The organism is Pseudomonas sp. GD03903 (assembly GCF_029840045.1).
In the GTDB taxonomy this organism is placed as follows: Bacteria; Pseudomonadota; Gammaproteobacteria; order Pseudomonadales; family Pseudomonadaceae; genus Pseudomonas; species Pseudomonas pseudonitroreducens.
In genome coordinates this window covers 1-115,343 of record NZ_JAOCBT010000012.1, presented here as the reverse complement: position 1 = coordinate 115,343, position 115,343 = coordinate 1, and the positions used below count along the sequence as shown (strand labels likewise).

The 115,343-nt window shown below is 65.8% G+C and carries 98 protein-coding genes (1 of these 98 running past the window's edge); 48 read left to right on the top strand and 50 right to left on the bottom strand.

All coding sequences use genetic code 11. The features are described from left to right. From N5C91_RS19665 to fdhA, 6 genes are all read left to right on the top strand, one after another. Positions 1-689, top strand: the 3' portion of a protein-coding gene (locus N5C91_RS19665) for a sarcosine oxidase subunit beta (protein WP_045214067.1). Its footprint begins 562 nt before the window's first position; only the last 689 of its 1,251 coding nucleotides appear in the window; its start codon lies beyond the left edge, outside the window; its stop codon occupies positions 687-689. Positions 690-820: 131 nt separating this feature from the next. Next, positions 821-1,150 (top strand): sarcosine oxidase subunit delta, encoded by a 330-nt coding sequence (locus tag N5C91_RS19660; RefSeq protein WP_279831400.1) that lies wholly within the window; start codon positions 821-823, stop codon positions 1,148-1,150. Next, positions 1,150-4,170: a sarcosine oxidase subunit alpha gene (locus tag N5C91_RS19655; RefSeq protein ID WP_279831399.1), complete on the top strand. Its 3,021-nt coding sequence runs from the start codon at positions 1,150-1,152 to the stop codon at positions 4,168-4,170. The genes N5C91_RS19660 and N5C91_RS19655 overlap by 1 nt, the downstream gene beginning before the upstream one ends. A gap of 171 nt (positions 4,171-4,341) precedes the next feature. After that, positions 4,342-4,977, top strand: a complete 636-nt coding sequence (gene soxG, locus N5C91_RS19650; protein ID WP_037012695.1) for a sarcosine oxidase subunit gamma family protein — start codon at positions 4,342-4,344, stop codon at positions 4,975-4,977. 94 nt (positions 4,978-5,071) lie between these two features. Beyond that, positions 5,072-5,929 (top strand): formyltetrahydrofolate deformylase, encoded by an 858-nt coding sequence (locus tag N5C91_RS19645; protein WP_236173728.1) that lies wholly within the window; start codon positions 5,072-5,074, stop codon positions 5,927-5,929. Positions 5,930-6,327: 398 nt separating this feature from the next. Then, complete coding sequence (gene fdhA / locus N5C91_RS19640) at positions 6,328-7,527, top strand: formaldehyde dehydrogenase, glutathione-independent (RefSeq protein WP_205338225.1); 1,200 nt, start codon at positions 6,328-6,330, stop codon at positions 7,525-7,527. 349 nt (positions 7,528-7,876) lie between these two features. On the opposite strand, the gene N5C91_RS19635 is transcribed toward fdhA, so the two are convergent. The 7 genes from N5C91_RS19635 to N5C91_RS19605 form a co-directional block, all read right to left on the bottom strand. Next, a complete protein-coding gene (locus N5C91_RS19635; RefSeq protein ID WP_279831396.1) occupies positions 7,877-8,272 on the bottom strand; it encodes a lysozyme inhibitor LprI family protein in 396 nt (131 codons plus the stop codon). Between the two features lie 210 nt (positions 8,273-8,482). Then, positions 8,483-9,595: a class II histone deacetylase gene (locus tag N5C91_RS19630; protein WP_279831394.1), complete on the bottom strand. Its 1,113-nt coding sequence runs from the start codon at positions 9,593-9,595 to the stop codon at positions 8,483-8,485. Continuing rightward, a complete protein-coding gene (locus N5C91_RS19625) occupies positions 9,592-10,983 on the bottom strand; it encodes a cytosine permease (RefSeq protein WP_236173723.1) in 1,392 nt (463 codons plus the stop codon). The genes N5C91_RS19630 and N5C91_RS19625 overlap by 4 nt, the downstream gene beginning before the upstream one ends. Positions 10,984-11,052: 69 nt before the next feature. Next, positions 11,053-12,099, bottom strand: a complete 1,047-nt coding sequence (locus N5C91_RS19620; protein ID WP_279831391.1) for an ABC transporter substrate-binding protein — start codon at positions 12,097-12,099, stop codon at positions 11,053-11,055. A gap of 222 nt (positions 12,100-12,321) precedes the next feature. Next, positions 12,322-13,704 carry an aspartate aminotransferase family protein gene (locus tag N5C91_RS19615; RefSeq protein ID WP_279831389.1) on the bottom strand — a complete coding sequence of 461 codons (1,383 nt, stop codon included), beginning with the start codon at positions 13,702-13,704 and terminating at the stop codon, positions 12,322-12,324. Between the two features lie 172 nt (positions 13,705-13,876). Then, a complete protein-coding gene (locus N5C91_RS19610) occupies positions 13,877-15,370 on the bottom strand; it encodes an aldehyde dehydrogenase (RefSeq protein WP_279831388.1) in 1,494 nt (497 codons plus the stop codon). Between the two features lie 182 nt (positions 15,371-15,552). Next, positions 15,553-16,350 (bottom strand): carbon-nitrogen hydrolase family protein, encoded by a 798-nt coding sequence (locus N5C91_RS19605; RefSeq protein WP_279831386.1) that lies wholly within the window; start codon positions 16,348-16,350, stop codon positions 15,553-15,555. 203 nt (positions 16,351-16,553) lie between these two features. Here N5C91_RS19605 and N5C91_RS19600 point away from each other — a divergent pair, with 203 nt between their 5' ends. From N5C91_RS19600 to N5C91_RS19590, 3 genes are all read left to right on the top strand, one after another. Then, entirely contained in the window at positions 16,554-17,462 is a 909-nt protein-coding gene (locus N5C91_RS19600; RefSeq protein WP_236173715.1) for a LysR substrate-binding domain-containing protein, read from the top strand. A gap of 305 nt (positions 17,463-17,767) precedes the next feature. Beyond that, positions 17,768-18,796: a DUF5924 family protein gene (locus N5C91_RS19595; RefSeq protein WP_279831384.1), complete on the top strand. Its 1,029-nt coding sequence runs from the start codon at positions 17,768-17,770 to the stop codon at positions 18,794-18,796. 79 nt (positions 18,797-18,875) lie between these two features. After that, positions 18,876-19,715 carry a thioesterase family protein gene (locus N5C91_RS19590; RefSeq protein WP_279831382.1) on the top strand — a complete coding sequence of 280 codons (840 nt, stop codon included), beginning with the start codon at positions 18,876-18,878 and terminating at the stop codon, positions 19,713-19,715. A 191-nt stretch (positions 19,716-19,906) separates the two neighbouring features. Here N5C91_RS19590 and N5C91_RS19585 read toward each other — a convergent pair whose 3' ends face one another. After that, complete coding sequence (locus N5C91_RS19585; protein WP_024766124.1) at positions 19,907-20,248, bottom strand: zinc ribbon domain-containing protein YjdM; 342 nt, start codon at positions 20,246-20,248, stop codon at positions 19,907-19,909. 163 nt (positions 20,249-20,411) lie between these two features. On the opposite strand from N5C91_RS19585, the gene N5C91_RS19580 reads away from it, so the two are divergent. Continuing rightward, complete coding sequence (locus tag N5C91_RS19580; RefSeq protein ID WP_279831380.1) at positions 20,412-23,384, top strand: autotransporter outer membrane beta-barrel domain-containing protein; 2,973 nt, start codon at positions 20,412-20,414, stop codon at positions 23,382-23,384. Between the two features lie 186 nt (positions 23,385-23,570). Next, complete coding sequence (locus N5C91_RS19575) at positions 23,571-23,804, top strand: hypothetical protein (RefSeq protein WP_279831379.1); 234 nt, start codon at positions 23,571-23,573, stop codon at positions 23,802-23,804. A gap of 71 nt (positions 23,805-23,875) precedes the next feature. Here N5C91_RS19575 and N5C91_RS19570 read toward each other — a convergent pair whose 3' ends face one another. The 3 genes from N5C91_RS19570 to N5C91_RS19560 form a co-directional block, all read right to left on the bottom strand. Then, a complete protein-coding gene (locus N5C91_RS19570; protein ID WP_236202022.1) occupies positions 23,876-24,499 on the bottom strand; it encodes a c-type cytochrome in 624 nt (207 codons plus the stop codon). A gap of 168 nt (positions 24,500-24,667) precedes the next feature. After that, positions 24,668-26,482, bottom strand: a complete 1,815-nt coding sequence (gene oadA / locus N5C91_RS19565; protein ID WP_236173706.1) for a sodium-extruding oxaloacetate decarboxylase subunit alpha — start codon at positions 26,480-26,482, stop codon at positions 24,668-24,670. 11 nt (positions 26,483-26,493) lie between these two features. Further along, on the bottom strand, positions 26,494-27,909 hold the full coding sequence (locus tag N5C91_RS19560; RefSeq protein WP_236173704.1) for an acetyl-CoA carboxylase biotin carboxylase subunit: 1,416 nt from the start codon (positions 27,907-27,909) through the stop codon (positions 26,494-26,496). A 241-nt stretch (positions 27,910-28,150) separates the two neighbouring features. On the opposite strand from N5C91_RS19560, the gene N5C91_RS19555 reads away from it, so the two are divergent. Beyond that, entirely contained in the window at positions 28,151-29,086 is a 936-nt protein-coding gene (locus N5C91_RS19555; protein ID WP_139092869.1) for a LysR family transcriptional regulator, read from the top strand. Here N5C91_RS19555 and N5C91_RS19550 read toward each other — a convergent pair. Both N5C91_RS19550 and hexR read right to left on the bottom strand, forming a co-directional pair. Further along, positions 29,040-29,255, bottom strand: coding sequence for a hypothetical protein (locus N5C91_RS19550; RefSeq protein ID WP_037013823.1), 216 nt, complete (start codon positions 29,253-29,255; stop codon positions 29,040-29,042). The genes N5C91_RS19555 and N5C91_RS19550 overlap by 47 nt on opposite strands. Before the next feature lie 205 nt (positions 29,256-29,460). Beyond that, positions 29,461-30,345, bottom strand: coding sequence for a transcriptional regulator HexR (hexR, locus tag N5C91_RS19545; RefSeq protein WP_024766116.1), 885 nt, complete (start codon positions 30,343-30,345; stop codon positions 29,461-29,463). A 90-nt stretch (positions 30,346-30,435) separates the two neighbouring features. Between hexR and zwf the strand changes: the two genes are divergently transcribed. Both zwf and yegQ read left to right on the top strand, forming a co-directional pair. Beyond that, positions 30,436-31,911, top strand: coding sequence for a glucose-6-phosphate dehydrogenase (gene zwf / locus N5C91_RS19540; RefSeq protein ID WP_279831373.1), 1,476 nt, complete (start codon positions 30,436-30,438; stop codon positions 31,909-31,911). 226 nt (positions 31,912-32,137) lie between these two features. Then, complete coding sequence (gene yegQ / locus N5C91_RS19535; RefSeq protein WP_279831439.1) at positions 32,138-33,541, top strand: tRNA 5-hydroxyuridine modification protein YegQ; 1,404 nt, start codon at positions 32,138-32,140, stop codon at positions 33,539-33,541. Between the two features lie 155 nt (positions 33,542-33,696). Here the strand turns inward: yegQ and N5C91_RS19530 are convergent, their stop codons facing one another. Continuing rightward, positions 33,697-34,404 (bottom strand): DUF3142 domain-containing protein, encoded by a 708-nt coding sequence (locus N5C91_RS19530; RefSeq protein ID WP_236173697.1) that lies wholly within the window; start codon positions 34,402-34,404, stop codon positions 33,697-33,699. 5 nt (positions 34,405-34,409) lie between these two features. Beyond that, positions 34,410-36,578: an outer membrane assembly lipoprotein YfiO gene (locus tag N5C91_RS19525; RefSeq protein ID WP_279831370.1), complete on the bottom strand. Its 2,169-nt coding sequence runs from the start codon at positions 36,576-36,578 to the stop codon at positions 34,410-34,412. A gap of 373 nt (positions 36,579-36,951) precedes the next feature. On the opposite strand from N5C91_RS19525, the gene nirK reads away from it, so the two are divergent. From nirK to N5C91_RS19495, 6 genes are all read left to right on the top strand, one after another. Further along, complete coding sequence (nirK, locus tag N5C91_RS19520) at positions 36,952-37,974, top strand: copper-containing nitrite reductase (protein ID WP_236202076.1); 1,023 nt, start codon at positions 36,952-36,954, stop codon at positions 37,972-37,974. A gap of 81 nt (positions 37,975-38,055) precedes the next feature. After that, the gene (locus tag N5C91_RS19515) at positions 38,056-38,865 is read left to right on the top strand and encodes an SUMF1/EgtB/PvdO family nonheme iron enzyme (RefSeq protein WP_236202027.1); all 810 of its coding nucleotides are present in this window, start codon (positions 38,056-38,058) and stop codon (positions 38,863-38,865) included. Between the two features lie 66 nt (positions 38,866-38,931). Next, positions 38,932-39,660: a Crp/Fnr family transcriptional regulator gene (locus tag N5C91_RS19510; RefSeq protein ID WP_236173693.1), complete on the top strand. Its 729-nt coding sequence runs from the start codon at positions 38,932-38,934 to the stop codon at positions 39,658-39,660. A 111-nt stretch (positions 39,661-39,771) separates the two neighbouring features. Continuing rightward, positions 39,772-40,455: an iron-sulfur cluster repair protein YtfE gene (gene ytfE / locus N5C91_RS19505; RefSeq protein WP_236202028.1), complete on the top strand. Its 684-nt coding sequence runs from the start codon at positions 39,772-39,774 to the stop codon at positions 40,453-40,455. Positions 40,456-40,563: 108 nt separating this feature from the next. Further along, positions 40,564-41,247 (top strand): Crp/Fnr family transcriptional regulator, encoded by a 684-nt coding sequence (locus N5C91_RS19500; RefSeq protein WP_236202029.1) that lies wholly within the window; start codon positions 40,564-40,566, stop codon positions 41,245-41,247. Between the two features lie 3 nt (positions 41,248-41,250). Continuing rightward, on the top strand, positions 41,251-41,433 hold the full coding sequence (locus tag N5C91_RS19495) for a protein DnrP (RefSeq protein ID WP_236202030.1): 183 nt from the start codon (positions 41,251-41,253) through the stop codon (positions 41,431-41,433). Positions 41,434-41,644: 211 nt separating this feature from the next. On the opposite strand, the gene N5C91_RS19490 is transcribed toward N5C91_RS19495, so the two are convergent. The 6 genes from N5C91_RS19490 to N5C91_RS19465 form a co-directional block, all read right to left on the bottom strand. Further along, positions 41,645-43,492 carry a VWA domain-containing protein gene (locus N5C91_RS19490; RefSeq protein WP_279831366.1) on the bottom strand — a complete coding sequence of 616 codons (1,848 nt, stop codon included), beginning with the start codon at positions 43,490-43,492 and terminating at the stop codon, positions 41,645-41,647. 66 nt (positions 43,493-43,558) lie between these two features. Beyond that, positions 43,559-44,986, bottom strand: coding sequence for a cbb3-type cytochrome c oxidase subunit I (locus N5C91_RS19485; RefSeq protein ID WP_236202077.1), 1,428 nt, complete (start codon positions 44,984-44,986; stop codon positions 43,559-43,561). Continuing rightward, positions 44,986-45,426 (bottom strand): cytochrome c, encoded by a 441-nt coding sequence (locus tag N5C91_RS19480; protein WP_045213987.1) that lies wholly within the window; start codon positions 45,424-45,426, stop codon positions 44,986-44,988. Before N5C91_RS19480 ends, N5C91_RS19485 begins: the two co-directional genes overlap by 1 nt. Positions 45,427-45,539: 113 nt before the next feature. Next, complete coding sequence (locus tag N5C91_RS19475; protein WP_236202032.1) at positions 45,540-45,788, bottom strand: cytochrome C oxidase subunit IV family protein; 249 nt, start codon at positions 45,786-45,788, stop codon at positions 45,540-45,542. Next, complete coding sequence (locus tag N5C91_RS19470; protein WP_236202033.1) at positions 45,785-46,375, bottom strand: cytochrome c oxidase subunit 3; 591 nt, start codon at positions 46,373-46,375, stop codon at positions 45,785-45,787. The genes N5C91_RS19475 and N5C91_RS19470 overlap by 4 nt, the downstream gene beginning before the upstream one ends. Beyond that, positions 46,359-47,156: a CbbQ/NirQ/NorQ/GpvN family protein gene (locus N5C91_RS19465; protein ID WP_236202034.1), complete on the bottom strand. Its 798-nt coding sequence runs from the start codon at positions 47,154-47,156 to the stop codon at positions 46,359-46,361. The genes N5C91_RS19470 and N5C91_RS19465 overlap by 17 nt, the downstream gene beginning before the upstream one ends. A gap of 200 nt (positions 47,157-47,356) precedes the next feature. Between N5C91_RS19465 and N5C91_RS19460 the strand changes: the two genes are divergently transcribed. From N5C91_RS19460 to N5C91_RS19430, 7 genes are all read left to right on the top strand, one after another. After that, complete coding sequence (locus N5C91_RS19460; protein ID WP_236173679.1) at positions 47,357-47,668, top strand: c-type cytochrome; 312 nt, start codon at positions 47,357-47,359, stop codon at positions 47,666-47,668. 75 nt (positions 47,669-47,743) lie between these two features. After that, complete coding sequence (locus N5C91_RS19455) at positions 47,744-49,891, top strand: NosR/NirI family protein (protein WP_279831358.1); 2,148 nt, start codon at positions 47,744-47,746, stop codon at positions 49,889-49,891. Between the two features lie 27 nt (positions 49,892-49,918). Further along, positions 49,919-51,826, top strand: coding sequence for a TAT-dependent nitrous-oxide reductase (nosZ, locus tag N5C91_RS19450; RefSeq protein ID WP_236173675.1), 1,908 nt, complete (start codon positions 49,919-49,921; stop codon positions 51,824-51,826). A 59-nt stretch (positions 51,827-51,885) separates the two neighbouring features. Continuing rightward, positions 51,886-53,163: a nitrous oxide reductase family maturation protein NosD gene (locus tag N5C91_RS19445; protein WP_279831357.1), complete on the top strand. Its 1,278-nt coding sequence runs from the start codon at positions 51,886-51,888 to the stop codon at positions 53,161-53,163. After that, positions 53,160-54,068 (top strand): ABC transporter ATP-binding protein, encoded by a 909-nt coding sequence (locus N5C91_RS19440; protein WP_279831356.1) that lies wholly within the window; start codon positions 53,160-53,162, stop codon positions 54,066-54,068. The genes N5C91_RS19445 and N5C91_RS19440 overlap by 4 nt, the downstream gene beginning before the upstream one ends. Beyond that, positions 54,065-54,889 (top strand): ABC transporter permease subunit, encoded by an 825-nt coding sequence (locus N5C91_RS19435; protein WP_236202038.1) that lies wholly within the window; start codon positions 54,065-54,067, stop codon positions 54,887-54,889. Before N5C91_RS19440 ends, N5C91_RS19435 begins: the two co-directional genes overlap by 4 nt. Positions 54,890-54,905: 16 nt before the next feature. Then, positions 54,906-55,427, top strand: a complete 522-nt coding sequence (locus N5C91_RS19430; protein WP_236173667.1) for a nitrous oxide reductase accessory protein NosL — start codon at positions 54,906-54,908, stop codon at positions 55,425-55,427. On the opposite strand, the gene N5C91_RS19425 is transcribed toward N5C91_RS19430, so the two are convergent. Next, positions 55,421-58,270, bottom strand: coding sequence for an EAL domain-containing protein (locus tag N5C91_RS19425; RefSeq protein WP_279831354.1), 2,850 nt, complete (start codon positions 58,268-58,270; stop codon positions 55,421-55,423). The two genes, N5C91_RS19430 and N5C91_RS19425, sit on opposite strands and share 7 nt — an antisense overlap. Positions 58,271-58,445: 175 nt before the next feature. Here N5C91_RS19425 and uvrD point away from each other — a divergent pair, with 175 nt between their 5' ends. Then, a complete protein-coding gene (uvrD, locus tag N5C91_RS19420) occupies positions 58,446-60,626 on the top strand; it encodes a DNA helicase II (RefSeq protein ID WP_279831352.1) in 2,181 nt (726 codons plus the stop codon). Positions 60,627-60,639: 13 nt separating this feature from the next. Here the strand turns inward: uvrD and N5C91_RS19415 are convergent, their stop codons facing one another. Beyond that, entirely contained in the window at positions 60,640-62,547 is a 1,908-nt protein-coding gene (locus tag N5C91_RS19415; protein WP_279831350.1) for a sulfatase-like hydrolase/transferase, read from the bottom strand. Positions 62,548-62,565: 18 nt separating this feature from the next. Between N5C91_RS19415 and N5C91_RS19410 the strand changes: the two genes are divergently transcribed. Further along, positions 62,566-63,357: a 2OG-Fe(II) oxygenase gene (locus N5C91_RS19410; RefSeq protein ID WP_279831349.1), complete on the top strand. Its 792-nt coding sequence runs from the start codon at positions 62,566-62,568 to the stop codon at positions 63,355-63,357. 6 nt (positions 63,358-63,363) lie between these two features. Here N5C91_RS19410 and N5C91_RS19405 read toward each other — a convergent pair whose 3' ends face one another. From N5C91_RS19405 to N5C91_RS19385, 5 genes are all read right to left on the bottom strand, one after another. Next, positions 63,364-64,521: an acyltransferase gene (locus N5C91_RS19405; RefSeq protein WP_279831347.1), complete on the bottom strand. Its 1,158-nt coding sequence runs from the start codon at positions 64,519-64,521 to the stop codon at positions 63,364-63,366. Positions 64,522-64,602: 81 nt separating this feature from the next. Next, positions 64,603-65,709 (bottom strand): acyltransferase, encoded by a 1,107-nt coding sequence (locus N5C91_RS19400; protein ID WP_279831345.1) that lies wholly within the window; start codon positions 65,707-65,709, stop codon positions 64,603-64,605. Between the two features lie 3 nt (positions 65,710-65,712). After that, complete coding sequence (locus N5C91_RS19395) at positions 65,713-67,536, bottom strand: class I SAM-dependent methyltransferase (protein WP_279831344.1); 1,824 nt, start codon at positions 67,534-67,536, stop codon at positions 65,713-65,715. Continuing rightward, positions 67,533-68,456: a glycosyltransferase gene (locus N5C91_RS19390; RefSeq protein WP_279831342.1), complete on the bottom strand. Its 924-nt coding sequence runs from the start codon at positions 68,454-68,456 to the stop codon at positions 67,533-67,535. Before N5C91_RS19390 ends, N5C91_RS19395 begins: the two co-directional genes overlap by 4 nt. A gap of 15 nt (positions 68,457-68,471) precedes the next feature. Next, positions 68,472-69,209, bottom strand: coding sequence for a sulfotransferase (locus tag N5C91_RS19385; RefSeq protein ID WP_279831340.1), 738 nt, complete (start codon positions 69,207-69,209; stop codon positions 68,472-68,474). Positions 69,210-69,330: 121 nt separating this feature from the next. Here N5C91_RS19385 and N5C91_RS19380 point away from each other — a divergent pair, with 121 nt between their 5' ends. Next, the gene (locus N5C91_RS19380) at positions 69,331-70,086 is read left to right on the top strand and encodes an ABC transporter permease (protein ID WP_236173655.1); all 756 of its coding nucleotides are present in this window, start codon (positions 69,331-69,333) and stop codon (positions 70,084-70,086) included. Between the two features lie 8 nt (positions 70,087-70,094). Next, the gene (locus N5C91_RS19375) at positions 70,095-70,868 is read left to right on the top strand and encodes an ABC transporter ATP-binding protein (protein WP_279831339.1); all 774 of its coding nucleotides are present in this window, start codon (positions 70,095-70,097) and stop codon (positions 70,866-70,868) included. A gap of 12 nt (positions 70,869-70,880) precedes the next feature. Here the strand turns inward: N5C91_RS19375 and N5C91_RS19370 are convergent, their stop codons facing one another. Further along, entirely contained in the window at positions 70,881-72,641 is a 1,761-nt protein-coding gene (locus tag N5C91_RS19370) for a cation:proton antiporter (protein WP_236173653.1), read from the bottom strand. A 257-nt stretch (positions 72,642-72,898) separates the two neighbouring features. Here N5C91_RS19370 and N5C91_RS19365 point away from each other — a divergent pair, with 257 nt between their 5' ends. The 3 genes from N5C91_RS19365 to N5C91_RS19355 all read left to right on the top strand — a co-directional run bounded on the left by N5C91_RS19365 (position 72,899) and on the right by N5C91_RS19355 (position 74,749). Further along, the gene (locus N5C91_RS19365; RefSeq protein WP_236202050.1) at positions 72,899-73,783 is read left to right on the top strand and encodes a TIM44-like domain-containing protein; all 885 of its coding nucleotides are present in this window, start codon (positions 72,899-72,901) and stop codon (positions 73,781-73,783) included. A gap of 248 nt (positions 73,784-74,031) precedes the next feature. Continuing rightward, the gene (locus N5C91_RS19360; protein WP_184595010.1) at positions 74,032-74,433 is read left to right on the top strand and encodes an SMI1/KNR4 family protein; all 402 of its coding nucleotides are present in this window, start codon (positions 74,032-74,034) and stop codon (positions 74,431-74,433) included. 103 nt (positions 74,434-74,536) lie between these two features. Beyond that, positions 74,537-74,749, top strand: a complete 213-nt coding sequence (locus N5C91_RS19355; protein WP_017521498.1) for a YgdI/YgdR family lipoprotein — start codon at positions 74,537-74,539, stop codon at positions 74,747-74,749. Between the two features lie 19 nt (positions 74,750-74,768). On the opposite strand, the gene lepB is transcribed toward N5C91_RS19355, so the two are convergent. From lepB to N5C91_RS19340, 3 genes are all read right to left on the bottom strand, one after another. After that, positions 74,769-75,338: a signal peptidase I gene (gene lepB, locus N5C91_RS19350; protein WP_236173785.1), complete on the bottom strand. Its 570-nt coding sequence runs from the start codon at positions 75,336-75,338 to the stop codon at positions 74,769-74,771. A 137-nt stretch (positions 75,339-75,475) separates the two neighbouring features. Continuing rightward, positions 75,476-76,141 (bottom strand): GntR family transcriptional regulator, encoded by a 666-nt coding sequence (locus tag N5C91_RS19345; RefSeq protein ID WP_279831337.1) that lies wholly within the window; start codon positions 76,139-76,141, stop codon positions 75,476-75,478. A gap of 74 nt (positions 76,142-76,215) precedes the next feature. After that, entirely contained in the window at positions 76,216-77,004 is a 789-nt protein-coding gene (locus N5C91_RS19340; protein WP_279831334.1) for an SDR family NAD(P)-dependent oxidoreductase, read from the bottom strand. Between the two features lie 127 nt (positions 77,005-77,131). Between N5C91_RS19340 and N5C91_RS19335 the strand changes: the two genes are divergently transcribed. The 6 genes from N5C91_RS19335 to N5C91_RS19310 all read left to right on the top strand — a co-directional run bounded on the left by N5C91_RS19335 (position 77,132) and on the right by N5C91_RS19310 (position 84,264). Continuing rightward, entirely contained in the window at positions 77,132-78,526 is a 1,395-nt protein-coding gene (locus N5C91_RS19335; protein WP_279831332.1) for an aspartate aminotransferase family protein, read from the top strand. A 134-nt stretch (positions 78,527-78,660) separates the two neighbouring features. Next, positions 78,661-80,028, top strand: a complete 1,368-nt coding sequence (locus N5C91_RS19330) for a glutamine synthetase family protein (protein ID WP_279831330.1) — start codon at positions 78,661-78,663, stop codon at positions 80,026-80,028. Positions 80,029-80,323: 295 nt separating this feature from the next. Then, positions 80,324-81,082 (top strand): SDR family oxidoreductase, encoded by a 759-nt coding sequence (locus tag N5C91_RS19325; protein ID WP_236173647.1) that lies wholly within the window; start codon positions 80,324-80,326, stop codon positions 81,080-81,082. A gap of 200 nt (positions 81,083-81,282) precedes the next feature. Continuing rightward, positions 81,283-81,762: an acyl-CoA thioesterase gene (locus N5C91_RS19320; RefSeq protein ID WP_279831327.1), complete on the top strand. Its 480-nt coding sequence runs from the start codon at positions 81,283-81,285 to the stop codon at positions 81,760-81,762. Between the two features lie 209 nt (positions 81,763-81,971). Continuing rightward, positions 81,972-83,675 carry a YbaL family putative K(+) efflux transporter gene (ybaL, locus tag N5C91_RS19315; protein ID WP_279831325.1) on the top strand — a complete coding sequence of 568 codons (1,704 nt, stop codon included), beginning with the start codon at positions 81,972-81,974 and terminating at the stop codon, positions 83,673-83,675. Positions 83,676-83,679: 4 nt separating this feature from the next. Next, complete coding sequence (locus tag N5C91_RS19310; protein WP_024766834.1) at positions 83,680-84,264, top strand: YqaA family protein; 585 nt, start codon at positions 83,680-83,682, stop codon at positions 84,262-84,264. A gap of 144 nt (positions 84,265-84,408) precedes the next feature. Here N5C91_RS19310 and pdxY read toward each other — a convergent pair whose 3' ends face one another. Beyond that, on the bottom strand, positions 84,409-85,278 hold the full coding sequence (gene pdxY, locus N5C91_RS19305) for a pyridoxal kinase PdxY (protein WP_236173644.1): 870 nt from the start codon (positions 85,276-85,278) through the stop codon (positions 84,409-84,411). 120 nt (positions 85,279-85,398) lie between these two features. Between pdxY and N5C91_RS19300 the strand changes: the two genes are divergently transcribed. Next, complete coding sequence (locus N5C91_RS19300) at positions 85,399-85,890, top strand: DUF3301 domain-containing protein (protein WP_236173643.1); 492 nt, start codon at positions 85,399-85,401, stop codon at positions 85,888-85,890. Here N5C91_RS19300 and N5C91_RS19295 read toward each other — a convergent pair. Both N5C91_RS19295 and N5C91_RS19290 read right to left on the bottom strand, forming a co-directional pair. Continuing rightward, entirely contained in the window at positions 85,887-86,240 is a 354-nt protein-coding gene (locus N5C91_RS19295; protein ID WP_236173642.1) for a hypothetical protein, read from the bottom strand. The two genes, N5C91_RS19300 and N5C91_RS19295, sit on opposite strands and share 4 nt — an antisense overlap. Continuing rightward, the gene (locus N5C91_RS19290) at positions 86,237-87,115 is read right to left on the bottom strand and encodes an alpha/beta hydrolase (protein ID WP_279831315.1); all 879 of its coding nucleotides are present in this window, start codon (positions 87,113-87,115) and stop codon (positions 86,237-86,239) included. The genes N5C91_RS19295 and N5C91_RS19290 overlap by 4 nt, the downstream gene beginning before the upstream one ends. A 105-nt stretch (positions 87,116-87,220) precedes the next feature. Between N5C91_RS19290 and N5C91_RS19285 the strand changes: the two genes are divergently transcribed. Together N5C91_RS19285 and N5C91_RS19280 are read left to right on the top strand one after the other, a co-directional pair. Beyond that, entirely contained in the window at positions 87,221-88,984 is a 1,764-nt protein-coding gene (locus N5C91_RS19285) for an ATP-binding protein (RefSeq protein ID WP_279831313.1), read from the top strand. Next, complete coding sequence (locus tag N5C91_RS19280) at positions 88,981-90,315, top strand: sigma-54 dependent transcriptional regulator (RefSeq protein WP_236173639.1); 1,335 nt, start codon at positions 88,981-88,983, stop codon at positions 90,313-90,315. Before N5C91_RS19285 ends, N5C91_RS19280 begins: the two co-directional genes overlap by 4 nt. On the opposite strand, the gene N5C91_RS19275 is transcribed toward N5C91_RS19280, so the two are convergent. Further along, entirely contained in the window at positions 90,297-91,295 is a 999-nt protein-coding gene (locus N5C91_RS19275) for a hypothetical protein (RefSeq protein ID WP_279831311.1), read from the bottom strand. The genes N5C91_RS19280 and N5C91_RS19275 overlap by 19 nt on opposite strands. Positions 91,296-91,450: 155 nt before the next feature. On the opposite strand from N5C91_RS19275, the gene N5C91_RS19270 reads away from it, so the two are divergent. Then, positions 91,451-92,350: a methyltransferase domain-containing protein gene (locus N5C91_RS19270; protein ID WP_236173637.1), complete on the top strand. Its 900-nt coding sequence runs from the start codon at positions 91,451-91,453 to the stop codon at positions 92,348-92,350. A 322-nt stretch (positions 92,351-92,672) separates the two neighbouring features. Here N5C91_RS19270 and N5C91_RS19265 read toward each other — a convergent pair whose 3' ends face one another. The 14 genes from N5C91_RS19265 to N5C91_RS19200 all read right to left on the bottom strand — a co-directional run bounded on the left by N5C91_RS19265 (position 92,673) and on the right by N5C91_RS19200 (position 110,338). Next, entirely contained in the window at positions 92,673-92,867 is a 195-nt protein-coding gene (locus tag N5C91_RS19265; RefSeq protein ID WP_236173636.1) for a hypothetical protein, read from the bottom strand. Positions 92,868-93,048: 181 nt separating this feature from the next. Then, positions 93,049-93,984 (bottom strand): LysR family transcriptional regulator, encoded by a 936-nt coding sequence (locus N5C91_RS19260; RefSeq protein ID WP_236173635.1) that lies wholly within the window; start codon positions 93,982-93,984, stop codon positions 93,049-93,051. A 404-nt stretch (positions 93,985-94,388) separates the two neighbouring features. Then, on the bottom strand, positions 94,389-95,093 hold the full coding sequence (locus tag N5C91_RS19255; protein ID WP_236173634.1) for an NAD(P)H-dependent oxidoreductase: 705 nt from the start codon (positions 95,091-95,093) through the stop codon (positions 94,389-94,391). 78 nt (positions 95,094-95,171) lie between these two features. After that, positions 95,172-96,590, bottom strand: coding sequence for an aldehyde dehydrogenase family protein (locus tag N5C91_RS19250; RefSeq protein WP_279831309.1), 1,419 nt, complete (start codon positions 96,588-96,590; stop codon positions 95,172-95,174). After that, positions 96,583-97,773, bottom strand: coding sequence for a pyridoxal phosphate-dependent aminotransferase (locus N5C91_RS19245; RefSeq protein ID WP_279831306.1), 1,191 nt, complete (start codon positions 97,771-97,773; stop codon positions 96,583-96,585). The genes N5C91_RS19250 and N5C91_RS19245 overlap by 8 nt, the downstream gene beginning before the upstream one ends. A gap of 55 nt (positions 97,774-97,828) precedes the next feature. Further along, the gene (locus N5C91_RS19240; RefSeq protein WP_279831305.1) at positions 97,829-99,439 is read right to left on the bottom strand and encodes a 5-guanidino-2-oxopentanoate decarboxylase; all 1,611 of its coding nucleotides are present in this window, start codon (positions 99,437-99,439) and stop codon (positions 97,829-97,831) included. Positions 99,440-99,551: 112 nt separating this feature from the next. Further along, positions 99,552-101,639, bottom strand: coding sequence for an acetate--CoA ligase family protein (locus N5C91_RS19235; RefSeq protein WP_279831304.1), 2,088 nt, complete (start codon positions 101,637-101,639; stop codon positions 99,552-99,554). A 65-nt stretch (positions 101,640-101,704) separates the two neighbouring features. After that, positions 101,705-102,865: an acyl-CoA dehydrogenase family protein gene (locus N5C91_RS19230; protein ID WP_205338280.1), complete on the bottom strand. Its 1,161-nt coding sequence runs from the start codon at positions 102,863-102,865 to the stop codon at positions 101,705-101,707. A gap of 17 nt (positions 102,866-102,882) precedes the next feature. Then, entirely contained in the window at positions 102,883-103,671 is a 789-nt protein-coding gene (locus tag N5C91_RS19225) for an enoyl-CoA hydratase-related protein (protein WP_279831303.1), read from the bottom strand. 393 nt (positions 103,672-104,064) lie between these two features. Continuing rightward, entirely contained in the window at positions 104,065-105,492 is a 1,428-nt protein-coding gene (locus N5C91_RS19220; RefSeq protein WP_279831301.1) for an amino acid permease, read from the bottom strand. Positions 105,493-105,819: 327 nt separating this feature from the next. After that, on the bottom strand, positions 105,820-108,063 hold the full coding sequence (locus tag N5C91_RS19215; RefSeq protein WP_279831299.1) for an ATP-binding protein: 2,244 nt from the start codon (positions 108,061-108,063) through the stop codon (positions 105,820-105,822). Further along, the gene (locus tag N5C91_RS19210; RefSeq protein ID WP_279831297.1) at positions 108,060-108,830 is read right to left on the bottom strand and encodes a transporter substrate-binding domain-containing protein; all 771 of its coding nucleotides are present in this window, start codon (positions 108,828-108,830) and stop codon (positions 108,060-108,062) included. Before N5C91_RS19210 ends, N5C91_RS19215 begins: the two co-directional genes overlap by 4 nt. Positions 108,831-108,833: 3 nt before the next feature. Beyond that, positions 108,834-109,580 (bottom strand): response regulator, encoded by a 747-nt coding sequence (locus N5C91_RS19205; protein WP_236173784.1) that lies wholly within the window; start codon positions 109,578-109,580, stop codon positions 108,834-108,836. Positions 109,581-109,690: 110 nt separating this feature from the next. Further along, entirely contained in the window at positions 109,691-110,338 is a 648-nt protein-coding gene (locus tag N5C91_RS19200; protein WP_236173625.1) for a TetR family transcriptional regulator C-terminal domain-containing protein, read from the bottom strand. Between the two features lie 200 nt (positions 110,339-110,538). On the opposite strand from N5C91_RS19200, the gene N5C91_RS19195 reads away from it, so the two are divergent. The 4 genes from N5C91_RS19195 to N5C91_RS19180 all read left to right on the top strand — a co-directional run bounded on the left by N5C91_RS19195 (position 110,539) and on the right by N5C91_RS19180 (position 115,335). Then, a complete protein-coding gene (locus tag N5C91_RS19195; RefSeq protein WP_236173624.1) occupies positions 110,539-111,642 on the top strand; it encodes a polyamine ABC transporter substrate-binding protein in 1,104 nt (367 codons plus the stop codon). Positions 111,643-111,735: 93 nt separating this feature from the next. Next, positions 111,736-113,154, top strand: a complete 1,419-nt coding sequence (locus N5C91_RS19190; protein WP_279831294.1) for an aminotransferase — start codon at positions 111,736-111,738, stop codon at positions 113,152-113,154. 53 nt (positions 113,155-113,207) lie between these two features. Beyond that, positions 113,208-114,077 carry a helix-turn-helix transcriptional regulator gene (locus tag N5C91_RS19185; protein WP_279831292.1) on the top strand — a complete coding sequence of 290 codons (870 nt, stop codon included), beginning with the start codon at positions 113,208-113,210 and terminating at the stop codon, positions 114,075-114,077. Positions 114,078-114,324: 247 nt separating this feature from the next. Further along, on the top strand, positions 114,325-115,335 hold the full coding sequence (locus N5C91_RS19180) for an alpha/beta hydrolase (RefSeq protein WP_236173621.1): 1,011 nt from the start codon (positions 114,325-114,327) through the stop codon (positions 115,333-115,335). Positions 115,336-115,343 lie beyond the last annotated feature (8 nt).

The window sequence follows — 115,343 nt, the reverse complement described above, 5'->3', positions numbered from 1 at the left end:
CCTGGGGCTTCGCCCGTGCCGCCGACGCCCTGGGCGTGGACCTGATCCAGCAGACCGAAGTGATCGGCTTCCGCAAGCAGGATGGCGCAGTGATCGGCGTCGAGACCAATCGCGGCTTCATCGGCGCCAAGCGCGTCGGCGTGGTCACCGCCGGCAACTCCGGACACATGGCGATGCTCGCCGGCTTCCGCCTGCCGATCGAATCCCACCCGCTGCAGGCGCTGGTTTCCGAGCCGCTGAAACCGATCATCGACAGCGTGATCATGTCCAACGCCGTGCACGGCTACATCAGCCAGTCGGACAAGGGCGACCTGGTCATCGGCGCCGGCATCGACGGCTACAACGGCTACGGCCAGCGCGGCTCCTACCCGGTGATCGAGCACACCCTGCAGGCCATCGTCGAGATGTTCCCGGTGCTCTCCCGCGTGCGCATGAACCGCCAGTGGGGCGGCATCGTCGACACTACCCCGGACGCCTGCCCGATCATCGGCAAGACCCCGGTGAAGAACCTGTTCTTCAACTGCGGCTGGGGCACCGGCGGCTTCAAGGCCACCCCCGGCTCGGGCAACGTCTTCGCCGCCACCCTCGCCAAGGGCGAGCCGCACCCGCTGGCCGCGCCCTTCTCCATCGAACGCTTCCACACCGGCGCGCTGATCGACGAACACGGCGCTGCGGCCGTAGCTCATTGAACATTCGTCCGTAGGGCGACAACTGATGACCTTCTCCCCCTGGGAGAGGGTGCCCGAAGGGCGGGTGAGGGTGGTTCGGCGAAACGCCAACACCCCGCGCCACTCGGAAAGAAACTCGGGAGGCTACAAAAATGCTGAACATCTTCTGCCCCCATTGCGGCGAGCTGCGTTCCGAAGAGGAATTCCACGCCAAGGGCCAGGCGCACATCCCGCGCCCGCTCGACCCCGCCGCCTGCACCGATGCCGAGTGGGGCGACTACCTGTTCTTCCGCGACAACCCGCGCGGCATCCACCACGAACTGTGGGTGCACGCCGCCGGCTGCCGCCAGTACTTCAACGTCACCCGCCACACGGTGACCTACGAGATTCTCGAAACCTACAAGATCGGCGAAAAGCCCAGCATCACCGCCGCCGACTCCGACAAGAAATCCGCCGTCCAGCCCGCCGTGGAGAAGGCCTAATGAGCCAGATCAATCGCCTGTCCCGTGGCGGTCGCATAGACCGCAACAAGCCGCTGACCTTCAGCTTCAACGGCCAGAGCTACCAGGGCTTCGCCGGTGACACCCTGGCCGCTGCCCTGCTGGCCAACGGCGTCGACATCCTCGGCCGCAGCTTCAAGTACTCGCGCCCGCGCGGCATCGTCGCCGCCGGTGCCGAAGAGCCCAACGCCATCCTGCAGATCGGCTCGCGTGAATCCACCCAGGTGCCCAACGTACGCGCCACCCAGCAGGCGCTGTACAGCGGGCTGGTAGCGACCGCCACCAACGGCTGGCCGAACGTGCAGAACGACCTCATGGGGATCTTCGGCAAGGTCGGCGGCAAGCTGATGCCGCCCGGCTTCTACTACAAGACCTTCATGTACCCGCAGTCCATGTGGCTGACCTACGAGAAGTACATCCGCAAGGCCGCGGGCCTTGGCCGCGCGCCCACCGAAGTGGACCCGGACAGCTACGACTGGATGAACCACCACGCCGACGTGCTGATCGTCGGCGCCGGCCCCGCCGGTATCGCCGCCGCCCTGGCTGCCTCGCGCAGCGGTGCGCGGGTGATCCTCGCCGACGAACAGGAAGAGTTTGGCGGCAGCCTGCTCGACACCCGCGAAACCCTCGACGGCAAGCCGGCCGAGGAATGGGTGGCCAAGGCCATCGCCGAGCTGGAAGGCAACCCGGACGTGATCCTGCTGCCGCGCGCCACGGTCAACGGCTACCACGACCACAACTTCCTCACCATCCATGAGCGCCGCACCGACCATATCGGCGAGACCGCTCCGCTGGGCCAGGTGCGCATGCGCGTGCACCGCGTCCGCGCCAACCGCGTGGTGCTCGCTGCCGGCGCCCACGAGCGCCCGCTGGTCTACGCGAACAACGACGTGCCGGGCAACATGCTCGCCGGCGCCGTCTCCACCTATGTGCGCCGCTATGGCGTGGCTCCGGGCAAGAAGCTGGTGCTGTCCACCAACAACGACTACGCCTACCGCGTCGCCCTGGACTGGCAGGAAGCCGGTCTGCAGGTAGTCGCCATCGCCGACGCCCGTCCCAATCCGCGCGGCGAATGGGTCGAGGAAGCGCGCAAGCGCGGCATGCGGGTCATCACCGGCAGCGCAGTGATCGAGGCACGCGGCAGCAAACGCGTGACCGGTGCGAAGGTCGCCTCCATCGACACCTTCCGCCACACCGTCAACGCACCCGGCGAATGGCTGGACTGCGACCTGGTGGCCAGTTCCGGCGGTTACAGCCCGGTGGTGCACCTGGCCTCGCACCTGGGCGGCAAGCCGGAATGGCGCGAGGACATCCTCGCCTTCGTTCCCGGCCTGGCCTTCCAGAAACGCATCTGTGCCGGCGCGGTGAACGGCGTGTTCCGCCTCGCCGATGCCCTGGCCGACGGCTACCAGGCCGGCAGTCAAGCGGCGGTCGACGGCGGCTTCAAGGCTGTCGACGGTGCGCTGCCGGTGGTCGCCGAGCGCGCCGAGGACGCCACCCTCGCGCTGTTCCAGGTGCCCCACGAGAAATCCACGGCGCGCGCGCCCAAGCAGTTCGTCGACACCCAGAACGACGTCACCGCCGCCGCCATCGAACTGGCCTGCCGCGAGGGCTTCGAGTCCATCGAGCACGTCAAGCGCTACACCGCGCTGGGCTTCGGCACCGACCAGGGCAAGCTGGGCAACATCAACGGCCTGGCGATTGCCGCCCGCGCCCAGGGCAAGAGCATCGCCGACACCGGCACCACCATGTTCCGCCCGAACTACACCCCGGTGACCTTCGGCGCCGTCGCCGGCCGGCACTGCGGCCACCTGTTCGAGCCGGTGCGTTTCACCGCCCTGCACGCCTGGCACGTGAAGAATGGCGCCGAGTTCGAGGACGTCGGCCAGTGGAAGCGCCCCTGGTACTTCCCCAAGCGTGGCGAAGACATGCACGCCGCCGTGGCCCGCGAATGCCGCGCCGTGCGTGAGTCGGTCGGTCTGCTCGACGCCTCGACCCTGGGCAAGATCGACATCCAGGGCCCGGACGCCCGCGAGTTCCTCAACCGCGTCTACACCAACGCCTGGACCAAGCTGGACGTGGGCAAGGCCCGCTACGGCCTGATGTGCAAGGAAGACGGCATGGTCTTCGACGATGGCGTGACCGCCTGCCTGGCCGACAACCACTTCGTCATGACCACCACCACCGGCGGCGCGGCGCGCGTGCTGGAGTGGCTGGAGCTGTACCACCAGACCGAATGGCCGGAGCTGAAGGTGTACTTCACCTCGGTCACCGACCACTGGGCCACCCTGACCCTGTCCGGCCCCAACAGCCGCAAGCTGCTGGCCGAGGTCACCGACATCGACCTGGACAAGGACGCCTTCCCGTTCATGACCTGGAAGGAAGGCAAGGTCGCCGGCGTGCCGGCGCGGGTGTTCCGCATCTCCTTCACCGGCGAGCTGTCCTACGAGGTGAACATCCAGGCCAACTACGCCATGGGTGTGCTGGAGGCCATCATCGCCGCCGGCGCCAAGTACAACCTGACGCCGTACGGTACCGAGACCATGCACGTCCTGCGCGCCGAGAAGGGCTTCATCATCGTCGGCCAGGACACCGATGCCTCGGTCACCCCGGACGACCTCAACATGGGTTGGGCGGTGGGTCGCACCAAGCCGTTCTCGTGGATCGGCTGGCGCGGCATGAACCGCGCCGACTGCCAGCGCGAAGACCGCAAGCAGCTGGTGGGCCTGAAGCCGACCAACCCGATGGACCTGCTGCCCGAGGGCGCGCAACTGCTGTTCACTCCGCAGCACAGCGTCCCGGCGACCATGGTCGGCCACGTCACCTCCAGCTACATGAGCAGCAGCCTGGGCTACAGCTTCGCCCTGGCGGTGGTGAAGGGCGGCATCAAGCGCCTGGGCGAGAAGGTCTATGCGCCGCTGGCGGATGGCCGGGTGATCGAGGCGGAAATCTGCAGTTCGGTGTTCTACGACCCGAAAGGCGAACGGCAGAACGTGGATTGACCCGGCGCGTCCGGCTGCCCTCACCCTGACCCTCTCCCACAGGGAGAGGAGACAGTTCGGAGCCGCCAGCGAGCACGACACTCACAGCACACTCAGCTCGGCCCCTCTCCCCTTGGGAGAGGGCTGGGGTGAGGGGAAACAGGCGACAAGCGCCCCCAAGGTGAACAGAACATGAGCAAAGCCAACCTCTACCAGCAACGCCCCGCCGACGGCATCCAGGCCGAATCGCCCCTGCACCACGCCGAGCTGGACAAGCTTGCCGCACGCAAGGTGGCCAACGCCGGCGTGACCCTGCGCGAGAAGAAATTCCTCGGCCACCTGACCCTGCGCGGCGACGCCCACGACCCGGCCTTCGCCGGCGGCGTGCACCAGGCCCTGGGCCTGGAGTTGCCGGTGGCCCTGGGCCTGGTGGCCAAGGGCGAAACCTCGCTGCAGTGGCTCGGCCCGGACGAATGGCTGCTGATCGTCCCCGGCGGCGAGGAGTTCGCCGTCGAACAGCGTCTGCGCGAAGCACTGGGCGAAGAACTGCACTACTCGGTGATCAACGTCAGCGGCGGCCAGACCCTGCTGGAGCTCGAAGGCGCCAAGGTCCGCGAAGTGCTGATGAAGTCCACCGGCTACGACGTGCATCCGAGCAACTTCCCGGTGGGCAAGGCAGTCGGTACGAACTTCGCCAAGTCCCAGCTGGTGATCCGTCATACCGGCGAGCACACCTGGGAGCTGGTGGTGCGCCGCAGCTTCTCCGACTACATCTGGCTGTGGCTGCAGGACGCCTGCGCCGAGTACGGCCTGCAGGTAGCGGCGTAAGAAACGCTCTTCCCCCTCTCCCACGGGAGAGGGCCGGGGTGAGGGAAACCCCACTCCAACCTCTGCAACCAGAGGAAAACTTCGGAGCCAGACCATGAGCCGCACCCCCGATACCTGGATCCTCACCGCCGACAGCCCGAGCCTGCTGGGCACGGTGGACGTGGTCACGCGCTACCTGTTCGAGCAGCGCTGCTACGTCACCGAGCACCACTCCTTCGACGACCGCCTGGCCCAGCGCTTCTTCATCCGCATTGAATTCCGCGCCGGCGACGGCTTCGACGAAGCAGCCTTCCGCGCCGGCCTCGCTGACCGCGTCTCGCCGTTCCAGATGAATGTCGAGCTGACCCCGCCAGGCTATCGCAGCAAGGTGGTGATCATGGTCTCCAAGGCCGACCACTGCCTGAACGACCTGCTCTACCGCCAGCGCATCGGCCAGTTGCCGATGGACGTGGCGGCGGTGGTCTCCAACCACCCGGACCTGGAGCCGCTGGCGCGTTGGCATGGCATCCCCTACCACCACTTCGCCCTCGACCCCAACGACAAGGGCGCGCAGGAGGCGAAGGTCTGGCAGGTGATCGAAGACACCGGCGCCGAACTGGTGATCCTCGCGCGCTATATGCAGGTGCTCTCCCCCGAGCTGTGCCGGCGCCTGGACGGCTGGGCGATCAACATCCACCACTCGCTGCTGCCCGGCTTCAAGGGTGCCAAGCCTTATCACCAGGCTTACCAGAAGGGCGTGAAGCTGGTCGGCGCCACCGCCCACTACATCAACAACGACCTCGACGAGGGGCCGATCATCGCCCAGGGCGTCGAGCCCGTGGACCACTCCCACTACCCCGAGGACCTGATCGCCAAGGGTCGCGACGTGGAGTGCCTGACCCTGGCGAAAGCCGTGGGCTACCACATCGAAAAACGCGTCTTCCTGAACGCCAACCGGACGGTGGTGCTGTAAGAGCCGCCCCAGGCTACAAGCCACAAGCTGCAAGCGGAGCCGCCGGCAAGCCGGGCGCTCAGCCGAGACACCGAACAGCAAGTAGGGCGCATAACGCCACCGGCGTTATCCGCCATGGCGCCTGCAACGGCGGATGGATGGAGCTCATCCGCCCTACGGTCCGGAGCCGCCGGAAAACCCGGCGGCCCAGCGATGCACCGAACAAGCCCCCTCTCTCTGCAGGGAGAGGGTTGGGAAGAGGGGCTCTCAGGCCCACTTCCACGCACCGAGCAACACCGACAGCCCAGCCGGCTGCCAGCAGTACCTACCGGCCCTGTCGCGCAACACACGACATCCCAGTGCAGAACCGCGCGCCGCAAGGCCCGCCTTTGTACCCACAAACACAATGAGGAATGCGTATGTCTGGCAATCGTGGTGTGGTTTATCTCGGCCCGGGAAAGGTCGAGGTCCAGAACATCCCCTATCCGAAGATGCAGGACCCGCAGGGCAAGCAGATCGACCACGGGGTGATCCTGCGCGTGGTCTCCACCAACATCTGCGGCTCCGACCAGCACATGGTCCGTGGCCGCACCACCGCGCCGCAGGGCCTGGTACTGGGCCACGAGATCACCGGTGAGGTCGTCGAGATCGGCCGTGGCGTGGAAACCATGAAGATCGGCGACCTGGTCTCGGTGCCGTTCAACGTCGCCTGCGGCCACTGCCGCACCTGCAAGGAGCAGCACACCGGCGTCTGCCTGACGGTCAACCCGGCCCGTGCCGGCGGCGCCTACGGCTACGTCGACATGGGTGGCTGGGTCGGCGGCCAGGCGGAATACGTACTGGTGCCCTACGCCGACTTCAACCTGCTGAAGCTGCCCAACCGCGACGCGGCGATGGAGAAGATCCGCGACCTGACCTGCCTCTCCGACATCCTGCCCACCGGCTACCACGGCGCGGTGACTGCCGGCGTCGGTCCGGGCAGCACCGTCTACATCGCCGGTGCCGGTCCGGTCGGCCTGGCCGCTGCTGCGTCGGCGCGCCTGCTGGGCGCCGCCGTGGTGATCGTCGGTGACGTCAACCCGACCCGCCTGGCCCACGCCAAGGCCCAGGGCTTCGAGATCGCCGACCTGTCCAAGGACACCCCGCTGCACGAGCAGATCGCTGACCTGCTGGGCGAGCCGGAAGTGGACTGCGCAGTGGACGCGGTGGGCTTCGAGGCCCGCGGCCATGGCCATTCGGGCTCGCAGCACGAGGCTCCGGCCACCGTGCTGAACTCGCTGATGGGCGTGGTGCGGGTGGCTGGCAAGATCGGCATTCCGGGCCTGTACGTCACCGAGGACCCGGGCGCGGTGGACGACGCGGCCAAGCACGGCGCGTTGAGCATCCGCTTCGGCCTGGGCTGGGCCAAGTCGCACAGCTTCCACACCGGCCAGACCCCGGTGATGAAGTACAACCGCCAGCTGATGCAGGCGATCATGTGGGATCGCATCAAGATCGCCGACATCGTCGGGGTGGAAGTCATCACCCTGGACGACGCACCCAAGGGCTATGGCGAGTTCGATGCCGGCGTGCCGAAGAAATTCGTCATCGACCCGCACAACCTGTTCCGCGCCGCCTGACGGCGGCACCTGCTCCCGGCCGTGCTCCCCAGCGCGGCCGTCTCTCCAGGGAGCCGCAAGGCTCCCTTTTTTTGTGCCCCGCTCCCTCGCAGCAGCGGACTCCGTCCGCGATGGCGAGCCTCGGCACCACGTCGAATGAATCGCGGTGGGCCTGATCTGTAGGAGCGAGCTTGCTCGCGAACCCGCCCAACGCCGACGCAACCGGGAAATCTGTTCGCGAGCAAGCGCGCTCCCACAACAGCCGGGCCCGCAAGGCCCTCGTAGGATGGGTGGAGCGCAGCGATACCCATGCTGGCGGTGCCGAGAATTGATGGGTATCGCTTCGCTCCACGCCATCCTACAAAGCAGCTCAGCGCTTCGGAGCGGGACAGTTGAAATCGCCTTCCTGGCAGTCGGACAGCGTCTGCAGTTCCTTGATGCGGTTATCGGTCATGGCCTTCAGGCAATTGCTGTAGGCCATCGGGTAACCGGAGCCGCCTTCGACGCTGGACGTCTCGAACTTGCAGCTCAGGTCGCGGTAGTTCAGCCAGGCTTTCTGCGCGGCGGTCAGGGCTTTCTTCTGCCCGGCATCCAGGCGCTGGCGGTACTGCCCGTAGAGGTCGTTGAGGCGTTTGTCGCTGGCTTTGTAAGCGGAGCCGATGCAGGCGTTGATATCCGCCTGGGTCTGGGCGTCGGCGCAGTCGGCAGCGGCCTGGGCGAAGGAGGAGAAGGCCAGCAGGCCGAGGGGAAGGAGCAGCCACTTCATGGGGACGCGATCCGTTGTTTTGGATGGAATCCCCACTCTAGCCGCTCGGGCAGGAAAACGTTGTAGGACGCGGGCCCAGGTTCGACCAGGACCGGCGGCGGATAACGCCTGGGGCGTTATTCGCCCTACGTGGGGCCGAACCCCTGGCGTAGGGCGAATAACCGCTAGCGGTTATCCGCCGTTACGTCGCCAGGCCCCATGCCAGCAACATCAGCCCAGCAACTTGACCGCCATCCGCTCCAGCGCCTGGCGCTGGAAGGCGCGGAAGTCCGCGTCCGGCTGCTGGCCTTCGAGCATCGGCAGGAAGGGATCGACCACTTCGGTGCGCACGCCAACCATTTCCTCGATCACTGCATGACCGCAGAACGGCACATAGGCTTCCGCGTAGCCGCCTTCGTGCACCACGACCAGCTTGCCATCGCACAGGCGCTCGGCAGCGTCACGCACCGCAGCGGTCATGAAGCGGAAGGTTTCGCTGTGGGCGAGCATCCGCGCCAGCGGGTCCACGCCGTTGGCGTCGAAGCCACTGGCGACCACGATCAGCTCGGGCTGGAAGCGTTCCAGCGCCGGCACGATGAGGGTTTCCATGGCCACGCGATAAGCGTCGTCGCCGCTGCCCGGATAGAGCGGCACGTTGAGGTTGTAGCCCTTGCCCGCGCCCTCGCCGATGTCGTCCACCGCGCCAGTCCCCGTGGGGTAGCAGTCGGCCTGGTGGATCGACAGGGTCAGCACGTCGTCGCGACCATAGAAGATCGCCTCGGTACCGTTGCCGTGGTGCACGTCCCAGTCGAGCACCGCCACGCGCTGGATGCCGTGGCGCGCCTTGGCCGTCTCCACCGCCACGGCGATGTTCGCCAGGTAGCAGAAGCCCATGCCGCGATCGGGCAGGCAGTGGTGACCCGGCGGGCGGGACAGCGCGTAGGCGTTGTCCAACTCACCGCGCAGCACCGCATCCACCGCAGCGATGGTCAGGCCGGCGGATTGCCGGGCGATGTCGTAGGTGCCATGGCTGACCATGGTCTCCTCGCCCATGTCGCCGTGGCCAACTTCGCTGTAGGCCTTGAAGCGCTCCAGGTAGCTCGCCGGGTGCACGCGCAGCAGGTCTTCCTCGCTGGCCAGCGGCGCGCTGGACAGGTGCAGCTGGCTGCTCAGGCCGGAGACGTCCATCAGGCTTTTCAGCCGGCGTTTGCTTTCCGGCGATTCGGCGTGGCCGCCGCCCACCGGCGGCTGCAACCAGCCACCGACGGGAAGGATCAGCGCGTGCAGCCCGGTTGCGTGCCAGAAGCAGCGCTCGTCGAAGAAGAACCCGGTACGACGGCTCATGCGCGGGCCGCCTCGAGGGCACGTTGGCGCTTGCGGCTGAACAGCCAGTAGACCGGCGAGACCACGCCCAGGCCGACGACCCAGGAGATGTCCGCACCGTTCATGGCTTGTGCGGCAGCGCCGGTGTAGAGCGCGGTGGACATGAACGGAACCTGCACCAGAATGCCGAGGATGTAGCAGTTCACCGCGGTCCAGTTGAAGGTGCCGTAGATGCCGCCGTCACGACGGAAGAACGACAGCACGTCGTACTCGCCGTGGGCGATCAGGTAGTAGTCGACCAGATTGATCGCACTCCAGGGCACCAGCACGTAGAGCAGCAGCAGGATGAAGTTGGTGTAGTTGGCCATGAAGTTGTCCTGGCCGAGCAGGGCGATGGTCAGCGAGCCGCCGAACAGCGCCAGGGCAATCACCGCGCGCCAGCCGGCCTTGGCCGACCAGGCCGGGATCAGCGTCTGGCCGACAGTGATGGCCGAGAGCGTGCCGCAGTAGAGGTTCATCGAGTTGGTGGCGGCGATGCCGATGGAGAACACCGCGACCATCACGGCGCTGAAGCCGCCGGTCATCTCGATCAGGCCGGCGATGACGTCACCCTCGCCTACCGACAGGCCGACCAGCACGCCCAGCAGCATCGGCAGGATCGAACCCAGGCAGCAGCCCCAGTAGCTGGACCAGAACGCGGTGCGCGAACCGGTGCCCTGCGGCATGTAGCGCGAGTAGTCGGAAACGTAGGGCGCGTAGGCCAGTTGCCAGAGCGCGGCGATGGACAGCGCGCCGAGGAAGCCGGGGATGTTGTTCTCGTTGCGCTGCAGCAGGTCCGCCGGCAGGCCGTGGACGAACACCAGCCAGACGAAGCTGACCAGCAACACCGCGCCGGACAGCCAGGACATCACGCGGGTGTAGCCGTGGATCAGGCGGTAGCCGAACACCGTGGCGATCACGCTGATCGCGCCCACCAGCAGGATGCCGGTGTTGGTGCCGATCACCTCGAAGCGTGCATGCAGAGCCTGGCCGCCGAGCACCAGGTTGGAGGCGAAGAAGCCCAGGTACATGATCACCACCAGGGCGACCACCAGCAGCGAGCCAAAGGAGCCGAACTGGCCGCGGGTCTGCACCATCTGCGGCACGCCCAGCTGTGGGCCCTGGGCCGAGTGCAGGGCCATGAACACGCCGCCCACCAGGTTGCCCAGCACCAGCGCCAGCACGGCGGCGAAGAATGGCAGCTTGAACACGGTGACCGCCAGGGCGCCGGTGACCACGGTCAGCAGCATGATGTTGCTGCCGAACCAGATGGTGAAGAGGTCGCGGGCGCGGCCGTGTCGTTCGTGCGCGGCGATGGGCTGGATGGTGCTCAGCTCCAGCGTCGTCGCCTGGTTTTGCGTCGTTGTCATTGTGTTTCTCACGCGTCGTTGGCAAGGCAGGCCCGGCGCAAGCGCCGGGCGCGGATCAGGAAAGGCAAATCAGCGAGCGGCCCAGGCGTTGAAGCGCTGTTCCAGCTCTTCGCCGTGGTCGACCCAGAAGGCCGCGTCCACCGAGCGGGCGCCTTCGAGGTTGGCCGGCGCGGTGGGCAGCGCGTCGCGCACGTCCGCCGGCAACAGGTCCAGCGTGCCCTTGTGCACGGGGCCGTAGGGGATGTTCTCGGAGAAGGTCTTCTGGGTTTGCGGCTGGCTGGCGAAGGCGATGAACTTCTCGGCCAGCGCCTTGTTCGGCGTGCCTTTCACCACGGCCCAGTATTCCGGGTCGTAGAGGCTGCCCGGCCAGACGATGCCGAGCTTCACGCCTTCCTTCTGCGCGGCGGCAATGCGGCCGTTGTAGGCGGCACTCATCACCACGTCACCGGCGGCCAGCCACTGCGGCGGTTGCGCACCGGCTTCCCACCACTGGATGTTGCCCTTGAGCTGGTCGAGCTTGGCGAAGGCGCGATCGACGCCCTCTTTCGTGCCGAGCACTTTGTAGAGGTCTTCGGGTTTCACGCCGTCTGCCAGCAGGGCGATCTCCAGGGTGTACTTGGCGCCCTTGCGCAGGCCGCGCTTGCCCGGGTATTCGGCGGTGTTCCAGAAGTCGGCCCAGGATTGCGGGGCCTTGGTTACCTTGGCGCCGTTGTAGGCCATGACCATGGACCAGACGTAGGTGGCCACGCCGCACTCGCTGAGAGTGCCGGGGACGAAGTTCTTCTCGTCGCCGATGGCCGCCGGGTCGATGCGTTCGAACAGGCCTTCCTCGCAGCCGCGCAGCAGCTCGGGGCTTTCCACCTCGACCACGTCCCAGGTGACCTTGCCGACGTCGACCATGGCCTTCACCTTGGCCATCTCGCCGTTGTATTCACCGGCGACGATCTTGCCGGCGCCGCTGGCCTCGAAGGGCTTGAAGTAGGCCTGCTCCTGGGCCGCCTTGGTGGCGCCGCCGAAGGAGATGACGGTGATGCTTTGGGACTGTGCGTTAACGCTGCCGACAGCAGCGGCGAGGGCACAGGTGATGGAGATGCGCGTGAGCAAGGACACTTTCATGGAACGACTCCCACAGCCGGATTGGCGTTGTTGTGTTGCTGGGCAGTACCCCCGGCCAGAAGCCGGGCAAAAGGGTTCCATCGCGCGGGCGTCTTTGCGCTCGCGGCGTTGTTGATATTGGGTTGAACCGTAGGGCGCATAACCTGGAACAGGTTATCCGCCGGCTCCTTTGGCGGCGGATAACGCTGGCGCGTTATGCGCCCTACAGGTGGCTCCAGCGCCTTACAGCACGCCGATTTCCTGGGCCGTGCGATCCACCGCGCGGCGGGTCTTGTCGACCAGCTCGTCGATCTCGGCACGGCCGGCGACCAGCGCCGGGGCCATGATCATGCGGCCGAGGGTGGAACGGATGATCACACCTTCCTCGAAGCCGATGGTGCGGCAGCGCCAGGCGATGTCGTTCTCGTTGTCGAAGCGCTTGCGGGTGGCCTTGTCCTCGACGAACTGCAGCGCGGCGACGAAGCCGGTGCCCTGGATGTCGCCCACCAGCGGGTGATTGCCGAAGACTTCGCGCAGGCACTGCTGCAGGTACGGGCCGGTGTCGTTCTTCACCGCATTCACCCAGCCTTCGTCACGCAGCGCGCGCAGGTTGGCAACGGCGACGGCTGCCGCCACCGGGTGGCCGGAGTAGGTCAGGCCGTGGGCGAACACGCCGCCCTCTTCCACCAGCGCCTGGGCGATGCGCTTGCTCAGCACCAGACCGCCCATGGGGATGTAGCCGGAGGTCAGGCCCTTGGCGATGGACAGGGTGTCGGGCTGGAAGCCGAAGTGCTGGTGGGCGAACCACTCGCCGGTACGGCCGAAGCCGCCGATCACTTCGTCGGCGCACAGCAGCACGTCGTACTGGCGGCAGATGCGCTGGATTTCCGGCCAGTAGCTTTCCGGCGGGAAGATCATGCCGCCGGCGCCCTGGAACGGCTCGGCGATGAAGCCGGCGACGTTGTCGGCGCCCAGTTCGAGAATCTTCTCTTCCAGTTGCAGGGCGCAGCGACGGCCGAACTCGGCCGGGGTCAGGTCACCGCCGGCAGCGAAGAAGTAGGGTTCGTCGATGTGCGCGATGTCCGGGATCAGGCCGCCCATCTCGTGCATGAACTTCATGCCACCCAGCGCGGTGGCCGCCAGGGTGGAGCCGTGGTAGCCGTTCCAGCGGCCGATCATGATCTTCTTCTGCGGCTTGCCTTCGATCTGCCAGAAGCGGCGCACGGTACGGATCAGCACCTCGTTGGCCTCGGAGCCGGAGTTGGTGTAGATCGCGTGGCTGTAGTGGTCGGGCAGCAGGCTGAAGAGCGTCTCGGAGAGTTCGATCACCGCCGGGTGGGTGGTGTGGAAGAACATGTTGTAGTACGGCAGTTCGTCCAGCTGGGCGGTGGCGGCGGCGGTCAGGTCCTTGCGGCCGTAGCCCAGGTTGGTGCACCACAGGCCGGACATGCCGTCGATGTACTTGTTGCCGTCGTTGTCCCAGAGGTGCAGGCCTTCGCCACGCACCATCACGCGCGGGCCCTCGGCGTTCAGCGCCTTCTGGTCGAGGAAGGCATGGATGTGGTGGGCCGCATCGGCTTTCTGGTATGCACGGGTGTCGCGCGGGGCGCGGGTGTTGTCGGTCATCGACTTTCTCCTCTATCCCTCGGCGGTGCTCCGGCAGCCGGCCTGAGGGGTCTTCAGGGGATCGAGGGCGACGGACTTACCTGGGCAGTCTCACCGGCCGTCTCGAGCGGTTCGGTTGGGAATTCGGGTGTTACTCAGGCGCCGGGCTCGAACCCGGCGGCCTGTCTTGCATTTAGTCGCGCAGCTGGAACCAGGTGGTCTTCAGCTGGGTGTACTTGTCGAACGAGTGCAGCGAGAGGTCGCGACCGAAGCCGGACTGCTTGCCGCCACCGAACGGAATCGCCGGGTCCAGCGCGTCCACGGTGTTCACCGACACGGTGCCGGCGTTCAGCTTGCGGGCTACGCGGTGGGCGCGGTGCAGGTCGTCGCTCCACAGGGAGGCGGCGAGGCCGTAGATGCTGTCGTTGGCCAGACGCACGGCTTCCTCTTCGCTATCGAAGGGGATGACTGCAAGCACCGGGCCGAACACTTCGTCGCGGGCCAGGGACTGCTCCGGGCGCACGCCAGTGAAGATGGTCGGTTCGATGAAGTTGTCCGAGCCGTTGAAGCTCAGCTGGCGACCACCGCAGGCGAGCTGCGCGCCGTCGCTCTGGGCGCGGTCGATGCAGGTCATGATGCCGGCGGTCTGCTTGTTGTCGACGATGGAGCCGGCGCGGCTGGCCGGGTCCAGCGGGTCGCCCGGCGTCCAGTCGCGGGCCTTGGCGATCAGGCGCTCGACGAATTCGTCGTGGATCGATCGCTCGACCAGCAGGCGCGAGTTGGCCGAGCAGACTTCGCCCTGGTTGAAGAAGATGCCGAAGGCGGCTTTTTCAGCGGCGAGGTCGAGGTCGCGGCAGTCGGCGAACACCAGGTTCGGGCTCTTGCCGCCGCACTCCAGCCAGACCTGCTTGAGGTTGGACTGCGCGGAATACTGCATGAAGTACTTGCCGACCTGGGTCGAGCCGGTGAACACCAGGGCGTCCACATCCGGGTGCAGGCCCAGCGCCTTGCCGGCGGTTTCGCCCAGGCCCGGCACGACGTTCAGCACGCCTTCCGGGATGCCGGCTTCGAGCGCCAGCTCGGCCAGGCGCAGGGCGGAGAACGGCGACTGCTCGGCGGGCTTGAGCACCACGGAGTTGCCGGCGGCCAGCGCGGGCGCCAGCTTCCAGGCGGCCATGTCGAGCGGGAAGTTCCACGGCACCACGGCGCCGATCACGCCCAGCGGCGTGCGGGTGATGGTGGCCAGGGCGTTCTGCGCAGTCGGGGCGACCTGGTCGTAGAGCTTGTCGAGGCTTTCGGCGTACCAGGAGAACACGCCAGCGGCGCCGGGCACGTCGATGTTCCAGGCATCCATCACCGGCTTGCCCATGTTCAGGGTGTCGAGCAGGGCCAGTTCGTCGCGGTTGGCCATCATCAGCTCGGCGAGCTTCTGCAGCACGGCCTTGCGCTCACGCGGCGCCATGCGCGCCCAGGGGCCGGTCTCGAAGGCCTGGCGGGCAACCCGCACGGCGGCGTCGATCTCGGCCGCGCCACAGGCGGCGACATTGGCCAGCAGGCGATTGGTCGCCGGGTCGATGGCCGCGAAGGTCGCGCCGTCCTGCGCAGCCACGCGGCGGCCGCCGATCAGCGCGCTGTCGATGAAGGTCTGCCGGGCAGCACGCTGCCGCCAATCGTTGAGCTCGTACACCAGGGCACTCCGTAGGGGATCGTTGTTGTTGGAATGTGGATTGGATGGTCGCCCAAGGCCTTGCCAAGGAAAATTATTAAATTTGTCTTCGGGGTATATGAAAAAGCTGGGCAGCCTTGCACCAGTCCAGAGCATGGCGCGCCATCTCGGTGCGCGCCTGCGCACCGCTACAGGGCCCGTATTCAGCGGGTCAGCGCACCGTACAGCTCAGGGCGACGGCACGGCAGGTAGGGGAAAGTACCGGCCTGGCGGGCACGCTGCTGCGCGTCCAGGTCGACGATCAGCAGACTCTCCGCGGGCCCGGCGGCAGCCAGGCGCTCGCCGTCCGGCGCGACGATGCAGGAGCCGCCGAGGAAGGCCAGCCCGTCCTCCACGCCGCAGTGGTTGCAGTAGGCGACGAACAACTGGTTCTCCACCGCCCGCGCCGGGACGATCACACCCGGCACCGCGCCGTACTCCGGGGTCAGCGCGGTGGGGATGAGGATCAGCCCGGCGCCGTTCAGCGCGTGGGTGCGCACCGCCTCGGGGTACTCGACGTCGAAGCAGATCAGCAGGCCGATACGCCAGCCGGCGTAGTCGAACGGCGCTTCCAGCACATCGCCGGCGCTGAACACTTCGCGCTCCATGGCACCGAACAGGTGCGCCTTGCGGTAGTGACCCAGCGCGCTGCCGGACGGGCCGATCACCTGCACCGAGTTGTAAGGCTTGCCGCCCTGCGGATGGCGTTCGGCGTAGCCATAGGCAATGGCCAGCCCGAAGCGCCGGGCCAGCTCGCCGATGCGCCGGGCGGATGGCCCGTCCGCCGCTTCGGCCAGCTCGTTCATCCGCTGCGGGACGTTGTAGCCGCCCAGCCACAGCTCCGGGCAGAGCAGCAGTTGCGCGCCCGTTGCAGCGGCCGCGCTGGCCTGGCGCTCCAGTTGGTCGAGGTTGCCGGCGACGTCGCCGGGAAGTCCGCAGGTCTGCCACAGGGCCATGCGCATGGGCTTAACTCCAGTCCGCGTGTACGGGATTTGCAGGGTGCATTTCGGGTCTGGGCGGAGTATGCCCGCGCCCGGAGGGACGCAGCAGGCGGCCAAGGCCATGAAAAATGTGGTCCCCGGCGAGGAAAATCTTCGCCACGGGCCGCCCCCGCCAGCCGGCTCAACGCGGTATCTTGTATAAAAAAGCATCAACGAGGCGTGCAGTGGCTTCCTATACCTTGCGGCAACTGAAGTATTTCGTGACCACCGTGGAGTGCGGCAGCGTGGCTGAAGCCTCGCGCAAGCTGTACATCGCGCAACCGTCCATTTCCACGGCGATCAAGGGCCTGGAAGAGAGCTTCGGCGTGCAGCTGTTCATCCGTCACCACGCCCAGGGCGTGTCGCTCACCCCCAGCGGCGCGCGCTTCTACCGCAAGGCGCAGGAACTGCTGCGCATGGCCCACGAGTTCGAGCAGAACGCCCTGGCGGACAACGACGTGGTCGCCGGGCAGATCGACATCGGCTGCTTCGAGACGGTCGCCCCGCTCTACCTGCCGCGCCTGATCTCGGGTTTCCGCGAGCGCTATCCGGGTGTGGAAATCCGCATCAGCGACGGCGAGCAGCAGGAACTGGTGCAGGGCCTCACCGCCGGCCGCTTCGACCTGGCGCTGCTCTACGAACACGACCTGGACGCAACCATCTGCACCGACCCGCTGATGCCCGCCCAGCGCCCCTACGCGCTGCTGCCGGAGAACCACCGCTTCGCCAAGCAGGACAAGGTGTCCCTGCGCGACCTGGTGCTGGAGCCGATGATCCTGCTGGACGTGCAGCCCAGCCGCACCTACTTCGTACGCATCTTCGAGGAGCTGGGGCTCAACCCGCACATCGCCTTCAGCTCGCCCTCCATCGAGATGGTGCGCGGCATGGTCGGCCGCGGTTTCGGCTTCTCGGTGCTGGTGACCCGCCCGCATTCGGAGTGCACCTACGACGGCAAGAAGGTGGTGATGGTGAACATCGCCGAGGACGTCAGCGCCTCCGGCCTGGTTGCCGCCTGGCTCAAGCGTGCCCAGCTGACCAAGCCGGCGCAGCTGTTCGTCGACTTCGCCCGGGAGGAGCTGAGCGGGAAGCACTGATGCCCGCTCTTCGCCTTCTTGTAGGAGCGAGCTTGCTCGCGAACCGACTTCGGCGCTGCGACCTGCCCTCACCCTAGCCCTCTCCCGGAGGGAGAGGGGACTGTTCGGCAGGCTCTGAATGCTCGGCACTCCCCGGCTGACTCCGTTACGACCCAACGCTGTGGACGGCTCCCTCTCCTCCTGGGAGAGGGCAGGGGTGAGGGAAACGCCCGAGCACCAGACGCCCCTCCCGTCACTCCCCGTGCCTCCCACCGACATCCGGCGTTACAATCTCGCCCCCTTTCGTTTTTGTCATACCCCGCCCCATGCTGATCTGGAAAGAGCGCGTGCAGCGCCTCATCACCCTTGTCCTCGGTTTGCTGCAGCGCTACCCGCGCGTCATCGCCCTGTTCGGTTTCTGCTCCGGGGTGTTCAGCTTCATCATGGTCGATCGCCACCGTGCCGGCTTCGCCCGCGCCATGGCCATCGTCATGCTGGTCAGCTGGGTCTGGCTGATGCTGGAAAACCTGCTCACCGACCGCTTCAAGCGCCGCTTCGGCTGGGAAGTGCCACCGGGCCTGCTGCGCTACGCGACCCAGCTGATCCACCAGGAAAGCCTGTTCTTCTGCCTGCCGTTCTTCTTCGTCACCACCACCTGGAACAGCGGCCAGGCGCTGTTCACCGGCGTGCTGACGCTGGCGGGGCTCGCCGCGATCACCGACCCGATCTACTACAAATGGCTGTCGGTGCGGCGCTGGACCTTCCTCGGCTACCACACCCTGACGCTGTTCGCGGTGCTGCTCACCGCGCTGCCGATCATCCTCCACCTGAGCACCCCGCAGAGCTACGAAGCCGCGCTGGGCATCGCCGTGCTGCTGTCGTTCCCCAGCCTGGCGGTGACGGTGAAGATCCACAAATGGTGGCGCTGGTTCGCGTTGATCGGCCTGACCCTGTCCATCGGCGCAGTGGGCTGGTTCGCCCGCGCCTGGGTGCCGCCCTCGACCCTGTGGATGACCGAGATGGCGGTGACCGAGAGCTTCGACAACGCCCAGCGCACCCCCGGCGACAGCCTGGATACCGTCAGCGTGGCGCAGATCAAGAGCCAGGGCCTCTACGCCTACACCGCGATCAACGCGCCGCGCGGCCTGAACGAGCGCATCTACCACGCCTGGCGCAAGGACGGCCAGGAAGTCGACCGCATCGCCCTGGACATCAAGGGCGGCCGCGAAGCCGGCTACCGCGCCTGGACGCACAAGCAGAACTTCCCCAGCGACCCCAGTGGCAAATGGCAGGTACAGGTGCTCACCGAGGCCGGCCAGGTGATCGGCACGCTGAGGTTCGAGGTCACGCCCTGACCGCTCGGTATCCTTGACCCGCCTCGGCGCTTTCCTCTACATAGAGCCTCTCCCGAGAACAAAAAGCGCCGAGAGAGTCATGACCGATACCGCCTTGCACCCGTTCGACCGCGCCGTGGCCCTGCAACCCGTGGCCGGCCAGCCCAACCTCTACGAGGGCCATACCAGCCAGGACTACTGGAACATGGTCGGCCCCTTTGGCGGCGTGACCGCCGCGGTCCTGCTGCAGGGCGCGCTGCGTCACCCCCAGCTGCTCGGCAGCCCGGTGTCGCTGACGGTGAACTACGCCGCGGCAGTCGTGGCCGGCGCCTTCCAGGTCGAAGCCATCCCGGTGCGCACCAACCGCTCGACCCAGCACTGGCTGCTGCAACTGACCCAGGCGGATGAAGCCGGCGAGCAGCAGGTCACCACCACCGCCACCCTGGTCACCGCGCTGCGCCGCGAGACCTGGAGCCTGACCGACCTGCCCTTCCCGAACCTTGCCCCGGCCAGCGACTTCGAGCCGATGAGCCCAGCCGCCAAGGGCGTGGCCTGGCCAAAGCAGTACGAGATGCGCCCGGTCTCCGGCGCCTTCCCGACCAAATGGGACGGCAGCGGCGAGACCAGCCGCAGCCAGCTCTGGCTGCGCGACGCCCAGCCGCGCCCGCTGGACTTCCTGTCCCTGGCGGCGCTGAGCGACATCTTCTACCCGCGCGTCTGGCTGCGCCGCGCCACGCCGGTACCGGCCGGCACCGTGTCGATCACCACCTACTTCCACACCGACGCAGCGCAACTGGCGGAGGTCGGCAGCGGCTACCTGCTGGGCGACGCCCGCGCCCAGGAATTCCGCAACGGCTTCTTCGACCAGAGCGCCCAGCTCTGGAGCGAGTCCGGCGCGCTGCTGGCGACCAGCAACCAGATCGTTTACTACAAGGAATAACCCGCTTCGCTCCCCGTAGGATGGCGTGGAGCGAAGCGATACCCATCAACTTCGCCGACACCACGCGATGGGTATCGCTTCGCTCCACCCATCCTACATAGATGCTCACTCTGGCCCGTTCCCTGTGGCGAAAAGAGGCGCATAAAAAAGCCCGGCACTTGGCCGGGCTTTTTCATCGCTGCGCAGAAGGCTCAGACCTTGCGCACGAACTCCGACTTCAGCTTCATCGCGCCGATGCCGTCGATCTTGCAGTCGATGTCGTGGTCGCCGTCGACCAGGCGGATGTTCTTCACCTTGGTGCCGACCTTCACCACCAGGGACGAGCCCTTGACCTTGAGGTCCTTGATCACGGTGACGGTGTCGCCGTCCTGCAGCAGGTTGCCGACCGAATCCTTGATCACGCGTGCGTCGCCATCGGCCTCGGCGGACGCATCGGCGGACCACTCATGGGCGCACTCGGGGCACACCAGCTGGGCGCCGTCTTCGTAGGTGTATTCGGAGTTGCATTTGGGGCAGGGCGGCAGCTGGCTCACGGCGGTTCTCACAGTGGAAACGGTAAAAAAGACCGCAGAGTATATAAGGTTTCTCCCGTCCCTGCCCGGCAACAGAGTTGGCAATGAGCCAGCACCGTTACAAAAGCGTAAGAATCCATCGCTATAACAGGCGGCCACTTCGATAAGAAAAGGACGCCACGCCATGCTGCACAAGCCCTCCCCGCTCGCGCTGAGCATCGCCGTCGTGCTGGCGAGCCTGGCCGCCGAAACCGCCAACGCTGTTCCGCTATCGCCGATCATCAGCGACGCCCAGACCAGCAGCCGGACCCTGGCCAACCAGGACACCCTGACGGTCACCGGCACCGGCAGCCTGGTCACCAGCGGCAAGAGCGTCGACCTCAAGGGCGCGGCCACCGGCACTGGCGTGGTCATCGACAACAGCGGTCTGATGCAATCCACCACCGGCCGCGTGGTCGATACCTCCGGCAGCGACAGCACCACGCGCTTCTCCCAGATCATCAACCGCGAAGGTGGGCGCATCCTCGGCTTCGATGACGCCATCCGCATGAATAACCCGTTCAGCGCCGGCAGCCTGCTGATCGACAACGCCGGCAGCATCTATTCGGCCACCGGCCAGGCGCTGGACTTCGACAAGCTGCAAAGCGCGGCGACGGTCACGATCATCAACCGCGCCAGCGGCGTGATCCACAGCGACGGCAACGACGCCATCCGTCCCGGCGGCAACGCAACGATCAGCAACTACGGCGAGATCAGCAGCTCGGACATGATCACCGCCGACACCAAGAACGACGGCATCGACTTCCAGGGTGCCGCGGGCGGCCAGGTGGAGAACCACGGCCTGATCAGCGGCGGGCGCCATGGCATCACCACCGACGTCGGCGCCACCCTGATCAACTACGCGGACGGCGTGATCATCGGCCGCAACGGCTCGGGCTTCGGCTCCGACGGCGACGGCACGGTGATCAACTACGGGCGCATCAGCGGCGCCTACAACGGCCTGGTGCCGGACGGCGACGGCGATGGCGTGGACATCGACTACACCGGCCATATCGAGAACCACGGCATCATCGAGGGCCTCGGCGCCGCCGGCTCGAAGGACGGCTCGCCCAACGGCAGCGAAGGCATCGCCATGGGCGGCGGCAGCATCATCAACTACGCCGGCGCGATCATCCGCAGCGTCGACCGCGGCATCCTGGTCGACGACGGCAACGGCAACAGCGGCTTCAGCTCCACCACCCTGGAAAACCACGGCACGATTTCCGGCGAAAAACTTTCCGGGGTGACTCTTTCCGGTGACCTCGACGATACCGTGATCAACGACGGTCTGATCCACGGCGGCAACGGCATCGCCCTGGAAATGGGTGGCGGCAACGACCGCCTGGTGCTGCTCTCCGGCAGCCGCTTCGAAGGCCTGGTGGACGGCGGCAGCGGCCGCGATAGCGTGACCCTGGACGACGCCGCCGGCGGCGGCTTCGGCAACAGCGTCAACTTCGAGTGGCTGGACGTGAAACAGGGCAGTTGGGCGCTCTCCAGCACCAACGATTTCAGCGAAGGCGGCGAAGTCTTCAGCGGTGCCAGCCTGAGCAACACCGGCAGCATTCTCGGCACCCTGCAGATTGACCAGGGCGCCAGCTACTCGGGCAGCGGCAGCGTCGGCGGGCTGAACGTCGCCGGCAGCCTAGTCGCCTCGCCGGCCCTGGGCGCTGCCCACGTCACCGGCAACCTCAACCTGCAGAGCGGCTCGACCCTGTCCTTCGGCGTGGAGCCCAGCGGCGCCCACGCCACTGTGCAGGTGGACGGAGCAACCCGTATCGACGGCGCGCACCTCGCCGTGCAGGCCGGCAGCGGTAACTGGCCGTGGCAGAGCAGCGTGCAGGTGATCAGCTCCAGCGGCGGCGTCAGCGGCCAGTTCGCCGACGTGAAGAGCAACTTCGCCTTCCTCACCCCGACGCTCAGCTACGGCGCCAACAGCGTCGACCTGCAACTGACCCGCAACGACGTACAGTTCGGCGAGCTGGCCAGCAGCAGCAACGGCCGCAACGCCGGCGCCGCGCTGCAAAGCCAGAACGGCGGCGCGCTGTACAACGCGCTGATCACCAGCGACGCGGGCAACGCCACCGCTGCCCTGGAGCAGTTGGCCGGCGCCAGCAACGCCAGCCTCGCCGCCGCGACCATCGCCGGCAGCCAGCAGGTCGGCAGCGCCATGCTCAACGCCGTGCGCCAACTGGGCAGCAGCAGCTTGCTGGCAGCCACCGAGCGCGGCGATACGCCGATGCTCGCCGCCACTGGCGTACCCAGCGCAGCGCGCAACCTCAACGACCCGAATGCCGCCGGCCGGCTGTGGGTGCAAGGCATCGGCAGCCACGGCAAGCTCGACGCGCACGACAACAGCGGCGACCTGCAACAGAACACCGGCGGCACCCTGCTCGGCGCCGACTGGGCGCTGACTCCGGACTGGCGCATGGGCGTGCTCGGCGGTTACTCGCACACTGACCTGGATGGCAGCGGCGGTGTTTCCGGCGATATCGACAGCTGGCACCTGGGCGCCTACGCACTGCACCAGAGCGGCCCGCTGGCCGTGCGACTGGGCGCGGCCTACAGCAGCCACGACGGCGAGAGCAAACGTCGGGTCGAGTTCGACGGCTTCAGCGATCGCCCCAAAGGCGACTACGACGCCGACAGCTGGCAGGCCTTCGCCGAGACCGGCTACGCCATGGGCAGCGGCCGCCTGAGCGCCGAGCCCTACGCACGCTTGGACTACCAGCGCTACGAGCGCGATTCGTACAACGAGAAAGGCGGCGCCGCCGCACTGCACGTCGACTCCCAGGACCAGGACAACCTGAGCAGCACCCTCGGCCTGCGCATCGCCCGCCTGGACACCCTGAGCAACGGCATGAGCTTCACCCCGCGCCTGGGCCTGGGCTGGCGTCACACCTTCGGCGACATCGACAGCCAGACCCGCCAGTCCTTCATTGCCGGCGGTGATGCCTTCAGCGTCCAGGGCACGGCGCTGGACCGCAACAGTCTGCTGCTGGACGTCGGCTTCGACGTCGGCGTATCGGCACGCAATACCCTCGGCATCGGCTACAGCGGCCAGATGGGCAGCAACGCGCAGAACCACGCGCTGATCGCCCAGTGGCAGATGGCGTTCTGATTCTGCTCGTAAGACGAAAAGCCCGGCATTCGCCGGGCTTTTTGCAGGTGTCGTTTAGACCAGAGATTCAGAATATTCGCAGCCCTTCTCGGAGCGAGGCCTGTGGTCCCATCGAGCGCTGACGGCAAAGCTTGCCGCCCCGGTCAACTGACCGGCATCCGCCCAACCTCGATGAGTGAGCACTCCATGAAAAAACTCTGCATCCTGATCGCCGCCTGCGCCGTTCTCGCCGCATGCGATAAGAAAGACGAGCAAGCCTCGCAGACCGCCGTTCCCGCCACCGTTACCCAACAGGAAGCCAAGCCTGTGGCGCAACCGGAGCCCAAGCCGGCAGAACAGCCAGCAGCATCCGAACAAGCCAGCGCGCCGGCCCAACCGGCAGCCGAAGAAGCCAAGCCGGCCGACGACAAGCAGCAGTAAAACCCGCAAGCCGCTGCCGCAATGCGCCGGCGCAGCACACCGGCCAGCCGCCTTCGGGCGGCTGGCTGTTTTCAGGGCTGTAACTGGCTGAGATAGGCCGTCAGCGTGGCGATATCGTCCTCACTGAGCAACCCCGCCACCGCCAGCATCGGCGAACCGGCTCGGCTCGGGTCCTTGTCCCGGTAGCGCTGCAGGGCGTGGGTCAGGTAGGCCCGCGGCTGTCCGGCGATGCGCGGGAAGCCATCGTGGCCCATGGCCTTGTCACCGTGGCAGGTAACGCAGACCGTGGCGAAACGCTGGGCGCCCTGCTCCACCAGCGCCTTGTCCGGTGCCGCTTCCGTACGTGGCACGACCTTCTGCTGGCTGAAGTAGTAGGCGATGTTGACCCGTTCGTTGATGGTCAACAGCTTGGCCGCCTGGTTCATCACGAAGTCGGTGCGCTGGCCGTCGACGTATTTCTCGAAGGCGTCGAAGAGGTACTGCGGGTTCTGCCCGGCCAGGTTGGGGATGTAATCGCGCTTGCTGTTGCCATCCTTGCCGTGGCACTTGCTGCACAGCAGGATGCGTTCCTCGGCGGCGGCATAGGCTTGCTCGCGCTTGGCCGGGTCCTTTTCCAGGGCGGCCAGCCGATCCATCATCTCCGAGGCCTGCGCGACTCCGCACAGCAGCACCCACAACAGAACGACTCTTCCCATCGCCATACCCTGGTCAGTTTTCCCAGCATCGACGCTAATGAGTTTCTGAAGGAAATTTCCGACCTGGATCAACCATTCGGTTCGAGCAGAAGTGAACGGGCGCGCAAAAAAAGGGGGAGCATCGTGCTCCCCCGTGGGACTGAACCTTAAAGACCCGTCTGTCCTTGGTCAGCCTTCAATTTCAACCAGGATCTCACCAGGGTTGACCCGGTCGCCCTTGGCTACGTGGATGGCCTTCACGGTGCCAGCAATACCCGCCTGCACCTCGGTCTCCATCTTCATCGCTTCGGTGATCAGCACGGCCTGGCCGGCCTTCACGCTGTCGCCTTCCTTCACCAGCACATCGACGATGTTGCCCGGCATGGTGGTGCTGACATGGCCCGGCTCGCTGGCCTGCTTGCGCTTGTTGTTGCCGCCGCCGATGAACTCGTTGAGCGGCTCGAACACCACTTCTTCCGGCATGCCGTCCACCGACAGGTAGAAGTGGCGCTTGCCGTCGGTCTTCACGCCGACGCCGGTGATGTCCACGCGGTAGCTTTCGCCATGCACGTCGACCACGAACTCGGTCGGTACGCCCTCACCGCCAGCGGCGGCGACGCCCTTGCCATTGGGGATCGGCAACAGCTCTTCGGGTTTCAGGGTGCCGGCGGCGCGTTCCTCGAGGAACTTGCGGCCGATGTCCGGGAACATGGCGTAGGTGAGCACGTCCTCTTCGGACTTGGCGACACTGCCGATCTCTTCGCGCAGCTTGTTCAGCTCCGGCTTGATCAGGTCGGCCGGGCGCACGTCGATGACTTCCTCGTTGCCGATGGCCTGGCGGCGCAGTTGCTCGTTGATCTTGCCCGGCGCCTTGCCGTAGCGGCCCTGCAGGTAGAGCTTCACCTCGTTGGTGATGGTCTTGTAGCGCTCGCCGGCCAGCACGTTGAAGAACGCCTGGGTGCCGACGATCTGCGAGGTCGGGGTGACCAGGGGCGGGAAGCCGAGGTCTTCACGCACGCGGGGGATTTCCGCGAGCACTTCGGGCATGCGGTTCAGCGCGCCCTGCTCCTTGAGCTGGTTGGCCAGGTTGGAAATCATCCCGCCCGGTACCTGGTTGACCTGCACGCGGGTATCCACGCCGGTGAACTCGCTCTCGAACTGGTGGTACTTCTTGCGCACGGCGTGGAAGTACATGCCGATTTCCTGGATCAGTTCCAGGTCCAGGCCGGTGTCGAACGGCGTGTCACGCAGCGCGGCAACCATGGATTCGGTGCCCGGGTGGCTGGTGCCCCAGGCCATGCTGGAGATCGCCGTGTCGATGCGGTCAGCGCCGTTTTCCACCGCCTTGAGCTGGCACATGCTGGCGACGCCGGCGGTGTCGTGGGAGTGCACCACCACGTCCAGCGGCAGCGCCTCTTTCAGCGCCTTGACCAGCTCGCCGGTGGCGTAGGGGGTCAGCAGGCCGGCCATGTCCTTGATGGCGATGGAGTCCACGCCCATGTCAGCCATGGCTTTGCCCTGGGCGACGAACGCATCGATGGTGTGCACCGGGCTGGTGGTATAGGCGATGGTGCCCTGGGCGTGCTTGCCGGCGGCCTTCACGGCTTCGATGGAGACGCGCAGGTTACGCACGTCGTTCATCGCGTCGAAGATGCGGAAGACGTCGATGCCATTCACCGCCGCCTTGGCGACGAAGGCACGCACCACGTCATCGCTGTAATGGCGGTAGCCGAGCAGGTTCTGCCCGCGCAGGAGCATCTGCAGGCGGGTGTTGGGCAGCGCGGCCTTGAGCTTGCGCAGGCGCTCCCACGGGTCTTCCTTGAGGAAACGCACGCAGGCGTCGAAGGTTGCGCCGCCCCAGACTTCCAGCGACCAGTAGCCGACCTTGTCGAGCTTGTCGCAGATGGGAAGCATGTCCTCGGTGCGCATCCGGGTCGCCAGCAGCGACTGGTGGGCGTCGCGCAGGATGGTATCGGTGACGGTGACTTTCTTGGCAACGGTCATGTACGTGATCCTCACAGGCCAGCGTGGGCGGCAATGGCGGTAGCGATGGCGATGGCCAGGTGCGACGGGGTGCGTTTGATGGAGTACTGGGTCAGTTCCGGGTGGCTTTCGACGAAGCTGGTGTTGAACTGGCCGTTACGGAATTCAGGATTCTTGAGGATTTCCTGGTAGTAGGCGGCGGTGGTCTTCACACCTTGCACGCGCATGTCGTCCAGCGCACGCAGGCCGCGGTCCAGCGCTTCTTCCCAGGTCAGCGCCCAGACCACCAGCTTCAGGCACATCGAGTCGTAGTACGGCGGGATGGTGTAGCCGGTGTAGATCGCCGTGTCGGTGCGCACGCCAGGGCCGCCGGGCGCGTAGTAGCGGGTGATCTTGCCGAAGGACGGCAGGAAGTTGTTCTTCGGGTCTTCGGCGTTGATGCGGAACTGCAGGGCGAAGCCGCGGTGGATGATGTCGTCCTGCTTCACCGAGAGCGGCAGGCCCGAGGCGATGCGGATCTGCTCGCGGACGATGTCGATGCCGGTGATTTCCTCGGTGATGGTGTGTTCCACCTGCACGCGGGTGTTCATCTCCATGAAGTACACCTCGCCATCGGCGAGCAGGAACTCCACGGTGCCGGCGTTCTCGTAGCCCACCGCCTTGGCCGCGCGCACCGACAGGTCGCCGATGTAGGCGCGCTGCTCGGGGGTCAGCTGCGGGCTGGGGGCGATCTCGATGAGCTTCTGGTTGCGGCGCTGGATCGAGCAGTCGCGCTCGAACAGGTGCACGGTGTTGCCGAAGGAGTCGGCGAGAATCTGCGCCTCGATGTGCTTGGGATTGACGATGCACTTCTCGAGGAAGACTTCCGCGCTGCCGAAGGCCTTGGTCGCCTCGGAGATCACCCGGGGGAAATTCTGTTCCAGTTCCTCGCGGCTGTTACAGCGGCGGATACCGCGGCCGCCACCACCGGAGGTGGCCTTGAGCATCACCGGGTAGCCGATGCGCTCGGCTTCGGCCAGGGCTTCGGCCAGGTCGGCGACGTTGCCTTCGGTACCGGGGGTGCAGGGCACGCCAGCGGCGATCATGCTGCGCCGCGCTTCGGTCTTGTCGCCCATGCGGCGGATGACTTCCGCCGACGGACCGATGAACTTGATCCCGCGCTCGGCGCAGATATCGGCCAGTTCGGCGTTCTCGGAGAGGAAGCCGTAGCCGGGGTGCAGGGCGTCGCAACCGGTTTCCACGGCCAGGTTCACCAGCGCACGCGGGTTGAGGTAACCCGCCAGCGGGTCGGCGCCCAGGCTGTGGGCTTCGTCGGCGCGCTTGACGTGCAGGGCGTGACGGTCGGCATCGGAATAGACGGCCACCGAACGGATGCCCATTTCGGCGCAGGCGCGCACGATCCGGACAGCGATCTCCCCACGGTTGGCGATCAGGATTTTCTTGATCACTGCGGCTTTCCCTCGGCCCGGGCCTTGTGGACCCCGGCGTAAAAACCCATCGGCAGCTCCGATCACGGCAGCTGGATTTTCTTGTGGATATTGCTCGACCGGAGCGGGTTCCGGCGTGTTTTTACCCTAGCGCGGGAGGGAGGATTAACCAAAATCAATAATTATTGGGGTAGCCATAAAGAATGCTTTATAGTCGCTGGAAAATGTCGCCATCGAGCAGGCTTCTATGCGTAAGTCATTGATGCGTATGACCCTTCGCCAGCTGCAGGTTTTCCGCGCGGTGTGCGAAAGCCGTTCCTACAGCCGCGCCGCCGAGGAAATGGCCCTGACCCAGCCGGCGGTCAGCCTGCAGATTCGCCAGCTCGAAGAACTGGTCGGCCAGCCGCTGTTCGAGTACATCGGCAAGAAGCTCTACCAGACCGATGCCGCCGACGCCCTGCTGCGCGCCACTACCGACATCTTCCAGCGCCTGGAAGTGCTGGACATGAACCTCTCCGACCTCAAGGGTTCGCTGCAGGGCCAGCTGCGCCTGGCGGTGGAATCCAGCGCCAAGTACATCACCCCGCACCTGTTCGCCGCCTTCCACGCGCAGCACCCGGATGTCAGCCTGAACCTCACGGTGGTCAACCGCGCCCAGGTGATCAAGCGCCTGTCGGACAACCGCGACGACCTGGTGATCATGTCCCTGGTGCCGCAGGACATGGCGCTGGAATTCCTGCCCTTCCTGAACAACCCGATCGTTGCCGTGGCACCGCCGGACCACCCGCTGTGCAACGCCGCGAAGCTTTCGCTGAAGGACCTGGAACCCTATCCGCTGCTGATCCGCGAGCCCGGCTCGGGGACGCGCAAGGCCTGTGAGGAGCACTTCCAGCAGAAGCGCGCGCACTTCGCGCAGACGCTGGAGTTCGCCTCGCTGGAGGGGTCACGGGAAGGGGTATTGGCGGGACTGGGACTGGCGCTGCTGCCGCGCCACGCGGTGAGCCGCGAGCTGCAGTCCGGGCTGCTGCACGAACTACCGGTGGAAGAGCTGCCGCTGTACCGCAGCTGGTGTCTGGTGCATGCCCGCGGCAAGCGCCTGAGCCCGGTGGCCCAGGCGTTCGTCGCCTTCATCCGTGAAGAGCGGGCGCTGATCAGCCAGCTTGCCGAACGCTTCGCCGGCCCGCCTTCGCCGAAGTGAGGTAGGCGGCGGCGATCAGGTCAGGGTAATCGGAGGTTTCGAGGGCGAGGCGCTGGGCCTCCACGCGGTCCTCGATGGCGCGACGGAACTGCATACGCCGCTGGTCTTCGAGCTTGCGGCGGGTCTTGCTGTCCACTTGGAGCTGGGTGTCGTCGATATGGCGGGGCATCTCGCATCTCCCAAGGCCGAAGGGCTGGAGACGCCAGCATGCTGGGGGCGGATGACCGTTTGACGACGTGGTGGTGAAGCGCCGGTGACGCCGACGAGTGGTCGGCGAGCCGCTTTTGTAGGAGCGAGCTTGCTCGCGAACCGCTCAGCCCTGGAACACCCGGCTAGCTCTGTTCGCGAGCAAGCTCGCTCCTACAGGTATGGTCTTAGGACGCCTCTTCCGGGCGCTCCTCGTGGTTCTTCACCACCTTGGGCGACAGGCGCAAGCTACGCAGGCTGCGCTTCACGCTCTTGAGGTGGTTCACCAGGTCCGGGCCGCGAGCCATGGCCACGCCCATCGCCAGCACGTCGATCACCACCAGGTGGGCGATACGCGAGGTCAGCGGGGTGTAGATGTCGGTGTCTTCGTGCACATCCACCGCCAGGTTCACCGTGGCCAGGTCAGCCAGTGGGGTCTGGCTGGGGCACAGGGTGATCAGCGTGGCGCCGGCTTCGCGCACCAGGTTGGCGGTCACCAGCAGGTCCTTGGAGCGGCCGGACTGGGAGATGCAGATCGCCACGTCCGAAGGCTTCAGGGTCACTGCCGACATGGCCTGCATGTGCGGATCGGAGTACGCCGCTGCCGACAGCAGCAGGCGGAAGAACTTGTGCTGGGCATCCGCCGCCACCGCGCCGGAAGCGCCGAAGCCGTAGAACTCGACACGCTGGGCATGGGCGATGGCCGCGATGGCGCGCTCCAGGGCATGGGTGTCGAGGTGCTCGCGCACTTCCATCAGCGAGTGCAGGGTGGTGTCGAAAATCTTCAGGCTGAAGTCCGCCACCGAGTCGCTCTCGTTGATCGAGAACTGACCGAAGCTGGCACCGGCGGCCAGGCTCTGCGCCAGCTTGAGCTTGAGATCCTGGAAGCCGCTGCAGCCGATGGCGCGGCAGAAGCGCACGATGGTCGGCTCGCTGACACCGACGCCATGGGCGAGGTCCGCCATGGAGCTGTGCATGACCGATGCAGGGTCCTGCATCACGTGATCGGCAACCTTGAGCTCCGACTTGCGGAGCAGATGACGCGACTGGGCAATGTGCTGCAAAAGGTTCACAGGGATAGGCTCGGTGATAGTTGTCTGAGAATTATGTAGTCTTGTTGTAGTTATACTACAAAACTACTCGCCAAGCCCAGGGAATAAGTCTTGAATACGCCCGCCAGCCTTAGTCTTCCCAGTTCCTGCGACATCCTGGTATTCGGCGGCAGCGGCGACCTGGCGCTGCACAAGCTGCTCCCGGCGCTCTATCACCTGCACCGGGAAAACCGCCTGCCGGCCGACACGCGGATCTTCGCCCTCGCCCGCAGCCAGCGCGACAACGCCGCCTACCTCGAACTCGCCGAACGCAATTGCCGGGTGCAGGTCGCGCGCAGCGATTTCTCCGCCGAAGCCTGGCGCAGCTTCGCTCAACGCCTGCAGTACGTAGCGATGGACGCCTCGCAGAGTGCCGACTTCGGCCGCGTCGCCAAGGCCCTCAAGCGCAGCGAAGGCCGCGTGCTGGTGCACTACCTCGCCACTGCGCCGAGCCTGTTCGCGCCGATCGCGCAGAACCTGAAGATCGCCGGCCTGGCCGGGCCGCTGGCGCGCATCGTGCTGGAGAAGCCGCTGGGTCATTCGCTGGAGTCGGCCCTGGCAATCAACCAGGCGATCGGCGAGGTGTTCGACGAATCCCGCGTCTTCCGCATCGACCACTACCTGGGCAAGGAGACGGTGCAGAACCTCATGGCCCTGCGCTTCGCCAACACCCTGTTCGAGCCGGTGTGGCGCAACGGCCCCATCGACCACGTGCAGATCACCGTCAGCGAAACCCTCGGTGTGGAAAACCGCGGCGGCTACTATGACCATGCCGGCGCCATGCGCGACATGGTACAGAACCACCTGCTGCAGCTGCTCTGCCTGGTGACCATGGAAGCGCCGGTGCGCTTCGATGCCGAGGCTGTACGCAACGAAAAGGTGAAGATTCTCCAGGCGCTCAAGCCGATTTCCGGACAGGACGTGCAGGACAAGACCGTCCGTGGCCAGTACACCGCCGGGCATATCGGCGGGCAGGAAGTGCCTGCCTACTGGTTCGAGAAAAATGTCGATAACGACAGCGATACGGAGACCTTCGTCGCCGTACAGGCTGAGATCGACAACTGGCGCTGGGCCGGCGTGCCGTTCTACCTGCGCACCGGCAAGCGCATGGCGAAGAAGTGCTCGGAGATCGTCATCCAGTTCAAGCCGGTGCCCAACAGCCTGATCGGCAACGCAGCCGGCGAGGCTAACCGCCTGTGGATAAGGCTGCAGCCCGAAGAGCGCATCAGCGTGCAGCTGATGGCCAAGGCCCCGGGCAAGGGCATGCAACTGGAGCCGGTGGAACTCGACCTCAACCTCGCCCAGGCCTTCAGCGCCAACAAGCGCCGCTGGGACGCCTACGAACGCCTGCTGCTGGACGTGATCGAGGGCGACTCGACGCTGTTCATGCGCCGTGACGAGGTAGAAGCAGCCTGGCGCTGGGTCGACCCGATCCTCGCCGGCTGGCACGAGCATTACCAGAGCCCGCGCCCCTATCCGGCCGGCAGCAACGGGCCGGAGCAGGCGCAGACCCTGCTGGAACTGCAAGGGCGCCGCTGGCTGGAATGATCCCCTCCGGATATTCACCCCCGTAGGATGGCGTGGAGCGCAGCGATACCCATCATTCTGGCGCACCGACAGCATGGGTATCGCTACGCTCCACCCATCCTACAAAGAGCACATCGGGCCTATCACCACGGGGCGCGGATACAAAATCCCTTGACCTCGCTCAGCACGCGCAACCCGCGGATTTCCTAGAGTGGCGGCCTTTTCCCCCACTATCCGCCGCATCGCCATGTCCACCACTCCGTTTGTCCCCGAACTGCTCTGCCCCGCCGGCTCGCTGAAGAGCCTGCGCCACGCCTTCGCCTATGGCGCCGACGCCGTCTACGCCGGCCAGCCGCGCTATAGCCTGCGGGTGCGCAACAACGAATTCGACCACGCCAACCTCGCTACCGGCATCAACGAGGCCCACGCTCAGGGCAAGCGTCTGTACGTGGTGGTGAACATCGCCCCGCACAACGCCAAGCTGAAGACCTTCCTGCAGGACGTCGAATCGGTGATCGCCCTAGGGCCTGACGCGCTGATCATGTCCGATCCCGGCCTGATCATGCTGGTTCTCCAGCATTTCCCCGAGGTTGATATCCACCTCTCGGTGCAGGCCAATGCGGTGAACTGGGCCAGCGTGGAGTTCTGGCGCCAGCAGGGGCTCAAGCGGGTGATCCTGTCCCGCGAGCTGTCGCTGGAGGAAATCGACGAAATCCGCGAACGCGTGCCGGGCATGGAGCTGGAAGTCTTCGTCCACGGCGCGCTGTGCATGGCCTACTCCGGGCGTTGCCTGCTGTCGGGCTACATCAACCGCCGCGATCCCAACCAGGGCACCTGTACCAACGCCTGTCGCTGGGAGTACCAGACCCACGCCGCCCACGAGGACGAACTGGGCCACGCGGTACGCAACGTCGAGCCGACCCTGGGCATCGGCGCGCCGACGAAGGAAATCGTCCTGCTCGAAGAAGGCAATCGCCCCGGCGAGCTGATGGAGGCCTTCGAGGACGAGCACGGCACTTACATCATGAACTCCAAGGACCTGCGCGCCATCCAGCACGTGCAGCGCCTGGCACAGATGGGCGTGCATTCGCTGAAGATCGAGGGTCGCACCAAGTCCCACTACTACGTCGCGCGCACCGCCCAGGCTTACCGCAAGGCCATCGACGATGCCGTCGCCGGGCGCGCCTTCGACCTCGGCCTGATGGACACCCTCGAATCCCTGGCCCACCGCGGCTACACCGAGGGCTTCCTGCGCCGCCACGTGCATGACGAGTACCAGAACTACCAGTACGGCCACTCGCTTTCCGAGCGCCAGCAGTTCGTTGGCGAATTCACCGGCGAGCGCCGTCACGGGCTGGCTGAGGTACGGGTAAAGAACCGTTTTGAAGTGGGCGACAGCGTCGAGCTGATGACCCCGGCCGGCAATCGCACCTTCCGCCTGCATGCGCTGGAGAACACGCGGGGCGAATCCATCGGCGTCGCGCCGGGCGATGGTCACGTCGTCTACATCCCCGTGCCCGAGGGGCTGGACCTGGAGTACGCGCTGCTGATGCGCAACCTCAACGGCGGCAACACCCGCGATGCGCGGGAACCGGCCGCAGCCGGTGGTTGCGGGAATGATTGCGGCAAGTGCGGGTGTGGCGGCAACTGACCCACCCATTACCCCTCTGCCGAAACAACCTGTCGCTAAGAACGTAGGATGGCGTGGAGCGCAGCGATACCCATCAATGTCGTGCACCGGGAGCATGGGTATCGCTCCGCTCCACCCATCCTACAAAGAGCACCCTCTGCCTAGTCCATCCTGGCTCACGGGTTCTGCAGGAACACCACATACCCCCTGAACCACCGGCTCTTCGCCAGGTAGTCCGGCGCCTGCCACTCCCCGTACTGCGCCAGCCCGATGCGGAAGGGCAATTGCAGCCGCGCCACGCGCGGCAGGTAGGCCTGGTAGTTGGGGATGGTCCGGCGCCCCTGGTAGGTCTGCACCACCACCTCATCCACCACGCCGGCCAGGCGGTTGATGGTCTCCGGCGCAGCGTTGCTGCCCCAGTCCATCAACCCGGTGATGCTCAACTTGCAGTCTGCGGGCAGGCGCTGGCGCAGGTTCTGGAGGAAATCGACGTACTCATCCAGGTAGCGCGTGCGCGCATCGAAGTCGATCTGCACGCCTACCACCGGATTGCCGGCGGCACGCCAGCGGCGCAGCTGTGACAACAGGGTACGGTAGATGTCCTCGTCCCAGCGCAGGGTGTGGGCACGGTAGACCACCCAGACCTTGCCCTGCTTGAGACGTGGAATGGCGATGCCCTGGGCGATCAGCCGGGCGCGACCATCACGGTAGCGCGGCGCGCTGACCTGCCCTTGCAGCACGTAGAGGGTGCGCGCCTGAGCCAATACCGGCTGCGCGGCAACGCCGCTCCAGAGCCAGAAGGCGTCGTGGTCGGCGGCGTCCACGCCGCTCGCTGATGCGTTGCCCGTGAGCAACGCCAGCGCTAAGACCAGGACGCGCCGCACGCGTCTTACCAGTAGTACTTCAGGGACTTCGCCCAGGGCGTCGCTGAGTACTGCCCCTTGAGGGTGCGGAACCATTGCTTGCGCTGCGCCGGGGCGATGTCCTGGCTGCCGCAGCCGTTGTAGCCGCTGGGCGCGAAGCAATTGATGGCGCGGAACAAGGCGTAGGCGCGATCCTCTTCCACAGCCTGTTTGTCAGCGATGACCTTCAGGTAGCCGTCCATGCGCGAATAGGCGCTGCCAGGGAAGAGCGACTCACCACCCCCCAGTTCGCGCTCGCTGGGCTGGGTATCGAGCGGGAAGCCATCGAGGTTGTTGCGCAGGATGAATTCGCCCAGGCAGTTCAGCGCCCTGGGCGGCGGCGGACTCTGCTGCAGGTCTCGGGCAATGTCGGCGATCGCCGGGCATTCGTAGCCACTGTCGTTCTTGCCGCCCGGCCACTGGAACAGCGACAGCGGCATGCTGCCGTAGAGGTAGCCGATGCTCGCACCCAGGGGCTTGCCGCTGCCATCGGTGGGCAGCAGCGCGAGGTCGTCGATGTAGGCCTGGTACTGGCCGTGCAGCAAGTCCTTGTAGAGCAGAGCGAACAGCGCGGTGTCGCGCTCCTCCACCGAGACGCTGGTGGATCTTGCCTGCTGGCGCAGCAGGTCGGGGCCGGCGACGTGGCGCAGGAGGATTTCCCGGATGATCGGCGTATGCACCGGCGAGCCTTCGGCGAAGACTTTCACCAGGCGGTCGCTGCGCTCGTAGTTGAACGCCAGCGCCAGCTCCAGCTGCTCGCGCTGCAGCGGCTGCTCGGCCAGCGGCAGCAGGCGCAGCCAGAGTTTCTCGGCAGCGATCCAGTCGTTACCGGCTTCCAGGGCGAAGCCGCGCAAGGTCTGCTGGCTGAAGGCAAGGTAGTCGAGTTTCGACGGCAACTCGTCGGGCAGGGACTTCAACGCCTCGGCGGGATTCTCCTCGACGTACAGCTGGTAGGCCGCCGTCAGGTAGTCGTGCAGGCCGGGATACTTAGCGAAGAGATCCTTCTGCGCCGCCAGGCCGGCAACGTCCAGGGCCCGGGGCTCGTTGGCTTCGTGGTGGCGCATCTGCATCAGGTCGAGAACCGCCAGCAGGCGCGCGTCACGCACGTCGGCCGGGTGCGCGGTGACCAGCAGCTTGTTGTCGACTTCCTGCACCAGTTGCGCAAGATCGTCGGAATCCTCGCGCGCGAACAGCTCGGCGTACTCGCCGGCCAGCCGGCCTTCATCGCTCATCAACCAGTAGACCCGGCGCGTCAGGCCCTTGGCCGATGCGCTGTACTGGCCCTGTGGATAAGCCTTGAGGTATTCCCCCAGCGCGGTTTCGGCCTGGGCAAGGATTTTCTTGTCGACCTTGCGCAGGTCCGGATAGCCCATCTCGTCGAAGGCATTCTGCTGCGCCTGGTTGAGCAGGGCGCGGGCGACCATGTAACGCGAGGTTTCCTTCAGCCAGGGCTGGTCGCTGTCCTGCAAGGTACGGAAGGCCTTCAGCGCATCCGTGAAGCGGCCACTGTAGAAATCCGCCGCGCCCTTGAGATAAGCGCGATAGGCCTTGGCCGGCGAGCTCTGCAGGTCATCGGGCAGCAATACACTGAGCTGTGTTTCGTCCCACTGGCAGGCACCCAGCAGGGTCAGGCGCGCGCGGGCCAGGGCCTGGCGCTCACCAGCAGAGAGGCTGTCGACCAGCAGTAACTGGCTGAGGAAACCCTGGGCAGTGGCCGCGTTGTTGCTGCGGCAGCGGCTGCCTTCGCCGCTGGCGAAGCTGTCGGCGGACGACTGCACGGCATCCGCCGGCAGGCCGATGCGCGCAGCGAGGTCTGCCAGCGGCGCGGTGCTGGAGCTGTCGGTCGAGTCTCCCGGCGTCAGGCCTTCCAGCCAGCGCGCCAGCGGGAACGGCACCTGGCCATAGCCCAATTGCTGCTCGTCATCGGTCAGTGCGTGGTTGGGGATGCTCGCCTGCCCTGCGTCGGCCAGCAGCAGTTGCAGGTTGATCCGGCTGTCGTTACCCGGACTGAGGAACGGCAGGCTGTTGCAGACGTCCAGGCTATCGCGCTTGAGGTTCCAGCTCGGGTAACAGGAGTCGTCGCTGCTCGCGCGCGCATCCTGCACGCCGAGGCAGCCGGTGATCAGGGCCAGCAGGGTCAGTCCGTACAGACGCATGAATGATCCTTGTCCGTTGGAGCCCGCACACCGGGCCGGGAATCAGAGCAGGAAGAATCTTACCTCGGCGCGCCGACACTTGCCCGCTTCCGCAGGCACAAGTCTGTAAACGCGATATGTCGCACAGCACGGCCTGCGACATGATGTCCAGCAGAATCGTTCTTTGCTCCCGCTCAAAGAAGGATTCTGCCCAGCGAGTATTTCTTCGTCTAACGACAGTTCGTCGATTACGGAGAGTTACCCCATGCAAGATCAGGAAGATATTTCGCTTTCCCGCCGCACTCTGCTGGCCGGTGCGGTGGTTCTGGGCGTCACGGGCACGATGCTCGGCAGTGGCAAGGCGATGGCCGACACAGCAGTGTCACCCAAGAACATGAGCCCTGCCCCGGATCTGTCCAAACTGGAACGCGTCAAGATCGAACTGCTGACTCCCCCATTCGTGCATCCCCACGAGGCGCGCGCCACGGGCAAGCCCAAGGTCGTGGAATTCACCATGGTCATCGAGGAGAAGACCCTGACCCTGGACGATGACGGTACCCAGGTCCACGCCATGACCTTCAACGGCTCGGTACCGGGTCCGCTGATGGTGGTGCACCAGGACGACTACGTGGAGCTGACCCTGGTCAACCCGGCCACCAATACCATGGCCCACAACATCGACTTCCACGCCTCCACCGGCGCCCTCGGCGGCGGCGGGCTGACCCACGTCAGCCCCGGCGAACAGGTCAAGCTGCGCTTCAAGGCGACCCGTGCCGGTGTGTTCGTCTACCACTGCGCACCGGGCGGCGCGATGATTCCCTGGCACGTAGTCTCGGGCATGAACGGCGCAATCATGGTGCTGCCGCGCGATGGCCTGAAGGACCGCAACGGCAAGTCGCTGAAGTACGACAAGGTATTCTACGTCGGCGAGCAGGACTTCTATGTCCCACGGGACAAGGACGGCAAGTTCAAGCGTTACAACTCGCCGATGGAAGGCTTCAACGATATGCAGGAAGTCATGAAGGGGCTGATCCCCAGCCACATCGTGTTCAACGGCAAGGTCGGTGCGCTAACCGGCAAGAATGCGCTCAAGGCCAACGTTGGCGAAACCGTGCTGATCGTCCACTCCCAGGCCAACCGTGACACCCGTCCGCACCTGATCGGCGGCCACGGCGACTATGTCTGGGCTACCGGCAAGTTCAACAATCCGCCGGAAGAGGACCTGGAAACCTGGTTCATTCCGGGAGGCGCAGCCGGAGCGGCGCTCTACACCTTCCTGCAGCCCGGACTGTACGCCTACCTCAACCACAACCTCATCGAAGGCGTACTGCTGGGTGCCTCCGCACACTTCCAGGTGGAAGGCCAGTGGAACAACGATCTGATGGCCCAGATCGAGCCACCGAAGCCGATCAAGTAAGCCCGCCGGCCGGCCCACCACCGGGGCCGGCCTTCCTCTTCCGGCCAGGCCTCGCCCTGGCAAGCAGCGGATGATGCAAGCATGCGCAAGGCAACCCTGATCGGCGTGCTCATCACACTCCTGATCGGCGCCGTCGCTCTCTATCTAGGCTCCCGTTACGACACGGGTCTGGCCCCGGAAACGGTGAAACTGGTGGAACGCGAGTTCTCCTTCCGACCGGCCGGCGACTACTGGCAGGAAAACCGCTCGATAGATTCCCCCTCGACCAGCGAACGCCTGCAACCACGCTTCGAGGTGATGAAGTACCAGGTCAGCCAAGCTGAATATGCCCGTTGCGTGAGCGATGGTGACTGCCTGCCGCTCAGCGAGGGCACGCCCCGCGACGACCTGCCGCGGACCGGCGTCAGCCTGCTGGATGCGCAGTTCTACGCCGACTGGCTGTCCAGGCGCACTGGTCAGAACTGGCGCCTGCCCACCGACCAGGAGTGGGCGTTCTTCGCCGGTTCGCGCTGGGCCGACGACGCCTTGCGCATCGACGACGACGGCAGCAATCCGGCACGGCGCTGGTTGGCACGCTACAGCTTCGAAGCGAAAACCCGCACCACCGACTCGGCCCAGGCACAACCCCGGGGTAGCCACGGCCTCAATGAGTTCGGCGTGGCCGACCTGGGCGGCAATGTCTGGGAATGGACCCGGAGCTGCCATCAGCGGGTCAACCTGGATGCCCAGGGTGGCCAGGTCAGCCGAGTCGAGGCCTGTTCGATCCGCATCGCCGAAGGCAAGCACCGCGCCGCCATCAACGACTTCGTCCGCGACGCGCGCGGCGGCGGATGTGCCGCCGGGCAGCCACCGGACAATCTGGGCTTCCGGCTGGTCAGAGACATCCCTTGATCCCTCTCAAGTTTCGCCGCGACCTTTAACGGCTATGCTGCGGCAGGCCCTCCGGGAATCGCTGCCGTGACCGCCAATACCGCTCTCAACCGCGCCTGGCTGGCCAGCTTGCCACCATTCGCCAATTGCAGTCGTGAGGAACAGGACTCCATCCTCCGCCAGGCCAGCATCTTGCGCCTGGTCAACGGAGTTGCCGTGTTCGAACAGGGCGCTCCGGCAACCTGCTTCTATCTGCTGGTGCACGGCCGGCTAAAAGCCACCCAGCTCACCGGAGATGGCCAGCGCGTGCTGGTACGGGTGGTCAATCCTGGGGATCTTTTCGGTTTCGTCCGTGCCCTGGGTCTGAGCGACTATCCGGCCACCGCAATCGCCAGCCAGGACAGCCTCGTCCTGGCCTGGCCCACCAACCAGTGGGAACCGCTGCTGGCCCGCCACCCCGGCTTCGCTCTGAACACCGTGCAGGCCATCGGCGAGCGCCTGCAGGAAGCCCACGTACGCTTCTGCGAACTGGCTACCGAAGAAGTCGAGCGACGTGTCGCCCACACGGTGCTGCGACTGGTCCAGCAATCCGGTCGACCGGAGGCCGATGGCATTCGCATCGACTTTCCGGTTACGCGCCAGGACATCGCCGAAATGTCCGGAACTACCCTGCACACCGTCTCGCGCATCCTCAGCGCCTGGGAGGATCGCGGCCTGGTCATCGGCGGTCGGCAGAAGCTGCTGGTGCGCAATCCGCAGCAGCTGATGCTGGTGGCCGGCGGCAGCGAGCGGGACGTGGCGGCCGAGAACGCTTGACTGCAATCAAGGAGCCAGTCGCGCGACCTTCCCTAGACTGCCCGCCTCCTTGCCAAGACTGACGGCCACGACGACTGCGGCCGCCGTGCCCCACTCCACCCGAGGCCCGCCATGACCAATCACCTCACCGAGCGCACCCTGAGCGACCTGGCCTTCAGCCTGCCGGGCAGCGCCGCGCTGTTCCACGACTACAAGCTCGATTTCTGCTGCGCCGGCCAGCGCAGCCTGCGCGACGCGGCCAACGAGCAAGGCCTGGACGCCGAACGCATCGCCGAGGAACTGCTGGCGTTGCCGCCTGCAGAAGAAATGAATGTGCAGTGGATCGATTGGCGCCTGACCAGCAACGACCAGTTGATCGACCATATCCTCGAGCGCTACCACACGGTCCACCGCCAGCAATTGCCGGCGCTGATCCCGTTGGCCGAGCGCGTCGAAAAGACCCACGCTGCGCACCCGCTATGCCCAGTCGGCCTGACCGCACACCTGAAGAAGATCCAGGAAGAGCTCGAATGGCACATGTGCAAGGAGGAAAGCGTGTTGTTCCCCTGGCTGCGCCAGGGAATCCCGCTGACTCACGTACAGGGTCCGATCGGCGTGATGCGCCATGAGCACGACGAACACTCGCAGTCCCTCGCCGTGCTGGCCGACCTGACCGACGACCTCACGGTACCGGCGGACGGCTGCAACAGTTGGCGCCGCCTCTACAGCGGCCTGGAAGAGCTGCGTCGTGACCTGATGCAGCACATCCACCTGGAGAACAACCTGCTGTTCCTGGGCGCCAATCATCCGGCCTGATGGCCGGACCTGGAGCCAGGAGGGCGACCAGTGACAGCTTGTCTCACCACGCTGCCGAACAGCATCGCGCATACTGGCAGGATTGTCCCCGCCCAGGAGCGCTCCGCCATGCTCGCGCATCGCGTCCACCACCAGATTCTGTGCGGCCACCACCTGTTCAACGTGCTCAACGAGGAACAGTTGGAGCAGCTGCTTGCCACCAGCACGCTGCTCAATCTGGAGAAGGGCGACAAGCTGTTCCTCCAGGGCGAGCCGGCCCATGCGTTCTACTTCGTGATTGCCGGCGCGGTAAAGATCTACCGCCTGACTCCGGAAGGGCAGGAAAAGGTGCTGGAGGTCGTCGGCAGCCGGCAGACCTTCGCCGAAGCCATGATGCTGATGGATACCCCCGACTACGTGGCCTCGGCCCAGGCGCTGGAGCCTACGCAGGTCTACCGTTTCGCCAACCGCACCTACATGGAGCTACTGCACAGCAACCCGCAGTTGCCCTTCTCGCTGCTCGCCACCCTCTGCGTGCGCCTGCACCGGCGGATCAACGAGATCGAGACGCTGTCGCTTAAGAACTCCACCCACCGCGTGGTTCGCTACCTGATCACCCAACTCAACCGCCAGGGAAACGAGGAGCGGCGCTTCGAGCTGCCGATGGCCAAGCAACTGGTGGCCGGGCACCTGTCGATCCAGCCGGAGACCTTCTCCCGAGTACTGCGACGACTGATCGACGAGAAGATCATCGACCTTAACGGGCGCATGGTTCAGGTGCTCGACGTCGCACGGCTGGAACAGTTCGAGTAGGCCATGCGCCAGTGTCTGTACTGTCAGCACGAGAACCCCGAGGACACTGCGGATTGCTCGCAGTGCGGGATGCCCCTGCCAGTGGGCCAGGAGCTGGCGAAGCAGCGCAGGCTGCGACGCTTTGCCTGGTACTGCGCCATTCTCGCGCTGTTCTGCGGGGTGATGATGCTCTGGTTGCCGCGCTGAGCCCCGCTCGCCTTTGTTCTTCGTAGGACCGAGGGGGCGCCTAGCCCTTGCTCGCGAACCTGGCGCCGCTGCGGGATTCGGTTCGCGAGCAAGCTCGCTCCTACAGAGTGTGCCATCAGCCCCGTAGCTTCGTAGGGCGCATAACGCCCCAGGCGTTATCCGCCGTGGCGGATGAAGCGTTCCGCTTCATTCGCCCTACATTCCTTGCTGGTCATCCCTGGCGGCGGGTGAGCTGCCGATACAGTTGCGGCAACTGCACCGGCAATTGCGCCGGGTCATTGATCAACAGATAACCCTGGCTGCCGAACAGGTGCGGCAGGTAATCCGCGGCCTCGCGGTCGATGGTGATGCAGAACGGCACCAGCCCTGCGCGACGAGCCTCAAGCACCGCCTGGCGGGTGTCTTCGACACCGTAGCGCCCTTCATACAAATCCAGATCGTTGGGCTTGCCGTCGGTGAGGATCAACAACACGCGCTGGCGCTCCTTGCGCTCCAGCAACAGCTGCGTCGCCCGGCGGATTGCCGCGCCCATGCGTGTGTAGTAGCCGGGGCGCAGCGCACGGATGCGTCCGCGCACGATGTCGTTGTGGCGCTCGTCGAAAGTCTTCAGCTGGGTCATGCGTACCTGCTGGCGACGCAACGAGGAGAAGCCGTACAACGCAAAGCGATCGCCTGCCGCCTGCAGCGCCTCGCCAAACAACAAGAGGCTGTCGCTGATCAGGTCGATCACTCGATGATCATTGTCGATGTGCGCGTCGGTGGACATCGACAGGTCCGCCAGCAACAGGCACGCCAGGTCACGGCGGGTCTGCCGACGCTCGAGGAAGAGCCCTGGTTCACTGCAGGCACCCAGGCGTCTTTCAACGCTGAAGTCCAGCCAGGCTTCCAGATCCAGCTCCGCACCCTGGGGTTGCCGCCGCAGCCACTGCGGCTGCTGGCGCAGGCTCTCGAACTGCCGTCGCAGGCGGCGCGCGATGGGTGCCAGGGCATCTGGCAACGGCGCGGGCGTAGCGTCCCGGGGCAGCATCGGCTGCAGACAGACGTAGTCGTCGATCAGTTGCTGGCGGCGATAATCCCATTCAGGCAGGCGGATGCCTTCGCCCAGCGGTACGTCATCGAAGTCGGCGGCTGGCAGATCGAGGTCGAGCCTCAACCCGCCACCCTTCTTCTGCCGCTGTCGGGACATGCTCAGGTGGTCGAGGTCATCGGCGACCTTCGCAGCGTCCAGGTCTTCGCTGTCGTCACCGGCCCGATCCAGCTCGATATGCTCGGACCAACTGAACAGATTCTCCAGACGGAACAACAGCAAGCCACCGCGGCCCGGGTCCTGTCCGACCCGCTCGGCGCGCTTGCGCGCCAGGCCCTTGGCCTCGCTGTGCGCGGAGCGGCCCTGCTCGTCGCCGTCGATCAGATCGGTGTGCTGGGGCGCGGCCAACCGTTGCGGTGGATAGAGCCATAGCGGCACTGGCCAGGGTGCCTTTTCGCTGCGCGGCAGATGCTCGACGCTGCCCGGATCGCGCAGTGCCTGTTGCAGCGCCAGCTCCAACTCCGCTTCGGCGGGCGGTAGGTCACCGGCATCGGGACGCAGGCTAAGCAGCGCTTCCACCAGCCGACGGTAGCGCGGACGCAGCAACGGGTAGCGCTCCAGTACGGAGCAGGTCCAGGCCTGGTTGTCGCGTGCCCAGTGGCGCATCGGCTGGCTGTGGGCGGCGAGCAGCGCCAACCAGCGGTAAAGCTCGCGATTCAGCTCCGGGTCGGGAAACACCGCCAGTTGTGCCGGCAAGCGCAGCGAATCAGCGTCAAACCAGGCCACCGGCAATTGCTGGCAGGTACCGGCGACCTGTTGCAGCAGACTGCGTCGCACCAGCAACTCACGCGCACTGGCCGCCTCCACACCGACACCGGCCTCGCCACCGGTACCGCGGAACAGCAGCAGCAGACTGCGCCGCACCTCGTCCAGGGACACGGCGGCTTCCTCGAACTCGGGGCTGGCGCGGCGCGTGATGAAACGGTGCCAGACGCGGCCGAAGCCTTCTTCGATTTCGAGGTGGATGGTCATGACGCCCCCTGCAGAACGAAAAAGGGCCCGCCGCAAAGCGGTCGGGCCCGGGGTGGAAGGTATCGATCAGCCCGCCTGGGTCGCACCGGAGGCGACCGCAACGCGACCGCGTTGGCGGAAGCTCAGCAGGTAGCAGATCAGCCCGATGAAGAAGCCGACGCCGCAGTACAGGCGCAGCCAGAAGAAGATCTTCAACTGCTCGACCGTGGCCATGAACGGCATGGCGGCGCCATCGGCCGGCATACGTTGCAGCCAGACCTGGACGATGCCGGCGGCGGTGAGCATCAGAGTGATCAGCAACATGGAGATGGTCATCAGCCAGAAGCCCCAGATTTCCAGGCTCTGTGCACGCGCATCAGGTGCTTCGCCAATGCCCCGCAGGCGCGGCATGGCGTAGCTGATCATGGTCATCACGATCATTGCGTAGGCACCATAGAAGGCCAGGTGCCCGTGGGCCGCGGTCAGCTGCGAGCCGTGGGTGTAGAAGTTCACCGGGGCCAGGGTGTGCAGGAAGCCCCACACGCCAGCGCCGAGGAAGGCGGTGACGGTAGTGCCCAGGGCCCATAGTGCGGCAGCCTTGTTCGGGTGCTCGCGACGACGACGGTTAACCATGTTGAAAGCGAACAGCACCATGGCGAAGAACGGCAGTGGTTCCAACGCCGAGAAGATCGATCCCAGCCATAACCAGACTTGTGGTGCGCCAATCCAGAAGAAGTGGTGACCAGTCCCGATGATGCCGGTGATCAGCGCCATGGCGATGATGACGTAGAGCCACTTTTCCACGACCTCGCGGTCGACGCCGGTGATCTTGATCAGCACGAAGGCCAGCATCGCACCCATGATCAGTTCCCACACGCCTTCCACCCAAAGGTGCACGACCCACCACCAGTAGTACTTGTCGCGCGACAGGTTTTCCGGGTTGTAGAAGGAGAACAGGAAGAACACCGCCAGGCCGACCAGGCCGGTCATCATCACGACGCTGACCGCGGTCTTGCGGCCCTTGAGCATGGTCATGCCGATGTTGAAGAGGAAACCCAGCGCCACCACCACGATGCCCATCTTGGTGATCGTCGGTTGTTCGAGGAACTCGCGCCCCATGGTCGGCAGCAGCTCGTTGTGGGTCAGCCTGGCCAGGCCCGCATAAGGCACCAGCAGGTAGCCCAGGATGGTCAGCACGCCGGCGATGGCAAACACCCAGAACAGCACCATGGCCAGTTTCGGGCTGTACAGTTCGCGATCGGCCTCCTCGGGGATCAGGTAGTAGGCCGCGCCCATGAAGGCGAACAGCAACCAGACGATCAACAGGTTGGTATGCACCATCCGCGCGACGTTGAACGGGATGGCCGGGAACAGGAAGTCGCCGACCACGTACTGCATGCCCATGATCAGGCCGAAGATGATCTGCCCGACGAAAAGCATCAGGGCGAACACGAAGTACGGCTTGGCCACCGACTGCGAGGCGAATTTCAGATAGGGATTGCCCGGGTTCATCATCAACCCTCCTTGTTTGGCGGCCATTTGTTGGTGTCGATCTTCGATGTCCACAACAGGAACGCCGCAAGATCGGTGACCTCCTGGTCGCTCAGATGGAACTGCGGCATCTGCCGGCGACCGGGCACGCCCAGCGGCTGCATCTTCATCCAGGCCGCAAGGAAGCTGCCGAAAGCCGCGTCACCGCCACGGCGCACCGCGACGTTGCCCAGTTCCGGCGCGAAGTAGGCACCTTCACCGAGGATCGAGTGGCAACCCACGCAGTTGTTCTGCTCCCACACCAGCTTGCCGCGCACCACCGACTCGGTGAGCTCACTCTGGTTGGTGCGCTTGGGGAAGGTGGTTTCGGTGTGATAGGTCAGCGCGAGGAACACCAGGAAGAAGAAAACGCCTCCTCCCAGGTAGATGTTCCTCGCCATCCCTTTGGTAAATGTCTCTGACATGGGGCCCTCCTAGGTCACGGTCGGTGCCATTGTAGGAATCGCCCCCAGGCGTCTCGCTTGATGGCAATCAAGAAAGACCAATGCTTCCAGTCAGGTATTTTTCTGAATAAAAATCAGTGAGTTGCGTGGAGCGCCAGAATCACACCGGTCATCACCAGCGGCCAGCCAAACAGCAGCGATTGCCAGAGGCGCGGACCATGGTTCAGCTCCATGAAGCGCAGCACGATGATCCAGGCCTTACCCAGGCCCAGCAACAGGATCGCAGCCACCGACAGCATGGCCTCGGGCGCCTGGTGGCCCAGCCGGACAGCGCTGACCGACATCGGCAGCATCAGCAGCCAGGCGAGCAGCAGCGTCCTCATGAGCCAGGCGCCAATACGTAGACCAGCGGGAACAGCACGACCCAGACCAGGTCGACCATGTGCCAGTAGAGCGCGCCGGACTCCAGGCCGCCCAGGGCCTCGCTGCGGTAGGCGCGGCGCTGGCAGCGCAGCGTCATCCAGGCAAGGATCACCAAGCCCAGCAGCACGTGGAGGAAGTGAAAGCCGGTGATCAGCCAGAACAGCGTGAAGAAAGTGCTGAACTCCAGGTCCAGCCCGCGCGACGCGAGATGGTGGTACTCGGCGGACTTCAGCACGACATGGGCAAGCCCGAGCAGCACGGCACTCCCCAACAGGGCCGCGGCGATCCGCTGGCGCCCTCGGCGCACCTGCTCCACCGCCAGCGCCGCGCAGAAACCGGCGGTCAGCAGTGTCAGGGTCAGCGCCAGCGCAGTCGACAGGTCCAGCTGCGCGCGGCCGGCACGGAAGCCCTCGGCGTTCAGCTGTTGGGCCACAGCGAAGACGATGATGAGGATGGCGAAGACGGTCAGTTCGGCAAGGATGAACAACCACATCGCCAGATCGCCCGGCAGGCGCCGGGCGCTGATCGCTTCAGGCGAAGTGGACATCGACCAGGTCCATCAGCGCAGCGACCGTGGCCTCGTCGTCCGACAGCGGCTCGGCGAGCCCGGCGCGGCAAGCGTCGCGCGGTAGCACGCCGGCCTGTAGCAGACGCGCAGTCAGCACCAGCAGGCGCGTCGAGCAGACCTCCTCCAGCTCCTGCCGCCCCAGCCGCCGCAGGGCCACGCCCAGTTGTGCCAGGCGCTGTGCCAGCTCGAAGGAAACTCCGGCCTCGCGGGCGATGATGCCGGCTTCCATCTCCGGCGTCGGGTAATCGAAACGCAGGGCAACGAAGCGCTGGCGGGTACTGGGCTTCATGCCCTTCAGCAGGTTCTGATAACCAGGGTTGTAGGACACCACCAGCATGAACCCCGGCGGAGCCACCAGGGATTCGCCGGTACGTTCGATGAACAGTTCGCGGCGGTCATCCGCCAGGGGGTGCAGCACCACGACGGTGTCCTGCCGCGCCTCCACCACCTCGTCCAGGTAGCAGATGCCGCCCTCACGCACCGCTCGGGTCAGCGGGCCGTCCTGCCACCAGGTGCCGTCGCTGCCGATCAGGTGGCGACCGACCAGGTCCGCAGCCGACAGGTCATCGTGGCAGGCCACGGTGTACAGCGGCAGGTTAAGGCGCTGCGCCATGTGCTGGACGAAACGCGTCTTGCCACAGCCGGTGGGGCCCTTGATCAGCACCGGCATGCCGTGCGCGGACGCGTGGGTGAACAGCGCCACCTCATTGCCTGAAGGCTGATAGAAGAGCGGCGGAGCGTTCTGCGCAGGGGCATTCATGACAGGCGAATCTCGGTAGGAAGTTTCGGATGGCAAGCTATCCAGCGCGACGCATTGCCTCAAGGACGGCGCTGGAAGTTCTTGATTGGCATCAAGCGGAAGCCGCACGGGCCGCTCCTAGAATCGCCACAGACGCCGGGCGGGAAGCCGGCGAAAACGATCGGCGCCTCGAAGCGCCAAGCCTGTGAGGAGTGACGTTCATGAACAAAGCCCTGGTAGCCCTGCTGTTCGGCGGCATGCTGGTCCAGACAACCGCGATGGCCAGCACCGGTGAGGAGCTGTTCAAGGCGAAGGTGTGCGTGGCCTGCCATTCGATCGACAAGAAGCTCGTCGGCCCCGCCTTCCATGACGTCGCTGCCAAGTATGGTTCGCAGGCCGATGGCATCGCCCATATCACCAAGAGCATCACGACCGGCAGCAAGGACAACTGGGGGCCAATCCCCATGCCGGCCAACGCCGTGACTCCGGAAGAAGCCAAGACCCTGGCCGAGTGGATAGTCACCCTCAAGTGACCCCGCGCGTGAGATCGGCGCCCACCGCCTTCTGACGCAGTTCTGCCCACTCGGGCAATCGAGGAAGGAGCCCTCATGGTGGGCGTTCGCGAGCTGTTCAGGACCCTGGTCGGCTGTCTGTTACTGATGGCTGGCCTCGCGGCCCACAGCGGAGAACTCAGTGACCTGGAGCGCACGCGCATCCAGCAGGTATTTCCCCAGGCCGACCACATCGGCGAGCCCGAAGGAGAGTACGGCGTGCGGCGCCTGACCCACGGCGACACGCTGCTGGGCTACGCCTTCCAGAGTATCCGTGTCACCCACATGCCCGCCTATTCGGGCAAGCCGATCAACATCCAGGTGATCCTTGACCCGCAGGCGGTGATTCGCGACAGCTATGTCCTCGAACACCACGAACCGATCCTGCTGATCGGCATTCCCGAAGAGAAACTCCACGCCTTCACCGCCGGCTATTCCGGACTGCGCGCCGACCAGCGCGTCGCCGTGGGCCGCTCCGGCGACCCCCAGACGGTGACGATAGATGCGGTGGCCGGGGCCACCGTGACCGTCATGGTGGTCAACGAGATCATCATGCGCGCCGCCCGCACCGTGGCGGTCTCCTTGAAGCTGATCAAGGACAACGGCCAGGTCAGACCCAAGCCCGCTATCGTCCGCGCCGATTTCTACCAGCCCGCGAGCTGGAACGAGCTGTTGGGCAACGGTGCGATCCGCCGGTTGAAGCTGACCCATGGCCAGATCGATGCAGCCTTCAAGGGTACCGTCGCCGAAAAGGCGAGCCCGGCTTACGACACCGAGCAGCGCGAGGAGACCTTCATCGATCTCTACACCGCCCTGCTCGATCCGCCCTCCATCGGCCGCAACCTGCTGGGCGAGAAGCAATACAAGGAGCTGCTGGAATCGCTGCGCCCAGGCGAGCACGCGATAGCGGTGCTGGGTACCGGCCAGTACTCGTTCAAGGGTTCGGGCTACGTGCGCGGCGGCATTTTCGATCGGGTGCAGATTCGCCAGTTCGGCGACATCCTGAGTTTCCGCGACCTCGACTACCAGCGCCTGTCGGACACCTATGCCGAAGGCATGCCGCACTTCACCGAGATGGCAATCTTCACCATCCGTGCCGCGCAGCGCTTCGACCCAGGCACGCCCTGGGACCTGGAACTGCTGGTGCGACGCCAGACCGGTCCCGTGGAAAGCCTGTTCACCACCTTCGACCTGGGCTACCAGACGCCCGAGGCCTACCTTGACCGGCCACAGCCCACGGCCGCGGAACTCGAAGCACTGGAAGACGCCAAGCGGCCGATGTGGCTGCGCATCTGGTACCAGAAGAGCTTCCAGATCGGCGTGCTGCTCAGCGCCCTGGGACTGCTCGCGGTGATCCTGTTCCTGCAGGACAACCTGGCACGCCGCCCCCAACTGCTGCACTGGTTACGCCGCGGCTACCTGCTGTTCACCCTGGTCTACATCGGCTGGTACTGCCTGGGGCAGCTCTCGATAGTCAACGTGCTGACCTTCGTCCACTCGCTGTTCGAAGGCTTCCGCTGGGAGCTGTTCCTCATCGATCCGCTGCTGTTCATCCTCTGGACCTTCACCGCCGCCAGCATCCTGCTCTGGGGGCGCGGCGTCTTCTGCGGCTGGCTCTGCCCGTTCGGCGCCCTGCAGGAGCTGCTCAATGAGGCTGCGCGCAAGCTCCGGGTGCCGCAGTACGAATTGCCCTTCGCCGTCCACGAGCGGCTCTGGGCGATCAAGTACATCGTCCTGCTGGTGCTGTTCGGCCTCTCCCTCGAGTCACTGTCCACCGCCGAGCGCTTCGCCGAAGTCGAGCCTTTCAAGACCGCCATCACCCTGCACTTCGACCGCCAGTGGTGGTTCGTCGCCTACGTGCTGGTGCTGCTGGTCATCAACCTGTTCACCCGCAAGGTCTATTGCCGCTACGTCTGCCCGCTCGGTGCGGCGCTGGCGATCCCCGGCAAGGCCCGCCTGTTCGACTGGCTCAAGCGGCGCAAGGAATGCGGCCAGCCGTGCCAACTGTGCGCCAAAGAGTGCGAGATCCAGGCCATCCACCCTGACGGACGGATCAACGCCAACGAGTGCCACTACTGCCTCGACTGCCAGATGACCTACCACAACGAAAACAAGTGCCCACCGCTGGTGAACAAGCGCAAGAAACGCAGCAAGCGCGGGGCTGCCAGCGACAACGACCAGCTGATTGCGGTGCAACAGATCTGACTATTTGCCTTCAGGAAGGAGCAGGAAATGACTGACAAGAAACAGCCACACGACGAGATCGCCGGGCTCAGCCGGCGAGGGTTCCTCGGTGCCTCTGCGGTGACAGGCGCAGCGGCGCTGGTCACCGCCGGCTCGATGGGCGCCTTCACCTCTCGCGAGGCCTGGGCCGATGCCGTCAAGTCAGCCCAGGACAAGGTCCACGTCGCCCCAGGCGAACTGGACGAGTATTACGGGTTCTGGAGTGGCGGCCACTCGGGCGAGGTGCGCGTGCTGGGCATCCCGTCGATGCGCGAGCTGATGCGCATTCCGGTGTTCAACACCGACTCGGCCACCGGCTGGGGGCTGACCAACGAGAGCAAGCGCATCCTCGGTGACAGCGCCCGCTTCCACAACGGCGACTGCCACCACCCGCACATCTCGATGACCGACGGCAAGTACGACGGCAAGTACCTGTTCATCAACGACAAGGCCAACAGTCGCGTCGCGCGTATCCGCCTGGACGTGATGAAGTGCGACAAGATCACCACTATTCCCAACGTCCAGGCCATCCACGGCCTGCGCCTGCAGAAGGTGCCACACACCAAGTACGTGTTCTGCAACGCCGAGTTCATCATTCCGCACCCCAATGACGGCTCCAGCTTCGACATCTCCGGCGACAACGCCTTCACGATGTACAACGCGCTGGATGCCGAGACCATGGAGGTGGCCTGGCAGGTCATCGTCGACGGCAACCTCGACAACAGCGACATGGACTACACCGGCCGCTTCACCGCCTCCACCTGCTACAACTCGGAGAAGGCCACCGATCTGGCCGGCATGATGCGCAACGAGCGCGACTGGGTCGTGGTATTCGACGTCCCGGCGATCGAGAAGGAGATCCAGGCCAAGCGCTTCATCACCTTGGGCGACAGCAAGGTCCCGGTAGTCGATGGCCGCAAGAAGGACGGCAAGGACAGCGCCGTCACCCGCTACATCCCGGTGCCGAAGAACCCGCACGGCCTCAACACCTCGCCGGACGGCAAGTACTTCATCGCCAACGGCAAGCTCTCGCCTACCTGCAGCATCATCGCCATCGACAAACTGCCCGATCTGTTCGCCGACAAGCTCAAGGACCCGCGCGATGTCATCGTCGGCGAGCCGGAACTGGGCCTGGGGCCACTGCACACCACCTTCGACGGGCGCGGCAATGCCTACACCACGCTGTTCATCGACAGCCAGTTGGTGAAGTGGAGCATTGCAGACGCGATTCGCGCCTACACCGGCGAAAAGGTCGACTACATCCGCCAGAAGCTCGACGTGCAGTATCAGCCGGGACACAACCACGCGACACTGACCGAGACCCGCGAGGCCGACGGCAAGTGGATCGTCGTCCTCAGCAAGTTCTCCAAGGACCGCTTCCTGCCCACCGGACCGTTGCATCCGGAAAACGACCAGTTGATCGACATCTCCGGCGACGAGATGAAACTGGTACACGACGGCCCCACCTTCGCCGAGCCGCACGACTGCATCCTGGCCCGCCGCGACCAGATCAAGACGCGCAAGATCTGGGCGCGCGACGATCCGTTCTTCGCCGAAACCGTGGCGCAGGCCAAGCGCGACGGCATCAACCTGATGCAGGACAGCAAGGTCATCCGCGACGGCAAGAAGGTCCGCGTGTACATGACCTCGACCGCTCCCACCTACGGCCTCACCGAGTTCACCGTGAAGCAGGGCGACGAAGTCACCGTCACCATCACCAACCTGGACGAGATCGAGGACGTCACCCACGGCTTCGTCATGGTCAACCACGGCGTGAGCATGGAGATCAGCCCGCAACAGACCTCTTCCATCACCTTCACCGCCGATAAACCCGGCCTGCACTGGTACTACTGCAGCTGGTTCTGCCATGCGCTGCACATGGAAATGGTCGGCCGCATGCTGGTGGAAAAAGCCTGACGAGAAGGCCCCTGGCCCCGCCGGCAGCCGCCGGCGGGGCATCGACGAAAAGGTGTTGCATGGGACCATCCAGGCCTGGACTGGCGCTGTTGCTGCTGCTCGCGACAAGCGCCCAAGCGCAGCCACAGCCACAGCCTCAAGCCATCGACCAACTGCCGCTGCAGCTCGATGGCGACATTCGCACGCTGCCAGCCGGCACCTACCACGGCTCCTTTGCCATCGACCACCCGCTGCACCTGCGCTGCGAGCCTGGCGCCCTAATCGACGGGCAGGGCACGGGCAGCACGCTGCACGTGCGAGTACCCGGCGTCACCATCGAGAACTGCACCCTGCGCAACTGGGGGCACGACCTCACCGCCATGGACGCGGCAATCTTCATCGACCAGGCGGCGCGCGGCACCGTGGTACGCGGCAATGACCTGCAGGGCGCCGGCTTCGGTATCTGGCTCGATGCCGTGGCCGACGTGCAGATACTCGACAACCGAATCCAGGGTGACCCGGGCGTGCGCTCCCAGGACCGCGGCAACGGCATCCACCTCTATGCCGTGAAGAACGCCCTGGTGCGCGGCAATCAGGTCCGCCAGACCCGCGACGGCGTCTACATCGACACCTCCAACGACAGCACCATTGAAGCCAACCTCTTCGAGGACCTGCGCTACGGCGTGCACTACATGTTCACCCACAACAGCCGCGTCATCGGCAACACCACCCGGCACACCCGCACCGGCTACGCGCTGATGCAAAGCCGCAAGCTCACCGTGGTCGGCAACCGCTCGGTAGACGACCAGAACTACGGCATCCTGATGAACTACATCACCTACTCCACCCTTACCGGCAACCGCGTGGAAGCCGTGCGCAGCGGCGATGGTGGCGGCGACGCGATGATCGCCGGCGCCGAAGGCAAGGCCCTGTTCATCTACAACTCGCTGTTCAATCGCATCGAGGACAACCGCTTCGAAAGCAGCGCCCTGGGCATCCACCTGACCGCCGGTTCGGAGGACAACCGCATCGCCGGCAACGCCTTTGTCGGCAACCGCCAGCAGGTCAAATACGTGGCCAGCCGTACCCAGGAGTGGTCCGTCGATGGGCGCGGCAACTACTGGAGCGACTACCTGGGCTGGGACCGCAATGCCGACGGCATCGGCGACGTCGCCTACGAGCCCAATGACAAGGTCGACCAACTGATGTGGATGTACCCGCAGGTGCAGTTACTGATGACCAGCCCTGCCATCGAATTGCTGCGTTGGGTCCAGCGCGCCTTTCCCGTCACCCGTCCGCCCGGCGTGCGCGACAGCTTCCCGCTGATGCGTGCGCCTGATCTGGAGGCGCAACCATGAACCCTGTGGATATCCGCGACGCTACCCTGGCCTACGGTGGTTTCACCGCGCTGGATGGACTGGACCTGCAACTGGGTGCCGGCGAAGTCCTCGGCCTGCTGGGGCACAACGGTGCCGGCAAGACCACCACGATCAAGCTGATCCTTGGCCTGCTGCGGCCGACCCATGGCAGCGTGCGTGTTTTCGGCCAGTCTCCCGGCGAGCCGACGGTGCGCCAGTGCATCGGCTTCCTGCCGGAAAACGTGACGTTCTATCCACAGCTCAGTGGCCGTGAAACGTTGCTGCACTTCGCCCGGCTCAAGGGTGCCCGGCCCTCCGAGGCGGACGAGTTGCTCGAGCAGCTCGGCCTGAGCCACGCCGCGCAACGCCGGGTGAAAACCTACTCCAAAGGCATGCGCCAGCGCCTCGGCCTGGCTCAGGCGCTACTCGGCCAGCCACAACTGCTGCTGCTCGACGAACCCACAGTCGGCCTCGATCCATTGGCCACCATCGAGCTGTACCAGTGGCTGGACCGCCTGCGTGCACAAGGCACCGGCATCATCCTCTGCTCCCATGTGCTGCCCGGCGTTGAATCACATATCGACCGTGCCGCGATCCTTGCCAAGGGCCGGCTGCTGACTGTCGGCAGCCTGGCCGAGCTACGCCGCGACGCCGGCCTGCCGGTGCGCATCCGTTTTGCCGGAAGCCCCGACGGCGACTGGCCGCGGCGCTGGCGCACCGCCGGCCACGGAGTCGCCACCCTGGATGGTCGGCGCCTCGAGCTGCGGGTCACGGAAGAACGCCAGCACGAGGTGCTCAGCGTGCTGCTCGCCGAGCGCGCACAAGAGCTCGAAGTGCTGCCGCCTTCACTGGAAGACCTCTATCGCCATCACATGCAGAGCACGCCAGCGGGAGCCCCGGCATGAACCCGATCTGGAACGTCGCCCGCAAGGAACTGGCCGATGGCCTGCGCAATCGCTGGCTGCTCGCCATCAGCCTGCTGTTCGCGCTGCTCGCAGTCGGTATCGCCTGGCTGGGCGCGGCCGCCAGCGGCCAGGTGGGCTTCACTTCGTTACCGGCGACCCTCGCCAGCCTGACCAGCCTGGCCACTTTCCTGATGCCTCTGATCGCCCTGCTGCTGGCCTACGACGCCATCGTTGGCGAGGAAGAAGGCGGCACCTTGCTGCTCCTGCTCACCTATCCACTGGGGCGCGGGCAACTGCTGATCGGCAAGTTCCTCGGCCACGGGCTGATCCTAGGCCTTGCCACGCTGCTGGGCTTCTCCGCCGCGGCGCTGGCCATTGCCGTGCTGGTACCCGGCATCCCGCTGGGGCAGCTGCTGGGCTCCTTCGGCCGCTTCATCCTGTCGTCCTGCCTGCTGGGCTGGACCTTCCTGGCCATGGCCTACGCGTTGAGCGCGCGGGTCAGCGAGAAGTCCACCGCCGCGGGCCTCGCCCTGGGCGTGTGGTTCTTCTTTGTGCTGCTGTTCGACCTGGCCCTGCTCGCCCTGCTGGTGATCGGCAAGGGCCAGCTCAGCGCCAACCTGCTGCCCTGGCTGTTGCTACTCAACCCCACCGACCTGTACCGGCTGATCAACCTGCCCGGCTTCGGTTCCGAGCTGGGAGGCGTGCTGACCCTGGGCCGCGACCTCAGCGTTCCCGTTGCCGGGCTCTGGCTGGCGCTGTGCGCCTGGACCCTGGCCGCACTGGCACTGGCCTATGCGCTGTTCCGTCGGCGACCGATCTGATTCGAGGAGTTTCCCCATGCTGCATTTCCGCTCACTTCGCCTCGGCCTCGCTGCCGGGCTTCTATCCCTGCTGCTCGGCGGTTGCGACGATGCAGCCCAACAGAACGCAGACCTGGGCCCGGTACCCTTCAAGGAGGGTGAGGAATGTCACGTCTGCGGCATGGTCATCAGCGACTTCGCAGGGCCGAAGGGCGAAGCCGTGGCTCCCGGCGCCGTGCACAAGTTCTGCTCCACCGCCGAGCTACTGGGCTGGTGGCTGCAGCCGGAGAACCAGCACAGCGGTGCACGCCTGTATGTGCACGACATGGCTCGCAGTGACTGGAACCATCCCGATGACCGCCACCTGATCGACGCCACCAGCGCCTTCTATGTGGTTGGGGTGAAACGTCCCGGTGCCATGGGCGCTACCCTCGCGTCATTCTCCGAACGCGCGGACGCAGAACGCATGGCCAACGCCGAGGGCGGACGAGTGCTGGGTTTCAGCGAGATCGACCAGAACGTTCTGCAGGGCGTATCGGGTGACCACCTGCATCATTGAGCCAGTCGGTCGCTTCTCTCCAGCAGCGCCAGGCAGGCATCCGCCGGCACCGGCTGGCTGATCAGGTAACCCTGAATCTCATCGCAGCCGTGGGCGCGCAGGAAGCGCAATTGCTCGGCGTGCTCGACGCCTTCGGCTACCACCTTCAACTCCAGGCTGTGCGCCATGGCGATGATTGCCCGGGTGATGGCCGCGTCCTCGCCACGTTCCGACAGATCGCGGATGAAGGTCTGGTCGATCTTCACGTAATCCACCGGGAAGCGCTTCAGGTAGCTGAGCGAGGAATAGCCGGTACCGAAGTCGTCGATGGCCAGCTTCACACCCATTTCGCGCAGTTGGCGGAAGGTCGTGGTAACGCTTTCGACGTTGTCCAGCAGTTGGCTTTCGGTGAGTTCGAGCTCCAGCAGGTGCGATGGCAGGCCGGTCTCTTCCAGCACAGTGCGCACCAGGTCGACCAGGTTGCCGGTGCGCAGCTGGTGCACTGACAGGTTCACCGATACCCGCAACTCGCGACCCCACAGCTGCCACGCACGGGCCTGCTGGCACGCACGGCGCAGGACGAATTCGCCGATGGCACCGATCAACCCGGTTTCCTCGGCCAGGCCGATGAAATCCCCGGGCGGCACCATGCCCATTTCCGGGTGGCGCCAGCGCACCAGCGCCTCGGCGCTGTCCAGGCGTTCGTTGGCCAGGTTCAGCTTGGGCTGGTAGTGCACGTCCAGCTGGCCCTCGTCGATGGCCTTGCGCAAGCGGGTTTCCAGCTGCAGGCGCTCCAGGGTGCAGGCCTGCAGGTTGTCGGTGAAGAACTGGAAGGTATTGCCGCCCAGGTGCTTGGAGTGCTGCATGGCCATGTTCGCCTGGCTCATCAGCGCGGAAATTTCCCAGGCGTTGTCCGGCAGCAGGCTGATGCCTACCGATGCACTGACCACCAGTTCGTGACCGCCTACGGTCATCGGGGTGCGCAGTTTGGCCAGCAGTCGACTGGACAGCCGCGCGAGCGCGGCGAGGCTGGCGTAGGAGTCGATCAGCACGGCGAACTCGTCGCCTGACAGCCGCGCGATGGTGTCGGCCTCGGGTACCGTCTGGGTCATGCGCCGCGACATCTGCCGTAGCAGTTGGTCGGCAACCTCGTGGCCAAGGCTGTCGTTGAGCAGCTTGAAGCGGTCCAGGTCGATCAGCAGCAACGCCGCCGTGCGGCCCTCCTGGCGCGCGCGCTGGCTGGCCTCGTGCAGGCGCTCCTTGAACAGCGTGCGGTTGGCCAGCCCGGTAAGTTCGTCGTAATGCGAGAGGTAACGCAGGCGCTCCTCGGCATCGCGGCGGGCGGTCAGGTCGGCGAAGAAGCCAACGACGTGGGTAACCTGGCCGCGGCCATCGCGCACCACGTTCAGTTGCAGCCACTGGGGGTAGAGCTCGCCGTTCTTGCGCGTCTCGATCAACTCGCCCTGCCAGGTACCCTGGCGTTCCAGCTCGGTGCGGATCGACTGGTAACGCCGCAGTGCCTCCGAGGAGCCCATCAGACGCGCGACGTTATGCCCCAGCACGTCCTCCCGGCGGTATCCGGTGAGGCGGGTGAAAGCCTCGTTGAGGGCAATCAGCCGGTAATCCGGGTCAAGGATGATGATGCCCTCACTGGCGGCCTCGAATACCGTCGCCGCCAGGCGTTGTTCTTCCTCGCGCTGCTTGCGGGTGGAAATGTCGGCGCGGGTGCCGACCATCCGCGTGACCTGCCCGCGAGCATCGCGCTCCATCACCCGGCCGCGATCCTCGACCCACACCCAATGACCGGCGGCGTGGCGCACCCGGTATTCGATGCGGTAGCCGTCGGTACGGCCCTTGAGATGCTCGACCAGGGCCCGGCGCAGCAGCGGCAGGTCATCGGGATGCAGGCGCGGGCGCAGATCATTGCGCACGCTCTTCACCGCCGCCTGGGTCAGCCCGAAAATCTCCTCCAGGTGCGAGTGGTGCACCTCGTCGGTCAGCAGGTTCCAGTCCCACAGGCCCAGTTCGCTGGCTTCCAGCGCCAGGGCCAGGCGCGCCTCGGTGTGGCTGAGCTTGGCACTACCCGCTTCCACCCGCTCCTGCAGCGCGTCGCGGGCGCGGCAGAGCTCGCGTTCGGCACGGCGGCGCTGCTCGACCTCACGCTCCAGATCCTGGTTCAGCGCCTCGGTCTGCGCCTTGGCGTGCTCCAGGTGCGCCACCAGCGCCTGGGCCTGGAAACGCCGCAGCAGGCCGACATGCACTACCCGGTGGATCTGCCAGGCCACCACCAGCAGCGCGGCCAGGAGGATCACCCCCAATACGCCCCAGCCCTGCTGCAGCGGGTTGGCGCTGATCAACAAATAGGCAATCGAGGGAAACAGGCAAGGCAGGGCAAAGGTGAGAAAGGCCGGCAGGCTGACCGCGTAGGCGACGCTGGCGGACAGGATGGCCGCGGCGATCAGGCCGAACACCAGGGATTGCTGGAGGAACGCGTCCGGCGGAACCAGGGCGATGGCGGCAAACGCCAGGGTCAGGCCCGAGGCGCCGGCGCCGAACAGGAAGGTACGCTGCCAGTGCGGGCTGGCCTGGCGCTCGGCGGAAGCGGCATTGAAGGCGGACACCTGGATCAGCCGCAGCACGGCCAGCAGCACCAGCCAGATCAACCAGCCGGCGAGCAGCCCCGGCTGCACGTAATCCCACAACAGACCGGCGCAGGCCAAACCGTTGAGCAGCATGAGCAGGGTCGGTACCCGCGAGCCCTGATACAGCAGGCGCGTGCGTTCGACGGCAATTTCGTGAGCGTACTGCTGGCGGATCTCGGCATGGCTCACCGGGATCGCCGAAGGCTCTACATAAGCGGTCATAGGCGTTTTTCTTGTAGGTTCTGGCCTAGGCGTCGGCGGAGCATACCCGAGGAGGTAGCCCCACCCAAGCAGGATGATGGCAATTGGCTGCGCGCCCTCCCAACTTTCGTCGGGAAGACGCCGGACAGCGGCCCGGTTTGCCGGGGAAAACCGCCCGTCGGTAGAATGCCGCCCCATGAACGATGACATCTCCTACCTGCTCAACTCCCTCAATGACCCGCAGCGCCAGGCCGTGGCCGCGCCGCTGGGGCGCCAGCGCGTGCTCGCTGGCGCCGGGTCCGGCAAGACCCGCGTGCTGGTGCACCGTATCGCCTGGCTGATCCAGGTCGAGAACGCCTCGCCGCACAGCATCCTGGCCGTGACCTTCACCAACAAGGCCGCCGCCGAGATGCGCGCGCGGATCGAGCAGTTGCTGGGGATCAACCCGGCCGGCATGTGGGTCGGCACCTTCCATGGCCTGGCGCACCGCCTGCTGCGCGCGCACTGGCAGGAAGCCGGGCTGCCGGAGAACTTCCAGATCCTCGACAGTGACGACCAGCTGCGTCTGGTCAAGCGCGTGGTGCGCGAGATGGGCCTCGACGAGCAGCGCTGGCCCCCGCGCCAGGCGCAATGGTTCATCAACGGGCAGAAGGACGAGGGCAACCGCCCGCAGAACATCCAGGCCGGCGGCGACCTGTACCTGTCGACCATGGTCAGCGTCTACCAGGCCTACGAAGACGCCTGCGCTCGCGCCGGGGTGGTCGACTTCGCCGAGCTGCTGCTGCGCTCGCTGGACCTCTGGCGCGATCGCCCGAGCCTGCTGGAGCACTACCAGCGGCGCTTCCGTCACATCCTGGTGGACGAGTTCCAGGACACCAACGCCGTGCAGTACGCCTGGTTGCGCTTCCTCGGCAAGGGCGGCGAGAGCCTGATGGTGGTGGGCGACGACGACCAGTCGATCTACGGCTGGCGCGGCGCGAAGATCGAGAACATCCAGCAGTTCGGTGACGATTTCGCCGGCACTGAGGACATCCGCCTGGAGCAGAACTACCGCTCCACCGGCACCATCCTGAAGGCCGCCAACGCGCTGATCGCCAACAACAGCGGGCGCCTGGGCAAGGAACTGTGGACCGACGGCGTCGACGGCGACCCGATCACCCTGTATTCGGGCTTCAACGAGCACGACGAGGCGCGCTACATCGTCGAGACCATCGAGGATGCCCTGCGCAAGGACGGCTTGAAGCGTAGCGAAATCGCCATCCTCTACCGCTCCAACGCCCAGTCCCGGGTACTGGAGGAGGCGCTGCTGCGCGAGAAGATCCCCTACCGCATCTACGGCGGCCAGCGCTTCTTCGAGCGCGCCGAGATCAAGAACGCCCTGGCCTACCTGCGGTTGATCCGCCTGCGCGACGACGACGCCGCGCTGGAGCGGGTGATCAACGTGCCGCCGCGCGGCATCGGCGAGAAGACCGTCGAGGCGATCCGCAACGCTGCGCGCCTGAACGGCACCTCGATGTGGCGCGCGATCAACGACGTGATCGCCGCCAAGGCCGTGGCCGGTCGCGCTGCCAGCGCGCTGAACGGCTTCCTCGAAACCGTCGACCTGCTGGCGGTGAAGGTCGAAGGCCTGCCGCTGCACCAGATGGCCCAGATCGTCATCGAGCAATCCGGCCTGATCACCTACCACAAGGAAGAAAAGGGCGAGAAAGGCCAGGCCCGGGTGGAAAACCTGGAAGAACTGGTCAGCGCCGCGCGCGCCTTCGAGACCCCGGACGACGAGGACACCCCGCCGCTGGTGGCCTTCCTCGACCACACCGCGCTGGAGTCCGGCGACACACAGGCCGACGCCTTCGAAGACAGCGTGCAGCTGATGACGCTGCACAGCGCCAAGGGCCTGGAATTCCCGCTGGTGTTCCTCGCCGGCATGGAAGAAGGCCTGTTCCCGCACAAGATGAGCCTGGAAGAACCCGGCCGTCTCGAAGAAGAACGCCGCCTGGCCTACGTGGGCATCACCCGCGCCATGCAGCGCCTGGTCATGACCTACGCGGAAACCCGCCGCCTGTACGGCAGCGAGACCTACAACAAGGTGTCGCGCTTCGTCCGCGAAATCCCGCCGAGCCTGATCCAGGAAGTGCGCCTGTCCAACTCGGTAAGCCGGCCGCTGTCCGGCAACCAGCGCAGCGGCAGCCTGTTCAGCGGCGCCAGCGTGCCGGACACTCCGTTCAGCCTCGGCCAGTCCGTACGCCACCCACTGTTCGGTGACGGCGTGATCCTCAACTTCGAAGGCTCCGGCGCCCAGGCGCGGGTGCAGGTGAACTTCGACAGCGAGGGCAGCAAGTGGCTGATGATGGGGTATGCGAAGCTGGAGGCGATCTAGGCCTCCAGGCTTCTCAGCGGGCGGCGGTGGCGCTCGGGCAGAGCGTCGCCTGCATGTCGTCCAGGCCGTAGCCGTCCAGTTGCGGCAGCATGAACTTGTCCACCAGCAGCGGCTTGGCGATCCTGCCGGCGAATCGATCGGCACCGCTGGCGGAAGCGCCAATGTAGGTCGGATGCGCCAACGGCGCAGCGGTTTCCGGTCGCGGCATCGGCTCCTGGGACTGCAGGATGGCCTTGCCATTGAGGTAGACCGTCAGCGCGCCCTTTTCCGGCCCCGGGAACGGGAATTTCGAGTAGGGCTTCACGTTGAAGCTGGCCACCAGGGTATTGCACTGGCGATCCAGGACCAGCGGCTCGCTCTGCACGCGCAGCGGGCCACGCCACACTTCGATTCGCCCCTTCTCGATGGCCATGCCCCATAGCCCTTCCTGTTCGACCAGGACCTGCCGCGCGCCATCAAGCCGCGCCTTGCCCAATCCCAGCCCCAGGCTGTAGGCCCCGTGGACCGGCGCACGCTGGTAGTCGCGGCCGCTGAGGAACGCCGGTTTCCTGCCGGCGGCAGGGTGCCAGGTGAGGGGAATCGGTCGGTATTTCTGCTCCCAGCCACGCAGCAGGTTCATCGCTTCGTCGCGGCCTATCGGCTCGAAAGCCTCGGTCTTGGGAGCACTCCCCCCCAGCGGGCCGGTGACCGGATGGCTCTCCAGCTTGCCCAGCGTGGGCCGGTAGAACAGTCCGCGCCCGGTGAGATGGCCGCCGTAAGTCATGCCCCAGGTCATCACGTCCGCGGCCCAGTAGAGTGCATCGACCCTGGGCAGTGGCTGGCCCTTGGCAATGTAGCCCGACAGATCGCGCCCGCTCAGCCCGGCAGGCGCCTTGCCGCCGGCCATGCCGACCAGCGTGGGATAGAGATCGGTAATGTGGCTGATGCCGGTGACGTCCGCGTTGCCACGATGGCCGGGCCAGAGCATCAGCAGCGGAGTGCGCACGCCACCTTCGAGATAGGTCATCTTGGTGCCGGTCAGCGGGAAATTGCTGTCGCGGGCCAGGTTCGGGCTGCCGTTATCGCTGGTGAAGACCACCAGGGTGTTATCCAGCTGGCCACTGCTGCGCAGGCTGTCGAGCAGTCGGGCGACGTTGTGGTCCAGTTGCTTGAGCACCGCCAGATAACGGCCTTCATCGGTGTCCGGGAACTGGCTGCGGAAGGTTTCCGAGGGCTGGAACGGATGATGCGGCGAGAACAGCCACAGGTTGATGAACCAGGGCTTGCCGCCCGACCGGCCCTGGTTGATCAGCTCGATGGCACGGTCGGTGAGTATGTCGTCCAGATGCCCTTGATATTGCACGGGCGGACCGTCGTTGGTTTCCAGCCAGGGGTTGATGTAGGTCGGCGGGCCGTTCACCAGCTTGCCGTTCTTGTCCGGCCCGTGCAGCACGAAGTGGTTGAGCATGCCGAACCAGTCATCGAAACCGTGGTGGTTGGGCCGGATATCCAGGTATTCGATGGCCTCGCCGATATGCCACTTGCCGATGTGATGGGTGCTGTAGCCCAGCCGCTTCAGCGACTCGGGCAAGGTCTGCAGGTCCGGCGATAGTCCAAGGCCGTTGGGCTCGAAGCCAATGCTGACCGGAGCACGCCCGGTGATCAGCGCCGCGCGGCTGACTGAGCAGGTACTGTCGGTATAGTGCTGGCGGAAGCGCAGCGACTGCCGGCTGAGCTCGTCGAGGGTCGGCGTCGGTGCCTTGCCATCGCCCCAGGCGCCAATGTCGTTGACGCCCAGGTCGTCGGTCAGGACGAACAGGATATTCGGTTTGGCGCCTTGATCCTGAGCATTGCTCACAGGGACCATGGCAAGCAGAATCAGCCAGGCAATGGCTAGTCGGGTCGTGAGCGCAGCTGCCGCTCGCGTGGAAAAGAACAACATTCAGTGAATTCCCGAAAAATGCTTAAGAATCTTTTCACCCCAAAGAGCAACGGCGATGTCAGCGTTCCGTCCCATGGACTGCTGCTGGACTATCCCGCCCTGATGGCCAGGGTGGCCGACCAGGCACCGAACTATGCCGGCAATGCGCCCTTTCCGCATATCGTCATCGACAACTTTCTGCCTCCCTCGACCTTCGCCCGGCTCCTGCAGGAATACCCGCACGATCAGAGTGACCCCCTGTGGAACAATGCCACGCACACCGACAAGGCCAGCGGCGAGTATGTGCAGAAGGACAAGCGCAATATCCGCGACCCGCTGCGCATGCCGCCGACGTACCGCCAATTGTTCTGGGAGCTCAACTCCCATGCGTTCCTCGACTATCTGGCGCAGCTGAGCGGCATTGCCAACCTGATCCCCGACCCCAACCTGCGCGGCGCGGGCATCCATCAGATTTCCCGTGGCGGCTTCCTCAAGGTTCACACCGACTTCGCCACTCATCGCGACTTCGGCCTGGACCGCCGGCTGAACGTACTGATCTACCTGAACGAGGAGTGGCCGGAAAGCTATGGCGGCCACCTCGAACTGTGGGACACGGAGATGGCCGGCCCGCCCCGTCGCGTGCTGCCGATCGCCAACCGCTGCGTGGTGTTCAGTACCACATCCAGCTCATTCCACGGACACCCGCAGCCGCTTACCTGCCCCGATGGCATCTATCGCCGTTCCCTGGCGCTGTACTACTACACCAATGGCCGCCCGGAAGGCGAAGCACAACCCGGCTTTGCCACCCACTGGCGCGACGTACCGGCCTGACCGGTCTCAGGCATCGGCAGCACGGCGCGCCCAGGGGGCGCGCCCGGTATAAGTCGCCAGGTGCGACTTCAGCCGCAGGAAGGGCAGCTCCACCAGGCGATAGCTCAACCACGCCAGCCCCCACGACAGCACCAGGCTGAAGGCGATCCGCAACAGATAGGCATCGGCGTTCGCGTCCAGGGTCATGCCGGCAGCCTTCAACGGGTACAGGCAGTAGAACTGCACGGGGACGTGTATCAGGTACAGCGAATAGGAAATTCGTCCGAAATGGTCCAGCAGCGGATTGGCCAACAGCACCTTGATACGCCAGCTCAGCGCCAGCAACCCGATCATCGCCGCGCCCCAGAGCATTGATTCGATGTTGTGGTACATCGGCAGTGCCTGCAGGGCATTGCGTTCCCCGCTCAGGGAGAACCACAACCACAGGCGCCCCAGCCCCAGCAGGCAACCGGCCAGCAGCACGGCGCAGACGAGCGGCCGTTGGCGCAGCCAGTCGTAGCCGCGCCCCAGGCTGAACCTGGCGCAGGCCGCACCCACCAGGAAGGCGCCGGCACGGCCGAACAGCGAGTTTTCCCAGAAGTTGGTCGGTGACAGCCATCCCGGCGAATGGAACAGGTAGACATGCGCCGCGGCCCATACCAGCAGCGTGCCCCCTACCAGCCAGCGTCCAGCACGGTAGCGCAGCAGCCACATGGCCCAGGGCAACAGCAGGTAGAACTGGATTTCGGTGCACAGCGACCACCAGGGCACGCTGAACGGGAAGGCCTGGAAGCCGATCGGGATGAACAGCAGGGCCTTGAGAGCCGCTGCCTTCTGCGTCATGAACCAGGCGAGCAGCACCGCCGCATAGTAGAGCGGCACGATGCGGAAGAATCGCGCCGAATAGAAGCGCCGGATGCTCACCTGTTCACCGTTGCGCAGGCCGGCGAGGAACGGCCGTGCGAGCAGGAAGCCACTGAGCACGAAGAACAGCGTGACGCCGGTATTGCCGCCACCGAGCAAAGTCACCCACAGCGGATTGTCCGGGCGCTCGGCCAGGGCGAGGATGCCGAAATAGTGGAAGCCCACCACCAGCAGGATCGCCCAGCCGCGCAAGGACTCCAGTTCGGGCAGATAGCTGGCGGGCTGACGCAGCCCGGCGCGAAAGTCGAGGGGCTCAGCCATGAGTCGGTTTGCCGGCCGTTCTGAGCGCACGCACATCGTGCAGGGTCGCGAAGTGGCATACCCACGGCTTACAAGCGCAAATCATACTGGCGAGGCCTCGGAAAGCTGGGTGCTAGAAGAGTACCGACTCTTCAGCGAAAGGAAGGGCTTTTCGATCGCGCTGTAGCTCAGGTGCGCCAGCACAAGGCTCAGACCAAGGCCCAGTGACACGCCGAGGGCAACGGGCTCGCCACGGGTCTCGGCAAAGGACAGGCAATACATGATCACCGGCAGGTGAATCAGGTAAAGAGAGTAGGAAATGCGCCCCAGGTAGCGCAGTGGCCGGGTGGCAGCTCCGCCACCCAACCCGGGCGTCGCCAGCATCAGCCAGGCAACCGCGCCCCAGAGCAGGCTTTCAGGCAACACGACCCAGGGCTGCCGCAAGGAAAACTCGACTACCCCGTGCTCAATGGTGACCTGCAGGAAAGCTGCCAGCATGATCACCAGGAGCATCAGGCCAATCTGCCCGGATCGCGGGGCAACGCTGGGCAGACGACGCTCGACCAGTGCCCAGCCAATTCCCATGCCCAGCAGGAACGCCGGCAGCTTGCCGCCCAGCGAAAGGACCCAGTAGAGGGTGCCGAGCAGGCCAAACGAGACAGCATGCAGGCACACCGCCGTGAAAACGACCAGCCAGGCCAGAAGCGCGGCCACGACCAGCCACCGGCTGTAGGTCAGCATCAGGAACATGAGCGGTAGAACGACGTAGAACTGCACCTCGGTCGCCAGGCTCCACCAGACGTTGCTGAAGGTGCCCAGCGAATGACCCCATGCGAGAAATGCCAGCGCCGCCGGCAATTGCTCGTAATGTCCGGTAACCAGCACCCCCACCACGACCATCAGGTAGTAGAGCGGCAGGATACGCAACGCCCGCTGCACGGCGTAGCGCTTCAGGTCCAACGGCTGGCGACGCTGCCGCGCGAGGAAGAAGGGCCGCGAGACGAGGATTCCACTGAGCAGAAAGAACAGGGTGACGCCGCTGTTGCCGGCATAGATGAATGCCAGCCAATAGTCCCCACCCTGCGGCGGCTGAAACCCCCAGGCCTGGGTTACGCCGTGGTAAAGGACTACCAGGAGAATCGCAGCGCCGCGCAGATCGTCCAGAGCGGCGAATCGTGCGTGTGCCTGGGCGTCGGCGCGCTCGCTCACGAATCAGTTGGCCGGCTGCTGTTGCGGCTGCCCCTGGGTCAGCCGCTTGAGCTTGCGGGTGTTCTCCAGGTGCTTGCTGGCGTGCACGTAGAAGGAACGCAGGCCGGCACCTTCGTCAGCCTTGGCGTCTTCGAACAGCAGCTTGAGCAGCGGATGATCATTGCTGCGATCACCGCCCGGCTTGCGCAGCACGCCCAGGCCGAAACCGTGGTTGAAGGTGAAGGTCTCGTGCTGGCTGCGGGTCTCGTCCCAGAACTTCCAGGCGCCGAAGTCCTGCAGGCGCGCCATGACATCGTGGAACAGGATGATGCCGCCCGGCTTCACCTTCGGATACCAGTTGGCGAAGTCGGCGCTCACCGCCTCGTAGGTATGGAAGCCGTCGATGTGCAGCAACTCGATGCTGTCGTCGTCGAAGTGCTTGAGCGCGTCCTCGAAGAACATCCGCATCAGGTACGAGAAGCCGTGGTAGTGCTGGCGGTTGTGGTTGTTCACCGCGTTGAACACCGACTCGTCATATTTGTCGGTGTGGGCGTCACCCTCGAAGGTGTCTACCGCATAGCAGACGCCGTCGATGTCGTTTTCCTTCATCGCCTGGCAGAAGGTGAAGTACGACAGGCCCTTGTGAGTGCCCAGCTCCACCAGCATCTTCGGCCGCAGTGCAGTGACCAGGTCATAGCCGAACGGCAGGTGGTCGACCCAGGTGCTGAAGACCATGTGCAGCGGCTCGAAATGCTTGATCGACGGGGGCATGTAGAGGGTCTTCATGATCTGGCCTTCTCCGGAAGCGTAGGGTCGGGGAGCAATGATCCGCACCGGCGTCTGCACCGGGGCGAGGCGAAATTCGGGTTTGAGCGCCTGGTCGGCGAACGGATCTTCCTGGCGCCCGGCGCAGCGCTGGACACGGTCCATGCCGCGCTGCACGGAGCGCTCGAGGTAACGCAGGCTGGGCGCCTTGGCCTGGCCAAGCAGAATGGGCTCCACGGTCGGCGAGCGGAAGGGCTCGCCAAGCAGTGCGCAGAGCTGATCGCTCTGCCGTTTGAGCAGCTCCTCGCGCCCCGCCACCTCGGAAGTGGTAACACCGCCGTGCAACTGATGGAACGAGCCTTCACCCACCAGCATCACCGACTGGGTGCGCGGGTGCATGGCGGCCTTGCGGTAGAGGTAGAGGTTCAGCGCGCCACCGCCGGGCATGTCGAAGCGCTCGTCGGCACGCCCGATGTCGCGGAATACCTGGGCGTTGATGAACAGGCAGTTGCTTTCCATGAACGGGTGGAAGTAGCCGTTCGGGTTGGCGCCGCTCCAGCAGGAGATATCGAACAGCCGGTAGCCATTGGCCGACTCTGGCCAGCCGATGCCGGCCAGCAGTTGCTGCTCGGCTTCCTCGGAATAGCCGTGGGTCAGGTGGAACTGTTGTTCGTTCTCCCCCAGGTGATAGCCGGGCACCACGACCATGGCATCGGGGGTCATGCGGAACGCCATCAGCGCGTATTTCACCACGCCGGGCGTGACCAGGCGGGCGCCATCGATCATCAGGCCGATGAAGCGGCCACGCGCCCGGGAGAAGCCGAAGTTGATGGCCGGGGCAGGCGACACGCCTTTCTCGTCGCGCAGGTAGTAGCGGAAATTGCCGGGCAACCGCGCAATGGCGTCGGCATCCATGTTCCGCTGCGAACGGTTCTCCACCAGGATGACTTCGTAGTCATCCGCATCGACGCCCTGCTGGTAGTCCGGCGCCAGGCTGATCAGGGTGTTCAGTGCCTGACGGGGCATGTCGTAGGCAATCACGATGATCGACAGCAGCGGGCGCTTCTCTTGCAACGAGGTCATGCGGATTGCACCCTGCCCAGCGAATGGTTGAGGAAGCGGAAGATGTGCGGATGCGCACTGCCCAGCAGGATCGGCCGCACATTGGGTGGCGTGCGGTTCTCGCCGCGGATCTGCTTGTCCTGCTCATCCAATAGCTTGTACACCCGCTCGCGCTCCTCGCGCAGGGTTCCGGTGGTCACGCCACCATGGAACTGGTGGAACGAGCCTTCGCTGTAGAGCAGGTAGAACGGCGTGTTCGGGTATTCCAGCAGGCGCTTGTAGAGGTCCAGGTTGGCGTTGCCGCCGCCAAAGTCGTTGTAGCGCGGATTCACCCCGCCCAGCGCCTTCCACTTGCGCAGCGACATGCCGATGAAATTGCTTTCGTAGTTGGCCTGGAAGAAGCCGCCCTGGCAGGAGCCGCTGAGCACCGCGATGTCGAACAGGCGATAGCCGTTGCTCGGCCATTCGATACTTTGCAGCAGCACCTGCTCGGCGTCTTCGTTATAGCCCTCGTTCACTGCCACCTGCTGAAGCTTGTGGCCGATGTGATAGCCCGGCACGGAGACGGCCGCCTCGGCGTCGAGACGGAAAGCGTCCAGCGCATGGCGCAGGACACCGGGGGAGAGCATGCGCGCGCCGTCGATCATGATGGCAACATGGCTCCCGCGAGCCTGGGCGGCACCGAAGTTGATAGCGTGGACGGGCGTACGCTCCTTCTCATCGCGGTGGAAGTAACGCACGTTGCCGGCATGCCGGGTGGCCCGCTCACGACCGAGCAATCGGTCGGAATGGTTCTCGACGACTATGACTTCATAGTCGCGTTCGTTCACGCCGTGCTGGTAGGCAGGGCTGAGCGATTGCAGCGTCTTGTCGGCCTGCTCGGGCATCTTGTAGACGATGACCACGACGCTCAGGCGCGGCGCGCGACGAAAGATGGGCATGACACAACCCCCGGGTCAATCAGCGATGGCTTTGAGAGCCTGGTACAGGGCATCCAGCTCGGGCGTGAGTCTCTCGTCGCCGTGCCGATGATGTTTGAGTTCGGAGCTGAAGAAGCGCTCCGTAGCCGGCGGCTCGAGGCCGAACCCGCGCAGCACTTCATCCAGTTGCCGATGCAGGCTGTCTTCGTCCTGATCGAAGCAGAGCACCGGGAACTTCACCCGGCCATGCAGTTCGAGCAGGCGGCTGTTATAGGCCTTCCACAGGCCCAGAGCCTGTTCGCGCGGCATGCCGCCACGGGCCTGGAGGGAATCGGCAACGGCCGAGGGGTGGCGGAAGATACCGACGAAGCGCAGGTTGGGGAGCAGTTCCTGCCAACCTTCGACGGCCAGCAGCGCGCGCGGGTCCTTGAACCCCCAGCGTTTCACCCCGTCGTAACCGCTGATCAGTTCGCGGGCCGCGGCGTACTCGGCCGGCGTCCATTGCGGCGCCATGGCGGGCGGGTTGTCCCACGCCGCGCCACGCTCGGCGAGCATCGCATCATGGAAGGCGACGATATCGGTGTTCTCGCGGTTACCCTTGAGATTGTGAGGGTTCCATGTACTGTGCTTGCCCAGTTCCAGGCCGGCCTCCTGCAGGGAGCCGGTGAGGAAACTGGTGCCGCTGCGGTGCATGCCGACCACCATGAGGACCAGGTCTTCCAGGGCGGGAGCGGCTTTCCGGGAGGAGCCGAACAAGACATCAAATAGGCGCATACCAGCTCTTTTTCTTATGTTTGGGCGATGATCCGCACAGAATGCGCCGTGATTGGCACACAGGCTTGCTGCGGCGCATTGTGTTTAAATACCCCACCCTTTTCAATCCAACAAGAAAGACATGAAGCACAGGGACATCATTCTATTCGGCGTCTACAGCGACCTGCGCACCGAAGTGGCGCGGCGCTTCCTGGGATTCCTCTGGTGGATCCTCGAGCCCGTGATGTACATGGGTGCCTTCTACATCGTCTTCGGCCTGGCCCTGGGCCACAGCCGCCCAGGCTATGTGCCCCTGCTGCTCAGCGGCATGGTGGCCTGGAAATGGTTCGACGGCTCGGTCCGCCAGGCCAGCAATGCCATCCAGAGCAACGCCGGGCTGATCCAGCAGATCGATGTACCCAAGTACGTGTTCGCGCTCATCCCGATACTCAGCAATACCTTCAAATTCCTGATCATCCTGACGCTGCTGATCCTCTCCCTGCTGCTGTCCGGGTACCGCCCGTCGCTGGAATGGCTCGCACTACCGGTGCTGATCCTCAATCAGTTGCTGTTCATCATCGGCTTCGGCTTCCTGCTCGCCTCGGTGCTGCCATTCGTACCGGACCTACGCCAGGTGGTGGACAACTTCCTGATGCTGATGATGTTCATGTCCGGCGTGTTCTTCAGCATCCACGAGATTCCCGCCTCCATGGCGCCGTTCCTGAATCTCAATCCGATGACCGTGATGATCACCGCCTTCCGCGATGTGCTGCTGCACAACCAGTGGCCTTCCTGGAGCGAGCAGTTCTATGTGCTGGCCGTCGCCGTCCCCCTGCTGGTTGCCGCGTTGTGGATCCTCCACCGCAACGAGCGCAAGTACCCCAAGCTGCTGTTCTGAGGTGAGACATGCCCGGTGATCTGATTCTCCAGGCCGAACACGTCGGCCTGTCCTACCGGCAGCGGGTCGGCATGCTGCGCTACGACTCCTTCTGGGCCCTGCAGGACGTCAGCTTCGAGCTCTACGAAGGCGAAACCCTGGGCGTGATCGGCAACAACGGTGCCGGCAAGAGCACGTTGCTGCGCATGATCGCCGGCATCGTCGATCCCGATCGCGGCGTGCTGCACCGCAGCAAGCCGTTGAGTGCCAGCCTGCTGGCGCTCAACGTGGGCTTCAAACCGGAGCTCTCCGGCCGCGACAACGTTGTCATCAGCGGCCTGCTGCTGGGCATGAAGCGCGCCGATATCCGCCGGCAAATGGACGACATTCGCGACTTCAGCGATCTGGGCGACTTCTTCGAGCGCCCGGTCGGCACCTACTCCACGGGAATGCGCGCCCGGCTGGGCTTCGCCGTGGCGATCCACGCCGATCCGGACATCCTGTTGATCGATGAGGTACTGGGCGTGGGCGACCAGACCTTCCGCGAGAAGTCCCACGCCGCCATGCGCGCCAAGATCAAGCAGGGCAAGACGGTGATCCTGGTGTCCCACAGCATGGAGGCGATCCGCGAGCTCTGTCAGCGGGTGCTGTGGATCGAGCGCGGCAAATCGATCATCTGCAGCGATGCGGAAACCGTGATCAGCGGCTACCACGAGACTGTTCGCCAGGCCGTACGCGAGATGCACCAGGCCGAGCGCGAGCGCAAGGCAGCAGCTCAGCGCACGCTGGAGACCCAGGACTGAACGCTGGCGGGCTCAGTGATGCCCGCCGCCGCTCTGCTCGAAGGTCTCGATCAGCGCCACCTGCATCCGCGAATGCACGCGGATGAACCAGCGCCAGAACACCGCGATCACCAGTGCGGCGATCAGCGCCACCACCACCAGCAGCTCGCCCGGCGGCAGGATGCTCGAACTGAGCGCCGCCAGCAGCAGCATCATGCCGCCCAGCGACAGCAGCGGGATCAGCTCGGAAATCACCCGGCGCACGCGGGCCGTATGGCGCCCGGCGCTCTCGGCCTTCACCCCCATCTCCGCCAGCAGCATCGCCAGCGCCTTGAGCTTGCGGTAGGCCGCGATCAGGAACGGCAGCGACAGCAGCAGCGCGGCGCCCCAGATCAACGCCTTGTGCAGCGCCTCGGGCTCGACGAACTGCGCCAGCCACTGGCCGATCTGCCCGGCGAAGAACGCCAGGCCGAAGAAGATGCCGATCACCAGGGTCAGGTTGACCCCGACCTGCAGCAGGATTCGGCGGATCAGGCTGGCGAGAATCGCCTTGTCGCCGCGTGGCTTGATGCTGCGCAGCCACTCACCGTACAGGCTGAACACCCGCACCATGGGTGACGGCAGGCTGCGGCCCAGGTACAGCGCCAGCGGGTCTGCCGAGCGGATCAGGTAGGGTGTCAGCAGGGTGGTGATGGCCGACACGCCGACCACCACCGGGTAGAGGAAGTCGCTGGTCACGCCCAGGCTCATGCCCAGTGCGGCGATGATGAAGGAGAACTCGCCGATCTGCGAAAGGCCCATGCCCACGCGCATCGAGGTGCGCCCGTCGTTGCCGGCAATGAAGGCGCCGGCGCCGCAGGAAATCAGCTTGCCAGCGACCACCACCAGGGTGATCACCAGGATCGGCGCGGCGTAGTCCACCAGCACCTTGGGGTCGATGGTCAGGCCGATGGCGACGAAGAAGATCGCGCTGAACATGTCGCGCACCGGCTCCATCAGGCGCTCGATCTGGATCAGCTGGCGCGACTCGGCCATGATCGCGCCGATCAGGAAGGCGCCCAGGATCATGCTGTATTCCAGCTTCACCACCAGCAGGCAGAAGCCGAAGCACAGGCCCAGCACCGTCACCAGCAGCATCTCGTTGCTTTCGAACTTCGCCACGTAGGCCAGCAGGCGCGGCACCAGCAGGATGCCGACGACCAGCGCGACGACCATGAACAGGCTGAGCTTGCCGACCGTGGAGAACACCTGGTCGGCCTCCACCGTGCCGCTCACGGCGATGCCGGAGAACAGCGCGATGATGCCGATGCCGAGGATGTCCTCGATGATCAGCACGCCGAAGATCAGCTGGGCGAAGCGCTCGTTCTTCATCTTCAGGTCGCCCAGGACCTTGATGATGATGGTGGTGGAAGACATCGCCAGGATCGCGCCGAGGAACAGCGAATCCATGGTGCTCCAGTCGAACAGGCGGCCGATCTCGAAGCCGGCCCAGATCATCAGGGTGATTTCCAGGAACGCGGCGATGAACGCCGTGGCGCCGACCTGGAACAGCTTGCGCAGGCTGAACTCCAGGCCCAGGCAGAACATCAGGAAGATCACCCCCAGTTCGGCGAGGGTCTTGATCGTCTCCTCGTCGTGCACCAGGGCAAAGGGCGGGGTATGCGGGCCGATGATCACCCCGGCGATGATGTAGCCCAGCACCACCGGCTGCTTGAAGCGGTGGCAGAGGATGGTGACGAATCCGGCGATCAGCATGATCACCGCGAGGTCCTGGATGAAGTCGATGGCATGCATGGTCGGCGGTCCTCGCGGCGTGGGGTCAGGGGATCGCGCGGCTGACGGCCTCGCTCAGCGAAGCCTATCATCCGAGCCTTCCGACAGGCGGCTCTGAAAGAATCAGTAACAGACTGATTTGGAAAGGGAATCAAGCGCCCCCATATCAGGGGTCGGGCCCGCACAGGGCAACAGCACGAAACAAAATCCGACTGGCTCTCACCGGCCCCGGCCTGCAACATGACGTGCGTCGTATACCAACCAAGAGAATGACAACGATGAAGCGCTTTCTCAGCCTTGCCATGGCCTTCTGTGTCGCCGTGACGCTCAGCCTCGACGTCAACGCCGCCAAACGTTTCGGCGGCGGCAAGAGCATGGGCTCGGCGCCGAGCCACCAGACCCGCCAGGCGCAACCCAACGCCGCGCCGAATTCCCCCGCTGCCGCCGGCCCGGCCGCGACCGGTGCCGCCGCAGGCGCTGCCGGCGCCGCTGCCAAGAGCGGCGCTTCGCGCTGGCTCGGCCCGCTGGCCGGCCTCGCCGCCGGTGGCCTGCTCGCCTCCATGTTCATGGGCGACGGCTTCCAGGGCATGCAATTCCTCGACATCCTGATCATCGCGCTGATCGCCTTTATCGCGTTCCGCTTCATCGCTTCGCGTCGCCGCCAGCAGCAGGGCCAGCAGCCCGCCATGGCCGGTGGACACGCACCGATGCAGCGTGAAATGCCAGCCGCCCCGCCGTCGATCTTCGGTGGCGCCTCGCGTCCGGTGATGGACAGCCGCCCGGTGATCAACGCCCCGAGCTGGTTCGATGAGACCCGTTTCATCGGCGCTGCGCGCGAGCACTTCATGTCCCTGCAGCAACACTGGGACGCCAACGAGATGGACAAGATCGCCGAGTTCGTCACCCCGCAGATGCTGCAGTTCCTCAAGCAGGAACGCGCTGACCTGGGCGACGCCTACCAGTCGACCTATATCGACAACCTCGATGTGCAGCTCGAAGGCGTGGACGACCAGGCCGAGAAGACCATCGCCACCCTGACCTTCAGCGGTGTGTCGAAGTCCTCGCGCTTCGACCAGGGCGAACCCTTCAGCGAAAGCTGGCGCATGGAGCGTGCCCAGGGCGACAACCAGCCCTGGCTGGTGGCGGGCATCCGCCAGAACTGATCCTGCGCGATCGGCAAAAAGCCCGGCCCTGGCCGGGCTTTTCTGTTTCTCGCGGAACACTCGCACCCAAGCCCCGGCCTCTCCCCAAGCCCGAACTTTCCGGGAGCGGGCTGAAGTGCGGGCGCTTGCGCAATACCGGCGGCCACCTCGCCACTCGTCCGGACAACGCCCGCGCAGTGGTCTTGCGCGGATGGCCGGCTACTACTGTATAAAGCGCGCCATTGGTCGAATGCAGAGAGGCCCCGCCTGTGGAAGATGTGATCGAAAAACTGCGTGAAGTGAACGAGCCGGTGCCGGTTCCGCTGGAGTTGCCGGACGAAGAGCTGCTGGTGGAGATCGAGGAAGAGCTGCTGATCGGTATTCCGTCGGAATTCCGCGAGTTCCTTTTACAGGTCAGCGATGTGATCTATGGCCGCCTGGAACCGGTGACCGTGACCGATCCGCAGTCGCATACCTACCTGCCGGAAGTGGCCGCCGTGGCCTGGGCGAGTGGCCTGCCGCGCGAGCTGATACCGCTCTGCGCCGACGGTGACGACTACTACGCGGTCGCCGAGGACGGCGAGGTCGTGCTCTGGGCCGATGGCGAACTCACCGAGGAAACCTGGGACTCCGTCTGGACCTGGGCACGCGACGTATGGCTCGACACTTGAGGGTGGGCTCCGGAATTTCCTGAAACTTCCATGGTCACACAGGCAACCCAGCGTACCTCCAGCCCTTGCTGCCCGGGCGGGTACGATGCCCCGTGGAGAAACTATGAAGTTGAAAGCCTTGTTCACCTGCCTGTTGCTGCTCGGTCTCGCCGGATGCGCCGACAAGGCCGTGGTGACGCTGCAGGATGGCAGCGAAATTCTGGTGAAGGATCACTCCGACTACGACAAATACAATGACTACTACGAGTTCGAACAACTCAACGGCGAGACGATCCTGATCAAGAAGGACAACGTCCGCTTCATCAAGACACCCTGAGCGAGGCGAACCAGCCTCCTCAGGGCTGCGGTTCAGGCAAGGCGCCGATGCGCCCGGTGTTCTGCGCGTACCAGATGCGGGATACCCGACCGACCAGATTGGCCCTCGGCACGTCGCCGAAAAATCGGCTATCCAGGGAGTTGTCACGATTGTCGCCGAGCAGGAAGTAATGCTCCTCTGGCACACGGTGCTCCACCAGCCGCCGTGAATCTGCCGCCCTGTTCTGCGCCCCGAGCAGATAGGGTTGCGCTATCTCGCGATCATTCAGATACAAGCGACCGTCGCTGATCCTTACCCGGTCGCCGGGGCCGGCGACGATGCGCTTGACGTAGCTGTGCTGCGGGTCCTTGGGATTGAGGAAGACCACGACGTCCCCGGCCGTCGGCGTGCCGAATGCATAGCTCGCGGCGCTGGTCAGGATGTAGTCGCCCGGCTGCAATGTGGGATTCATGGAGGAGGACCTGATCGAATAGGTCGTCATCCCCAGCAGGCGCATGCGTGGGTCCAGGCTCGGCACCCCGAGCGGGTTGACCAGGTACAGGCCAGTCAGCAAGGCCGCGACCACAGTCAGGGCCGGCCGGAAGCGCATCTTCACGGGATTTTCTCAAGGTCGAAAATGGCGCATGACTGTCGCCTGACTGCCGCTGGATACCAAGCCTGAATGCGTAGGGCGTATCTGAAAATCCTCTACGCCCTTGCCGATCCGTAACCCGTCCGGCAATTACCCTAGCGCGCCCCGAGCCTTCCCCCGCTTTCCAGCTCCAGCAGGTTGAGCAGGTACTGGCCGCAGTAGCCCAGGTCCTGTTCGATGGCCTTGCGTGCGCCCGCAGCGTCGCCACGCTCCAGCGCCTGCAGGGTGTCTTCATGGAAGTCGTTGAGGCGCAGCGACAGGTCGGCCTCGGTGAACAGCCGGTTGAAGAACGGCCCCACCTGCAGCCACAGCGCCTCGATCATGCGCAGCAGCGTGGGGTTGCCACAGGCGCGGTAGAGCGTCAGGTGGAACAGGCTGTTGGCCTCCAGGTAGCCATGGACGTCGCGCGCGTTCAGCGCGACTTCCATGCGCTCGGTACAATCGCGCAGCAGCGCCATGTCGACGGGCTTCAGGTGCCTGGCGGCATCCTCCACCGCCAACCCCTCCAGGGATTGCCGCACCTGCAGGATCTGCAGGTAGCGCTCGCGGGTCATCACCGGCACCCGTAGCGAGCGCTGCTGCTCGCCTTCCAGCGCGCCCTCGGCCACCAGCCGTTGCAGGGCGGCGCGTACCGGCATCGGGCTGGTGCCCCATTCATCGGCCAGGTCGCGGATCTTGAGCCGTTCGCCGGGCTGGAAACGCCCGGAGAGCAAAGCCTGGCGCAGGTTCTGGTAGAGCTGTTCCTGAAGGTTATCGGCCATCGCGAATTACTCCTGGCCGGCCGGCGGTGCCGGCAGTTGGGCGAAGGTCAGGCTGCAATCGTGTTTCATCGTGCTTATCCCTTGTTCTCGATCAGGCAGTTGCCGCCATCCACCACCAGCACTTCGCCGGTGATGTAACTGGCGTCGGGCGAGGCCAGGAAGGCGATGGCGGCTGCCACCTCCTCCGGTCGCCCGGAACGACCGAGCGGCGTGCGCCGCCCGGCCTGGATTTCTTCTTCGCTGCTGGAGCCGGTGGCGATCCAGCCGGGCGCCACGCTGTTCACCGTCACCCCGCGCTGCGCCACTTCCAGCACCAGCCCCATGCTCATGCCGAGCATCCCGGCCTTGGCCGCGCTGTACGCCGACTCGCCCGGATTGCTGGCCCGCGTGCCGGTGGTGGAGCTGACGTTGACGATGCGCCCGTAGCCGCGCTCCAGCATGCCCGGCAGCAGCGCACGGGTAAGCAGGAAGGCGCTGGTGAGATTGCGTGCCAGCGACAGGTTCCAGGTCGCCAGGTCCATCACCGCCAGCTCGGCGAAGGGCTCAGGGCTGCCCTGCATGGCCATGCCGGCGTTGTTCACCAGCACGTCTACCCTTCCCCATTGCGCCTGCGCCCATTCGGCCAGGCGGCGAACATCGTTTTCGTCCGTCAGGTCGGCCGCTAGCGCGCGGGCCTCGAAACCTTCGCCGCGCAGTTCTTCCGCCCGCAGCAGCACGCGCTCGCTGCTGGCGGTGAGCAGCAGCTTCACCCCGTTGCGTGCCAGCCGGCGGGCGCTGGCGAAGCCGATACCGGATTCGCTGCCGGCGCCGCTGACCAGCGCGACCTGGCCGGCCCAGGCGGACTCATTCGTGACATCGCTCATGGGTAGCCTCTTTTTCTGTGATCACAGAATTCGTTACAGGGCAGATTATCAGGCAGACGATTCACTGTATTGACATTTTTGTGATCACAAATGGAAGATGTGCGAAATAACAAACGAGGTGTGCAACATGACCGCCAGCGGAATCGCCCAACAGGCCGTGGATATCTTCACCGCCCGCGAGCGCCAGCGCTTCCTGGAACAGAATCCCAAGTCCGTCGCCCTTGCCGAGCGCGCGCACCAGTCGCTGTACGCCGGCGTGCCGATGCACTGGATGGCCGACTGGTCCACGCCTTGCCCGCTGTTCGTCGAACGCGCCCAGGGCGCCCGCTTCTACGACGTGGACGGCCATGACTACGTGGACTTCTGCCTGGGCGACACCGGCAGCATGTTCGGCCACTCGCCGGCGCCGATCGCCCGCGCCCTCGCCGAACAAGGCGCGCGCGGCCTGACCACCATGCTTCCCGGCGAAGATGCGGTGGTCTGCGGCGAGCTGCTCGCCGCACGCTTCGGCCTGCCCTACTGGCAGGTGACCGCCACCGCCACCGACTCCAACCGCTATGTGCTGCGCTGGGCCCGCGCGGTAACCCGGCGCAAGACCCTGCTGGTGTTCGACGGCTGCTACCACGGCACCGTGGACGATGTGATGGTGCGCTACCGCGACGGCGAGACCGTGCACCGCTCCGGCCTGGTCGGCCAGGCCTACGACCTGACCCAGCACAGCCGCTCCATTCCCTTCAACGACGTCGAGGCGCTGGAAGCCGCCCTGGCCCAGGGCGACGTCTGCGCCCTGCTGTGCGAACCGGCGATGACCAACATCGGCATGGTCCTGCCCGATCCGGGCTTCATGCAGAAGTGCCGCGAACTGACGCGCAAGTACGGTTCGCTGCTGATCATCGACGAAACCCACACCATCTCCACCAATATCGGTGGCTGTACCCAGCTGTGGAACCTCGATCCGGACTTCTTCGTGGTCGGCAAGCCGATCGCCGGTGGCGTGCCCTGCGGCATCTTCGGCTGCAGTGCGGAGATGGCCGAGCGCATGGCTGCCTCGCGCCAGAGCGCCCAGGAAGACAGCCATGGCCACGGCCACAGCGGCATGGGCACCACGCTCTCGGCCAACGCCCTGGCCATGCACTGCATGCGCGCCAACCTGGAACAGGTGATGACCCAGGCGGCCTACGACCACATGCTGCCGCTGGCCAAGCGCCTGGCCGACGGCTTCCGCGCGCTGATCGCCAAGCACGGCCTGAAATGGTCGGTGACCGAGTTGGGCGCGCGTAGCGAGTTCCAGTTCTGCCCCGTCTCCCCGCGTACCGGCGCCGAGGCCGAAGCGGCCTTCCACGACGAGCTGCAGATGGCCCTGCACCTGTACCTGATCAACCGCGGCATCCTGATCACGCCGTTCCACAACATGACCCTGTGCTGCCCGGACACCACTGCCGCCGATGTGGATCGCCTGATCGAGACCCTCGATGCCGGCATCACCGAGCTGCTGGCCATTCCCGGCGCGCGCGAGGCCTGATCGAAACTCCCCCTGCAGGAGCGAGCTTGCTCGCAAACCCGCCCCCCGCAGCGGATTTGCAAAAGAGCGTTGGCGAGCAAGCTCGCTCCTACGAAAAGCATTCTGCGGCGCGCTCCGCGCCACCGAGGACCACCATGCAATTCGCCGATCGTCAGGAAGCCGAAGCCTTCCTCGCCGCCCACCCGGACGTGCGCAGCATCGAACTGTTCATCATCGACTCCAACGGCATCCCGCGCGGCAAGCTGCTGCACCGCGACGAGCTGCTGGCGATCTACGACAACGGCCGCCCGCTGCCCAGCTCGATCCTTGCGCTGACCGTGCAGGGCGAAGACGTCGAAGGCACCGGGCTGGTCTGGGAAGTGGCCGACGCCGACTGCTGGACCTACCCGCTGCCCGGCAGCCTGATCCTGCAACCCTGGCGCAATTCACCCACCGGCCAGCTGCAGGTGAGCATGCACCCGACCCAGGGCCTGCCGGCCACCCCGGCCGATCCACGCCAGGCGCTGAGCCGCGTGGTGGATCGGCTGAAGGCCGACGGCTTCCACCCGGTGATGGCGGTGGAGCTGGAGTTCTACCTGCTGGACAAGCAGCGCGACGTCAACGGCCGCCCGCAGCCGGCGCTGCAGATGAACGGTATCCGCCCGGAAGCGCCACAGGTATACGGCGTCTACGAGCTGGAACAACTGCAGCCGTTCCTCGACGACCTCTACGCCGCGTGTGAAGTGCAGGGCCTGCCGGTACGCACGGCGATTTCCGAATACGCGCCGGGCCAGGTCGAACTGACCCTGGAGCACCGCTTCGACGTCATGCAGGCAATCGACGAAGGCGTGCGCTACAAGCGCCTGGTGAAAGGCGTGGCGAACAAGCACGGGCTGCAGGCCTGCTTCATGGCCAAGCCGTTCGGTGACCGCGCCGGCTCCGGCATGCACCTGCACGTCAGCCTGGCGGACGCCGAGGGCAACAACCTCTACGCCAGCGAAGACATTCACGGCACTCCACTGCTGCGCCACTCCATCGGCGGCATGATGGCGCGCCTGCTGGATTCGCTGGCGATCTTCTGCCCCAACGCCAACTCCTTCCGCCGTTTCCAGGCCAACAGCTACGCGCCGCTGGCCAAGAGCTGGGGCGTGAACAACCGCACCGTGTCGTTCCGCGTGCCCGGTGGCCCGGCCAAGAGCCGGCACATCGAGCACCGCATCTGCGGCGCCGACGCCAACCCGTACCTGGCGGCGGCGGCGATCCTTGCGGCAATCCACGAAGGCATCCGCGAACAGATCGATCCGGGCGCGCCGATCGTCGGCAACGGCTATGAACAGGCCACCGAGTTCCTGCCCACCGACTGGCTCACCGCGCTGCGCGCGCTGGAATCCTCGGCCTGGGCGCGCGAGGCGCTGGGCGAGGAATTCCTCAAGGTGTTCCTGGCGATCAAGTGGGAAGAGTTCCGCCAGTTCATGGGCGAAGTCGGCGAGCAGGATTGGCGCTGGTATCTGCACCACGCCTGAACGACTGACCGAAACGGCGGATAACCGTGAACGGTTATTCGCCCTACACAAGATGTCCCCTGGGCTCCCGTAGGGCGCATAACGCGAAGCGTTATCCGCCATTTTGCGCCCAGCAATCAGCTCACCCGCTGACACGCGAAAGTCTTACGAAAAATTTACTCTGCCAGAGTGAAGAATCTGGTCTTTTCTTGGTCTGTAGTTGCACGGAGCGCCTGAGCGCTCTGCGATCGATGCGGCGCCCGCCGGTCTGCCTGCCGGCCGCCGTCCTCTCTCAGGCAGGGAGAACCCGTAGACAATGAGCACTCCCGTCGTACTGATCACCGGCGCTGCCGGTGGCCTCGGAAAAGCCATCGCCAAACGTTTCGCCCAAAGCCACTGGCGCATCGCCGCCACCGACGTGGATAAAGCCGGCCTGCATGCGCTGAACGCCCAGGTACCGCTGGACGCTACCGCCGTCGGCGACCTGCGACGCGCCGATAACTGCCACAGCCTGATGTCCGACATTCTCGCCCGCACCGGCCGTCTCGATGCGCTGGTCAACGCCGCCGGTGTCTGGCGCGAAGGCCCGGTGGAAGACTTCAACGAGGACGATTTCGACCTGGTCATGGGGGTGAACCTCAAGGCCGCGTTCTACATGTGCCAGGCGGCAACGCCGTACCTCAAGGAAAACCACGGCTGCATCGTCAACATCTCCAGCGACTCCGGCCGCCAGGCCTATCGCGGCTCCGCCGCCTACTGCGCAAGCAAGGCGGCACTGACCATGCTTACCCGCACGCTGGCCCTGGAACTGGCCGAGTCCGGCGTGCGGGTCAACGCCATCTCCCCCGCCGACATCGCCACGCCGATGCTCGACTACCAGGCCGAACGCTACGGCCAGGGCAACCCGGCGGCCTATAAACGCGAGCTGCTGAAGGATTATCCGCAGGGCAAGGTGGCGCGCTTCATCCGCCCGGAGGAAGTCGCCGAGCTGGTCTGGTACCTCTGCAAGCCGGAGTCCGAAGCCATCACCGGCGCGGACCTGGCCATCGACTTCGGCCTCTCGGCCGGGCGCTGAGGCGCAACGACGCGAACGGGCGACCAGGGGTCGCCCGTTTTCATTCACGGCGTTGCTCGAACGGTGGATGCACCGCTGGCGAATGGTCCACTGGCGCCGCTGGCCAATCAGGGATATAGAAAAAACTGTGTCGCCAGCCGCGCTCGGGTTGTCCAGAGTGAGGCCCTTTCCTTTTCCCCAGACATCTGCCCGAGAACTCAATGGAACCTGGCAACCACCAGCTCAGCATGACCGTCCTGATGACCCCCGACATGGCCAACTTTTCCGGCAATGTCCACGGAGGCACCCTGCTCAAGTACCTCGACGAAGTCGCCTACGCCTGCGCCAGCCGCTACGCCGGCTACTACGTGGTGACCCTGTCGGTGGACCAGGTGATCTTCCGCCAGCCGATCCACGTCGGCGAACTGGTCACCTTCCTCGCTTCGGTGAACTACACCGGCCGCACCTCCATGGAGATCGGCGTGAAGGTGGTGACCGAGAACATCCGCGAGAAGTCCGTGCGCCACACCAACAGCTGCTTCTTCACCATGGTGGCGCTGGGCGACGAGCGCACGCCGATCGTCGTGCCGCAACTGGTTCCACAGACCAGGGACGAGAAACGTCGCTTCGCCCAGGCCCAGCAACGCCGGCAGATTCGCCAGGAGCTGGAGCAGCGCTATCAGGAGCTTCGCGACGAATAAGCGACGTTCACGACATTTCCTGAAAAGAAATCCCGCGTGTCGCGGAAATTTCCTAATGCGTCAACAGGTTACCCTTGCGTGAAAGCAAGGTAGGAATTCATTACTACGCCTAAACTTTTCACACGCGGGTTTGCCCCCGTGACCCACCGTCGAGCGGCCTGGTGCTGACAAGCAGTCCGGCCGCTCCCTGAGTGCCCGGAGCCCAGACCATGCATCACACCCCGTTACTGACCACCCTCGCCGTCGGCTTCGTGCTGGCCTTCGTCCTCGGCGCCCTGGCCAACCGCCTGCGTATTTCGCCGCTGGTGGGCTACCTGCTCGCCGGCGTGCTGGCCGGCCCCTTCACTCCCGGTTATGTCGCCGACCAGGCACTCTCCGTAGAGATCGCCGAGCTGGGCGTGATCCTGCTGATGTTCGGCGTCGGCCTGCACTTCTCGCTCAAGGACCTGCTGTCGGTGAAAGCCATCGCCATCCCCGGTGCGGTGGTGCAGATCGGCGTCGCCACCCTGCTCGGCCTCGGCCTTGCGTGGATGATGGGCTGGAACTTCGGCGGCGGTCTGGTCTTCGGCCTGGCGCTGTCGGTGGCCAGTACCGTGGTGCTGCTGCGCGCGCTGGAGCAGCGCCAGCTGATCGACACCAAGCGCGGGCGCATCGCCATCGGCTGGCTGATCGTCGAGGACCTGGCGATGGTCCTCACCCTGGTTCTGCTGCCGGCCCTGGCCGGCTCGCTGGGCGGCACCTCCGACGGTGGTGACGGCGGCGTACTGATGCCGATCCTGCTGACCCTGGGCAAGGTCGCCGCCTTCGTCGCGGTGATGATCGTCGGCGGCCGCCGCTTCGTGCCCTGGGTGCTGGAGCGCGTCGCCAAGACCGGCTCGCGCGAGCTGTTCACCCTGGCCGTGCTGGCCATCGCCCTGGGCATCGCCTACGGCTCGGCGGTGATCTTCGGCGTGTCCTTCGCCCTCGGCGCATTCTTCGCCGGGATGATCCTCAACGAGTCCGAGCTGAGCCACGAGGCTGCCGAGAACTCGCTGCCGCTGCGCGACGCCTTCGCCGTGCTGTTCTTCGTCTCGGTGGGCATGCTGTTCAACCCGGCGATCCTGATCCAGGAGCCGCTGCCGGTGCTGGCAACCTTCCTGGTGATCGTCTTCGGCAAGTCGGTGGCGGCCTACGTCATCGTGCGCATGTTCGGCCACCCCAACAGCACCGCACTGACCATCGCCGCCAGCCTGGCGCAGATCGGCGAGTTCTCCTTCATCCTGGTCGGCCTGGGCGTGACCCTGAACCTGCTGCCCGAAGCCGGTCGCGACCTGGTGCTAGCCGGCGCGATCCTGTCGATCCTGGTCAACCCGCTGCTGTTCATCGCCATCGATCGCCTGCAGGCGCGCCAGGAGCAGAAGGCCGAGACCGAGCCCGGCGTGGTCCAGGTGGAACCCCAGGACCTGCCACCGCCGGTGCTGGAGCACAATCACGCGATCCTCATCGGCCACGGCCGCGTCGGCGCGCTGGTGAGCGAGCGCCTGCGCAAGGACAAGGTGCCGCTGGTGGTCATCGAGGACAAGCGCGAGAAGGCCGCCGAGCTGCGCGAGCACGGGCTCTGCGTGGTGGTGGGCAACGCCGCCAATCCCGATGTGCTGAACCAGGCCAACATCACCTCGGCGCGCTGGTTGCTGATCGCCATTCCCAATGGCTTCGAGGCCGGGACCATTTCCAGCCACGCACGGGCGATCAACCCGAACCTGGACATCATCGCCCGCGCCCACTTCGACGCCGAGGTGGACTACCTGGAGCAGAATGGCGCCAGCCTGGTAATCATGGGCGAGCGCGAGATTGCCCGTGGCATGGTCGAGCGGGTCGAACGCGAGGACGCCGCCGCGGCGCCGGGCGACGACCACCTGCCGCAGTCGGCCTGACGCCATGCTGCGCCGGCTGTACGACTGGACCATGCGCCTGGCGGGCCATCCGCGGGCGGAGCTGGCGCTGGGTGGAGTGACCTTCGCCGAGAGTTCGTTCTTCCCCATCCCGCCGGACGCGCTGCTGGTGCCGATGGTGCTGGCCAACCGGGCCAAGGCCTGGCGCTACGCGGCGATCTGCATTGTCAGTTCGGTGCTGGGCGGCATCGCCGGCTACTTCATCGGCCTGCTGCTGTTCGAGACAGTGGGCCAGGCGATCCTGGCCTTCTATGGCCTGCAGGAGAACTTCGCCGAGGTCGCCGAACGCTACAACGAGCTTGGCTGGCTGATGGTGCTGCTGGGCGGCGGTTTCACCCCGCTGCCCTACAAGCTGATCACCCTCACCAGCGGCGTGACCCAGCTGGACCTGGTGCTGTTCATCGCCCTCAGCGTGGTGGCGCGCACCCTGCGTTTCGCCGCCACCTGCGCCCTGCTGTTCTGGGCGGGACCGGCGCTGCGCGAAGCCATCGAAAAACGCCTGGGGCTGGCGTTCGGCCTGCTCACCGCGATGGTGGTCGGTGGCTTGCTGCTGGGCAAGTACATGCTCTGAGGCGGCAGGCGGCAGGCGGCAGGCGGCAGGCGGGATTATGTAGGAGCGAGCTTGCTCGCGAACGGAATCACCGGCAGTTCAGGAACCGGGCGGTTCGCGAGCAAGCTCGCTGCTACAAGGAATCGACGGCTTGCGAAATCTGACTCACCCCAGCTTCACCGCCTCGAACTTCACCCGCGGATGGGCGATGCGGTCCTGGGCGCGCACCAGTTCCAGCTCGTAGCTGCCGCAGGCCTGGGTTTCCAGCAGTACTTCGTGCACCGCGGCGGCGCAGAATTCGAAGGCGCTGCGCAGGTCGTCGCCCAGCAGCAGGCGGGCAAGGAACAGCCCGGAAGTCAGGTCGCCCACGCCCACCGGCTGGCGCGGGAAGGCCAGCAGCGGTCGGCGCAGGTGCCAGGTCTCGTCGAGGGTCACCAGCAGCATCTCGAAGGCATCCGCCGGCTTGCCGGGGTAGTTCAGGTGCTTCACCAGGATTGCCTTCGGGCCACGCACCAGCAGGCCACGGGCCATCGCCGCGCAGTCCTCCAGGGAGGTCGGCTGGCGGTCGCAGAAGCTGTCCAGCTCCAGCTGGTTCGGACACAGGTAGTCGGCCACGGCAGCGGCCTCGTGGAGCAGGAATTCGCCGACTTCCGGGGCGACGATGCAGCCCTTCTCCGGATGGCCCATCACCGGATCGCAGAGGTACACCGCACGCGGGTTGACCTCGCGGATGCGGCGCACCACCTCGAGGATCGAACGACCCTGCGCCGCGCTGCCCAGGTAGCCCGAGAGTACCGCGTCGCAGTTGCCCAGCTCGCCGATGGCGGCGATGCCATCCACCAGCGCGGGAATCTGCTCCGGCGGCAGCACCTGGCCCGTCCAGTGGCCATACTGGGTATGGTTGGAGAACTGCACGGTGTTCAGCGGCCAGACGTTCACCCCGACGCGTCGCATGGGGAACTCGGCAGCGCTGTTGCCGGCGTGGCCGAAGACGACGTGGGACTGGATGGCGAGAACGTGGGGAGTGCGCGGCATAACGGTGTCCTGCTACAGAATGGGGCAGTATGGAGCGCAATTCACACGCTGTGAACATCCGCCCCTCGCCGCCCGACGGCGGAGTGAGTAAGCTGGTGCGCCGATTCCGAGGAAGCCGAAGTGGACCTGGGCAATCTTTTCATCTTCATGCTGGTCATTGCAGGCGCCGCCTGGTGGTGGCGCGCCCATGGCATCCGCGAGCGTGCGCTGCTTCTGGCCAAGCAGCACTGCGCGCGCGAGGGCGTGGAACTGCTCGATGAAGCCATGGCCCTGCAGCGTTTCCGCTTCCAGCGCGACGGCCGGGGCAACCTGCGCCTGGCCCGCGAATACGCCTTCGAGTTCACCGCCACCGGCCAGGAGCGCTACGCCGGCAGCATCGCCATGTTCGGCCAGCATCTGGGCCGCGTTGAGCTGGCGCCGTTCCGCATGGAGCCTGAACCGCGCGCACCGGCATCGCCGGTTGCCACCTTCCATCCCGCCGCCCAGCCGGTGGATGAGGAAATCGTCGACGCCGTGTTCGACGACGCCCCCGCGCCGCCACGCCCCAGGGGTGAAGTGGTGCGCCTGGACGAATGGCGCCGCGCACACCAGGGCAAGAAGGTCGGCGACTAGAGCTGCGCGCGGATCGCCCGCCAGTGCGCCTCGGTGGCATAGGTCATCGCACGCCGTAGCACGCGACAGCGCAGCCGATGCCAGGGCGAGCGACGCCGCTGCTGGTTGCGTCGGCAGGCTTCGAACAGCCAGTCGGGATCGAACCCGTCCCACACGCCAGCCGTCACCCAGGCGTTACCCCAGACCACCGGCGCGACTTCCAGCCGGTAGATCGCCTCCAACTCCTCCGCGGCATAGCCGCTGATCGCCAGGGTGCGCGCGATGGCGGCAAGATCGTCCTCGACCAGCTCGGTGTCCAGCCACAGCTCGGACAGTGCCAGCCAGACGGACTCGCGGGCCGGGTCGTTCATTCGTGGCCCAGCAGGAAGCGTGACACGCGCTCGGCACTGTCTTCGGGGAACTCCTGCATGAAGCAATGCCCGCCGTCGACGCACTGGCCGCTCACCACCGTGTTCGCTGCGCACCAGCGCGCCACGGACTTGGCGACGAAGGGGTAGGTACGCTCGCCGAACAGCACCTGGGTCGGCGTCACCACCTTGTTCAGCGACGGCCACAGGCGCTTGGGGAAGGAGCTGAAGATCTCCGCCTCGCGGCTGGGCCGGCATTTCAGCTCGACGCCAGCCTCGGTGCGCTTCATCGCGTTCTCCACGTAAGCCCACAGCGCGGCGTCGGTCCAGCCCTTGAAGATGCCGCGGCCATGCAGGCCGGCGTAGGCCGCTTCGCGGTCCGGCCACTGGCTGCGCCGCGAGCGGGCCTTCTGCACCATGGTGCGGCGCTTGTGCAGGCCGAGCACTTCGGAGAGCGCCATCACGCCGATCATCGCCGGGGTGAAGAGCACCGGGTCGAGCAACACCGCGCGGCGGAACAGCTCGGGATGACGGCCGAGGATCAGGCTGGTGAGTACGCCGCCAAAGCTGTGCCCGGCGGCGTAGTGCGGCACGTCGCCGAAAACCGTGTTGCCGGCCCGGAAGGCCTCCACCGCCATTTCGGCGTTACGGTTCCAGCCGTGGAAGCGTCCGCCGTGGTCACTGTCGCCATGGCCCTGGACGTCGCACAACCAGAGGTCGAAATCCTCCGCCAGGACCTTCAGCATCGGCTCGTAGGCGCGGCCGCAGAAGCCGTTGCCATGCAGGAAGTGCAGCAGCGGCTTGCCGCTGGGCTCGCTGCGCCAGCCGCGCAGGGTGAAACCGGCGGACCCTTCGTGGGTCCAGGACGACAACTGCATCGAAGCGTTCTCCATCAGGATGCGGCAGTGTAGCGAGGCGGTGGGGCGCCGGACCAGCGCGCGGTCGTGCTATTGTCGCCGACCGCTGGTCGAACCCCGTCGAACATGTCGCCTACTCGCCCTCTCCGCCTGCTGCTGATCTGCCTGCTCCTGCTGGCCGGCCTGGTGCTGTCGGTGTTCTGGGCGGGCGAGAAGGCGCGGCACCGCGCGCTGCTCGCCGAGGCGGAAACCGCCCATGAGCAGTTGGGCCTCTACGCCAGTTCCCTGCATACCCTGATCGAGCGTTTCCGCAGCATTCCTTCCGTGCTGGCGCTGGACCCGGAACTGCGCGCGACCATGCGCGGCACGCTGACGGACGAGGTGCAGCACCGGCTCAACCTCAAGCTGCAGGAAATCAACGGCGCGGCACGCTCGTCGACCCTGGAGCTGCTGGACCGCACCGGCCTCGCCGTGGCCGCCAGCAACTGGAACCTGCCGACCAGCTACGTCGGCCACAACTACAGCTTTCGGCCGTACTTTCGCCAGACCATCGCCCAGGGCGCCGGGCGCTTCTATGCGGTCGGCGTGACCACCGGCATTCCTGGTTACTTCCTGTCCAACGCACTGCGTGACGACGCGGGCAACTTCCTCGGCGCCATCGTGGTCAAGCTGGAGTTTCCCGACCTCGAACGGCAGTGGAGCCAGACCCCGGACGTGGTGCTGGTGAGCGACAGCAAGGGCGTGGTGTTCCTCGCCAACCACCCGCGCTGGCGCTACCGCGAGCTGATGCCACTGGACGCGGTGGCCCGCGCCGAGCTGGCCGATACCCGCCAGTACCACCGCCAGCCACTCAGCGCGCTACCGCATCGGACGCTGGAGTCGCTCGGCGAACACGCGCGGATGGTGCGCGTGGAGGGCCAGGAAATCAGCGGCGACTACCTCTGGCAATCGGTCGGCCTGCCGGAAGAGGACTGGACCCTGCACCTGCTCCGCGACACCCGCGGGGTACAGTCCGACGTCACCAGCGCGCGCCTCGCCGCTGCCGGCGCCTGGCTGGCGCTGGTGTTCCTCGTGCTCTGGCTGCAACAGCGGCGCCGCCTCGCCCGCCTGCGCCAGCGCGACCAGGAAGAGCTGGAGCGTCTCGTCGAGCAACGCACCGCCGCCCTGCGCACCGCCCAGGATGGCCTGGTACAGGCCGCCAAGCTGGCCGCGCTGGGGCAGATGTCCGCCGCGCTGGCCCACGAAATCAACCAGCCGCTCACCGCCCAGCGCATGCAACTGGCCAGCGTGCGCCTGCTGCTGGACGCCGGCCGTCAGGACGACGCCCGCGCCGCGCTGGTGCGCGTGGATGAGCTGCTCGAACGCATGGCCGCTCTGACCGGCCACCTGAAGACCTTCGCGCGCAAGACACCCGGCGGCCTGCGCGAGCGCATCGAACTGGGCCACGTGATCGAGCAGGCGCTGCAACTGCTGGCCGTGCGTATCCGCGCCGAAGGCGTGGAGATCCGCCAGGACCTCGCCCTGCCCGCCTGGGTGCTGGGCGACGCGATCCGCCTGGAACAGGTACTGGTCAACCTGCTCCGCAATGCCCTGGATGCAGTGGCCGGCAGCGCGCAGCCACGCATCCGGCTGAGCCTGCAACGCGACGATGAACACTGGTGCCTGGAGGTCGCCGACAACGGCGCGGGCATCGACGAAGCCCATCTGGCCAGCGTCTTCGATCCCTTCTTCACCACCAAGCCGGTGGGCGAAGGACTGGGCCTGGGGCTGGCGGTATCCTATGGCATCGTCCACGAACTCGGCGGGCGCCTCGACGCCGCCAACCAGCCCACCGGCGGCGCGGTGTTTCGCCTCAGCCTGCCGGCCGCCAGCGAAGAAAGAAAACCATGAGCGAGACCATCCTCTTCGTCGACGACGAAGCCGCCATCCGCGACGCCGTGCAGCAGTGGCTGCAACTCTCCGGCTTCGAGGTGCGCCTGTGCAGCAGCGCCGACGAATGCCTGAAGAGCGTTTCCCGCGAGCTGCCCGGCGTGGTCATCAGCGATGTGCGCATGCCCGGCACCGATGGCCTGGCGCTGCTCGAGCGCCTGCAGCAGATCGACCGCGACCTGCCGGTGATCATGGTCACCGGCCACGGCGACGTGCCCATGGCAGTGCAGGCGATGCGCCAGGGCGCCTACGACTTCATCGAGAAACCCTTCACCCCCGAACGCCTGCTCGACAGCCTGCGCCGTGCCCTGGAAAAACGTCGGCTGGTGCAGGAGAACCGTCGGCTGCGCGAACAGGCAGCGCTCAAGGACCAGATCGAGTCGCGCCTGCTCGGCGTCTCGCGGCCCATGGAAACCCTGCGCCGACAGATCATGGCGCTGGCCGGTACGCCGGTGAACGTACTGATCCGGGGTGACACCGGCAGCGGCAAGGAGCTGGTCGCGCGCTGCCTGCACGACTTCGGGCCACGCGCCGGCAAGCCCTTTGTCGCGCTGAACTGCGCGGCGATTCCCGAGCAGTTGTTCGAGACCGAACTGTTCGGCCACGAGAGCGGCGCCTTCACCGGTGCCCAGGGCAAGCGCATCGGCAAGCTGGAGCACTCCAACGGCGGCAGCCTGTTCCTCGACGAGATCGAGAGCATGCCACTGGCCCAGCAGGTCAAGCTGCTGCGCGTGCTGCAGGAACAGCAACTGGAGCGCCTGGGCTCGAACCAGAGCATCAAGGTCGATTTGCGGGTGATTGCCGCCACCAAGCCTGACCTGCTCGAAGAAGCCCGTGCCGGGCGCTTCCGCGAGGACCTGGTGTACCGCCTGAACGTCGCCGAGCTGCGCCTGCCGCCACTGCGCGAACGGCGCGAGGACATCCCGCTGCTGTTCGAGCACTACGCGCTGCTGGCCAGCGAGAAATTCGGCCGCGAAGCCGCACCGCTGTCGGCCAGCGAACTGGCGCGCCTGCTCGCCCACGACTGGCCGGGCAACGTGCGTGAGCTGGCCAACGCCGCCGAGCGCCATGTGCTCGGCCTGGATCGCGCCGAGCAGGCGGAAGAACCGGCCGGCAACGGCCTCTTCGAACGCATGGAAGCCTACGAGGCGCAATGCATCCGCCAGGCGCTGGGCCAGTGCAAGGGCGACATCAAGGCGGTGATGGAGCTGCTCGGCCTGCCGCGCCGCACCCTCAACGAGAAGATGCAGCGCCATGGGCTGAGCCGCGGGGACTACCTGGGCGAGGACTGAGCGAGCTGCTCGGCGAAGAACCAGCCGCTACACCAGTACGCCAACGGCCAGAGCAGCGCCAGCAGCAGGGTCGCTGGCGGCAGCAGGTACAGCGGCAGGCGGCTGGAGTTGAGCGAGCCGTAGGCGGCAAAGGCCACCAGGATCGAGAACAGCACGGCCACCACCACCCAGATCGCCAGCAGGACCAGCGCACAGGCCAGCACCCGGCCGGCGGCAAAACGCGTGAGCTGCGGCGGCAGGCGTGTCCGCACCGCCAGCATGACGATGGCGAACGGCAGTACGCAGCTCGACAGCATGAGTACCGACTGCCAGCCGTCAGCGCCGCTGTACAGGTAGAGCACGCCATAGCCGAGTGCCGCGGACAGCTTGTAGATCACTGCGCTGAAGCACAGCGCCACCGCCAGCGCCACGTGCCAGGAGGGCAGTGCGACGGCCTGGCCCGGCGCCATCGGTTCGGAGCGCGAGCGCGCCAGATGCAGGACCAGCCAGAGCGGCAGGAGGCAGCCGAGGAACAGGTTGATCAGCGAATTGACCTGGCCATACAGGACTATCCAGAGGGTTCGGGAGCCCTGCTCGAACGCCCACTGATAGAACGATACGCTCAGGTAGGACACCGCCGTGCTGACCACCATGGTGGCGATCAGATAAGCCACGCCGAAACCTGCCAGCAACCCGGCCAGTGGCTGAAACCGCGCGATAGCGTAGCGTTCGCGCTGGTAATGCACCAGCAGCAGGACCGCTGCGGCATAGAAAACCAGTCCACCCAGCCAGTTTGCCAGCATCGTCGGCAGGTACTGCGGCAGGCGCTCGCGGTAATTGCCCAGGTCACCGATCCACTGCACGGCATTACTGCCGAAGAACACCACCGCCGCGGCGACGAACAGCAGCGGCTCGCGGCCAGCCGGTGGAGCCTCGACGGCTGGTGCGGTGAGCGGCGCATGGGGGGGCGCGAACGGATTGTCAGTGGTCACCGGCGGCATCCTTGTCGGTCCATCGAAGCGCCCGAGCCTCTCACAGCCGGCGCCGGCTAGCCAGTGCTGGCCAGCGCACTGGCGTTCGCCGAGCGAACCGCTACCCTGAACCGGGTGCCGCGACCCGGCCAGCCCTGCCGCCCTCTCGAACAAGGAAAACCAGCATGACCGGCAGCCTTCTCCCCTCCATCTGGCTGGGCGCCTTCGCGTCCGCCGAAGACTGGCAACAGGCCCGCCAGGCGAAACAGGTGCCGACCGCCCGGGCGCTGTGCGGCGCCATCGAGGACCGCGTGCTCTGGTCCCGCCATCCCATGGACATCGAGGCCTGGTGCTCGGCTTGCGAAAGCATCCAGCCAATGCATGTCGACTGGCGCCTGGGAGGCATTGCCGCGGATGGCAGCGTGCACCCGGCGTGGACGGAAACCGCCGCCTGCCGGGGCTGCGGCCTCAACAGCCGGATGCGCGCGCTGCTGGATCGCCTGCGCAAACTCGAACTGCCCCGGGACTCACGCGTGTACATCGCCGAGTGCGTCACCGCCAGTTTCAGGCAGCTGGAGCGGCTTTACCCACGGCTCGTGGGCAGCGAATTCCTCGGCATGGATCGGGTTTCCGGCGAAACCTACTGGAACGAGCAGCATCGCCAGCATCTGCGCCACGAGGACCTGACCCGGCTGTCGTTCGCCGATGACAGCTTCGACCTGGTGATATCCCAGGACATCTTCGAGCACATTCCCGATTTCGCGCGAGCCTTCAGCGAATGCCGACGGGTGCTCCGGCGCGGAGGACGGCTGGTATTCAGCGTACCGTTCTTCCCCGGCCAGGCCGAAACCGAGATCCGTGCGCGCTTTACCGCCAACGGCACTCTGGAGCATCTGCTGCCGGCGGAATACCACGGAGATCCGGTTGGCGACGGCGGCGTGCTGTGCTTCCAGCACTTCGGCTGGGACCTGCTCGACAGGCTGCGCGAGGCCGGCTTCGGCGAAGTTCGCGCGCACCTGTACTGGGGCCCCTGGCAGGGTCATTTCGGCCTGCCGTTCTTCGTCTTCCAGGCAGACGCCAACTAGCCCGCCGCCGGCATAAAAAAAGGCCGCTGATAGCAGCGGCCTTGAGACGGACGTCGATCTGGAGCAATCAAGAATCGGCGTCGGGAAGCTTGCCGGCGGTGAGGCCGGTAACGGCGCCGCTCGAAAGCCACGCTGTTGGGTCAAGTATATTGACCGATCAGGCAGGAATACAGACCATCAATAGCGAAAGACTGTTACAGCGTCTGTAACAGTCGCCTTCGGGCGCCGGAAACACAGGCAAAAAAAACGCCGCATATCGTATGCGGCGCAAGGTGTTGAGAAGCCCGGCTCACGCTCCGGACCTCCCGGGGGAAGTGGCCGATCAGGAATCGGCGTTGCTGCCAGTGGCGGCCTTGGCGGTCTGCTCGGCGGACTGGGCCTGCTGCTGGGCAATCACTGCTTCGTTGGCCTTGACCATCTTGTCGGTCATCAGGCGCGATTCTTCGGCGAAGCTCAGCTGAGTGAAGGACAGCGAGCAGACGGACAGCAAGGCAGCAACATAAAGCGAACGGGACATGACGGTGATCCTTTCTGAACACCCGATTGGTCGGGGTTGGAGAAAGGTTACGGCGCAACAGTGGGTAGAAAAATAGCTAGCTAACCAACAAAGCATTGCCTAAAAAGCAACAATCCGCGCCGATCGTCCGAGAACGTTGATATAGAGCGGCTGCGACGATGCGCCACACTAGCCCTTTGCCTTACGCCCAATTGACGGGATCGTTGAGCGCTGCTTCGTCCTCTTCGAACACCTTCGGCAATTCCGTCTTGAGGAACTCGACCCAGGTGCGGATCTTCGCGTCGAGGAAGCGCCGCGACGGGTACAGCGCGTAGATCTGCCGCACGTGCAGGCTGTGCCGGGGCAGCACGCGCACCAGCGTGCGGCGGCGCAGGGCGGGGGCGGCAACGTAGCTGGGCAGCAGGCAGATGCCCATGCCGGCGGCGGCAGCGCCGGTCAGCGCCTCGGCGACGTTGACCATGAAGGTATCGCGCGGGCGGATCACGCTTTCCTCATTGCCTTCCTCGAAGGCCCAGCCCTCTGGGAAGGTCGGGTCCTGCAGGCGCAGGCACTGGTGCTGGTGCAGGTCGGCGACGCTGCTCGGAGTGCCGCGCCGCTTGAGGTACTCGGGGCTGGCGCAGAGCACGCTGTAGATGGTGCCCAGGGTCTGGGCGACGAATTCGGAGTCGGGCAGCTCGCGGTCGCGGGTGATGACCACGTCCTGGCCTTCCTCGAGGATATCCGGCTGGCGCTGCGCCAGGGTCAGCTCGATGTAGACCTCGGGAAAGGACTCGCAGTAGCGCGAGACCAGCGGGATCAGGTGCTGCTGGCCAAGACCGGTGAGCGAATGCACGCGCAGGCGGCCACGCGGCTTGAGGTGCGCGCCGCTGGCCTCGGCCTCGGCTTCCTCGACATCGGCGAGGATTTCCCGGCAGCGCAGCAGGTAGCGCTCGCCGGTCTCGGTGAGTGCCAGGCGCCTTGTGGTGCGGTGCAGGAGGCGCGCTTCGAGTTGCGCTTCGAGGTCGGAGACCACGCGCGAGACCTGGGCGGTGGACAAGCCCAGGGCGTTGGCGGCGGCGGTGAAACTGCCAGCATCCACTACCCGGACGAACGCCCGCATTGCGTGAAGTACGTCCATCCTTCCCCCTGCTTATCCGTCTTGTAGGAAACGACGACAATTATTGTCCGCGCCGCAAAACTGAATCGCAGTATAGGGTCGTTTTTTACCGATTGTTACCACGTATAGTGCCGGACAAGTCGCTGCAGCAACGTTGGGCATACCAGGCTCATCGTACGGCCGCCGATACACCAATCGGCGTCCATCTCCCCCGCGCATACCTGGCTGCAGCGACTGACTCTTTCTCCAGGGGCGGTCATCTTCGGATGACCGCCCTTTTTCGTTTCTGGCCAGCTGATTGCCAGGCGCAAGCCATTACACTGGGCAGAGGGCAGAACTTGTAGGAGCGAGCTTGCTCGCGAACCTGCTTGAAACCGGAGTCGCCGATTGACCCGTTCGCGAGCAAGCTCGCTCCTACGAAGAGCTCAGCGCGGCAGCGGGTAGAGGCGCTCGTCGAACTGCTCCAGGCGCACGAACTCCAGCGGCTGGTCGTTCTCCAGGTGCTGCAGACGATCCTGGTACTGGCGCAGGAAGTCCTGGCGCGCGTCGTTGCTGATGTAGGGCACGTGCCAGGCCACGAACGGCGGCAGCACGCTCATGCCGGTGTAGGCCAGGGTGCCGCGTAGGATCGGCCGCAGCATGTCTTCCAGCGGGCCATGAATGGCGCCGTCGCCGAACATGTGGTCGCGCCCGCCGAGGGTCACGCTGACCAGCGCCTTCTTGCCGGCCAGGCCGCCCTGGTCGTAGAAGCGCTTGCCGCCGTAGCAGATGCCCGAGACCAGTACGCGGTCGAACCAGCCCTTGAGGATGGCCGGCGCGGAGAACCAGTAGATCGGGAAGTTGAAGATCACCAGGTCGGCCCAGAGCAGCTTGTCCAGCTCGGCCTGGATGTCGGCGGCGATGGTCTTGGCCTTGGCGCCTTCGCGCTGCTCCAGGGCGTAGACCAAGTACTCGGGATTGGCGCGGGCGCCGAAGTCGGCAGCGCTGGCCACCGGGTTCCAGTTCATCGCGTAGAGGTCGGAGACCTGCACTTCGTGACCCTGGCCGCGCAGGGTTTCCTCGGCGAGCTGGTACAGCGCGGTGCTGAAGGATTGCGGTTCGTTGTGGGCGTGGACGATCAGTACGTTCATGGGAATTCCTGGTGATTCGGTGAGAGAGACAGCCCTCACCCCAGCCCTCTCCCCAAGGGAGAGGGGGCAAAAAAGCGTTTAAAGCTGGATGGCCTTGAGCTCGACGAACTCGTGCAGGCCCTGCTCGCCCCATTCGCGGCCGTTGCCAGACTGCTTGTAGCCGCCGAAGGGTGCGCGGTAGTTGAAGGCACCGCCATTGACGAAGCATTGGCCGGCGCGCATCTGCCGGGCGAGACGCAGGCCATCTTCGCGGTCGCCGGCCCAGACAGCGCTGGACAGACCGAACGGCGAGTCGTTGGCGATGGCGATGGCTTCTGCTTCATCGGCATAGGGAATCAGGCACAGCACCGGGCCGAAGATTTCCTCGCGGGCGATGCGCATCTGGTTGTTCACCCCGGCGAAGATCGTCGGCTGCACATAGTGCCCGCGCTCCAGATGCGCCGGGCGTTCGGCGCCGCCGCAGACCAGCTGCGCGCCCTCTTCCTGGCCGACACGCAGGTAATCGAGCACGGTGCGGCGCTGGCCGCCGGAGCACATCGGGCCGAGGAAGCTGTCGGCGTCCAGCGGGTCGCCCATCTTCAGCGCAAGGGTTTCGGCACGGGCGATTTCCACGGCTTCGGCATAGCGATGGGCCGGCAGCAGCATGCGCGTGAGCGCGGTGCAGGTCTGCCCGGAGTTGATCATCACGTCCTGCACACCATGGCGCACGGCAGCCGCCAGGTCGGCATCGGCGGTGATCAGGAACGGCGACTTGCCGCCCAGTTCCAGGCACACGCGCTTGACCGTCGGCGCCGCCGCTTCGGAGACCTTGACGCCCGCGCCGGTGGAGCCGGTGAACGAAACCATGTCCACGTCAGGATGCCGCGCCAGCGCTTCGCCGACCTTGGAGCCGGGGCCGCTGACCAGGTTGAACACGCCGGCCGGCAGGCCGATGGCGTGGACCATGTCGGCCAGCAGGAAGGCGTGCAACGGGGTGTCCTGGCTCGGCTTGACCACCACGGTGCAGCCGGCGGCAAGGGCCGGGGCGAGCTTGCCGATCAGCTGGTGCAGCGGGTAGTTCCAGGGGTTGATGAAGGCGCAGACGCCCACCGCTTCCTTGACGATCAGCGAGTTGCCGACCTCGCGCACTTCGTCCATGTGCGCGGCCATCGCGGCGTAGCTTTCCAGGCCCTCGATCGGCCCGTCGACCTGCACCATGCGGCACCACTGCACCGGCATGCCCAGCTCGGCGGTGATCAGCGCGGCCATCTCGTCGGCACGGTGCTTCAGTTGTTCGGCGAGTGCGCGGATGTAGCCGGCACGTACGTGGGACGGCGTCTGCGACCAGGCCGGGAAGGCGCGGCGCGCGGCGTCCACCGCGCGGTTCACATCGCCTTCGCCGCCCAGCGGCACGCGGCCGACGCATTCCTCGATGGCCGGGTTCTGCACCTCGGCCACGCCCTGCCCTTGCGGCGCCACCCAGGCGCCATCGATGTAGAGCTGAGAACGATCACGCATAACGTTTCTCCTGGAGCAGTTCGGCGGCGCACAGGGCGATGCGGCGGCAGGCTTCGCGCAGCGGCTCGGCGCCGAGCACCAGGCCCAGGCGAATGTGCCCGGCGGCGCTGGGGCCGAAGGCTTCGCCGGCGAGCACGGAGACGCCGTGGCGATCCAGCAGCACATCAGCGAAGTCCTGGGCGGAGAGCCCGGTGGCGCGGATATCCACCATCACGAACATGCCGCCGTCCGGGCGCAGGGCGCGCACGCCGACGCAATCGGCGAGGCAGTCGAGCACCAGGTCGCGGCGCTGGCGGTAGGCCTCGCGCATGGCTTCCAGTTCCGGCAGCTTGGCTTCCAGCGCGGTGCAGGCGGCGTCCTGGATGAAGTCCGGCGAGCCGTAAAGCATGCACAGGGCGAGGTTTTCCAGGTGCGCGCAGAGCTCGCGCGGGCCGACCACCCAGCCCACGCGCCAGCCGGTCATGGCGTGGGATTTCGACAGGCTGTTGAGGGTCGCGGTGCGCTCGGCCATACCCGGCAGGCTGGCGGGGCTGATGTGTTCGCCGTCGAACAGCAGCTCGCTGTAGACCTCGTCGGAGATCATCCACAGGTCATGCTTCACGCACAGCCCGGCGAGCTTTTCCCAGGTGGCGCGCGGCAGGCTGGCGCCGGACGGGTTGTGCGGGCTGTTGATGGCCAGTGCGCGGGTGCGCGGGGTGATCAGCGCGGCGACATCCTCGGCCTGCACGCGGAAGCCGTGCTCGGAACGCACCGATACCGGAATGACCTTGGCGCCACAGGCACCGAATACCGCTTCGTAGGTGACGTACATCGGTTCGGCGACGATGACCTCATCGCCGGGATTGAGCACGCACTGCGCCACGGCATACAGCGCGCACTGGGCGCCGGCCAGCACCACCACGTCATCGGCGGTGACGGCGTGGCCGCTGCGCTGGCTGTGACGGCGGGCAATGGCTTCGCGCAGCGAGCGTTTGCCACGCACGTCGGCGTAGTGGGTGTTGCCGGCCAGCAGGCTGTCGATGGCCGATTGCACGATGGGCACGGGAGTGTCGAAGTCCGGGTCGCCCACCGACAGCAGCAGGATGTCATCGCCCTGCTCCATGCGCGCCAGGGCGCGGTAATGGATGTCCCAGGCGGCGGCGCCGTCGCCGGCGATGCGTTGGGTGAAGTTCGAGTAGCGCATGGTGTTCATCCTTCATGGCGCCGGAGCCCAGAGGCCCCGGCGGGTGCAACAGGTCCTACTGGGCGCAGGCGTGTTTCAGCTCGATCAGCGTCACGCCCGGATGGGCGAAGCCTTCGCGCAGGTCGCGCTCCAGTTCGTCCAGGCTCTGCGGCTGGCGCATCTCGCAGCCGTAGGCGCGGCCGAGCAGGGCGAAGTCCGGGTTGCGCGGCAGGACGCCGATGGGCTCGATATCCAGGCCGATCATGTCGTCGCGGATCTGCCCCAGCGCATCGTTGTTCCACAGCAGCACCACCAGCGGGCTGTCCAGCTCTTCGGTGGCGGTCGCCAGTTCCTGCGCGGTGTAGAGGAAGCCGCCGTCACCCACCAGCACCAGGCCGGGGCGCTCCGGCGCGCCGAACTTGGCGCCGATGCCGGCCGGCACGCCATAGCCGAGGGTGCCGTAGCCGGTGGGGTGCAGCCAGCCGCGCGGCGCCTTGCTCGGATACAGATAGTTGGCGGTGTAGGCCAGCTGAGTCATGTCGCTGGCGATGAAGGCGTTGTCCGGCAGGACCTTGGCGATGCGCTGCAGAATCGACTTGTGGATCAGTTGCAGCGGCGCGTGGCCGCCGTCGATCTGCGCGCGCAGTTCGGCGATCCGCGACTGTGCTTTCGCCGCGTCACGGGCTGCGCTCGGCAGCGCGGCGAGCAGGGCTTCGGCGGTAGCTTTCGAATCGCCCAGCAGCGCCACCGCGCTCGGGTAGAAGTCATTGAACTTGCGCGAGTCGACGTCGACGCGAATCACCTCGCCAGTGACCGGCAGACGATCGCGCCAGAAGTCGGTGTCGGCCATTTCGGTGCCGATGGCGAGGACCACGTCGGCCTCGGCAATCATGTCCCAACCAGCCTGGGTGCACAGGGTGGCGCCAGCGGAGAGCGGCGCTTCCGGGGCCAGCAGGCCCTTGCCGGCGACGCTGGTGAACAGCGGTGCGGCCAGGCGCTCGCTCAGCGCAGCCAGGGCATCGGCGGCATGCAGCGCGCCGCCGCCGGCAATGATCATCGGGCGCTGGGCGGCCTGGAGTTTATCCACAGCCTGCCGGAGCGCATCGGCGCTGGGCTGGCCACGGCCGGCGCGGCGCACGACTTCTTGGGTCCAGTCGCGGGCGACGGGGTTGGCGAGCACGTCCAGCGGCACCGAGATGTGCACCGGGCGCGGGCGCTCGCTGTCGAACACGGCGAAGGCGCGGGCGATCAGCTCGGGCAGGTCCTCGGCGCTCAGGGCAACGGCGGAGAATGCGGTGATCGGCGCGGTCATGGCGCGCTGGTCCTGGGTCTCGTGCAGGCAGCCCCAGCCCTTGCCCAGGCTGGCGGTGTGGTTGACGCTGGAAATCACCAGCATCGGGATCGAATCGGCGTAGGCCTGGCCGATGGCGGTGGCGGCGTTGGTCACGCCCGGCCCGGTGATGATGAAGGCCACGCCCGGCTTGCCGCTGACGCGCGCGTAGCCGTCGGCCATGAAGCCGGCGCCCTGTTCGTGGCGGGTCAGCACGTGGCGGATGCCGCTGCCGGGCAGGCCGCGGTACAGCTCCAGGGTGTGCACGCCGGGAATGCCGAACACGGTGTCGACGCCATAGTTGGCCAGCAGGCGTACCAGGGCCTGGCCGCCGGTGAGGGTTTTGTTCTCTTGCATGAGGTGTCTCCCCAAGACTAATGCGTGGCCTTGTAGGAGCGAGCTTGCTCGCGAACAAATCCCAGAGCTGGGCTGTTCGCGAGCAAGCTCGCTCCTGCAGGGTGCGGAGTGTTCATTCAGCGACGCGGATCAGCGCATCCACTGCCACGGCGCCATCGGCATCCGCCAGCAGCGGGTTCACGTCCAGTTCCAGCAGGTTGTCCACGTGCTCGCAGGCGTAGTCGGCCACCGCACGGATCGCCTCCACCAGCGCCTCCAGGTTTACCGCCGCGCGGCCACGGAAGCCAGTGAGCAGCGGCGCGCTGCGCAGGCTCAGCAGGGCATCGCGGATCGCCGCGTCGGTGGTCGGCAGCAGCAGGCTGCGGCTGTCCTTGAGCAGCTCGACAAGGATGCCGCCGGCGCCCAGCACCAGCGCCAGGCCGAAGCCGTTCTCGCGCTTGATGCCAACGATCAGCTCGGCCAGCGGCGGGTTGGCCATGCGCTCCAGCAGCACCTGGTCGAACGGCACCGTGGGCGCGTGGCGGGCGATGTTCTCGCGCATGTCGAACAACGCAGCTTCCAATGCCGCCTCGTTGCGCAGGTTGAGCGCCACGCCGCCGGCCTCGGTCTTGTGCGGCAGCTGCGCGCTGACCACTTTCAACGCCAGCGGGAAGCCGACATCGGTGGCCGCTTCGCGGGCCTGGGTCGGCGTGCTCAAGGCGGCGCGCGGCAGCGGCAGGCCGAAGGGTTTCAGCGCCTGTTTGGAATGCCACTCGTCGAGCAAGCGGCCCTGGCCGTCGATGGCCTGCGGGCAGAGCGGCACCAGCGCGGCTTCGCCACGGGCCAGCAACGCTTCGCGGCGCTGGCGGTAATGGGCGATGCGACCCCAGGCGGCGAGGCCGTCTTCCACGCCCTGCAGCGCGGCAACGCCGTGGGAATGCAGCAGTTCGCGAGCATGTCTGGGCAGCAGTTCCGGCAGCGCGGAGGCGATGAAGCCGACCTTGCCGTGACGCTCCAGCGCGGCGCAGTACAGCTCCAGCAGCAGGTCGCACTGCGGGCGCTCGCCGGTCTCTTCGCCGGGGTAGTCGAGCACCAGCAGGGCGGCGTCGGCTTCGGTCTGCAGGGCGCTGTCGAGCATCCTGTCCAGCGCGGGACCGTCGCCCCAGATGGCGGTGGTGAAGTCCAGCGGGTTGGCGATGTTGGCGTAGTCCGGCAGCACCTGGGCCAGTTCCACGCGCTGCGCGTCGACCAGCTTGGGGAGGCTCAGGCCGTTGCGCTCGGCGTAGTCGGCGATCAGCCCGGCGTCGCCGCCGGAGCAGGCCAGCGCGGCGAGGCTGGGGCCGGCCGGCAGGTTGCCGCAGGCGGCGGCTTTCAGGGTTTCGATGAAGCTCACCGGGCCGCTCACGCGGATCACCCCGAGGCGGTCGAACAGCGCGTCGTACAGTGCATCGGAGCCGGCCAGGGAGCTGGTATGGCTGAGTGCGAGCTCGGCGCCGATCTCGGAAACGCCGGTCTTCAGGGCGATCACCGGGATGCCTTTCTGCAGCGCCTTGAAGGCGGCGCGGGCGAAGCCGGGAACATTCTTCAGGCCTTCCAGGTGCAGGCCGATGGCGGTCACGCGCGGCTCGTCGAGCAGCACGTCCATCAGTTCGGCCACGCCCAGCTGCGCCTGGTTGCCCACCGAGGCCATGTAGGCGATGGGCAGCGAGCGGTCGCTCATGGACAGGTTGTAGGCGAAGTTGCCGCTCTGGGTGAGCACCGCCACGCCCTTCTCGACCATGTGCCCGCCGTGGGCCACCGGCCACAGCGCGGAGCCGTGCAGGTAGTCGAGCAGGCCGTAGCAGTTGGGGCCGAGCAGGGCCATGTCGCCGGCGCTGGCGAGCAGCCGGCGCTGCAGCGCTTCGCCCTCGGCGCCGGTCTCGGCGAAGCCGGAGGCGTAGCAGATGGCGCCGCCGGCATCCTTGGCGGCCAGCTCGGCCACGGCCTGCAGGGTCAGGTCGCGGTTGGTGGCGACGAATACTGCGTCCGGCCCTTCGGGCAGCTCGGCGACGCTGCGCACGCAGGGCACGCCTTCGAGCTCGTCGTATTGCGGGTTGACCAGCCACATCGCACCCGGGAAGCCGCCTTCGGCGCAGCGCTTGAGCGCGCGCGCCATGCTGCGGCCGCCGATGAAGGCGACGTGACGGGGAGCCAACAGGCGCTGGAGGTTTTCTCTTTTCATGTCTTGTCTCGGCAATGTCGATCCCTCACCCCAACCCTCTCCCAGAGGGAGAGGGAGCGAAGGATTCAGCGCAACAACGGACGCAGCAGTTCGCGGGAAATGATGTGGCGCTGGATTTCCGAGGTGCCTTCCCAGATGCGCTCGATACGCGCGTTGCGCCAGATGCGCTCCACCGGGCCCTCGTCCATCAGGCCCATGCCGCCGAAGATCTGCACGGTTTCGTCGGCGACCTTGCCCAGCACTTCGCTGGCGAACAGCTTGGCCATGCCGGCTTCGCCGTCGGTCATGCTGCCGCGATCCATCTTCCAGGCGGTGTGCAGGGTCATCAGCTCGGCGGCGCGGATCTGCGTGGCCATGTCGGCGAGCTTGAAGGAGATGCCCTGGTAGCTGCCGATGGCCGCACCGAACTGCTTGCGGTCCGCCGACCATTGCAGCGCCAGGTCCAGCGCGCGCTGGGCCTGGCCGACGCAGTTGGCGGCGACCATCACGCGGCCGGCGGTGAGCCAGGCGTTGGCCACTTCCCAGCCCTTGTCGACTTCGCCCAGCACCTGGGAGGCCGGCACGCGGCAGTCGTCGAAGAAGATTTCGTAGGTGTGGTAGCCCTTGTTGCTGACGCATTTCGGGCCACGGCGCACGGTCATGCCGGCGGTGCCCTTGTCCACCAGGAAGGCGGTCACGGCGTTGCGCTTCTTGCCGTTGCGCTCGAAGGTGTCGGTCACGGCGAAGACGATGGCGAAGTCGGCGTGGCCAGCATGGCTGATGAAGTGCTTGGAGCCATTGATCACGAAGTCCTCGCCATCACGCACGGCGCGGGTCTTGATCGAGTTGGCGTCGGAGCCGGCGCCCGGCTCGGTGAGGGCGAAGCAGTCGATCTTCTCGCCCTGCACCACCGGCAGCAGGTAGTTCTGAATCTGCTCGCCCTTGCACGCCATGAGGATCTTCGAGGGACGTGCGACGAACACGTGCAGCGCCCAGGAAACCTTGGACAGCTCGCGCTCGACCAGCGCCTGGGACAGATAGTCGAGGCCGCCGCCGCCCACTTCCTCAGGCATGTTGAAGGCGTAGAAGCCAGCCGCCAGGGCCTTGCCACGAATCTTCGCGGCCAGCTCCGGGGACACCGCGTCGGCGCGGTCTACTTCTTCTTCGTAGGGCAGCAGCTCTTTCTCGACGAAAGCCTTGACCGCCTCGACGAGCATTTCCTGTTCTTGGGTCAGTTGGAAATCCATCACATCACCTGCAGCCGTCAGCGGCCTTTGAATTGGGGGGAGCGTTTCTCGGCCACGGCGCGCAGCGCCTCGGCGGCATCTTCACTGCGGCCGCAGAGCAGACCGGCGGCCTGTTCGGCTTCCAGCTGCTGGGCCAGGGTGCGGCTGGCGCCTTCGCGGATCAGGCGCTTGGTGTGGCCGAAGGCGTAGGTCGGGCCGGCCGCCAGACGCGCGGCGAATTCGCCGACGTGAGCCTGCAATTGATCGTCAGCGACCACTTCGCCGACCAGGCCGGCGCTCAGCCCGCGCTCGGCGTTCCAAAGCTCGTCGAGGAACAGCAGGCGCTTGGCCGCTTCGCTGCCGATCAGACGCGGCAGGTGCCAGCTGGCGCCAGCGTCCGGGCAGTAGGCCATGCCGGTGTAGCCGGCCTTGAACCGCGCAGAGGCGCCGGCGATGCGGAAGTCGCAGCACAGGGTCAGGTCCATCCCGGCGCCGACGGCAGTGCCGTTGACGGCGGCGATGGTCGGCTTGTCCAGGCTGTGCAGGCGGCGCATCAGGGCGTGGGCGGTTTCGGTCCAGCCGTAGGTTTCCAGTTCGCCACGGGCTTCGGCCTCGGCCCATTCGGCGAGGTCGGCGCCGGCGCAGAAGCTGCGGCCCTCGCCGGTCAGCACGATGACGCGCACGGCCGCATCGGCCTCATAAGCGTCGAGCAGGGCCAGCAGGTTCTTGAGTGTGGGGACGTCGAGCGCGTTGCGCTGCTCGGGGCGGTTCAGGGTGATCCAGGCGATACCGTCCTGGACCCGGCTGAGCGGGGATGGCTGAGTCATGCTGCCCTCGTTCTTGTAGTCGTTTGCTGAGGCGGATGAAGCGTTGGAGCCAATACTAAACACTTGTTCAGCAAGCCGGCAATCCACCCGAATGGGTGGCTTGTAACGCCCCGCCAAACGGCGGGAAGGCCGCGCGACGCGGGGGCTGAGGGGTTTCCCCAGGGTTTGCCCAGAGGCTTTGTTACAACTTCGAACAAACGGCCCTGCGGGCCTTCGCGGACGGAGCCCGTTCCTACCTGACCAGCGAGCGTAGGAGCGGACTCCGTCCGCGATTGGCCTCCGGCGGCTCCGGCCTTGGGCGGGTTCGCGAGCAAGAACTAGGCGTCCCCCTCGGTCCTACAAAGAGCCAAAGAAAAAGCCCCGCGAGGCGGGGCTTTTCCAATGCCGGAAGACTCAACCGATACTCGGCAGCGCCTCCTCGCTCAGCACCTGGCCGCGCTTGCGCTTGAGCAGGTAGTAGGCCAGGTAGCACGCCCCCATGAAGCCGAAACCCCAGTACAGCGACGGGCGCTGGGTCGGGTCCATGGCGAGGAACACGAACAGCGAGCAGCAGATCGCGATGCACGCCAGCGGAATCAGCGGGAACAAGGGCGCGGCGTACTTCAGGTCGGCCACGGTGCCGCCCTTGGCCATGTGCTCGCGGCGGAAGCGGTACTGGGCGTAGGCAATGACGATCCAGGTGACGGTGCCGGCCATTCCGCTCACCGCCATCAGCACCATGAACAGGGTGTCGGCGGCGACCACGCTGGTGAGCAGCGACAGCAGGGCGAAGCCCAGGCTGATCAGCAGCGCGTAGAGCGGCACGCCGCGGGCGCTGAGCTTGGACAGCTTGCGTGGCGCCATGCCGGTCTTGGACATGGCCCAGAGGATGCGCGTGGACGCGTAGAGGCCGGAGTTACCCACCGAGAGGATCGCGGTGAGGATCACGAAGTTCATCAGGTCGGCGGCGTAGGGAATGCCGACCATGTCGAACACCTGCACGAAGGGGCTTTCCATCAGCCCGGCCTGCTTCCACGGCACGATGCAGGACAGCACGACAATCGCCAGCACGTAGAAGATCAGCACGCGGAACACCACGTTGCGCACGGCGCGCGGGATGCTCTTTTCCGGCTGGTCGGTCTCGCCGGCGGCGACGCCCATGATCTCGCAGCCCTGGAAGGCGTAGACCACCGTCATCATCACCGCGAACACGGCGGACAGGCCGTTGGGGAACAGGCCGTCGCCGACCAGGTTGGACAGCCCCGGCGCGGCCTCGCCGCTGTTCAGCGGGATGGCGCCAAAGATCACCAGCAGGCCGACCACGATGAAACCGAGGATGGCCGCGACCTTGATTCCGGAGAACCAGTATTCCGCCTCGCCGAAGGCACGGGTGGCCAGGGCGTTGAGGGAGAACAGTACGACCACGAAGAAGCCCGACCACAGCCAGATCGGCACCTCGGGGAACCAGCGGGTCATCAGCATGCCGGCGGCGGTGAATTCCAGGCCGACAGTGGAGGCCCAGCTCATCCAGTACACCCAGCCGATCATGAACCCGGTGGCCGGGCCGATGAAGCGTGTGGCGTGGGCCTGGAAGGAGCCGGAGACGGGCATCTGCACCGACAGCTCGCCCAGGCAGACCATCACCAGGTACATCAGCAGGCCGGCGACCAGGTAGGCGAGGATGGCGCCCATCGGGCCGCCGGAACTGATGGTGACCCCCGAGCCCATGAACAGGCCGGTGCCGATCACGCCGCCGAGGGACAGCATGAAGATATGGCGGCTCTTGAGTGCGCGGGTGAGCTGGATCTTCTCGCCGCTCGTGGCGTGATGGGGCTCAGACATGGCGCACCTCCGGGAAACGGCGGGCGCGACGGAGCAGAACTCTACGTTGGATCATTATTGTTATCTCCAATCAATCAGAGGCCGTGGCTCGGGCACGGATGCCAGCGGATTATTGGAAGGCGATGTAAGACCCCGTTGTTTCCTCGGATCGAAGTTGTAGAAAGATGTAAGGATTTTGTGCAGGCCTTGTGGGACGAGGCTTTCAGCGCATTGGCACTTGTAGGAGCGAGCTTGCTCGCGAACGGATTTCCCCGATGAATCCAGAGCTGGGCGGATTCGCGAGCAAGCTCGCTCCTACAAAGTGAGGATCGGCCTGCTATGCCAGAGCTACACCTGAACGCTCTTCAGGAGTTCAGCGGCAACCGTCCTCTCTCGCTCCAGTCGTGCCACCCAATCGTCGGATAACGAACCCGCCAACGCCGCCTGCTCCAGCTCACTCAGGCAATCCCCCAACCCGCGCAACCCCATGGACCGGCAACTCCCGGCCAAGCGATGCGCCAGGCTCGCCACCTCGACGGCGTCATCCTGGCGCAGAGCCTCCAGCAGCAGCGGCCATTGCTCGTCCAGCAGCTTCCACAGGCTGGCGAGCAGTTCGTCCAGCTTGTGCTCACCCAGCAGGCGGCGATGGGTATCCAGAACCTGGCGATCCAGCGGGCCGTTATCCACAGCCTCCGGTAGCAGTTCCCAGGCCACGCCAGACAGCGCGCGGCGCAGGTCCTCCAGGCGCAGCGGCTTGCCCAGCACGCCCTGCATGCCCGCGTCGAAATAGCGCCGGACCATGCCCGGCTGCACACTGGCGGTGAAGGCATGGATCGGCGTGGTCGCATTGAGCCCGCCGGCCTGCGCGCGGATCGCCCGGCACAGGTCGAGGCCGTTCATGCCCGGCAGGTGCATATCCAGCAGGATCAGGTCGAAGCGCCGCGCGGCGGTCAGCGCCAGCGCCGGCTGCGCATCCTCGGCAAGCTGCACGCGGTGGCCGTCACGCTCGATCAGCGCCTGGGCAACCTCGCGGTTGAGGGCGACGTCTTCCACCACCAGTACGTCCAGCGCTGGCGCCTGTTCGACTGCCACGGTGGAGCGCGGCACCACGCCCGGCGCCAGTTCGATCTCGAACCAGAAGGTACTGCCCTCGCCTTCCAGGCTCTCCACACCGATCTCGCCGCCCATGGCCTGCACCAGCCGCTTGCTGATGGCCAGTCCAAGGCCCGTGCCGCCGTAGCGCCGCGCCACCTCGTCGCTGGCCTGGGTGAAGCGCTGGAAGATCTTTTCCTGCTGCTCGGCGGAGATGCCGATACCATCGTCGGTCACGCTGAAGCGCAGGCGCTGTCCCGCATCGCTGCTTCCAAGCACAACGACTTCCAGCAACACCTCGCCCTCTTCGGTGAACTTCACGGCATTCGCCAGCAGGTTGCTCAGCACCTGGCGCAGGAACTGCTCGGCGCCCCGGCAACCGTCCTGTACCTGGGGTTCGACGCGCAGGCGCAGGCAGGTGCCGTTGTCCTCGGCGCGCGGCTCCAGCAGGGTGACCACGTCGTCGAGCAGGCGGCGCAGGGAGAAGTCCACCGGCTCCGGCTGGCTGGCGCCGTCCTCCAGCTTGGCGAAGTGCAGCACCTCGTTGAGGATCGCCAGCAACCCTTCACCGGCTGTGGATAACGCTTCAAGCCGGCGCCGGTCCTGCTCGCCCAGCGGGGCGGCGCGCAGCAGTTCGGCCATGCCGAGAATGCCGTTGAGCGGTGTGCGAATCTCGTGGCTCATGGTGGCGAGGAAGCGGCTCTTGGCACGGTTGGCGGCCTCGGCCTCTTCCTTGGCACGGCGCAGGCTGGCCGTGCGCCGCTCGACCCGTCGCTGCAACTCGTCGCGCTTGCTCTGCAAGGCTTCGCGGTCAGCCTCGCGGCGACGCAGTTCAGCACGCAGCGCGCGGCGCAAACCGTCGAGGGCATCGGCCACGGTGTCGATTTCGTCTTCTTCGCCCGAGCGCTTCTTGTCCAGCGCCAGCTCGGTGCCGAGGTCGCCGCCGGTGAGCCCGCGCACGAAGTCGGCCATGGCGCGCAGGTGGCGTGTGACCAGGCTGTGGAACAGCCAGCTCAGCGCCACCGCCAGGCCGCAAAGGAACACGCCCATCCACAGCAGGCTGGCGAGACCGCCATGGAGCAGGCGCAGGTAGACGGCGCCCAGGTCGACGTTGACTTCCAGCTCGCCGAGGTCGCGGCGCTCGCCGTCCGGCGGCTGGAAGGCCAGGGCGTAGCGCTCGGTACGGAACGGCCCGCGCGTGTCGTCGGCGTCCTGCACCAGGTTGAAGTCGGCACTGCGCAGGCGCACCTGGGCGATGTCGGGGAAGTCGGCCAGGCCGTGCAACTGCACGTTCAACTGTTCCTGGTTGAGGTCCCAGAGGCTGCGCTCGAAGCTGGCGAGGTAGCCGATGCGGATCAGCTCCAGGCGTGTATCGATGTCGCGCATTTCACGGCGGTACTCGAAGTACAGCTGCACGGCGCTGGCCAGCACGGTGAAGCACAGGCTGAACAGCAGCACCCGCAGCAGCAGGCGACGGGCCAAGCCGCCGGGCAGCCTCATCGCGGCACCCCGTCGCCGGCCAGCATGGCGCGGTAGTCGCGCTCGCTCTGCTCCAGCCAGCGGGCGACGCTGCCGTCATCCACGCGCTTCTTCAGCAGCACATTGATCTCGTCCATCCGTACGGCAAGTGGCGAATGGCGGGAGACGGCGATGCGCAGGTAATCCACGGTCAACGGCCGGGGCAAAGCAACAATGTCTTCGCCACCGGCCAACTGCTCGACGAACAGGGTGCCGGTGCGCCGCTCGTGGGCGATGAAGTCGATGCGCTGGCGGATCAGCTTGCCGAAGTTCTGTCGGCTGTCGGAGACCCATTCGACGTTACCGTGCTCGGCGACGAAGCGGTCGAACTCGGGCCCGTAGCTCTCGCCGAAGAGCAACCCGCCACGGTAGCTCGCCAGGTCGCCCAGGCGATCGAAACGTACCGGTTTGCGGCGGTTGTAGAAGATCGCCACTTCCTCGCGCAGCACCGGCACGCGGGAGAACAGCAGGCCGTCGTCACGCTGCGGGGTCTGGTAGGCGAGCACCACGTCGACACGACCCTCGGCGGCGTCCAGCAGGCAGCGCTTCCAGTTGCCCAGCACCACGGTCTTCACCTCGTAGCCCAGTTCGCCGAGGACGCTGCGCACGGTCTGCGGGGCCAGGCCGCGAACTTCGTGGCCGTCGCTCCAGGAGATCGGCGGGTAGACGGGGTAGTCGCAGTAGCGAATGGGTTCTGCGGCCCCAGCCACACCGAAGAAGGCCAGGCACAGCAGGGCCAGCCAGCGCATGGCTCAGGCGTCGGCAGGCGTGGCAGTGAACAGGTAGCCGGCGCCGTGGATGGTGATGATCAGCTCGGGTTCGGCCGGATCGTCGCGCAGCTTGCGGCGCAGGCGGCCGACCAGCACGTCGATGGAGCGGTCGTTGGGCAGCCATTCGCGGTTGCGGATCTGGTCCATCAACTGGTCGCGGCTCAGGGTGTGGCCGGTGTTGCGCAGGAACACACCGAGCAGCTGGAATTCGCCGTGGGTCAGCGGGGTTTCGCTGCCATCGCGGTCGATCAGGCGGCGGCGGTCCGGGTCCAGCGTCCACTGGGCGAAGCGCTTGTGCTGCTGGCGCGCGCCCGCAGCGCAGCTGGCGGCAGGTTGCCGGGCGTGGCGCACGCGGCGGATCAGGTTCTTCGCGCGGGACACCAGCTCGCGCGGGTTGAGCGGCTTGATCACGTAGTCGTCGGCGCCGCATTCCAGGCCGACGATGCGGTCGATGTCGTCGTTGCGCCCGGTGATCAGGATGATGCCGACCTCCGAGCGCACGCGCAGCTCGCGGGTCAGGGTCAAGCCATCCTTGCCGGGCAGGCGGATGTCGAGCATCACCAGGTCGATGGGCTGTTCGGCCTGCTCGGCTTCGGCCAGGCTGGCCTCGGCCTGTTCGGCGGTGCCGGCGCAAAGCACGTCATAGCCTTCCTCGCCGAGGTAGGCCTGGAGCAGCTCGCGAATCACCGGATCGTCGTCGACGATCAGTACACGGGAAGTCATCGCAATACCCTGCTGAAGCCACCGCTCGTGACGGGGCCATTCTTGTTATGCGTGGAGGTAGAGCTGTAGGAACCGTCCTGCAGATGGCGGCAGGTTACCGCCCGCTGAACAATCGATCAACAGGCTCCCGACGCCCGACAGAAGCGCTGCCGGCCACCGTGCTGGAGGCCATCCACCCAGGCTTCGCAGATCTGCACGCCCTGCTCCGGGGTGAAGGTGTTGGGGTTCAGGCCGGACTCCAGCCACAGGCCGTCGAGCAACGCGCTGAGGGCGATGGCGGCCAGCTCCGCATCGAAGTCGGACCATTCCTGCTCCCGCGCCAGCTCGCCGAGCGCCTGCGCCAGCAAGGAGCGGTACTCACCGTAGGAATGGTCGTGGGCCTTGTTGATTTCCTCGGCCGTCTTCACCGCGCCCCAGAACGCCAGCCAGGCATCCAGCAGCTGCGGGTCGAGCAGTTCGGCGCAGAAGGACGCGCGGAAAAACGCCGACAACCGTGCTCGGGCATCCGGCGCCGCCTCGGCAATGGCCTCGCGCAGCAGCTGCATCACCCGTCCGGTGACCGTCAGGTAGGCCTCGGCCACCAGCTCGTCCTTGCCCGAATAGTGGTGGTTGATCAGCCCCACCGAGACGCCGGCCTCGGCGCAGATCTTGCGTATGGATGCTCCCTGGAAGCCATGGCGCTTCAGGCACGCGAGGGTGGCCTCGATCAGCAGCGCCTTGCGCTGTTCCGGCTCCAGTCGGGTAAAGCGGACTTCCTCGTTCATGCCTGGCTCCTAGGGTTTCAGGTGGTCAATCTGAACGATTGTTCGACAAGACGCCAGCGTCAGGGTCTGTTGCGGCTCGCGTCGAAACACCAACGCCCCTTACCTACCCGTTCGGGGAATGGCCGGGGAACCGGCCCTGGTCGACAGTGGCTGCATCCGCGATATCTCCAATCCATAACAAAATCAAAGGTGGGACTGACATGCAGAAAACGCTCGCAGCAGTACTCAGCGCGGCGCTGGCGACCTTGCCGGCACTGGGTCACGGGGAGGAAGCCGGCGGCGCGAAGACGCTGCGGCTGTACAACTGGACCGACTACATCGGCGAACACACCATCGCCGACTTCGAGAAGGAAACCGGGATCAAGGTGGTCTACGACACCTTCGATTCCTACGAGACCGTGCAGGGCAAACTGCTGCCCGGCCGCTCGGGCTACGACCTGGTGGTGCTCAACGCCGCCCTGGTACCGCCGCTGCTGAAAGCGGGCGTGTTCCAGCCGCTGGACAAGTCCAAGCTGCCCAGCTGGAACAACCTCGATGCGGACGTGCTCAAGCACCTGGACCACTATGATCCGGGCGTGAAGTACTCGGCGCCGTACACCTGGGGCAGCAACGGCATCACCTACAACATCGACAAGATCAAGCAGCGCATGCCCGACGCACCGATCGGCTCGCTGGCGATGCTGTTCGATCCGAAGATCGTGTCGAAATTCGCCGATTGCGGGGTGACCATCATCGATTCCCCCACCGACGTGATCCCGCTGGCCCTGGCCTACCTCAAGCGCGACCCCAACAGCGCGCTGCCCGAGGACCTGAAGGCCGCCCAGGACCTGCTGCAATCGATCCGCCCGTATATCCGCAAGTTCGACTCCACCAGCTACCTCAACGGCCTGGCCAACGGCGACCAGTGCATGGCGATGACCTGGTCCGGCGACTACGCCACCGCCCAGGCCCGCGCCGACGAAGCCGGCGCCAAGGTCAAGCTGGGCTACTTCGTGCCCAAGGAAGGCTCGCTGATCTGGTTCGACGACTTCTACATCCCGGCCGACGCGCCGCACGTGGAAAACGCCCACAAGTTCATCGAGTACATGCTGCAGCCGAAGGTTGCCGCGGGCGTCGCCGACTACATCCGCTACGCCTCCAGCAACGCCGCCGCCACCCCGCTGCTGGCCGCCGAAGTGCGCAATGACCCGGCGATCTACCCCGACGCCGAGACCCGCGCCCGCCTGTTCACCCAGAAAGTGCAGAACCCCAAGGCCACCCGCCTGATCACCCGTACCTGGAACGCGGTGAAGACCGGGACCTGATGGATCGCCAACCACCCGCCCCGGCCTGAGCGCCGGGGCACGGGGAGAAGGCTCTCCCCCACCATGAATAACCGAAAGTCCGAGGTACAGACGATGACCACCCCAACCCCAGCCTTCTTCGCCCAGTTCAACGACGAGCAGCTGGTCGCCGCCGACAAAGCCCACTACATGCACGGCTACCACGTGTTCGACGATCACCGGGTCAACGGTGCGTTGAACATCGCCGCCGGCGAGGGCGCGTATATCTACGACACCAAGGGCAATCGCTACCTGGATGCCGTGGGCGGCATGTGGTGCACCAACATCGGCCTGGGCCGCGCGGAAATGGCCGACGCCATCGCCGAGCAGGTGCGCCAGCTGGCCTACTCCAACCCCTTCTGCGACATGGCCAACGTCACCGCCATCCAGCTCTGCGAGAAGCTCGCCGAACTGGCCCCGGGCGACCTCGACCACGTGTTCCTCACCACCGGTGGCTCCACCGCCGTGGACACCGCCTACCGGCTGATCCAGTACTACCAGAACTGCCGCGGCAAGCATGAGAAGAAGCACATCATCAGCCGGGTCAACGCCTACCATGGCTCGACCTTCCTCACCATGTCGCTGGGCGGCAAGGTTGCCGACCATCCGGCCGAGTTCGACTTCCTCAAGGACGTCATCCACCACATTTCCTGCCCCAACCCCTACCGCGCACCGGAAGGGATGACCGAGGGCGATTTCCTCGAATTCCTGGTGAAGGAATTCGAAGACAAGATTCTCGAACTGGGCGAGGACAAGGTCGCCGCCTTCTTCGCCGAACCGATCATGGGCTCCGGCGGCGTGATCATCCCGCCCAAGGGCTACCACCAGCGCATGTGGCAGGTGTGCCAGAAGTACGACGTGCTCTACGTCGCCGACGAAGTGGTGACCTCCTTCGGCCGCCTCGGCGCGTTCTTCGCCTCCGAGGACGTATTCGGCATGCAGCCGGACATCATCACCACCGCCAAGGGCCTGACCTCCGGCTACCTGCCGCTGGGCGCGTGCATCTTCTCCGACCGCATCTGGAAGGTGATCGGCGAAGCCGACAAGGGCCGTTGCTTCGCCCACGGTTTCACCTACAGCGGGCACCCGGTGAGCTGTGTCTCGGCGCTGAAGAACATCGAGATCATCGAGCGCGAGAACCTGCTCGACCACGTGAAGGACGTCGGCTCCTACCTGGAGCAGCGCCTGCAGGAACTGGCCGAGCTGCCGCTGGTGGGCAGCGTGCGCTGCCAGAAGCTGATGGCCTGCGTCGAGTTCGTTGCCGACAAGCGCAGCAAGGTGCTCTTCCCCGAGGAGCTGAACATCGGCGAGAAGATCCACCTGCGCGCCCAGGCCAAGGGCCTGCTGGTGCGGCCGATCGTGCACCTGAACGTGATGTCGCCGCCGCTGACCATCACCCGCGAGCAGGTCGACGAGATCGTCGACACGCTGCGCGAGTCGATCCTCGAGGCCGCCGCTGACCTCCAGCGCAGCGGTGATTACGCGGGGCACTGATGATCGATCCTAGGATTTTGCCTACACCCCGGCAGCCCTTTATGCTGCCGGGCATGAGCGAATCTCAGGCACTGAGCGAAACCTCCGACGCACTGGCCCTGCATGCCTGGCATGCGGGGCTGGCGCGCGTCATGGCCAGTGTCGGCGAGGTCGTCTTCGTCGAACGCCTGGCAGACGCCCTGGGCTGCCTGGTACCACTGGAATCGGTGATGCTCGGCCTGGAGCAGCGCGGCCAGCCGCCGCAACCGCTGTACCAGCGCGGCATCGACCCGGAACACCATGAGGCGCTGATCGACCGCTACTACGCCCGCGGCTACCTGCTCGACCCCTTCTGCCTGGCCATGGAAGACGGCCTCACCGAAGGTTTCTACCCGCTGGCCGACATCGCCCCGGACGACTTCTTCGCCAGCGAGTACTACAAGACCTACTACCTCAAGTTCGGCTGCACCGAGGACTGCCACTTCATCATCGACCTGGGCGAGGCGCGCAAGGTCTCGCTGTGCCTGTACCAGGGCAAGAGCGGCGCGCGCTTCAGCGAAACCCAGCTGGACCTGCTGGCCACCGTGCTGCCGCTGGTGCGCGAGCTGATCCGCCAGTTCGAACGCAACGGCGGGCTGGACCTGCTGCTCGCCGGGCGCGGCGTAAGCGTCAGCCCGGCGGATGCCCAGGCGCCGCTGAACCGGCACATCCGCGCGGCCTTCATGAACTTCGGCGCCGACCAGCTCACCGAGCGCGAGCGGGAAATCGCCCACCTGCTACTGCGCGGCCACTCGGTGAAATCCAGCGCGCGGGTGCTGGATATCTCGCCCGAGACGGTGCGCATGCACCGCAAGCACCTCTATACCAAGCTGGAAATCAATTCCCAGGCGGAGCTTTTCTCGCTGTTCATCGACTGGCTGACTGGCGACGCCACCGCGGCCTGACACCCGCTTTTGTAGGATGGGTGGAGCGAAGCGGGTCCTGGCCTGTAGGAGCGAGCTTGCTCGCGAACCACTCGACCGCAGAGCCGCCGGGAAATCGGGTCGCGAGCAAGAACTGGTCGCCCCCCCTCGCTCCTGTAAAAAAGCGCTCCTCGCATTACCCGCCGATGCGGCATCCCGCCCGGAAATCTGCCAACCTATGTCCATTCCCGCTGTCTGACCCGTGCCCCACCACCAGGAGAGCTCCCCGATGCCCCGCCGCTGGCTACCCGCCTTGCTGTTGGCCGCCGCCCTGCCGCTGCACGCCGCCGAATCCAAACCCACCTTTGGCCCGGAACTGGAGCGTTTCAACTACTCCTACCCGGTCGGCCATTACAGCTTCGCCTCCCAGGGCCACCACATGCACATGGCCTATATCGATGTGAAGCCGAAGAAGCAGCCCAACGGCCGCACCGTGGTGCTGCTGCACGGCAAGAACTTCTGCGCCGGCACCTGGGAAACCACCATTGCCGCGCTGAGCGATGCCGGCTACCGCGTGGTGGCGCCGGACCAGATCGGCTTCTGCAAGTCCACCAAGCCCGAGCGCTACCAGTACAGCTTCCAGCAACTGGCGACCAACACCCACGCGCTGCTGGAGCACCTGAAGATCGGCAAGATCACCCTGCTGGGCCACTCCACCGGCGGCATGCTCGCCACCCGCTACGCGCTGATGTACCCGCAGCAGGTCGAGCAGTTGGCGATGGTCAACCCCATCGGCCTGGAAGACTGGAAAGCCCTGGGCGTGCCCTACCGCACCCCGGACCAGTGGTACGAGCGCGAGCTGAAGACCAGCGCCGAGGGCATTCGCCAGTACGAGCAGGCGACCTACTACGCCGGCCAGTGGAAACCTGAGTACGACAAGTGGGTGAACATGCTCGCCGGCCTGTTCAATGGCGCCGGCCATGAGCGCGTGGCGTGGAACTCGGCACTGCTCTACGACATGATCTTCACCCAGCCGGTGGTCTACGAATTCGGCCAGCTGAAGATGCCGACCCTGCTGCTGATCGGCACCAAAGACAACACCGCGATCGGCAAGGACATCGCCCCGGACGATCTGAAGGCCAAGCTGGGCAACTACGCCGAACTGGGCAAGGCGACCGCCAAGGCGATCCCCAACGCCACCCTGGTGGAGTTCGACGACATGGGCCACGCGCCGCAGATCCAGGACCCGAAACGCTTCCACGAAGCGCTGCTCAAGGGCTTGGCGGACCTGAAGCACTGACCTGGCAG

Excerpts from the sequence above, each read along its gene's own strand:
- N5C91_RS19480 (WP_045213987.1), bottom strand. The coding sequence starts at position 45,426 with ATGTCAGAGACATTTACCAAAGGGATGGCGAGGAACATCTACCTGGGA.
- N5C91_RS19385 (WP_279831340.1), bottom strand. The coding sequence starts at position 69,209 with ATGCGCCTATTTGATGTCTTGTTCGGCTCCTCCCGGAAAGCCGCTCCC.
- N5C91_RS19215 (WP_279831299.1), bottom strand. The coding sequence starts at position 108,063 with ATGAGGCTGCCCGGCGGCTTGGCCCGTCGCCTGCTGCTGCGGGTGCTG.
- N5C91_RS19220 (WP_279831301.1), bottom strand. The coding sequence starts at position 105,492 with ATGTCTGAGCCCCATCACGCCACGAGCGGCGAGAAGATCCAGCTCACC.
- N5C91_RS19470 (WP_236202033.1), bottom strand. The coding sequence starts at position 46,375 with ATGTCCACTTCGCCTGAAGCGATCAGCGCCCGGCGCCTGCCGGGCGAT.
- N5C91_RS19410 (WP_279831349.1), top strand. The coding sequence starts at position 62,566 with ATGCTTAAGAATCTTTTCACCCCAAAGAGCAACGGCGATGTCAGCGTT.
- N5C91_RS19355 (WP_017521498.1), top strand. The coding sequence starts at position 74,537 with ATGAAGTTGAAAGCCTTGTTCACCTGCCTGTTGCTGCTCGGTCTCGCC.
- N5C91_RS19485 (WP_236202077.1), bottom strand. The coding sequence starts at position 44,986 with ATGATGAACCCGGGCAATCCCTATCTGAAATTCGCCTCGCAGTCGGTG.
- N5C91_RS19255 (WP_236173634.1), bottom strand. The coding sequence starts at position 95,093 with ATGAACGTACTGATCGTCCACGCCCACAACGAACCGCAATCCTTCAGC.
- lepB (WP_236173785.1), bottom strand. The coding sequence starts at position 75,338 with ATGCGCTTCCGGCCGGCCCTGACTGTGGTCGCGGCCTTGCTGACTGGC.
- N5C91_RS19380 (WP_236173655.1), top strand. The coding sequence starts at position 69,331 with ATGAAGCACAGGGACATCATTCTATTCGGCGTCTACAGCGACCTGCGC.
- N5C91_RS19515 (WP_236202027.1), top strand. The coding sequence starts at position 38,056 with ATGCGCAAGGCAACCCTGATCGGCGTGCTCATCACACTCCTGATCGGC.
- N5C91_RS19235 (WP_279831304.1), bottom strand. The coding sequence starts at position 101,639 with ATGAAAAGAGAAAACCTCCAGCGCCTGTTGGCTCCCCGTCACGTCGCC.
- N5C91_RS19395 (WP_279831344.1), bottom strand. The coding sequence starts at position 67,536 with ATGACCTCGTTGCAAGAGAAGCGCCCGCTGCTGTCGATCATCGTGATT.
- N5C91_RS19615 (WP_279831389.1), bottom strand. The coding sequence starts at position 13,704 with ATGACCGACAACACCCGCGCCCCGCGCGACACCCGTGCATACCAGAAA.
- N5C91_RS19555 (WP_139092869.1), top strand. The coding sequence starts at position 28,151 with ATGCGTATGACCCTTCGCCAGCTGCAGGTTTTCCGCGCGGTGTGCGAA.
- N5C91_RS19180 (WP_236173621.1), top strand. The coding sequence starts at position 114,325 with ATGCCCCGCCGCTGGCTACCCGCCTTGCTGTTGGCCGCCGCCCTGCCG.
- N5C91_RS19370 (WP_236173653.1), bottom strand. The coding sequence starts at position 72,641 with ATGCATGCCATCGACTTCATCCAGGACCTCGCGGTGATCATGCTGATC.
- N5C91_RS19465 (WP_236202034.1), bottom strand. The coding sequence starts at position 47,156 with ATGAATGCCCCTGCGCAGAACGCTCCGCCGCTCTTCTATCAGCCTTCA.
- N5C91_RS19345 (WP_279831337.1), bottom strand. The coding sequence starts at position 76,141 with ATGGCCGATAACCTTCAGGAACAGCTCTACCAGAACCTGCGCCAGGCT.
- N5C91_RS19275 (WP_279831311.1), bottom strand. The coding sequence starts at position 91,295 with ATGCCGCCGGTGACCACTGACAATCCGTTCGCGCCCCCCCATGCGCCG.
- ytfE (WP_236202028.1), top strand. The coding sequence starts at position 39,772 with ATGACCAATCACCTCACCGAGCGCACCCTGAGCGACCTGGCCTTCAGC.
- N5C91_RS19575 (WP_279831379.1), top strand. The coding sequence starts at position 23,571 with ATGAAAAAACTCTGCATCCTGATCGCCGCCTGCGCCGTTCTCGCCGCA.
- uvrD (WP_279831352.1), top strand. The coding sequence starts at position 58,446 with ATGAACGATGACATCTCCTACCTGCTCAACTCCCTCAATGACCCGCAG.
- N5C91_RS19435 (WP_236202038.1), top strand. The coding sequence starts at position 54,065 with ATGAACCCGATCTGGAACGTCGCCCGCAAGGAACTGGCCGATGGCCTG.
- nirK (WP_236202076.1), top strand. The coding sequence starts at position 36,952 with ATGAGCCCTGCCCCGGATCTGTCCAAACTGGAACGCGTCAAGATCGAA.
- N5C91_RS19290 (WP_279831315.1), bottom strand. The coding sequence starts at position 87,115 with ATGCAGTTGTCGTCCTGGACCCACGAAGGGTCCGCCGGTTTCACCCTG.
- soxG (WP_037012695.1), top strand. The coding sequence starts at position 4,342 with ATGAGCAAAGCCAACCTCTACCAGCAACGCCCCGCCGACGGCATCCAG.
- N5C91_RS19655 (WP_279831399.1), top strand. The coding sequence starts at position 1,150 with ATGAGCCAGATCAATCGCCTGTCCCGTGGCGGTCGCATAGACCGCAAC.
- pdxY (WP_236173644.1), bottom strand. The coding sequence starts at position 85,278 with ATGCCGCGCACTCCCCACGTTCTCGCCATCCAGTCCCACGTCGTCTTC.
- N5C91_RS19660 (WP_279831400.1), top strand. The coding sequence starts at position 821 with ATGCTGAACATCTTCTGCCCCCATTGCGGCGAGCTGCGTTCCGAAGAG.
- N5C91_RS19310 (WP_024766834.1), top strand. The coding sequence starts at position 83,680 with ATGCTGCGCCGGCTGTACGACTGGACCATGCGCCTGGCGGGCCATCCG.
- N5C91_RS19210 (WP_279831297.1), bottom strand. The coding sequence starts at position 108,830 with ATGCGCTGGCTGGCCCTGCTGTGCCTGGCCTTCTTCGGTGTGGCTGGG.
- N5C91_RS19475 (WP_236202032.1), bottom strand. The coding sequence starts at position 45,788 with ATGAGGACGCTGCTGCTCGCCTGGCTGCTGATGCTGCCGATGTCGGTC.
- nosZ (WP_236173675.1), top strand. The coding sequence starts at position 49,919 with ATGACTGACAAGAAACAGCCACACGACGAGATCGCCGGGCTCAGCCGG.
- N5C91_RS19605 (WP_279831386.1), bottom strand. The coding sequence starts at position 16,350 with ATGCGCATGGCCCTGTGGCAGACCTGCGGACTTCCCGGCGACGTCGCC.
- N5C91_RS19490 (WP_279831366.1), bottom strand. The coding sequence starts at position 43,492 with ATGACCATCCACCTCGAAATCGAAGAAGGCTTCGGCCGCGTCTGGCAC.
- N5C91_RS19200 (WP_236173625.1), bottom strand. The coding sequence starts at position 110,338 with ATGAACGAGGAAGTCCGCTTTACCCGACTGGAGCCGGAACAGCGCAAG.
- N5C91_RS19635 (WP_279831396.1), bottom strand. The coding sequence starts at position 8,272 with ATGAAGTGGCTGCTCCTTCCCCTCGGCCTGCTGGCCTTCTCCTCCTTC.
- N5C91_RS19405 (WP_279831347.1), bottom strand. The coding sequence starts at position 64,521 with ATGGCTGAGCCCCTCGACTTTCGCGCCGGGCTGCGTCAGCCCGCCAGC.
- N5C91_RS19455 (WP_279831358.1), top strand. The coding sequence starts at position 47,744 with ATGGTGGGCGTTCGCGAGCTGTTCAGGACCCTGGTCGGCTGTCTGTTA.
- N5C91_RS19590 (WP_279831382.1), top strand. The coding sequence starts at position 18,876 with ATGACCGATACCGCCTTGCACCCGTTCGACCGCGCCGTGGCCCTGCAA.
- N5C91_RS19285 (WP_279831313.1), top strand. The coding sequence starts at position 87,221 with ATGTCGCCTACTCGCCCTCTCCGCCTGCTGCTGATCTGCCTGCTCCTG.
- ybaL (WP_279831325.1), top strand. The coding sequence starts at position 81,972 with ATGCATCACACCCCGTTACTGACCACCCTCGCCGTCGGCTTCGTGCTG.
- N5C91_RS19595 (WP_279831384.1), top strand. The coding sequence starts at position 17,768 with ATGCTGATCTGGAAAGAGCGCGTGCAGCGCCTCATCACCCTTGTCCTC.
- N5C91_RS19550 (WP_037013823.1), bottom strand. The coding sequence starts at position 29,255 with ATGCCCCGCCATATCGACGACACCCAGCTCCAAGTGGACAGCAAGACC.
- N5C91_RS19415 (WP_279831350.1), bottom strand. The coding sequence starts at position 62,547 with ATGTTGTTCTTTTCCACGCGAGCGGCAGCTGCGCTCACGACCCGACTA.
- N5C91_RS19265 (WP_236173636.1), bottom strand. The coding sequence starts at position 92,867 with ATGTCCCGTTCGCTTTATGTTGCTGCCTTGCTGTCCGTCTGCTCGCTG.
- N5C91_RS19325 (WP_236173647.1), top strand. The coding sequence starts at position 80,324 with ATGAGCACTCCCGTCGTACTGATCACCGGCGCTGCCGGTGGCCTCGGA.
- N5C91_RS19645 (WP_236173728.1), top strand. The coding sequence starts at position 5,072 with ATGAGCCGCACCCCCGATACCTGGATCCTCACCGCCGACAGCCCGAGC.
- N5C91_RS19245 (WP_279831306.1), bottom strand. The coding sequence starts at position 97,773 with ATGCGCTACTCGAACTTCACCCAACGCATCGCCGGCGACGGCGCCGCC.
- N5C91_RS19295 (WP_236173642.1), bottom strand. The coding sequence starts at position 86,240 with ATGAACGACCCGGCCCGCGAGTCCGTCTGGCTGGCACTGTCCGAGCTG.
- N5C91_RS19335 (WP_279831332.1), top strand. The coding sequence starts at position 77,132 with ATGACCGCCAGCGGAATCGCCCAACAGGCCGTGGATATCTTCACCGCC.
- N5C91_RS19390 (WP_279831342.1), bottom strand. The coding sequence starts at position 68,456 with ATGCCCATCTTTCGTCGCGCGCCGCGCCTGAGCGTCGTGGTCATCGTC.
- N5C91_RS19250 (WP_279831309.1), bottom strand. The coding sequence starts at position 96,590 with ATGCGTGATCGTTCTCAGCTCTACATCGATGGCGCCTGGGTGGCGCCG.
- yegQ (WP_279831439.1), top strand. The coding sequence starts at position 32,138 with ATGTCCACCACTCCGTTTGTCCCCGAACTGCTCTGCCCCGCCGGCTCG.
- N5C91_RS19495 (WP_236202030.1), top strand. The coding sequence starts at position 41,251 with ATGCGCCAGTGTCTGTACTGTCAGCACGAGAACCCCGAGGACACTGCG.
- N5C91_RS19365 (WP_236202050.1), top strand. The coding sequence starts at position 72,899 with ATGAAGCGCTTTCTCAGCCTTGCCATGGCCTTCTGTGTCGCCGTGACG.
- N5C91_RS19630 (WP_279831394.1), bottom strand. The coding sequence starts at position 9,595 with ATGAGCCGTCGTACCGGGTTCTTCTTCGACGAGCGCTGCTTCTGGCAC.
- N5C91_RS19260 (WP_236173635.1), bottom strand. The coding sequence starts at position 93,984 with ATGGACGTACTTCACGCAATGCGGGCGTTCGTCCGGGTAGTGGATGCT.
- N5C91_RS19375 (WP_279831339.1), top strand. The coding sequence starts at position 70,095 with ATGCCCGGTGATCTGATTCTCCAGGCCGAACACGTCGGCCTGTCCTAC.
- fdhA (WP_205338225.1), top strand. The coding sequence starts at position 6,328 with ATGTCTGGCAATCGTGGTGTGGTTTATCTCGGCCCGGGAAAGGTCGAG.
- N5C91_RS19225 (WP_279831303.1), bottom strand. The coding sequence starts at position 103,671 with ATGACTCAGCCATCCCCGCTCAGCCGGGTCCAGGACGGTATCGCCTGG.
- oadA (WP_236173706.1), bottom strand. The coding sequence starts at position 26,482 with ATGACCGTTGCCAAGAAAGTCACCGTCACCGATACCATCCTGCGCGAC.
- N5C91_RS19185 (WP_279831292.1), top strand. The coding sequence starts at position 113,208 with ATGAGCGAATCTCAGGCACTGAGCGAAACCTCCGACGCACTGGCCCTG.
- N5C91_RS19500 (WP_236202029.1), top strand. The coding sequence starts at position 40,564 with ATGCTCGCGCATCGCGTCCACCACCAGATTCTGTGCGGCCACCACCTG.
- N5C91_RS19525 (WP_279831370.1), bottom strand. The coding sequence starts at position 36,578 with ATGCGTCTGTACGGACTGACCCTGCTGGCCCTGATCACCGGCTGCCTC.
- N5C91_RS19190 (WP_279831294.1), top strand. The coding sequence starts at position 111,736 with ATGACCACCCCAACCCCAGCCTTCTTCGCCCAGTTCAACGACGAGCAG.
- N5C91_RS19280 (WP_236173639.1), top strand. The coding sequence starts at position 88,981 with ATGAGCGAGACCATCCTCTTCGTCGACGACGAAGCCGCCATCCGCGAC.
- N5C91_RS19195 (WP_236173624.1), top strand. The coding sequence starts at position 110,539 with ATGCAGAAAACGCTCGCAGCAGTACTCAGCGCGGCGCTGGCGACCTTG.
- N5C91_RS19330 (WP_279831330.1), top strand. The coding sequence starts at position 78,661 with ATGCAATTCGCCGATCGTCAGGAAGCCGAAGCCTTCCTCGCCGCCCAC.
- N5C91_RS19580 (WP_279831380.1), top strand. The coding sequence starts at position 20,412 with ATGCTGCACAAGCCCTCCCCGCTCGCGCTGAGCATCGCCGTCGTGCTG.
- N5C91_RS19440 (WP_279831356.1), top strand. The coding sequence starts at position 53,160 with ATGAACCCTGTGGATATCCGCGACGCTACCCTGGCCTACGGTGGTTTC.
- N5C91_RS19230 (WP_205338280.1), bottom strand. The coding sequence starts at position 102,865 with ATGGATTTCCAACTGACCCAAGAACAGGAAATGCTCGTCGAGGCGGTC.
- N5C91_RS19425 (WP_279831354.1), bottom strand. The coding sequence starts at position 58,270 with ATGACCGCTTATGTAGAGCCTTCGGCGATCCCGGTGAGCCATGCCGAG.
- N5C91_RS19240 (WP_279831305.1), bottom strand. The coding sequence starts at position 99,439 with ATGCAAGAGAACAAAACCCTCACCGGCGGCCAGGCCCTGGTACGCCTG.
- N5C91_RS19320 (WP_279831327.1), top strand. The coding sequence starts at position 81,283 with ATGGAACCTGGCAACCACCAGCTCAGCATGACCGTCCTGATGACCCCC.
- N5C91_RS19620 (WP_279831391.1), bottom strand. The coding sequence starts at position 12,099 with ATGAAAGTGTCCTTGCTCACGCGCATCTCCATCACCTGTGCCCTCGCC.
- N5C91_RS19460 (WP_236173679.1), top strand. The coding sequence starts at position 47,357 with ATGAACAAAGCCCTGGTAGCCCTGCTGTTCGGCGGCATGCTGGTCCAG.
- N5C91_RS19340 (WP_279831334.1), bottom strand. The coding sequence starts at position 77,004 with ATGAGCGATGTCACGAATGAGTCCGCCTGGGCCGGCCAGGTCGCGCTG.
- N5C91_RS19270 (WP_236173637.1), top strand. The coding sequence starts at position 91,451 with ATGACCGGCAGCCTTCTCCCCTCCATCTGGCTGGGCGCCTTCGCGTCC.
- N5C91_RS19430 (WP_236173667.1), top strand. The coding sequence starts at position 54,906 with ATGCTGCATTTCCGCTCACTTCGCCTCGGCCTCGCTGCCGGGCTTCTA.
- N5C91_RS19570 (WP_236202022.1), bottom strand. The coding sequence starts at position 24,499 with ATGGGAAGAGTCGTTCTGTTGTGGGTGCTGCTGTGCGGAGTCGCGCAG.
- N5C91_RS19445 (WP_279831357.1), top strand. The coding sequence starts at position 51,886 with ATGGGACCATCCAGGCCTGGACTGGCGCTGTTGCTGCTGCTCGCGACA.
- N5C91_RS19625 (WP_236173723.1), bottom strand. The coding sequence starts at position 10,983 with ATGACAACGACGCAAAACCAGGCGACGACGCTGGAGCTGAGCACCATC.